Origin of the sequence: Thermoanaerobacter sp. A7A (genome assembly GCF_000445185.1) — a bacterium.
GTDB lineage: Bacteria > Bacillota > Thermoanaerobacteria > Thermoanaerobacterales > Thermoanaerobacteraceae > Thermoanaerobacter.
In genome coordinates, this window is sequence record NZ_AVAF01000122.1 from 1 (window position 1) to 115,343 (window position 115,343).

Annotated in this window: 113 protein-coding genes, 7 tRNA genes, 3 pseudogenes and 3 riboswitches (1 of these 126 running past the window's edge); of the genes and pseudogenes, 112 read left to right on the forward strand and 11 right to left on the reverse strand. The window is 36.3% G+C overall.

Features of this window, described 5'->3' with window-relative positions:
• The first annotated feature begins 134 nt into the window (after window positions 1-134).
• The 16 genes from secA to M663_RS0109025 all read left to right on the forward strand — a co-directional run bounded on the left by secA (window position 135) and on the right by M663_RS0109025 (window position 17,851).
• Window positions 135-2,828 (forward strand): preprotein translocase subunit SecA, encoded by a 2,694-nt coding sequence (gene secA / locus M663_RS0108950; protein WP_029688673.1) that lies wholly within the window; start codon window positions 135-137, stop codon window positions 2,826-2,828.
• Between the two features lie 16 nt (window positions 2,829-2,844).
• Window positions 2,845-3,952, forward strand: a protein-coding gene (gene prfB, locus M663_RS0108955; RefSeq protein ID WP_273702681.1) for a peptide chain release factor 2 whose coding sequence is annotated in 2 segments (ribosomal slippage) — window positions 2,845-2,913 and window positions 2,915-3,952 — 1,107 coding nt in all. Because the reading frame shifts where the segments join, the coding sequence is not laid out codon by codon here.
• A gap of 329 nt (window positions 3,953-4,281) precedes the next feature.
• A complete protein-coding gene (locus M663_RS0108960; RefSeq protein WP_029688675.1) occupies window positions 4,282-6,420 on the forward strand; it encodes a Tex family protein in 2,139 nt (712 codons plus the stop codon).
• A gap of 94 nt (window positions 6,421-6,514) precedes the next feature.
• Window positions 6,515-7,189 (forward strand): copper amine oxidase N-terminal domain-containing protein, encoded by a 675-nt coding sequence (locus tag M663_RS0108965; protein ID WP_029688676.1) that lies wholly within the window; start codon window positions 6,515-6,517, stop codon window positions 7,187-7,189.
• Between the two features lie 142 nt (window positions 7,190-7,331).
• On the forward strand, window positions 7,332-7,607 hold the full coding sequence (locus tag M663_RS0108970; protein ID WP_029688677.1) for a hypothetical protein: 276 nt from the start codon (window positions 7,332-7,334) through the stop codon (window positions 7,605-7,607).
• A 19-nt stretch (window positions 7,608-7,626) separates the two neighbouring features.
• A complete protein-coding gene (locus M663_RS0108975) occupies window positions 7,627-8,307 on the forward strand; it encodes a TVP38/TMEM64 family protein (RefSeq protein WP_029688678.1) in 681 nt (226 codons plus the stop codon).
• A gap of 125 nt (window positions 8,308-8,432) precedes the next feature.
• Window positions 8,433-9,584: an amidohydrolase gene (locus tag M663_RS0108980; RefSeq protein WP_012269577.1), complete on the forward strand. Its 1,152-nt coding sequence runs from the start codon at window positions 8,433-8,435 to the stop codon at window positions 9,582-9,584.
• Between the two features lie 332 nt (window positions 9,585-9,916).
• Window positions 9,917-11,143: an arginine deiminase gene (gene arcA / locus M663_RS0108985; protein WP_004400816.1), complete on the forward strand. Its 1,227-nt coding sequence runs from the start codon at window positions 9,917-9,919 to the stop codon at window positions 11,141-11,143.
• A 67-nt stretch (window positions 11,144-11,210) separates the two neighbouring features.
• The gene (gene argF / locus M663_RS0108990) at window positions 11,211-12,152 is read left to right on the forward strand and encodes an ornithine carbamoyltransferase (protein WP_029688679.1); all 942 of its coding nucleotides are present in this window, start codon (window positions 11,211-11,213) and stop codon (window positions 12,150-12,152) included.
• 23 nt (window positions 12,153-12,175) lie between these two features.
• Window positions 12,176-13,117 carry a carbamate kinase gene (arcC, locus tag M663_RS0108995; RefSeq protein ID WP_003866850.1) on the forward strand — a complete coding sequence of 314 codons (942 nt, stop codon included), beginning with the start codon at window positions 12,176-12,178 and terminating at the stop codon, window positions 13,115-13,117.
• Between the two features lie 83 nt (window positions 13,118-13,200).
• Window positions 13,201-13,319: riboswitch (FMN riboswitch) on the forward strand.
• Between the two features lie 91 nt (window positions 13,320-13,410).
• Entirely contained in the window at window positions 13,411-13,995 is a 585-nt protein-coding gene (locus M663_RS0109000; protein WP_003869315.1) for an ECF transporter S component, read from the forward strand.
• Between the two features lie 99 nt (window positions 13,996-14,094).
• Window positions 14,095-14,556 (forward strand): tRNA (adenosine(37)-N6)-threonylcarbamoyltransferase complex ATPase subunit type 1 TsaE, encoded by a 462-nt coding sequence (gene tsaE, locus M663_RS0109005; RefSeq protein WP_003866848.1) that lies wholly within the window; start codon window positions 14,095-14,097, stop codon window positions 14,554-14,556.
• On the forward strand, window positions 14,553-15,245 hold the full coding sequence (gene tsaB / locus M663_RS0109010; RefSeq protein ID WP_003866847.1) for a tRNA (adenosine(37)-N6)-threonylcarbamoyltransferase complex dimerization subunit type 1 TsaB: 693 nt from the start codon (window positions 14,553-14,555) through the stop codon (window positions 15,243-15,245). Before tsaE ends, tsaB begins: the two co-directional genes overlap by 4 nt.
• A gap of 3 nt (window positions 15,246-15,248) precedes the next feature.
• Window positions 15,249-15,695: a ribosomal protein S18-alanine N-acetyltransferase gene (rimI, locus tag M663_RS0109015; RefSeq protein ID WP_003866846.1), complete on the forward strand. Its 447-nt coding sequence runs from the start codon at window positions 15,249-15,251 to the stop codon at window positions 15,693-15,695.
• A 13-nt stretch (window positions 15,696-15,708) separates the two neighbouring features.
• The gene (tsaD, locus tag M663_RS0109020; protein WP_003866845.1) at window positions 15,709-16,731 is read left to right on the forward strand and encodes a tRNA (adenosine(37)-N6)-threonylcarbamoyltransferase complex transferase subunit TsaD; all 1,023 of its coding nucleotides are present in this window, start codon (window positions 15,709-15,711) and stop codon (window positions 16,729-16,731) included.
• A 169-nt stretch (window positions 16,732-16,900) separates the two neighbouring features.
• Window positions 16,901-17,851, forward strand: coding sequence for a D-2-hydroxyacid dehydrogenase (locus M663_RS0109025; protein ID WP_029688680.1), 951 nt, complete (start codon window positions 16,901-16,903; stop codon window positions 17,849-17,851).
• Window positions 17,852-17,860: 9 nt separating this feature from the next.
• Here M663_RS0109025 and abc-f read toward each other — a convergent pair whose 3' ends face one another.
• Window positions 17,861-19,753 carry an ABC-F type ribosomal protection protein gene (gene abc-f / locus M663_RS0109030; RefSeq protein WP_029688681.1) on the reverse strand — a complete coding sequence of 631 codons (1,893 nt, stop codon included), beginning with the start codon at window positions 19,751-19,753 and terminating at the stop codon, window positions 17,861-17,863.
• Window positions 19,754-19,877: 124 nt separating this feature from the next.
• Between abc-f and M663_RS0109035 the strand changes: the two genes are divergently transcribed.
• The 37 genes and pseudogenes from M663_RS0109035 to M663_RS0109215 all read left to right on the forward strand — a co-directional run bounded on the left by M663_RS0109035 (window position 19,878) and on the right by M663_RS0109215 (window position 53,983).
• A complete protein-coding gene (locus M663_RS0109035; RefSeq protein ID WP_029688682.1) occupies window positions 19,878-20,699 on the forward strand; it encodes a flagellar motor protein in 822 nt (273 codons plus the stop codon).
• Window positions 20,680-21,399 (forward strand): flagellar motor protein MotB, encoded by a 720-nt coding sequence (locus M663_RS0109040; protein ID WP_029688683.1) that lies wholly within the window; start codon window positions 20,680-20,682, stop codon window positions 21,397-21,399. Before M663_RS0109035 ends, M663_RS0109040 begins: the two co-directional genes overlap by 20 nt.
• 123 nt (window positions 21,400-21,522) lie before the next feature.
• Window positions 21,523-22,197, forward strand: a complete 675-nt coding sequence (locus tag M663_RS0109045; protein ID WP_029688684.1) for a redox-sensing transcriptional repressor Rex — start codon at window positions 21,523-21,525, stop codon at window positions 22,195-22,197.
• Window positions 22,198-22,281: 84 nt separating this feature from the next.
• Window positions 22,282-23,068: pseudogene (locus tag M663_RS14715) on the forward strand (short-chain-enoyl-CoA hydratase).
• 78 nt (window positions 23,069-23,146) lie between these two features.
• Window positions 23,147-24,289 carry an acyl-CoA dehydrogenase gene (locus tag M663_RS0109055; RefSeq protein ID WP_029688685.1) on the forward strand — a complete coding sequence of 381 codons (1,143 nt, stop codon included), beginning with the start codon at window positions 23,147-23,149 and terminating at the stop codon, window positions 24,287-24,289.
• A 12-nt stretch (window positions 24,290-24,301) separates the two neighbouring features.
• Window positions 24,302-25,084: an electron transfer flavoprotein subunit beta/FixA family protein gene (locus tag M663_RS0109060; protein WP_004400786.1), complete on the forward strand. Its 783-nt coding sequence runs from the start codon at window positions 24,302-24,304 to the stop codon at window positions 25,082-25,084.
• Window positions 25,085-25,099: 15 nt separating this feature from the next.
• The gene (locus tag M663_RS0109065) at window positions 25,100-26,107 is read left to right on the forward strand and encodes an electron transfer flavoprotein subunit alpha/FixB family protein (RefSeq protein ID WP_029688686.1); all 1,008 of its coding nucleotides are present in this window, start codon (window positions 25,100-25,102) and stop codon (window positions 26,105-26,107) included.
• Window positions 26,108-26,189: 82 nt separating this feature from the next.
• Window positions 26,190-27,035, forward strand: a complete 846-nt coding sequence (locus M663_RS0109075) for a 3-hydroxybutyryl-CoA dehydrogenase (RefSeq protein WP_029688687.1) — start codon at window positions 26,190-26,192, stop codon at window positions 27,033-27,035.
• A gap of 30 nt (window positions 27,036-27,065) precedes the next feature.
• Complete coding sequence (gene coaD, locus M663_RS0109080; RefSeq protein ID WP_029688688.1) at window positions 27,066-27,545, forward strand: pantetheine-phosphate adenylyltransferase; 480 nt, start codon at window positions 27,066-27,068, stop codon at window positions 27,543-27,545.
• Window positions 27,546-27,560: 15 nt separating this feature from the next.
• Window positions 27,561-28,739, forward strand: coding sequence for an acetyl-CoA C-acetyltransferase (locus M663_RS0109085; protein WP_029688689.1), 1,179 nt, complete (start codon window positions 27,561-27,563; stop codon window positions 28,737-28,739).
• A gap of 137 nt (window positions 28,740-28,876) precedes the next feature.
• Entirely contained in the window at window positions 28,877-30,283 is a 1,407-nt protein-coding gene (locus M663_RS0109090) for a sigma-54-dependent Fis family transcriptional regulator (protein ID WP_019907411.1), read from the forward strand.
• Between the two features lie 265 nt (window positions 30,284-30,548).
• Window positions 30,549-30,965: a MaoC family dehydratase gene (locus tag M663_RS0109095; RefSeq protein ID WP_029688690.1), complete on the forward strand. Its 417-nt coding sequence runs from the start codon at window positions 30,549-30,551 to the stop codon at window positions 30,963-30,965.
• A gap of 30 nt (window positions 30,966-30,995) precedes the next feature.
• Window positions 30,996-31,862: a branched-chain amino acid ABC transporter permease gene (locus M663_RS0109100; protein WP_004400767.1), complete on the forward strand. Its 867-nt coding sequence runs from the start codon at window positions 30,996-30,998 to the stop codon at window positions 31,860-31,862.
• Window positions 31,863-31,864: 2 nt separating this feature from the next.
• Window positions 31,865-32,860: a branched-chain amino acid ABC transporter permease gene (locus tag M663_RS0109105; RefSeq protein WP_004400765.1), complete on the forward strand. Its 996-nt coding sequence runs from the start codon at window positions 31,865-31,867 to the stop codon at window positions 32,858-32,860.
• 10 nt (window positions 32,861-32,870) lie between these two features.
• On the forward strand, window positions 32,871-33,641 hold the full coding sequence (locus M663_RS0109110; RefSeq protein WP_004400762.1) for an ABC transporter ATP-binding protein: 771 nt from the start codon (window positions 32,871-32,873) through the stop codon (window positions 33,639-33,641).
• Window positions 33,634-34,362: an ABC transporter ATP-binding protein gene (locus M663_RS0109115; RefSeq protein ID WP_029688691.1), complete on the forward strand. Its 729-nt coding sequence runs from the start codon at window positions 33,634-33,636 to the stop codon at window positions 34,360-34,362. The genes M663_RS0109110 and M663_RS0109115 overlap by 8 nt, the downstream gene beginning before the upstream one ends.
• A gap of 22 nt (window positions 34,363-34,384) precedes the next feature.
• Window positions 34,385-35,656 carry an ABC transporter substrate-binding protein gene (locus M663_RS0109120; RefSeq protein ID WP_004400758.1) on the forward strand — a complete coding sequence of 424 codons (1,272 nt, stop codon included), beginning with the start codon at window positions 34,385-34,387 and terminating at the stop codon, window positions 35,654-35,656.
• A 71-nt stretch (window positions 35,657-35,727) separates the two neighbouring features.
• Window positions 35,728-36,567, forward strand: a complete 840-nt coding sequence (locus M663_RS0109125; RefSeq protein WP_029688692.1) for an alpha/beta hydrolase — start codon at window positions 35,728-35,730, stop codon at window positions 36,565-36,567.
• On the forward strand, window positions 36,543-37,571 hold the full coding sequence (locus tag M663_RS0109130; RefSeq protein ID WP_029688693.1) for a 3-oxoacyl-ACP synthase: 1,029 nt from the start codon (window positions 36,543-36,545) through the stop codon (window positions 37,569-37,571). Before M663_RS0109125 ends, M663_RS0109130 begins: the two co-directional genes overlap by 25 nt.
• Before the next feature lie 38 nt (window positions 37,572-37,609).
• Complete coding sequence (locus M663_RS0109135) at window positions 37,610-38,905, forward strand: acetyl-CoA hydrolase/transferase C-terminal domain-containing protein (protein WP_019907412.1); 1,296 nt, start codon at window positions 37,610-37,612, stop codon at window positions 38,903-38,905.
• 49 nt (window positions 38,906-38,954) lie between these two features.
• The gene (locus M663_RS0109140; protein ID WP_029688694.1) at window positions 38,955-40,166 is read left to right on the forward strand and encodes an acetyltransferase; all 1,212 of its coding nucleotides are present in this window, start codon (window positions 38,955-38,957) and stop codon (window positions 40,164-40,166) included.
• 113 nt (window positions 40,167-40,279) lie between these two features.
• Window positions 40,280-41,176, forward strand: a complete 897-nt coding sequence (locus M663_RS0109145; protein ID WP_029688695.1) for an alpha/beta hydrolase — start codon at window positions 40,280-40,282, stop codon at window positions 41,174-41,176.
• Between the two features lie 16 nt (window positions 41,177-41,192).
• Window positions 41,193-42,173 carry a ketoacyl-ACP synthase III gene (locus M663_RS0109150; RefSeq protein WP_029688696.1) on the forward strand — a complete coding sequence of 327 codons (981 nt, stop codon included), beginning with the start codon at window positions 41,193-41,195 and terminating at the stop codon, window positions 42,171-42,173.
• Between the two features lie 37 nt (window positions 42,174-42,210).
• On the forward strand, window positions 42,211-43,023 hold the full coding sequence (locus M663_RS0109155; RefSeq protein ID WP_029688697.1) for a methyl-accepting chemotaxis protein: 813 nt from the start codon (window positions 42,211-42,213) through the stop codon (window positions 43,021-43,023).
• Window positions 43,024-43,031: 8 nt separating this feature from the next.
• Window positions 43,032-43,181, forward strand: a pseudogene (locus M663_RS15865) (butyrate kinase); the annotation flags it as partial.
• A 122-nt stretch (window positions 43,182-43,303) separates the two neighbouring features.
• Complete coding sequence (locus M663_RS0109160) at window positions 43,304-43,762, forward strand: hypothetical protein (protein WP_029688698.1); 459 nt, start codon at window positions 43,304-43,306, stop codon at window positions 43,760-43,762.
• 21 nt (window positions 43,763-43,783) lie between these two features.
• The gene (locus M663_RS0109165; RefSeq protein ID WP_003866835.1) at window positions 43,784-44,494 is read left to right on the forward strand and encodes a LytTR family DNA-binding domain-containing protein; all 711 of its coding nucleotides are present in this window, start codon (window positions 43,784-43,786) and stop codon (window positions 44,492-44,494) included.
• Between the two features lie 19 nt (window positions 44,495-44,513).
• The gene (locus tag M663_RS0109170) at window positions 44,514-45,377 is read left to right on the forward strand and encodes a GHKL domain-containing protein (protein WP_003866834.1); all 864 of its coding nucleotides are present in this window, start codon (window positions 44,514-44,516) and stop codon (window positions 45,375-45,377) included.
• A complete protein-coding gene (locus M663_RS0109175; protein WP_004400741.1) occupies window positions 45,370-45,954 on the forward strand; it encodes an accessory gene regulator B family protein in 585 nt (194 codons plus the stop codon). Before M663_RS0109170 ends, M663_RS0109175 begins: the two co-directional genes overlap by 8 nt.
• A gap of 254 nt (window positions 45,955-46,208) precedes the next feature.
• Window positions 46,209-46,340 (forward strand): cyclic lactone autoinducer peptide, encoded by a 132-nt coding sequence (locus tag M663_RS15480; RefSeq protein WP_003866832.1) that lies wholly within the window; start codon window positions 46,209-46,211, stop codon window positions 46,338-46,340.
• Between the two features lie 390 nt (window positions 46,341-46,730).
• Window positions 46,731-47,561, forward strand: coding sequence for an Asp23/Gls24 family envelope stress response protein (locus tag M663_RS0109185; protein ID WP_029688699.1), 831 nt, complete (start codon window positions 46,731-46,733; stop codon window positions 47,559-47,561).
• Between the two features lies 1 nt (window position 47,562).
• Window positions 47,563-48,408, forward strand: coding sequence for a sulfide/dihydroorotate dehydrogenase-like FAD/NAD-binding protein (locus M663_RS0109190; protein ID WP_029688700.1), 846 nt, complete (start codon window positions 47,563-47,565; stop codon window positions 48,406-48,408).
• Window positions 48,398-49,789 (forward strand): NADPH-dependent glutamate synthase, encoded by a 1,392-nt coding sequence (gltA, locus tag M663_RS0109195; protein WP_029688701.1) that lies wholly within the window; start codon window positions 48,398-48,400, stop codon window positions 49,787-49,789. The genes M663_RS0109190 and gltA overlap by 11 nt, the downstream gene beginning before the upstream one ends.
• A 315-nt stretch (window positions 49,790-50,104) precedes the next feature.
• The gene (locus M663_RS0109200; protein ID WP_029688702.1) at window positions 50,105-51,745 is read left to right on the forward strand and encodes a glutamate synthase-related protein; all 1,641 of its coding nucleotides are present in this window, start codon (window positions 50,105-50,107) and stop codon (window positions 51,743-51,745) included.
• 223 nt (window positions 51,746-51,968) lie between these two features.
• Entirely contained in the window at window positions 51,969-52,862 is an 894-nt protein-coding gene (locus tag M663_RS0109205) for a DNA glycosylase (RefSeq protein WP_029688703.1), read from the forward strand.
• A complete protein-coding gene (locus tag M663_RS0109210; protein WP_029688704.1) occupies window positions 52,863-53,558 on the forward strand; it encodes a DUF554 domain-containing protein in 696 nt (231 codons plus the stop codon). It abuts the gene before it with no gap.
• An 11-nt stretch (window positions 53,559-53,569) separates the two neighbouring features.
• Window positions 53,570-53,983 (forward strand): HutP family protein, encoded by a 414-nt coding sequence (locus M663_RS0109215; RefSeq protein WP_003866824.1) that lies wholly within the window; start codon window positions 53,570-53,572, stop codon window positions 53,981-53,983.
• A gap of 13 nt (window positions 53,984-53,996) precedes the next feature.
• Here the strand turns inward: M663_RS0109215 and M663_RS0109220 are convergent, their stop codons facing one another.
• Window positions 53,997-55,235: a S8 family peptidase gene (locus M663_RS0109220; RefSeq protein WP_029688705.1), complete on the reverse strand. Its 1,239-nt coding sequence runs from the start codon at window positions 55,233-55,235 to the stop codon at window positions 53,997-53,999.
• Between the two features lie 307 nt (window positions 55,236-55,542).
• On the opposite strand from M663_RS0109220, the gene M663_RS0109230 reads away from it, so the two are divergent.
• The 8 genes from M663_RS0109230 (at window position 55,543) to guaA (ending at window position 63,069) form a co-directional block, all read left to right on the forward strand.
• The gene (locus M663_RS0109230) at window positions 55,543-55,728 is read left to right on the forward strand and encodes a hypothetical protein (RefSeq protein WP_003869358.1); all 186 of its coding nucleotides are present in this window, start codon (window positions 55,543-55,545) and stop codon (window positions 55,726-55,728) included.
• A 71-nt stretch (window positions 55,729-55,799) separates the two neighbouring features.
• Entirely contained in the window at window positions 55,800-55,994 is a 195-nt protein-coding gene (locus tag M663_RS0109235; RefSeq protein WP_029688706.1) for a hypothetical protein, read from the forward strand.
• Window positions 55,995-56,264: 270 nt separating this feature from the next.
• Entirely contained in the window at window positions 56,265-57,239 is a 975-nt protein-coding gene (locus M663_RS0109245) for a hypothetical protein (RefSeq protein ID WP_029688707.1), read from the forward strand.
• 234 nt (window positions 57,240-57,473) lie between these two features.
• Window positions 57,474-57,758 (forward strand): co-chaperone GroES, encoded by a 285-nt coding sequence (groES, locus tag M663_RS0109250; RefSeq protein WP_003870514.1) that lies wholly within the window; start codon window positions 57,474-57,476, stop codon window positions 57,756-57,758.
• 14 nt (window positions 57,759-57,772) lie between these two features.
• A complete protein-coding gene (gene groL / locus M663_RS0109255; RefSeq protein WP_029688708.1) occupies window positions 57,773-59,398 on the forward strand; it encodes a chaperonin GroEL in 1,626 nt (541 codons plus the stop codon).
• 93 nt (window positions 59,399-59,491) lie between these two features.
• Window positions 59,492-59,568: transfer RNA gene (locus M663_RS0109260), tRNA-Arg, on the forward strand.
• A 256-nt stretch (window positions 59,569-59,824) separates the two neighbouring features.
• Window positions 59,825-59,926, forward strand: a riboswitch (purine riboswitch).
• 136 nt (window positions 59,927-60,062) lie between these two features.
• Complete coding sequence (gene guaB / locus M663_RS0109265) at window positions 60,063-61,517, forward strand: IMP dehydrogenase (RefSeq protein WP_003866815.1); 1,455 nt, start codon at window positions 60,063-60,065, stop codon at window positions 61,515-61,517.
• A gap of 13 nt (window positions 61,518-61,530) precedes the next feature.
• On the forward strand, window positions 61,531-63,069 hold the full coding sequence (gene guaA, locus M663_RS0109270) for a glutamine-hydrolyzing GMP synthase (RefSeq protein ID WP_029688709.1): 1,539 nt from the start codon (window positions 61,531-61,533) through the stop codon (window positions 63,067-63,069).
• A gap of 79 nt (window positions 63,070-63,148) precedes the next feature.
• Here guaA and M663_RS0109275 read toward each other — a convergent pair whose 3' ends face one another.
• From M663_RS0109275 to M663_RS15485, 3 genes are all read right to left on the reverse strand, one after another.
• Window positions 63,149-64,255 carry a site-specific integrase gene (locus M663_RS0109275; RefSeq protein ID WP_029688710.1) on the reverse strand — a complete coding sequence of 369 codons (1,107 nt, stop codon included), beginning with the start codon at window positions 64,253-64,255 and terminating at the stop codon, window positions 63,149-63,151.
• Window positions 64,256-64,308: 53 nt separating this feature from the next.
• Window positions 64,309-64,824 (reverse strand): hypothetical protein, encoded by a 516-nt coding sequence (locus M663_RS0109280; protein WP_029688711.1) that lies wholly within the window; start codon window positions 64,822-64,824, stop codon window positions 64,309-64,311.
• 67 nt (window positions 64,825-64,891) lie between these two features.
• Complete coding sequence (locus tag M663_RS15485) at window positions 64,892-65,464, reverse strand: helix-turn-helix domain-containing protein (protein ID WP_273702682.1); 573 nt, start codon at window positions 65,462-65,464, stop codon at window positions 64,892-64,894.
• Window positions 65,465-65,620: 156 nt separating this feature from the next.
• On the opposite strand from M663_RS15485, the gene M663_RS14720 reads away from it, so the two are divergent.
• The 7 genes from M663_RS14720 (at window position 65,621) to M663_RS0109325 (ending at window position 72,611) form a co-directional block, all read left to right on the forward strand.
• Window positions 65,621-65,839 carry a helix-turn-helix transcriptional regulator gene (locus tag M663_RS14720; RefSeq protein WP_042805288.1) on the forward strand — a complete coding sequence of 73 codons (219 nt, stop codon included), beginning with the start codon at window positions 65,621-65,623 and terminating at the stop codon, window positions 65,837-65,839.
• A gap of 45 nt (window positions 65,840-65,884) precedes the next feature.
• Complete coding sequence (locus tag M663_RS15490; RefSeq protein WP_273702683.1) at window positions 65,885-66,922, forward strand: DUF4373 domain-containing protein; 1,038 nt, start codon at window positions 65,885-65,887, stop codon at window positions 66,920-66,922.
• Between the two features lie 120 nt (window positions 66,923-67,042).
• On the forward strand, window positions 67,043-67,726 hold the full coding sequence (locus tag M663_RS0109300) for a sigma-70 family RNA polymerase sigma factor (RefSeq protein WP_029688714.1): 684 nt from the start codon (window positions 67,043-67,045) through the stop codon (window positions 67,724-67,726).
• Window positions 67,727-67,743: 17 nt separating this feature from the next.
• A complete protein-coding gene (locus M663_RS0109305; protein ID WP_029688715.1) occupies window positions 67,744-68,187 on the forward strand; it encodes a hypothetical protein in 444 nt (147 codons plus the stop codon).
• A gap of 5 nt (window positions 68,188-68,192) precedes the next feature.
• Entirely contained in the window at window positions 68,193-68,492 is a 300-nt protein-coding gene (locus tag M663_RS0109310) for a hypothetical protein (RefSeq protein ID WP_029688716.1), read from the forward strand.
• Window positions 68,493-68,655: 163 nt separating this feature from the next.
• The gene (locus M663_RS0109320; protein ID WP_029688717.1) at window positions 68,656-72,132 is read left to right on the forward strand and encodes a tape measure domain-containing protein; all 3,477 of its coding nucleotides are present in this window, start codon (window positions 68,656-68,658) and stop codon (window positions 72,130-72,132) included.
• Complete coding sequence (locus M663_RS0109325) at window positions 72,129-72,611, forward strand: hypothetical protein (RefSeq protein WP_029688718.1); 483 nt, start codon at window positions 72,129-72,131, stop codon at window positions 72,609-72,611. The genes M663_RS0109320 and M663_RS0109325 overlap by 4 nt, the downstream gene beginning before the upstream one ends.
• Window positions 72,612-72,890: 279 nt before the next feature.
• Here M663_RS0109325 and M663_RS0109330 read toward each other — a convergent pair whose 3' ends face one another.
• Together M663_RS0109330 and M663_RS0109335 are read right to left on the reverse strand one after the other, a co-directional pair.
• Entirely contained in the window at window positions 72,891-73,406 is a 516-nt protein-coding gene (locus M663_RS0109330; protein WP_029688719.1) for a hypothetical protein, read from the reverse strand.
• Window positions 73,403-73,855 (reverse strand): hypothetical protein, encoded by a 453-nt coding sequence (locus tag M663_RS0109335; RefSeq protein ID WP_273702684.1) that lies wholly within the window; start codon window positions 73,853-73,855, stop codon window positions 73,403-73,405. The genes M663_RS0109330 and M663_RS0109335 overlap by 4 nt, the downstream gene beginning before the upstream one ends.
• Before the next feature lie 590 nt (window positions 73,856-74,445).
• Here M663_RS0109335 and M663_RS0109340 point away from each other — a divergent pair.
• The gene (locus M663_RS0109340; protein WP_029688721.1) at window positions 74,446-74,715 is read left to right on the forward strand and encodes a hypothetical protein; all 270 of its coding nucleotides are present in this window, start codon (window positions 74,446-74,448) and stop codon (window positions 74,713-74,715) included.
• Between the two features lie 190 nt (window positions 74,716-74,905).
• Here M663_RS0109340 and M663_RS0109345 read toward each other — a convergent pair whose 3' ends face one another.
• The 3 genes from M663_RS0109345 to M663_RS0109355 are packed head-to-tail and all read right to left on the reverse strand — an operon-like array spanning window position 74,906 to window position 76,083.
• The gene (locus M663_RS0109345; RefSeq protein ID WP_029688722.1) at window positions 74,906-75,655 is read right to left on the reverse strand and encodes a Fic family protein; all 750 of its coding nucleotides are present in this window, start codon (window positions 75,653-75,655) and stop codon (window positions 74,906-74,908) included.
• Window positions 75,652-75,849: a hypothetical protein gene (locus M663_RS0109350; protein ID WP_029688723.1), complete on the reverse strand. Its 198-nt coding sequence runs from the start codon at window positions 75,847-75,849 to the stop codon at window positions 75,652-75,654. Before M663_RS0109350 ends, M663_RS0109345 begins: the two co-directional genes overlap by 4 nt.
• 18 nt (window positions 75,850-75,867) lie before the next feature.
• Complete coding sequence (locus M663_RS0109355; protein WP_029688724.1) at window positions 75,868-76,083, reverse strand: helix-turn-helix transcriptional regulator; 216 nt, start codon at window positions 76,081-76,083, stop codon at window positions 75,868-75,870.
• A gap of 154 nt (window positions 76,084-76,237) precedes the next feature.
• Between M663_RS0109355 and M663_RS0109360 the strand changes: the two genes are divergently transcribed.
• From M663_RS0109360 to gatB, 33 genes and pseudogenes are all read left to right on the forward strand, one after another.
• On the forward strand, window positions 76,238-76,513 hold the full coding sequence (locus M663_RS0109360) for a hypothetical protein (RefSeq protein ID WP_029688725.1): 276 nt from the start codon (window positions 76,238-76,240) through the stop codon (window positions 76,511-76,513).
• A 330-nt stretch (window positions 76,514-76,843) separates the two neighbouring features.
• Window positions 76,844-77,131 (forward strand): hypothetical protein, encoded by a 288-nt coding sequence (locus M663_RS0109365; RefSeq protein ID WP_029688726.1) that lies wholly within the window; start codon window positions 76,844-76,846, stop codon window positions 77,129-77,131.
• A 96-nt stretch (window positions 77,132-77,227) separates the two neighbouring features.
• Entirely contained in the window at window positions 77,228-78,178 is a 951-nt protein-coding gene (locus M663_RS0109370) for a DUF5131 family protein (RefSeq protein WP_273702685.1), read from the forward strand.
• 20 nt (window positions 78,179-78,198) lie between these two features.
• A complete protein-coding gene (locus M663_RS0109375) occupies window positions 78,199-78,474 on the forward strand; it encodes a hypothetical protein (RefSeq protein ID WP_029688728.1) in 276 nt (91 codons plus the stop codon).
• Between the two features lie 23 nt (window positions 78,475-78,497).
• Complete coding sequence (locus M663_RS0109380; RefSeq protein WP_029688729.1) at window positions 78,498-78,878, forward strand: hypothetical protein; 381 nt, start codon at window positions 78,498-78,500, stop codon at window positions 78,876-78,878.
• Window positions 78,879-79,025: 147 nt separating this feature from the next.
• Window positions 79,026-79,358 carry a hypothetical protein gene (locus M663_RS0109385; RefSeq protein ID WP_029688730.1) on the forward strand — a complete coding sequence of 111 codons (333 nt, stop codon included), beginning with the start codon at window positions 79,026-79,028 and terminating at the stop codon, window positions 79,356-79,358.
• A 238-nt stretch (window positions 79,359-79,596) separates the two neighbouring features.
• Window positions 79,597-79,698: riboswitch (purine riboswitch) on the forward strand.
• 187 nt (window positions 79,699-79,885) lie between these two features.
• Window positions 79,886-81,268: an NCS2 family permease gene (locus tag M663_RS0109390; RefSeq protein WP_029688731.1), complete on the forward strand. Its 1,383-nt coding sequence runs from the start codon at window positions 79,886-79,888 to the stop codon at window positions 81,266-81,268.
• 60 nt (window positions 81,269-81,328) lie between these two features.
• Window positions 81,329-81,790: a 5-(carboxyamino)imidazole ribonucleotide mutase gene (gene purE, locus M663_RS0109395; RefSeq protein WP_029688732.1), complete on the forward strand. Its 462-nt coding sequence runs from the start codon at window positions 81,329-81,331 to the stop codon at window positions 81,788-81,790.
• A gap of 19 nt (window positions 81,791-81,809) precedes the next feature.
• On the forward strand, window positions 81,810-82,517 hold the full coding sequence (gene purC / locus M663_RS0109400) for a phosphoribosylaminoimidazolesuccinocarboxamide synthase (protein WP_029688733.1): 708 nt from the start codon (window positions 81,810-81,812) through the stop codon (window positions 82,515-82,517).
• 1 nt (window position 82,518) lies between these two features.
• On the forward strand, window positions 82,519-82,767 hold the full coding sequence (gene purS, locus M663_RS0109405; RefSeq protein ID WP_029688734.1) for a phosphoribosylformylglycinamidine synthase subunit PurS: 249 nt from the start codon (window positions 82,519-82,521) through the stop codon (window positions 82,765-82,767).
• A gap of 2 nt (window positions 82,768-82,769) precedes the next feature.
• Complete coding sequence (purQ, locus tag M663_RS0109410; protein ID WP_019907422.1) at window positions 82,770-83,444, forward strand: phosphoribosylformylglycinamidine synthase subunit PurQ; 675 nt, start codon at window positions 82,770-82,772, stop codon at window positions 83,442-83,444.
• 2 nt (window positions 83,445-83,446) lie between these two features.
• Window positions 83,447-85,646, forward strand: a pseudogene (purL, locus tag M663_RS14725) (phosphoribosylformylglycinamidine synthase subunit PurL).
• The gene (purF, locus tag M663_RS0109420; protein ID WP_029688735.1) at window positions 85,625-87,022 is read left to right on the forward strand and encodes an amidophosphoribosyltransferase; all 1,398 of its coding nucleotides are present in this window, start codon (window positions 85,625-85,627) and stop codon (window positions 87,020-87,022) included. The pseudogene purL and the gene purF overlap by 22 nt, the downstream one beginning before the upstream one ends.
• Before the next feature lie 17 nt (window positions 87,023-87,039).
• Window positions 87,040-88,050, forward strand: a complete 1,011-nt coding sequence (gene purM, locus M663_RS0109425) for a phosphoribosylformylglycinamidine cyclo-ligase (RefSeq protein ID WP_029688736.1) — start codon at window positions 87,040-87,042, stop codon at window positions 88,048-88,050.
• Entirely contained in the window at window positions 88,047-88,661 is a 615-nt protein-coding gene (purN, locus tag M663_RS0109430; protein WP_003866805.1) for a phosphoribosylglycinamide formyltransferase, read from the forward strand. The genes purM and purN overlap by 4 nt, the downstream gene beginning before the upstream one ends.
• A 35-nt stretch (window positions 88,662-88,696) precedes the next feature.
• Window positions 88,697-90,223 (forward strand): bifunctional phosphoribosylaminoimidazolecarboxamide formyltransferase/IMP cyclohydrolase, encoded by a 1,527-nt coding sequence (gene purH, locus M663_RS0109435; protein WP_029688737.1) that lies wholly within the window; start codon window positions 88,697-88,699, stop codon window positions 90,221-90,223.
• A gap of 12 nt (window positions 90,224-90,235) precedes the next feature.
• Complete coding sequence (purD, locus tag M663_RS0109440; RefSeq protein ID WP_029688738.1) at window positions 90,236-91,495, forward strand: phosphoribosylamine--glycine ligase; 1,260 nt, start codon at window positions 90,236-90,238, stop codon at window positions 91,493-91,495.
• 124 nt (window positions 91,496-91,619) lie between these two features.
• Window positions 91,620-92,150, forward strand: a complete 531-nt coding sequence (locus tag M663_RS0109445) for a class I SAM-dependent methyltransferase (protein ID WP_273702686.1) — start codon at window positions 91,620-91,622, stop codon at window positions 92,148-92,150.
• A 68-nt stretch (window positions 92,151-92,218) separates the two neighbouring features.
• Complete coding sequence (murI, locus tag M663_RS0109450; RefSeq protein WP_029688740.1) at window positions 92,219-93,013, forward strand: glutamate racemase; 795 nt, start codon at window positions 92,219-92,221, stop codon at window positions 93,011-93,013.
• A 19-nt stretch (window positions 93,014-93,032) separates the two neighbouring features.
• Window positions 93,033-94,205, forward strand: a complete 1,173-nt coding sequence (locus M663_RS0109455) for a M20 family metallopeptidase (protein WP_029688741.1) — start codon at window positions 93,033-93,035, stop codon at window positions 94,203-94,205.
• A gap of 473 nt (window positions 94,206-94,678) precedes the next feature.
• Window positions 94,679-96,235, forward strand: coding sequence for a stage V sporulation protein B (spoVB, locus tag M663_RS0109460; RefSeq protein ID WP_029688742.1), 1,557 nt, complete (start codon window positions 94,679-94,681; stop codon window positions 96,233-96,235).
• 72 nt (window positions 96,236-96,307) lie between these two features.
• Window positions 96,308-97,708, forward strand: a complete 1,401-nt coding sequence (gene hydG / locus M663_RS0109465; RefSeq protein WP_029688743.1) for a [FeFe] hydrogenase H-cluster radical SAM maturase HydG — start codon at window positions 96,308-96,310, stop codon at window positions 97,706-97,708.
• Between the two features lie 441 nt (window positions 97,709-98,149).
• Window positions 98,150-100,228 carry a BglG family transcription antiterminator gene (locus M663_RS0109475; RefSeq protein WP_029688744.1) on the forward strand — a complete coding sequence of 693 codons (2,079 nt, stop codon included), beginning with the start codon at window positions 98,150-98,152 and terminating at the stop codon, window positions 100,226-100,228.
• Between the two features lie 13 nt (window positions 100,229-100,241).
• On the forward strand, window positions 100,242-100,514 hold the full coding sequence (locus M663_RS0109480) for a hypothetical protein (RefSeq protein WP_029688745.1): 273 nt from the start codon (window positions 100,242-100,244) through the stop codon (window positions 100,512-100,514).
• Window positions 100,505-100,831 carry a PTS sugar transporter subunit IIB gene (locus M663_RS0109485; protein ID WP_003870491.1) on the forward strand — a complete coding sequence of 109 codons (327 nt, stop codon included), beginning with the start codon at window positions 100,505-100,507 and terminating at the stop codon, window positions 100,829-100,831. The genes M663_RS0109480 and M663_RS0109485 overlap by 10 nt, the downstream gene beginning before the upstream one ends.
• Window positions 100,832-100,843: 12 nt before the next feature.
• Entirely contained in the window at window positions 100,844-102,160 is a 1,317-nt protein-coding gene (locus M663_RS0109490; RefSeq protein WP_029688746.1) for a PTS transporter subunit EIIC, read from the forward strand.
• A 21-nt stretch (window positions 102,161-102,181) separates the two neighbouring features.
• Entirely contained in the window at window positions 102,182-102,499 is a 318-nt protein-coding gene (locus M663_RS0109495) for a PTS lactose/cellobiose transporter subunit IIA (RefSeq protein ID WP_003870489.1), read from the forward strand.
• Window positions 102,500-102,729: 230 nt separating this feature from the next.
• Window positions 102,730-103,032, forward strand: coding sequence for a YerC/YecD family TrpR-related protein (locus tag M663_RS0109500; protein WP_029688747.1), 303 nt, complete (start codon window positions 102,730-102,732; stop codon window positions 103,030-103,032).
• A gap of 37 nt (window positions 103,033-103,069) precedes the next feature.
• Window positions 103,070-105,205, forward strand: coding sequence for a DNA helicase PcrA (gene pcrA / locus M663_RS0109505; protein ID WP_029688748.1), 2,136 nt, complete (start codon window positions 103,070-103,072; stop codon window positions 105,203-105,205).
• Between the two features lie 17 nt (window positions 105,206-105,222).
• Window positions 105,223-107,211: an NAD-dependent DNA ligase LigA gene (gene ligA / locus M663_RS0109510; protein ID WP_029688749.1), complete on the forward strand. Its 1,989-nt coding sequence runs from the start codon at window positions 105,223-105,225 to the stop codon at window positions 107,209-107,211.
• Between the two features lie 74 nt (window positions 107,212-107,285).
• Window positions 107,286-107,573, forward strand: a complete 288-nt coding sequence (gene gatC, locus M663_RS0109515) for an Asp-tRNA(Asn)/Glu-tRNA(Gln) amidotransferase subunit GatC (protein WP_003868770.1) — start codon at window positions 107,286-107,288, stop codon at window positions 107,571-107,573.
• A gap of 12 nt (window positions 107,574-107,585) precedes the next feature.
• On the forward strand, window positions 107,586-109,052 hold the full coding sequence (gene gatA / locus M663_RS0109520) for an Asp-tRNA(Asn)/Glu-tRNA(Gln) amidotransferase subunit GatA (protein ID WP_029688751.1): 1,467 nt from the start codon (window positions 107,586-107,588) through the stop codon (window positions 109,050-109,052).
• Entirely contained in the window at window positions 109,052-110,479 is a 1,428-nt protein-coding gene (gene gatB, locus M663_RS0109525) for an Asp-tRNA(Asn)/Glu-tRNA(Gln) amidotransferase subunit GatB (protein WP_029688752.1), read from the forward strand. The genes gatA and gatB overlap by 1 nt, the downstream gene beginning before the upstream one ends.
• A 116-nt stretch (window positions 110,480-110,595) precedes the next feature.
• Here the strand turns inward: gatB and M663_RS0109530 are convergent, their stop codons facing one another.
• On the reverse strand, window positions 110,596-110,775 hold the full coding sequence (locus M663_RS0109530; RefSeq protein ID WP_013149965.1) for a hypothetical protein: 180 nt from the start codon (window positions 110,773-110,775) through the stop codon (window positions 110,596-110,598).
• A 179-nt stretch (window positions 110,776-110,954) separates the two neighbouring features.
• Here M663_RS0109530 and M663_RS0109535 point away from each other — a divergent pair, with 179 nt between their 5' ends.
• The 10 genes from M663_RS0109535 to M663_RS0109580 form a co-directional block, all read left to right on the forward strand.
• Window positions 110,955-112,715: an N-acetylmuramoyl-L-alanine amidase family protein gene (locus tag M663_RS0109535; protein WP_029688753.1), complete on the forward strand. Its 1,761-nt coding sequence runs from the start codon at window positions 110,955-110,957 to the stop codon at window positions 112,713-112,715.
• 145 nt (window positions 112,716-112,860) lie between these two features.
• On the forward strand, window positions 112,861-113,646 hold the full coding sequence (gene rph / locus M663_RS0109540; RefSeq protein WP_029688754.1) for a ribonuclease PH: 786 nt from the start codon (window positions 112,861-112,863) through the stop codon (window positions 113,644-113,646).
• On the forward strand, window positions 113,606-114,202 hold the full coding sequence (locus M663_RS0109545; protein WP_003868189.1) for an XTP/dITP diphosphatase: 597 nt from the start codon (window positions 113,606-113,608) through the stop codon (window positions 114,200-114,202). Before rph ends, M663_RS0109545 begins: the two co-directional genes overlap by 41 nt.
• Window positions 114,203-114,703 carry a metallophosphoesterase gene (locus M663_RS0109550; RefSeq protein ID WP_003868188.1) on the forward strand — a complete coding sequence of 167 codons (501 nt, stop codon included), beginning with the start codon at window positions 114,203-114,205 and terminating at the stop codon, window positions 114,701-114,703.
• A gap of 163 nt (window positions 114,704-114,866) precedes the next feature.
• Window positions 114,867-114,940: transfer RNA gene (locus tag M663_RS0109555), tRNA-Gly, on the forward strand.
• Between the two features lie 3 nt (window positions 114,941-114,943).
• Window positions 114,944-115,020: transfer RNA gene (locus M663_RS0109560), tRNA-Arg, on the forward strand.
• Between the two features lie 11 nt (window positions 115,021-115,031).
• Window positions 115,032-115,108, forward strand: a tRNA-His gene (locus tag M663_RS0109565).
• Window positions 115,109-115,111: 3 nt separating this feature from the next.
• Window positions 115,112-115,186, forward strand: a tRNA-Gln gene (locus tag M663_RS0109570).
• 18 nt (window positions 115,187-115,204) lie between these two features.
• Window positions 115,205-115,280, forward strand: a tRNA-Lys gene (locus M663_RS0109575).
• A 33-nt stretch (window positions 115,281-115,313) separates the two neighbouring features.
• Window positions 115,314-115,343, forward strand: a tRNA-Leu gene (locus M663_RS0109580) (it continues 57 nt past the right edge of the window).

Genomic DNA, 115,343 nt, shown 5'->3' on the forward strand with positions numbered 1-115,343 from the left:
TGATTTTCATTAGGTGTTGCATTTAATATTGCAATTTATATAAAATATTCTTTAAAAAGACTGTTTTTTATTGTCATTGAGATTTCATAGTGATATAATATATAGTTGATTAATAACCTTAGAAGGTGATAAAAATGTTGGGCTTAGTTGAAAAAATATTTGGCAGCTACAGTGAAAGAGAAGTTAAGAGATTGGAACCAATTGCCGATAAGGTTTTGTCATATGAAGATCAAATGGCAAGACTTACGGATGCAGAGCTTAGGGCGAAAACAGATGAATTTAAAAATAGATTGAAAAATGGTGAAACTCTTGATGATATACTTCCCGAGGCTTTTGCGGTGGTAAGAGAGGCCGCTTGGAGAACTCTTAAAATGAAACATTTTAGAGTGCAGGTGATAGGCGGCATTGTCCTTCACCAAGGACGCATTGCTGAAATGAAAACTGGTGAAGGTAAAACCCTTGTCGCGACATTACCTGCATATCTTAATGCTTTAGAGGGCAAAGGAGTTCACATTGTAACTGTCAATGATTACTTGGCAAAAAGAGACCGCGATTGGATGGGCAAGATATACGAGTTTTTGGGGCTGAGCGTTGGAGTAATACTTCACGATATGGGCCCTGAAGAAAGAAAAAAAGCCTATGCTGCTGATATAACCTATGGAACCAACAACGAATTCGGTTTTGATTATTTAAGAGACAACATGGTTATATACAAAGAAGACATGGTGCAAAGAGAACTTAATTATGCTATAGTAGACGAGGTAGATAGCATACTGATAGACGAGGCAAGGACTCCTCTTATCATATCTGGCATAGGCGAAAAATCCACAGATATGTATAAATTAGCTGACAGATTTGTGAGGACTTTGAGAAAAGATGAAGATTATGTAGTTGATGAAAAAGCAAAGGCTGTAAGTTTGACTGAAAAAGGGATAGTTAAGGCAGAAAAATTTTTTGGAATTAAAAACCTTGCTGATATTGAAAATATGGAAATTTCTCACCACATTAACCAAGCCTTAAAGGCCCATGCTATAATGAAAAGAGATATAGACTATGTGGTAAAAGATGGTCAAGTCATCATAGTGGACGAATTTACAGGAAGGCTTATGTTTGGGAGAAGGTACAGTGAAGGCCTCCATCAGGCTATTGAGGCAAAGGAAGGGGTTAAGGTAGAAAGAGAAAGCAAAACTTTAGCCACCATAACATTCCAGAATTACTTTAGAATGTATAAAAAATTAGCTGGTATGACAGGTACAGCTCAAACAGAAGAGCAAGAATTTAGGGCTATTTATGGATTAGATGTTGTAGTAATACCGACTAATAAGCCGATGATAAGAATAGACCATCCTGATGTGATATACAAAACAGAAGAAGCCAAGTTTAAAGCTGTTGTTGAGGACATTGTAGAACATCATAAAAAAGGTCAGCCTGTTCTAGTTGGTACAATTTCTATTGAAAAATCTGAAAAATTAAGCGCCATGTTAAAGAAAAGAGGGATACCTCATCAAGTATTAAATGCAAAGTACCATGAAAAAGAAGCAGAGATAATAGCACAGGCAGGAAGAAAAGGAGCAGTTACAATTGCTACAAACATGGCAGGCCGTGGTACTGATATCCTTTTAGGAGGTAATCCTGAATTTATAGCTAAGAAAAAGATGCTTGAGGAGGGCTACTCAAAAGAAATTATTAACGAAGCTGCAGGATATGGCCCTGTTTCAGGCGAGGAAGTTAAAAAAGCCCGCGAGAGATATTTTGAGCTTCTTGAAGAGGCGAAAAAAGAGACTGAAAAAGAACACGATGAGGTTGTAAAGCTGGGTGGGCTTTACATTATAGGTACTGAAAGGCACGAAGCTAGGAGAATAGACAATCAGTTGAGAGGACGTGCAGGCCGTCAAGGTGACCCAGGAGAATCAAGATTTTATATATCTTTAGAAGACGACCTGATGAGACTTTTTGGCTCAGAAAGAGTAAAGAACATGATGGACAGTCTGGGAATTGATGATGACCAGCCCATAGAGCATAAGATTTTGACAAAACAAATAGAGCAGGCCCAGAAAAAGGTAGAGGGTATAAACTTTGACACTAGAAAACACGTTTTGCAGTATGACGATGTAATGAACAAACAAAGAGAGATAATATATGCCCAAAGGAGAAAGGTACTTGAAGGTGAAAACTTAAAAGAGTCTATTCTTGAGATGGTAAAAAGTATAATAGAGAGAAATGTTGAGATATATACTGCAGGAAGTAAGTATCCTGAGGAATGGGATATAAAAGGGCTTTTAGACCATCTTTACGACATGTTCCTTGAAAAAGACAGCGTGGTTATTGATGTTGATATAGATAGGCTTGACAAAGAGGTTTTGACTGACATAATATATGAAGAGGCAGTAAGACAGTATGAGAAAAAAGAGGCAGAAATTGGTCCAGAACAAATGAGGGAAATCGAAAGAATAGTTCTTTTAAGAGTTGTAGATACTAAGTGGATGGACCACATAGACGAAATGGACCAATTGCGTCAAGGCATAGGCTTAAGAGCTTATGGACAGGTAGACCCTCTTATTGAGTACAAAAAAATAGCTTTTGATATGTTTGAAGACTTGATACAAAGCATACAAGAGGATACTGTTAAATTCTTGTATCACATTCAAATTAATAAAGACAATATGATTCAAAGAGAACAGGTGGCGAAACCTATTTCCACTAATGTAGACGCAGAAGAGAAAAAACAGCCAGTTGTTAAAGGCAAAAAAGTTGGCAGAAATGACCCATGTCCTTGTGGCAGTGGTAAAAAATATAAAAAATGTTGTGGTGCCAATATAAAATACTAAAAAGGAGAGATGCGGTTTGTTGCAAGACTACAAAGCAGAAGTTTCAAACATGATTGAAGAAATAAAAGAAATGGGGGTTTCTCTTTGACATAGAAAGTGTCAAAAGAGAAATAGAAGAAATAGACAAAAAGATGTCTGATCCTGCTTTTTGGAGCGATATAAAAAAGTCACAGGAATTAGCTAAAAAACAAAAAGCCTTAAAAGAACTTTTAGAAGAGTACAATTCTCTTGTGTCAAAATGGGAAGACTTAAATACACTTATTGAATTGGGTTTAGAAGAAGGGGATGAGTCGATAACTGATGAAGTAGACAAGGAATACAAAGAGCTCAAGAAAAAGTTAGAGGATTTAAAGATAAAAACCCTATTAAATGGCCCCTATGATAAAAACAATGCCATACTTTCTATTCATGCAGGCTCAGGTGGTACAGAGGCTCAAGACTGGGCGGAGATGTTACTTCGCATGTATACAAGATGGGCTAATGACAAAGGTTTTGAAGTAGAAACCCTTGACTATTTGCAAGGAGAAGAAGCAGGAATAAAAAGTGTCACTCTTATGATAAAAGGGCCTTTTGCCTATGGATATCTTAAATCAGAGGCGGGTGTTCACCGCCTTGTGAGGATATCTCCTTTTGATGCGGCAGGTAGAAGGCATACTTCATTTGCACTTGTGGAAGTACTTCCTGAATTAGAAAATGATATTGAAGTGGAAATAAGGCCTGAGGATTTAAAAATTGACACTTATAGGGCTTCGGGTGCGGGAGGACAGTATGTAAATAAGACGGAGTCTGCTGTAAGGATTACTCACCTTCCAACAGGCATAGTGGTTTCATGTCAAAGTGAAAGGTCTCAGATTTCAAACAGAGAGACTGCCATGAAAATGCTTAAAGCTAAACTTTTGGACCTCATGATGAAAGAGAAGAAAGAAAAAATCGAAGACTTAAAAGGAGAGCACAGAGAGGCGGCATGGGGCAACCAAATAAGGTCGTATGTCTTCCAGCCTTATACCCTTGTTAAAGACCACAGGACAAATTACGAAGTGGGAAATGTTCAGGCAGTGATGGATGGAGAAATAGACGGTTTCATAAATGCTTATCTCAAACAGAAATCCCAGGGGATATCCTAAGCAGGTATCCCTTTCAGACTGTGGACAAAGTCTTTATGATATGTTGGCATTTTGCATAAGTGAGTGACTTAACAGAGCAGTAACTAAACTTAGCGAGACTGAGAGGCGAAAGCGGGGCCGAAGCCAAGGATGGCGGAGGCGGGCACCTGAGGCACGGATGCCGAATGTGCCCGGAACCCCGCTTGAGCCCGAGGTCGAGCGCCAGTTTAGTCTGCGATGTTACTGGAGAGAACGATGCAAAATGCCAACAAAAATAGAGCTTTGTCAACAAACCAAAGGGATATCTTAAAAAGGTATCCCTTTAAATTTATGTGAGAAAGGGGTAAGTTATGGATAGAGTAAAAGAAACATTAAAAAAAGAATTTAATCTTAAAGACTTTCAAGTGGAAAATACAATAAAGCTTATTGATGAAGGAAATACAATTCCTTTTATTGCAAGGTACAGGAAAGAAGCAACAGGAAGTTTGTCAGATGAGGTTTTAAGAAATTTTTATGACCGACTTACATATTTGAGAAACCTTGAAGAGAAGAAACAGGATACTATAAGGTTAATTGATGAACAGGGAAAACTGACAGAGGAGATAAAAGCAAAAATAGAAAATGCTACAACTTTACAAGAGGTGGAGGACATATACAGGCCTTTTAGGCCAAAAAGAAGGACAAGGGCGACCATTGCGAAAGAAAAAGGCTTGGAACCTCTTGCAAAGGTTATTTCTTCAAATGAGGTAACAGATGGGGATGTAGAGGAATACGCAAAGCCTTATCTTAATGAAAATGTTCCAACAGTTGAAGAAGCATACCAAGGGGCAATGGATATAATTGCAGAGGATATATCTGATGACGCTGATATAAGAAAATACATAAGAAGTTTTACGTGGAATAACGGAATTATAGTGACACAGGCGTTAAAACAAGAAAGGTCTCCCTATGAGATGTATTATGACTATAAAGAAGCTGTAAAGACAATACCGCCTCATAGAATACTGGCGATAAATAGGGCAGAAAGGGAAAAATACATATCTGTAAAAATTGAGATAGATAGTGAAAGGATAATAAATAGGCTTATAGAATCAAAAGTAAATAAAGCTTCAATATTTGCAGAGTATTATAAGAAGGCAATTGAAGATTCCTATAAAAGGCTTATTGCTCCTTCAATAGAGAGGGAAATAAGGAATACTCTTACGGAAAAAGCAGAAGAAAAGGCAATAATAGTTTTTAAAGAAAATCTAAAAAGTCTTTTACTCCAGCCGCCAATAAAAGGACACGTTGTTATGGGATTCGACCCAGCGTATAGGACAGGGTGCAAGATTGCCATTGTGGATGAAACGGGAAAACTTTTGGATACTGCAACAATCTACCCTACTCCTCCTCAAAATGATTTTGAAAATTCTAAAAAGGTTTTAAAAGAGTTAATAGAAAAATACAATGTCACTTTAATCGCTTTGGGAAATGGAACTGCTTCAAGAGAGAGTGAAATGTTTATAGCAGAGCTTATAAAAGAACTTTCAAGAGAAGTAAAATATGTGATAGTGAATGAAGCAGGGGCATCAGTCTATTCTGCTTCTCCAATAGGTACAGAGGAATTTCCTGATATAAACGTAAGTTTAAGAGGAGCTATTTCACTGGCAAGAAGGCTTCAAGACCCATTGGCAGAGCTTGTGAAAATTGATCCCAAGTCCATCGGGGTAGGACAGTATCAACACGATGTAGACCAGAAAAAACTGGGAGATGCTTTAAACGGTGTTGTAGAAGATTGTGTAAACAGCGTAGGAGTTGATTTAAACACTGCATCAGTATCCTTATTAAAATACGTTTCAGGAATAAATGCTGCTATCGCCAAGAATATTGTAGAATATAGAAATCAAATAGGGAAATTTACAAATAGGGAGCAGCTTAAAAATGTAAAAAGGTTAGGAGATACTACTTTTACACAATGTGCGGGTTTTTTGAGAATTTTGGACGGTGACAATATCTTTGACTCAACAGCAGTTCACCCAGAGCGTTACGAAACCTTAGAAAAACTTTTGAAAAAATTTGGATATGAGAAAGAAAAACTAGATAGAAAAAAGTTAAAAGATTTTGCTAATTCTCTAGAAGAATACGGATTAGAGAGGATTTCAGAGGAATACGATATAGGACTTCCTACTCTTTATGATATAGTTTCAGAGCTTAAAAAACCTGGAAGAGATCCCAGAGAGGATTTGCCTAAGCCAATTTTGAGGTCTGATGTAATGACTATAAATGAGCTAAAACCAGGCATGGAGCTTATGGGAACAGTTAGAAATGTCACTGATTTTGGCTGCTTTGTAGATATAGGGGTTCATACTGATGGGCTTGTCCACATTTCTGAGATGTCTCAAAACTACATAAAACATCCTCTTGATGTGGTTTCAGTGGGAGACATTGTAAAAGTGAGAGTTTTAAGTGTTGACATTGAGAGAAATAGAATTTCTCTTTCAATGAAATAAAAAAATTTTTAATTAGTACCCCCTAAAAATTTATTTCTTCCTCCGAAATTATATAGTGAAAATAAGGTAAATCAAACAAAGGAGGAAGAAGAGTATGAAGAAAATATTAGCTTTTGTGCTTATGGGGTTACTCGTTTTTTCTTCTGCTTTAACAGTCTATGCAAAGCCAGATAAGGCGAAACATGAGCTAAAAATTAAAACAGAAACTAAATTAGAGGCAAAAGGAGAAACTAAAAATAAGGTAGAAGTCCAAACGCAGACAAAATTAGAAGCTAGCGTGAAAGCTAAGGAATTTAAAGGTAAGGTATTTGTCAACAAAAAAGAGATTAAATTTGACGACGTACCTCCAGTGATAAAAGATGAAAGAACATTAATTCCTGTACGAGCTGTAATGAACGGCTTGGGAGCAAAAGTGGATTGGGATCGAGAGACTAAGACGGTTACTATTACAAAAGGCGATACAACAATTCAACTTGTTTTAGGTGAAACAAAAGTTTTAGTAAACGGTAAAGAATATACTTTAGACGTTCCGGCAATGGAAATAAGTAATAGAACATTTGTGCCAGTTAGATTTATATCTGAGATTTTAGGGGGAAAAGTAAATTACGATAAAGAAACAGGAGATATAGAAATTGAAGAAGAGAATCAAACGGAAATAGAAAATAATTCTGAGGAAAGTACAGTATCTCAGGATGTGTACGCAAATACAAATGAGACAGTCACAAACAGTGTATACGGCACCGATGAAGAAGTAGAGGGAAATGATTAAAAAATACATAGGCAATTGGATGTTGCAAAACCGGCAGTAAAATGCCGGTTTTTTGTATAGACAGTGCTTTTATTGACATGGCTTTGAATGAATCCTATAATAAAATTACAAACATAGGACCGTAAGAAAACGGGGGAGAAAAATGTCAAAAGCCAAATGGGTTGGAGGTAATAAAGGTAAAGTCGGATTTATCTTTAGTGTTTTTGGCCCGGGCTCTCAAAATGCTATTAAAAGGTCTATTAAAAAAATTATTATGTATGGCATAGGGACAGGGCTTATGTTAGGAGCAGGGAAAAAGTATGGAAAACGCTTGTTACCTTTTGTACGTGGAAAGGGAAGAAAATATTTGAATTATGCTGGTAGGGATGTTTCGCAACTTTACGATTATTTTGTAAAAAGAAAAAAGAGAAATGGATAAAAAATTGAGGTGTAAATGGATGAAAATGCACAAAACTTATGTAATAAATTTATTTTTAGTAGTCATTTTTGCCATTACCCTAGTGGTTGTTATGGCAACTTTTGGAAGGAATTTTGTTTTGTTAATTGACAACCCTTATGAATTTAGGCAGTGGATACACAGCTTTGGTAAGTTTAGTGTTATTGTATTTATAGGAGTTCAAATACTTCAAGTAGTTATATTTGCCATACCGGGAGAAGTAGTGCAAATTGCAGGGGGATACCTTTTTGGGACTTTTTTAGGCACTTTATATTCTGTCATAGGTATTACTATAGGTTCTCTTATTTGCTTTTTGATAGCGAGAGTTTTGGGTTATAATTTTGTGAGAAGTATTGTTTCAGAGGAAAATTTGAAAAAATTTGATTATATTATAAACAATCCTAAAGGAGAAACTATTCTTTTTTTGTTGTTTTTTATACCTGGAATGCCTAAAGATGCCCTTTCCTACATTGCAGGAATTACACCGGTTAAGTTTTACAATTTTTTCATCATTACTCTTTTTGCGAGACTTCCAGGCATATTTTTTTCTGCCTATATAGGGGCAAATTTGGGGAATAAAAATTACTTTATGGCAGGAATCGTTGCAATTATCGCAGTATTATTGTTTTTAATAGGGGTTTATAAAAAAGATGTCATAATGGAAAAATTAAAAAAACTTTAAAAAAGTAAGGTTTGACGTGGTTGAACAGAAAAGTTTAGTGAATATGTTTTGTAAAGATAATGATTTCATAAAATTGTTTCATTGTGCTATAATGTTAATATATAATGAATTCAGGGGGGAATTATATGTACTTATTAAAAGGTGGGAAAATCCTGACAATGGCCGGCAAAATTTATGAAAAAGGAGATGTACTCATTGACAATGGAAAAATTGTTGATGTTGGAGAAGATTTAATTGCTCCTTTAGATGCAGAAGTGATTGATGTACAAGGCTTAACTGTTATGCCTGGTTTGATTGATGCTCATTGCCATCTTGGAATGTGGGAAAATGCTATGGGATTTGAAGGAGCAGATGGAAATGAAGCGACAGACCCTATAACTCCGCAACTTAGGGCAATTGATGGAATAAATCCAATGGATAAATATTTTGAAGAGGCTTATCAAGCAGGGGTTACGACAGTTGCGACAGGTCCTGGCAGTGCTAATGTTATAGGAGGACAGTTTGCAATTATAAAAACTTATGGTAAAAGAATAGATGATATGATAGTAAAAGAACCAGCAGCGATAAAAGTCGCTTTTGGTGAAAATCCTAAATCCGTTTACCATGAGCAGCATAAAATGCCTTCAACTAGAATGGCGGTTGCGGCTCTTTTAAGGCAAGAGCTTATAAAAGCTCAGGAGTACATGGAAAAGATGGAGCATGCAGAGGAAGACAAAAAGCCTGAAAGGGACTTAGGTCTTGAAGCATTGGTAAAAGTATTAAAGAGAGAAATTCCACTGAAAGCTCATGCTCATAGAGCAGATGATATTTTTACAGCTTTAAGAATTGCAAAAGAATTTAATGTAGATATAACCATTGACCATTGTACTGATGGCCATTTAATTGTTGATGAATTGGTGAAAGAAAATGCTAAAGTTATTGTGGGACCTTCATTGTCTGAAAGGTCAAAGATTGAGCTTGTAAATCTAAGCTTTAAGACAGCAGGTATTCTTTCAAAAGCAGGACTTACAGTTGCGATAATGACAGACCACCCTGTAATACCTCTCAATTACTTGCCTCTATGTGCTGCTTTAGCTGTAAAGGATGGTATGGATGAAATGGAGGCTTTAAAAGCCATCACCATAAACCCTGCGAAAATTTTAGGAGTTGACGACAGGGTGGGAAGCATTGAAAAAGGGAAAGACGCTGATATTGTAGTCTTTGATGGAGATCCATTGGAAGTGAAGACAAGGACAAAATATGTATTTATTAATGGGAAATTAGTACATAAAGCATAAACTGTCATGGGGCTATTTATTTAGAGGAGTCTGAATAAATAGCCTCATAATTTTTTATAACTTTAAAAAATTTTTTATGCAGTCTGAAATTCTATGATTTATTTTTATTCATGCCATGTTTTATTTGGGGAATTTTTAAGGCTTTATCTTGGGATATTTGAATAATTATTTAAAACTTTACAAACAAAAGATTTTTTTAAATTATTTTTATACAAAACGTTTACATTAATTTACTGAGTTAAATTGCAAAAGTTATTTTATTGATTTATACTATAGGTGTATAAAGTTGATGGATAGGTAGTATAGTAAAAGGGACAGAGGGGGTTACAGAGTTGGAGAAAAACACAAATTGCTTGCGAGTCTATTCTGAGATTGGAAAATTAAAGTCTGTCCTCCTTCATAGGCCTGGTAAAGAATTAGAAAGGTTGACCCCTGAGTTTTTAAGTGAGCTTCTTTTTGATGATATTCCCTGGCTTAAAAGGATTCAGGAGGAACACGACAAATTTGCGCAAGCTTTAAAAGAAAACGGAGTGACAGTTTATTATTTAGAAGATTTATTGGAAGAGGTTTTACAGGATACTGGAATAAAAGAGTTTTTTATATATGATTTGGTTTCATATATGAATACTTCTTTAGAAGTTAAGAAAACAATTACAAATTTTTTAAAGGAAAGAACCCCCAAGGAAATAGTGGACTACGCTATTGCAGGACTTTTGAAAAAAGAAGTGCATGAGGTGGAGCCTCAATCTTTGGTGGATTATGTCTATAAGGATTCCCCATTTTTTATAAATCCTTTGCCAAACTGCTATTTTATGAGAGACCCTGCTGCGGTCATTGGCAATGGTGTGATGATAAGCAGTATGAAGACAACTGCTCGAAAGAGAGAAGCCATGTTGCTTAAGTATGTTTTTAAGCATTCTAAGACTTTAAAAGTACAGGAGAATCTATTGTGGTATGATTATCGTTCAGAGTATCCTATTGAGGGGGGAGACGTGTTAGTTCTCAGCAAAAAAGTAATAGCTATTGGAATAAGTGAAAGAACCTCCCCACAGGCAATTGAAGAAATTTCTCTTACTCTTTTAGAGAGAGGAGAAGAGTTACAAGAGATAATCGCTTTAGAAATTCCAAAAAAACGAACTTTTATGCATCTTGATACAGTTTTTACTATGGTGGATGTGGACAAATTTTTAATATATCCTGGTATAAAAGAAAAATTGAAGGTTTATAGGATTACAAGAGGAGAAAAGGGAACAATTAGAGTGAAGGTAGAAGAAGACTTTACAAAAGTTTTAGAGACTTCATTAGGCCTTGATAAAGTCAATTTAATTGAAAGTGGAGGAGGTGACGAGATAACAGGAGCAAGAGAACAGTGGAATGACAGCACGAATACCTTGGCCATTGCTCCAGGAGTTGTAATGGCATATAACAGAAATGAGATAACCAACACCACCTTAGTAAATCATGGAATAAAAGTTATTGAAATTGAAGGCTCTGAATTAGTGAGGGGACGCGGTGGCCCAAGGTGTATGTCGATGCCTTTAAAGAGAGAAGATATATAAACCTTTTGACTAATAGGGTAAGATAATATAAAATTAATAAAGTAAAATTACTAAAAGGAGGATGACTATGGCATTTAATTTAAAGGGCAGGAGTTTATTAACTTTAAAAGATTACATCCCTCAAGAAATAACATATATTTTAGACATTGCTAAACAAGTAAAAGCAGAGAGAAAAGCAGGGGTTGTACATCAAAGATTTTTAGGTAAGACTATTGCTCTCATTTTTGAAAAGAGGTCCACAAGAACGAGATGCGCTTTTGAAACTGCCTTTGGTGAAGAAGGAGGACATCCAGTATTTTTATCAACAGATGACATTCAGTTGGGAGCTAAAGAATCAATAGAGGATACTGCAAGAGTTTTAGGAAGAATGTTTGATGCAATAGAATTTAGAGGGTTTAAACAGGAGACCGTGGAAATTTTGGCAAAATATGCAGGTGTTCCTGTGTACAATGGCTTAACTGACGAATATCATCCAACTCAAGTTTTGGCTGACCTTATGACAATAGAAGAAGAATTTGGGAATTTAAAAGGAAGAAAGCTTGTATTTGTAGGGGATGGAAGGAATAACATGGCTAATACTTTAGCGGTAGGCTGCGCTAAGATGGGGATGCATTATGTGATTAATTCTCCAAAAGAATTGTGGCCTTCACAGGAGTTCATAGATGAAATCAGGCAAATGGCAGCTGAAAATGGAGGAACTTTTGAACTTACTAGTGTGCCAGGAGAGGGCCTTGAAGGTGCAGATGCTATTTACACCGATGTGTGGGCGTCAATGGGAGAAGAAGCAAAGGCTACAGAGAGGGAAGCTCTTTTGAGACCTTTTCAAGTGAATGAGGAAATGATGAAAAAGACAGGAAGAGAAGATACTATATTTTTGCATTGCCTGCCCGCAGTAAAAGGACAAGAAGTTACTTTTGATGTTATAGAAGGTAAACAATCTAGAGTGTGGGACCAAGCAGAAAATAGAAAACATACAATTAAAGCTGTGATGATTGCTACTCTGCTTTAAAATTGGTTACAGGGGAGGACATTATGAGGGAAAAAGTTGTTATTGCCTTAGGAGGGAACGCTCTGCAGGATGTGAATACGCCTCCTACTGCAGAGGCTCAAATGGAAGTAGTGAAGAGGACAGCGGGGTATTTAGTGGATATAATTGAAAAAGGGTATTCTGTTGTAATTACTCATGGCAATGGTCCTCAGGTGGGGAATATAGTCATACAAAATGAAGTCGCATCAAAAGTTGTCCCTGCAATGCCTTTTGATGTGTGTGGGGCAGAGAGCCAGGGTATGATAGGATATATGATTCAACAGGCATTGGGGGAAGTTTTGAAGGAGAGAAATATCAGAAAAGAAGTAGCAACTATTATAACACAGGTTGTAGTGGATAAAAATGACCCTGCTTTTGAAAAACCTACAAAGCCGATAGGACCTTTTTATACAAAAGAGGAAGCTGAAGTTTTAATAAAAGAAAAAGGTTATGAAATGGTGGAAGACAGTGGAAGAGGATACAGAAGAGTTGTTCCCTCCCCTGACCCCAAAGAAATTGTAGAACTTAATACAATAAAGTTACTTGAAAAAAATGGGGTAATAGTAATAACAGTTGGGGGAGGAGGAATCCCTGTTATTAAGGAAAATGGCAATTTAAAAGGAGTAGCTGCCGTAATAGACAAGGATTTGGCTTCTGAAAAATTGGCAGAAGATATTGATGCAGATGTGCTGTTAATTCTTACAGCTGTTGAAAAGGTAGCAATAAATTACAACAAGCCAAATCAAAAGTTTCTTGACAAAATGACAGTGGAAGAGGCAATAAAATACATGGAAGAAGGCCATTTTGCACCAGGCAGTATGTTTCCAAAAGTTAAAGCAGCAGTGAGGTTTGCAAAGTCAAAAGTAGGAAGGCGAGCTATAATTACTTCTTTAGGCAAAGCATTAGAAGCTTTAGAGGGAAAAGCAGGCACAGTTATAAGCTTATGAAAATAAATTAAAAATTTTTCACAAAAACTATTGACAAAGAGAGATAAAAGTGAGAGAATAAAGTTAAAATTGAAAAGATGAAGGTAAATCTTCGGGGCAGGGTGAAATTCCCGACCGGCGGTATAGCCCGCGAGCCGCGCCTGCGGTCGATTTGGTGAAATTCCAAAGCCGACAGTGAAAGTCTGGAGGGGAGAAGATTTTCTTTTTGTGCCTATTTTTGTGAAATAAATCACAAAAATCCTGAAGATTTATCTTCAGGATTTTTTTAGTAAATAAAATTGGAGGGATGAATTGTGGAAAAAACCAAAACACAAGCCATAGTAAAAGTGGGATTTCTTTCTGCTACAGCTTTTATACTGATGTACTTGGAATTTCAGGTACCTCTATTCCCTGGCTTTTTAAAGCTGGATTTTAGTGACGTACCTGCATTAGTTGCTTCTTTTGCTATGGGACCTTTATATGGTGTAATGGTCGAGCTTATTAAAAACATAATCCATGCTACTATAACTCAATCGGGTGGCATTGGAGAAATTGCAAATTTTTCTGTGGGTTCTATATTTGTATACACAGCAGGCATAATATATCAATTCAATAAGACGCGAAAAAATGCCCTTATATCTATGGCAATTGCTACAGTAGTGATGGCTTTTACTGCTTCACTTTTGAATTATTATGTTTTTCTGCCTTTGTACCAAAAAGTTATGGGATGGCCTATGGATGCTATCATTGGTATGAGTAAGGCTGCAAATAAAAACATAGTGGATGTGAGAACCCTTATAGCATATGGTATTTTTCCTTTCAATGTGCTAAAAGGAATTATGCTTTCGTTAATCACTTTATTGATATATAAAAAGCTTTCACCAGTTTTGAAACATTGATTTTTTTGAGAATCCTCAGCGCATGCTGGGGATTATTTTTCTTTTTAATTTGTTAAAAGATAGTATATAATAAAGTTATAACGAGTGGGGTGAGAATTGGTGAAGAAGACTTATATTTGCAAAAATAGAGATGAGACCATTGCTTTAGGAGAAAAATTAGGAAGGCTGTTAAGGAGTGGAGATATAATTCTTTTATATGGTGAGCTGGGGAGTGGCAAAACTGTTTTTACCAAGGGAATTGCAAAGGGGTTAGAAATAAATGAGCCAATTACCAGCCCGACTTTTACTTTAGTCAATGAACATAGAGGCAGGATTCCTCTCTATCATTTTGATTTATATAGGTTAGATGATTACACAGCCCTTTATGACATAGGTTATGAGGAATATTTTTATGACGAAGGAGTTTGTGCAATTGAATGGCCTGAAAGGTTAGGACCTTTACTTCCGAAAGAAAGGTTAGAAGTGATAATTCAAAAAGGAGAAAAAGAAGATGAAAGAGTTATTTTATTTAAAGATTTTGGGAGACGATATGAGGAGCTTTTAAAGGAGATGGGGCAATGAAAATTTTGGCAATAGATTCTTCTTCTAAAACTGCTACTGTTGCATTAGTAGATGAAAAGGGGATAATAGGAGAATACTCTATAAATTATCTAAGGCATTCAGTAATTTTAATGCCTATGATAGATGAACTACTTAAAAAGTGTGAAGTACCGATAAATCAAATAACTCATGTGGCTGTTTCAGAAGGACCGGGCTCTTTTACAGGGCTTAGAATTGGTGCTGCCACTGCAAAAGGTTTGGCTCATGCTCTTAACATACCTATTGTAGGAGTATCTTCTCTTTTAGCTCTTGCATATAATGTCAGTGAATTTGAAGGATTAATATGCCCTGTCATAGATGCTTTAAATGAAAATGTTTATGGAATGCTGATAAGAGGTGGTAATTTTGAAGTTTTAATAGATGCTGGGGTGTATTCTTTAGAGGAAATTACGGAGTTGGTAAGCAATTATTCTGACAAAGTGTTGTTCGTAGGAGAGGGTGTTTATTCCTATAAAGATAAATTACAAGAGATGATAAGGGGTAAAGCTTTATTTGCAAAGGACAAAGATAACATGGCAAGAGCAGCTTCCATAGGAGAGCTTGCTATTCAAAAGATAAAAAAAGGAGAAGTGATTAGTTACTTTGATTTCAAGCCGATGTATATAAGGAAATCGGCTGCTGAAATTCGTTTAAGTGGCGAGGGGAGTTAATTAATGGATGTTATTATAAGGCCTATGAGGAAAGAAGATGTGGAGGAGGTCTTGGAAATTGAAAAGCTAAGTTTTAGCACTCCTTGGTCTAAAGAAGCTTTTATAAGTGAAGTTACAAAGAACAGCTGTGCTAAGTATATAGTGGCGGAAGTTGACAACAAAATTGTGGGTTATGGAGGATTTTGGGTGGTTGTAGATGAAGGTCATATAACCAATATAGCAGTTCATCCGGAATACAGATCTAAAGGAATTGGAAGTAAAATTATGGAAGGTTTAATTGACCTTGCTAAGAAAAATGGAATAACTGCCATGACATTAGAGGTGAGAGAATCAAATATAACAGCGCAACATTTGTATGCAAAATATGGCTTTAGACAATTAGGTAGAAGAAAAGGCTATTATCAAGATAATAATGAGGATGCAATTATAATGTGGAAATACGACTTGTGATGGTGGTGGAATAATGGAGAAAGATATAATTATTTTAGGAATAGAATCTTCCTGCGATGAAACAGCTGCAGGAGTTGTAAAAAACGGCAAAGAAGTATTGTCGAACGTAATATATTCTCAAATAGAGATTCACAAAAAATATGGTGGGGTAGTGCCAGAAATAGCTTCAAGAAAGCATATTGAAGTAATATCTTTCGTAGTGGCAGAAGCATTAGAAAAAGCCCAGCTAAGTCTTGATGAAATAGATGTAATTGCGGCTACATATGGACCAGGATTAGTTGGTGCTCTTTTAGTCGGTTTGTCATATGGTAAAGCTTTAGCGTATGCAAAAAATAAGCCTTTTGTAGGAGTAAATCATATAGAAGCCCACATAGCTGCAAATTACTTAGGGGGTGATTTTGCTCCTCCTTTTATTTGTCTTGTGGCTTCCGGTGGACATAGCCACATTGTTTTTGTAAAAAATTATGGAGAGTACGAAGTAATGGGACAGACAATGGACGATGCAGCAGGAGAAGCCTTTGACAAAGTAGCAAGAGCTTTGGGCTTGGGATATCCTGGAGGGCCTGCTATTGAAAGGGCTGCAAAGCTGGGGAATATGGAAGCTATTGAGTTTCCCAAATCTTTTATGGAGGAAGGAAATTTTGATTTTAGTTTTAGTGGGCTTAAAACAGCAGTTTTAAACTATTTAAACAGGCAAAAGCAAAAAGGAGAAGAGGTGAATATTTATGATGTGGCGGCTAGTTTTCAAAGAAATGTGGTGGAGGTCTTGGTAAAAAAATTAATTGATGCAGCAAAGAGGAAAAATATTGGCAAAATTTCTATAGCAGGAGGGGTAGCTTCTAATAGTTTTTTGAGGGAAAAATTAGGAGAAGAAGCGAAGAAAATTGGAATAAGAGTCCATTATCCTGATAAAATTTATTGTACAGACAATGGGGCAATGATAGCTGCTGCCGCCTATTATGACTTTATAAAAGGGAAAACATCTGGCTTGGATTTAAATGCCATTCCTTACTTAAAGATTGGGGAAAGAATTTGACTGTTGAAAATGTGGAAATCTGTCGAAGTTTATGATGTACTGCCTTTTAAGGTCTGTGGATAACTTTGTGGATATTGTGCTTAAATATATTTCATTGTATTTACTGTAATAAAATAGAATGAAAATATATTAAAAATAAATCAAAATTTTAAAGCTTAGGGGGGTTATTATGAGAAATATTTTGCTTTTCACAAAATTAAATGACAATTACATAAAAGAAATTAAAGAGCAAATGGAGGGATATGACGTTCTTTACGTTCAAAATGAGGAAGAGGCTGAAAAGTATGTAAAAGATACAGAGATTATCATAAGCTTTGACTTTGAATTTTATTCCAATATTGTGGACAAGGCTTCAAACCTTAAATGGATTCATCTTTTGAGTGCGGGAGCAGATACTCTTCCTTTTGAAAAACTGAAAGAAATGAAGGTAATAGTTACTAATTCTAGAGATGTCCACAAATATCAAATTTCACAACAAGTCATAGGCTATATGCTTATGTTTGAGAGAGCCCTTAACGTTTTTGTAAGAAATCAAATGAAAAAAGTATGGGATAGATCTGTTAGGGTTTCAGAGCTTACAGGTAAGACTGCTTTGATAATAGGAGTAGGAAGCATAGGAGAGGAAATTGCAAGACTTTTAAAAGAATTTGGCATGAAGGTCTATGGTATAAGAAATTCGGGCAAACCTTCTTTGTATGTGGAAAAAATGTATACCTCTATTGAAGATTGTGATATATTGCCACTTGCCGATTATGTAATATCTATACTTCCTTTGACTAAAGATACTTATCATTTGATAGGAGAAAATGTGTTTAATAAAATGAAAAATGATAGCTATTTTATAAATGTGGGAAGAGGCAAAGTAGTAGATGAATCAGCTCTTATAAATGCCCTCAAGAATAAAGCTATAAAGGGAGCTGCGTTGGATGTGTTTGAAGAAGAGCCTTTAAGTGAGGACAGCCCTTTGTGGGATATGGAAAATGTGATAATCACTCCTCACATTGCAGGGGTCACGCCTTTATACATGAAAAGAGCGATGGAAATTTTAAGAGAAAATTTGATAGCTTATAAAGAAGGAAGACCTTTGAGAAATATTGTAAATTTAGATAAAGGATACTAAAGCGGGTTTTTACCCGCTTAAATTTTCCCATTCTTCATACATTTGTTCTAATTTGCTTTTAAGGGCGTTGTATTCTTTTTGTATTTCTACAATTTCTCCTGTTTTATAAATTTTAGCATCACACATTTTTTCTTCCAAATATTTTATTCTTTCTTCAGCTTGATAAATTGAATTTTCAAGGTTTTTCAGATACTCTTTTTGCTGCTTTAACTTAAGTTTAGCTAATCTTTCTTTATACCTTTCGTTTTTTATCTGTGTTTTTGTTTTTTTGATTGTTTCTTCTTTTTTTTCGTTAAGCTGGTTTTTCTTTTCTATATAATAGCTGTAATTACCTAAGTATACTTCTACACCTTGAGGTGTCAAAATCATCACTTTTGTAGCAATTTTGTCTATAAAATATCTGTCATGGGAGACAAATAATAAAGTTCCAGTATAATCTAACAAAGCTTCTTCTAATACTTCTTTTGCTTTTAAATCTAAATGGTTAGTTGGTTCATCCATAAGTAGAAAATTCGCTTTTGAAAGGATGAGCTTTAGCAATGAAAGCCTTGCCTTTTCACCACCACTTAGTGTAGAGATAGTTTTAAAGACATCTTCTTCTCTAAAAAGAAAAGAAGCTAATAATGTCCTCACTTCTGTTTGAGTAAGATATGGATTTTCATCCCATATTTCATCAATGGCTGTTTTTTCAGCATTTAAACTTTTAAATTCTTGTTCGTAATAACCTGTTATTACGTTTGTGCCAAATTTAATTTCCCCTTCAAAATTGTCAATTTCCCCCACTAATATTTTTAAAAGAGAGCTTTTTCCTATTCCGTTTGGCCCTAAAAGGGCAATTTTTTCCCCTTTTTTTATTTCAAAAGATACATTGGAGAAAATTTGTCTGTCAAAGCGTAAAGACAAATTTTTGACTGTCAATACATCATTTCCGCTTTCTAAATCGAAATCAAAACGCAAGTTGATAGATTTATTATTTATCACTGGCTTTTCTATTATTTCCATCTTTTCCAATAGTTTTTGCTTGCTTTCCGCCATTTTTACTGATTTTTCTGTTCTACGGTTTTTTTGAATCTGTATAATAGATTTTATTCTTTTTATTTCTTTTTGCTGTTCTTCATAAGCTTTTAACTTTGCTTCCATTTCCAATTTTTTTCTTTTTAAATATTCTGTGTAATTGCCTTCGTAAACACTTAAATGAGTATTTTCAATTTCAAATATTCGAGTGACAATTTTATCCAAGAAATACCTATCATGGGATATAATTAAAATTGTACCATTATAAAATTTTAAATATTGCTCTAGCCATTCTATTGAGTTTATGTCTAAGTGATTGGTAGGTTCGTCTAATAATAGGACATCTGGACTTAAAAGTAAAGTTTTTGCCAGCATAAGACGGGTTTTTTGACCGCCGCTTAAAGTTGATACAGGTGTATCAAATTGGGACACGTCAAATCCTAATCCATTTAAAACCCCTCTTATTTTACTTTCTACAGAATAACCATCTAATTCATTGTACTTGTCTGTTAAAAAGGAATATTCCAAAAAAAGTTTATCAAGTAGATGTGAATCTTTTGTTTGTGAGATTTTTTCCTCTAGAGATTTAATTTGCTTTTCTAATTGGAATATTTCATCAAAAACTGTTTTTACTTCTTCATATATACTTTTTTCAGATTCAATTACAGTATTTTGTTGTAGATATCCGATTTTATTTGCAGAAATTGAAATTGTTCCACTGTCAACTTCAGTAAAACCGGCTAAAAGGTTAAAAAGAGTGGATTTTCCAGCACCATTTTCGCCTATTACTCCTATTTTGTCTCCTTCGTTGACTATAAAAGAAATATTTTGTAGAATTATATCGATACCGTAACTTTTTGTCACGTTGCTTACTGTTATTATTGCCATAAATATAACCTCCTGTTCATATTAAATATATCAAAAAAATTTATTTTGTAAAAGTGTAGTAACTATAACTTTTTTTTAATATGTGTCGATAAAAATTAATGAGTGTATTTCTAAATGGAAGGTGATGGACTTGGATATAGCAACAATAGTGGGCATAGTTCTTGGAGTAGGCTCTTTGATTTATGCATTTACACTAGAGGGAGGTACTGTTACTTCTTTAATAGGTGTTTCAGCTGCTTTAATAGTTTTTGGGGGTACTATAGGTGCTACTATAACTTCTTATTCTATGGATGACATTAAAAAAGTGCCGGGGCTTTTAGCAAGGGCTTTTAAAAATGAAAAGGATAATTATCTTGAGATAATAAAGTATTTTACTTATTTGGCTCAAAAAGCAAGAAGCGAAGGACTTTTAAGCCTCGAATCAGAGATTGAGTCTGAAGAAATAAAAAAATTTGACCCTATTTTAAAGGAAAGTTTAGAATTAGTTGTTGATGGTTCTGATATGGAACTTATTAGAACGACAATGGAGAATAAAATATATATAGAGGATATGGAAGCAAAAAAGGAAGCAGGTATTTTTGAATCTGCGGGTGGTTATGCACCCACAATGGGTATCATAGGAACAGTTATGGGACTCGTTCACGTGTTAAGTAATTTAAGTGAACCAGACAAATTAGGTCCTTCTATAGCGGTAGCATTTATAGCTACACTTTATGGTGTCAGTTCTGCAAACTTGTTGTGGCTTCCTATTGCTCAAAAATTAAAAAATAGAGCTCATATTAAAAGGACGGAAAGAGAATTGATATTAGAAGGAAGTCTTTCACTGCAAGCTGGTGAAAATCCAAAGATTTTAGAGAGAAAGTTAATGACATTTATTACACAAGCGCAGCGAAAAAATATACCTCAGAAAGGTAGTGTTGAATTAAATGAAGAGGTTGGAAGATGAATCAAAGCCAAATAACGAAAGATGGCTGCTTACTTATTCTGATATGATTACTTTACTTTTAATATTTTTTATAGTGATGTATACTATAAGTACTATTAATGCTACCAAATTTGCTCAAATTGCCAGTTCTTTAAGCAAAACTTTTACTGGAACTGATTACGTGATAGGCCAGTATAGTGGGAGCAGCTTTGTTCAAGGTAATAGTGGAGACAAAAATAGTTTGGGAGAAATTGAAAAGCAATTGAACGGTTTTATAAAAGAAAACAATCTTCAAGGTATGGTAACAAGTTATATAGATGAAAGAGGACTTGTAATAAGTATGCAGGATTCTCTTCTTTTTGATTTAGGTTCTGCTGATGTACATCCGGAAGAGAAAGAGGTTTTAATAAAAATAGGTGATATGTTAAAAAGTCTTCCAAATCATATTAGAGTGGAAGGTTTTACTGATGACCTCCCAATACACAATAATAAATTTGATTCAAACTGGGAACTGTCTGTTATAAGAGCAACTAATGTAGTGAAAATATTAGTAAATGAAGTAGGTATAGAACCTGCCAGAATTTCTGCAGTAGGATATGGGGAATACAGGCCTGTTGTTCCAAATGACTCAGAAGAACATAGAAGACTTAATAGAAGAGTAGACATTGTCATTATGAATACAGAATATAATAAATGGGAGCCTAAAAGCCAGCAAAATTAAAAAATTTTAGTGCTATTACAGAAATTTTTTAGAATTCCTCATATTCTACTATGTTTTTATTACGTTGACAAAAAATTTACAATATTATATAATTCAATTACATAGTAGAATGAGGTGAGGACAGTGAGCAAAAAGACTATAGTATCAATGGCTGTAATAAGAAGGCTCCCAAGATATCATAGATATCTTGAAGAACTTCTTAAAAACGATGTAAAGCGTATTTCTTCTAGAGAATTAAGCGAAAGGATGGGAGTTACTGCTTCTCAAATTAGACAAGATTTAAATAATTTTGGCGGTTTTGGACAGCAGGGATATGGCTATAATGTAGAAGAGCTTTATAATAATTTGACTAAGATTTTAGGCCTTGATAAAACTTATAATACTATCATCATAGGAGCAGGAAATCTTGGTCAAGCGATTGCCAATTATACTAGCTTTGAAAAATCTGGCTTTAATTTAAAGGGGATTTTTGATATTAATCCTCGTTTATTTGGGCTTAAAATTAGAGATGTTGAAGTGATGGACATAGAAACAGTAGAAGATTTTATAGCCCGTAATAAAATCGACATAGGTATTTTATGTATTCCCAAGGATAATGCTCAATATACTGCTGACAGACTGGTGAGAGCGGGAATTAAGGCGATTTGGAATTTCTCGCCAATAGATTTAAAGGTACCTGATGATGTAATTTTAGAAAATGTTCATTTAAGTGATAGTTTATTTACTGTATCATATAGATTAAATGAAGAAGAGCTCTTTAAAAAGTTAAAAGGAGAAACTGCTAAAATAGATGGGTAGTGTAAATTTTCTATCCATCTATTTTAATTTTGGCATGAATTTTGCTTTTAAATTTTAATGATAAAACAAGAAGGAGGGTTTTTTATGGAATTTAAAAATATTAAGCTAGAACTAAATGAAGGCGTTTCCCTCATTGCTATTGACAGACCTAAATCTTTGAATGCGTTGAATTTAGAAACTCTTAAAGAAATAGACCAGGCTTTAGAAGAAGTTAAGGAAAATGAGGAGGTGAAAGTAGTAATAATAACAGGAGCAGGAGAAAAAGCTTTTGTAGCGGGAGCGGACATTTCTGAAATGAATGAAGGATATGAATCCACTTAAAGCAAAAGAATTTGCTGAGTTTGGCCAAAAAGTGTTTAGAAAGATTGAACTTATGAAAAAGCCTGTTATTGCTGCTGTTAATGGTTACGCTCTTGGAGGAGGTTGTGAACTGGCAATGGCTTGTGACATAAGGATTGCAAGTCACAATGCAAAATTTGGGCAGCCAGAGGTGGGACTTGGTATTATACCGGGATTTGGAGGCACACAAAGACTACCTCGAATTGTAGGAGTGTCAAAAGCGAAGGAGCTTATTTACACAGGGGACATGATAGATGCTGAAGAAGCTTTAAGAATAGGACTTGTTTCAAAAGTAGTAGAGCAAGAAAAACTATTGGAAGAAGCTTATAACATTGCGAAAAAGATAATGTCAAAGGGGATGATTGCTGTAAGGCTTGCAAAAGAAGCTATAAATATAGGGATTAATGCAGATATTGAAACAGGTATGAGTTATGAAGCAAAGGCTTTTGCTGTTTGTTTTGCTACAGAGGACCAAAAAGAAGGTATGGCAGCTTTTTTAGAAAAAAGAGCTCCTAAATTTGTGGATAAGTGATACGTGGTGATAAAGGGTGATAACCCTTTATCTGTAATCTTAAGTGTTAAAAAAATATCAAAAAAAGGAGGAATTTTAATGGATTTTTCATTGACGAAAGAACAACAGATGGTAAGGAAAATAGTAAGAGAATTTGCTGAAAAAGAGATTGCACCTAAAGCAAAGGAAATTGATTTAACGGGTGAATTTCCTTGGGATAATGTCAAAAAAATGGCGAAAGCTGATATGATGGGAATTCCATATCCAAAGGAATATGGAGGAGCAGGAGGAGATTATATAAGTTATATTATAGCAGTGGAAGAGATATCTCGCGCTTGTGCGGCGACAGGCGTAATATTGTCTGCTCATACATCATTGGCATGTTTTCCTATTTTCCAGTGGGGAACAAAAGAGCAAAAAGAGAAATACTTAATACCATTGGCAAAAGGAGAAAAGTTAGGGGCTTTTGCGCTTACAGAGCCTAATGCTGGAACTGATGCAGCAGCTCAGCAAACGACAGCAGTATTAGAAGGAGATCATTACATTTTAAACGGCTCTAAGATTTTTATAACCAACGGCGGAAAGGCAGATGTATATATAGTTTTTGCTATGACCGATAAATCTAAAGGTACTAAAGGAATAAGTGCTTTTATTATAGAAAAAGATTTTCCCGGTTTTTATATAGGAAAAGTAGAAGAAAAAATGGGCATAAGAGGCTCGAGGGCAGCAGAATTGGTATTTGAAGACTGTGTAGTGCCTAAAGAAAACCTACTTGGCAAAGAAGGAGAAGGGTTTAAGATAGCAATGGTGACTTTGGACGGCGGAAGAATAGGTATTGGCGCTCAAGCCTTAGGAATAGCTCAGGCTGCGTTAGACGAGGTCACAAAATATGTGAAAGAGAGGCAACAATTTGGAAGGCCTATAGGGAAATTTCAGGGCTTACAGTGGTATATTGCTGAAATGGCTACAAAAGTAAGTGCAGCTAGACATCTTGTTTACTACGCTGCATGGAGAAAACAAAACAATTTAAGTTATACGATGGAAGCTGCTATGGCAAAGCTTTTTGCTTCTGAGACAGCCATGGAAGTTACTCCAAAGGCAGTACAAATTTTTGGTGGATACGGCTATACAAAAGATTATCCAGTTGAGAGATTAATGAGAGACGCAAAGATAACAGAAATATATGAAGGTACTTCAGAAGTTCAAAAGATGGTCATAGCCTCGAATTTATTAAAGATGTAAGGAGGAATTGCCATGAATATACTTGTGTTTATAAAACAAGTGCCTGACACTAACGAAGTCAAGATAGATCCAGTTACAAAAACCCTTATAAGAGAAGGGGTTCCCAGCATAATAAATCCAGATGATAAAAATGCTTTAGAAGAAGCTATAAGAATTAAAGAAGAATATGGAGCAAAAGTTATTGTCATAACAATGGGACCTCCACAGGCTGAAACTGCGTTAAGAGAGGCACTGGCTATGGGTGCCGATGAGGCATATCTTTTGACTGATAGAGTATTTGCGGGTGCTGATACTTATGCAACTGCCAAAACTTTGTCAAAGATGGCTAAAAAATTTGACTATGACATAATATTCTGTGGTAGACAAGCTATAGATGGGGATACTGCGCAGGTAGGCCCCCAATTGGCTGAACAGCTTAATATTCCTCAAGTGACATATGTTAAAGAAGTAGAAATTGAAGGTGATACACTTATCGTAAAAAGAGCACTTGAAGACGGATATGAAGTCATAAAAGTCAAAATGCCTGTGCTTTTAACAGCGATTAAAGAGCTTAATACTCCAAGGTATCCTTCTATAAAGGGAATATTTGAAGCGTATAGAGAAAAAGAAGTTAAAATTGTGACTGCTGCAGATTTAGGAGTAGATCCTCAAGAAGTTGGACTTAAAGGGTCTCCTACAAAAGTTATTTCCACAACTACTCCAGAGACACAAAGGGCAGGAGAAATTTTTACAGGCAATGTAAAGGAATGTGTGCAAAACCTTGTCCAAAGATTAGTTGAAAAGCATGTTATATGAAGGAGGCTGGAAAAAATGAATGAATACAAAGATATATGGGTGTTCGCCGAGCAAAGAGAGCAAAGATTAATGAATGTATCTTTAGAGATATTAGGAGAAGCGAGAAAACTTGCTGATAAAAAAGGTGTAAAAGCTTGTGCAGTGTTAATTGGATATGGTGTGAAAGGGCTGGCAGATGAATTAATCAAATATGGTGCTGATGTAGTGTATGTAATAGATAATCCCCTTCTTAAAAACTATACGACAGAAGGCTATGCAAAAGTCATTGCAGACCTTGTAAATGAGTTAAAGCCAGAAGCGATTTTGTATGGAGCCACATATATAGGAAGAGACCTTGCACCAAGAATTGCTTCACGATTGCACACTGGCCTTACAGCAGACTGTACGGGACTTGATATAGATGAAAATGGATTGCTTTTACAAATACGTCCTGCTTTTGGAGGCAATCTCATTGCCACAATAATATGTCCAGAAAGAAGGCCTCAGATGGCGACTGTGAGGCCTGGAGTTATGAAAAAAGCTCCAAAAGACGGAAAGCGCAAAGGAGAAATCATAGAAATACAGGCAAATATTAAAGAGGGTGACATAAGGACCCAAATATTTGATATAATAAAAGAAGCGAAGAGTAAAGTAAATATAGAAGAGGCAGATATTATTGTTTCTGGAGGAAGGGGGGTAGGAGGAGCAGAAGGATTTAAGCTAATTCAGCAATTAGCTGATGCTTTAGGAGGAGTGGTAGGAGCTTCTCGTGCTGCAGTTGATGCAGGATGGATTTCCTCTGACCACCAAGTGGGGCAGACAGGTAAAACCGTAAGGCCAAAGCTTTATATAGCTTGTGGAATTAGTGGGGCGATACAGCATATTGCAGGCATGGGAAATGCAAAAACGATAGTTGCCATAAATAAAAATCCTGATGCACCTATTTTTAAAGTAGCTGATTATGGAATAGTTGGAGATTTATTTAAAGTAATACCGGCATTGATAGAGGAAATAAAGAGGATTAAAAATAACGAGATGGCATGAATTTTGCATATATAAAAAAGAGGGCGGCTGACCTTTTGGCAGCTGACCCTCTTATAAATAAATTTAGAAGGGGTGTTTTAAAATGCAAAAAATATTTGTAGTCGGTGCAGGTACAATGGGTTCGGGAATAGCCCAGGTATTTGCAGAAAATGGTTTCGATGTCATAATAAGAGATGTAGATATCAAGTTTGTAGAAAGAGGTTTAGGAGTAATTGAAAACAATCTCAAAAGAAGTGTTGAAAAAGGCAAAATTACAGAAGAAGAAAAAAATAAAGTTTTAGGAAGAATAAAAGGCACTGTTGACATTAATGAGGCGAAAGATGTTGACTTTGTTATTGAAGCAGCTATAGAAAACATGGAGATTAAAAAACAAATTTTTAAAGAGCTTGATAACGTATGCAAAGAAGGTACAATACTTGCAACAAACACTTCTTCTCTTTCAATAACAGAAATAGCAAGTAGCACAGCAAGGCCTGAAAAAGTTATCGGAATGCACTTTTTTAACCCTGTGCCTGTCATGAAATTAGTAGAAGTTATAAAAGGCATGAAGACTTCTGAAGAGACTTTTAATACAGTAAAAGAGCTGGCGCAAAAGCTTGGTAAGACTCCTGTTGAAGTCAATGAAGCTCCTGGTTTTGTGGTAAACAGGATTTTAATTCCCATGATAAATGAAGCTATAGGAGTTTTAGCTGATGGAGTAGCTTCTGCATCTGACATAGATGAAGCGATGAAATTAGGAGCAAACCATCCCATAGGACCTCTTGCTCTTTCTGACCTTATAGGCAATGACGTAGTTCTTGCAATAATGGATACACTTTATTCAGAATTTAATGATTCAAAATACAGACCCCATCCGCTTTTGAGAAAAATGGTTAGAGCAGGACTTTTGGGAAGAAAAACAGGGAAAGGATTTTTTGAATATAAATAACGAATATAATCTAAAAAGGAAAGAATTGACATGAAAACAGCAATTTATCCAGGAAGTTTTGATCCAGTTACATATGGCCATATAGATATTATAAAAAGAGGAGCACTTTTATTTGACAAATTAATTGTCGCTGTACTTTTAAATCCAATCAAAAAGCCTTTATTTTCAATAGAAGAAAGAATTGAACTTTTAAAAGTTACAACAAAAAATATTCCTAATGTCCAAATAGATTACTTTGATGGCTTATTAGTAGATTATGCAAAAAAAGTAAAAGCTGATGTTATAATAAGAGGTTTAAGGATGATTTCTGACTTTGAGTATGAATTTCAAATGGCTTTAATTAATAAAAAATTAGATCCTTCAATTGAGACAGTTTTTTTAATGACAAATGAGCAATACAGTTATTTTAGTTCTAGTGCAGTAAAAGAAATTGCTCAGTTCAGAGGGGGTTTTTCTAAATTTGTGCCTGAAATAGTAGCCCAGAAGTTAAAGGAAAAGTTAAACCCGTAAGGAGGATTGATTTGTATGAGAGAAGTTGTAATTGTAAGTGGTGCGAGAACTGCAATAGGAAAATTTGGAGGTAGTTTGGCCGGTATTCCTGTTGTAGACTTAGGAGCAATTGTTATAAAAGAGGCTTTGAAAAGGGCAAACATTGCTCCTGAACAAGTGGATGAAGTGCTTATGGGAAATGTAATACAAGCAGGACTAGGACAAAACCCAGCAAGGCAGTCGGCAGTGAAAGCAGGAATTCCAGTTGAAGTAACATCTGCAACAATTAATATGGTTTGTGGATCAGGACTTAGAACTGTAGCAATGGCAGCACAGGCTATTATGACAGGAGATGCAGAAATAGTTGTTGCTGGTGGAATGGAAAATATGTCAAGAGCGCCATATCTTTTAAATGAAGCTCGATTTGGCTATAGAATGAACGATGGTAAAATAGTGGATTCTATGGTATACGACGGTTTAACCGATGTGTTTAATCAATATCTTATGGGTATAACAGCTGAAAATGTTGCTGAAAGATATGGAATTACAAGGGAAGAGCAAGACGAATTTGCGCTAAGAAGCCAAAAGCTTGCAGAAGCTGCGATTACATCAGGAAGGTTTAACGATGAAATTGTACCTGTTTTAATTCCTCAGAAAAAAGGCGATCCCATAGAATTTAAAACGGATGAACATTATAGACCTGGTACAACATTAGAGGCTCTTTCTAAATTAAAACCTGCGTTTAAACCGAATGGAACAGTTACAGCAGGAAATGCATCTGGCATAAACGATGGAGCAGCTGCTGTGGTTGTTATGTCAAAAGACAAAGCAAAAGAGTTAGGAATTACTCCACTTGCTACAATTAAGTCTTATGCTTATGCAGGTGTTGATCCAAGTGTTATGGGATTAGGTCCTATTTATTCTACAAGGAAGGCTCTTGATAAAGCAGGCTTAAAAATTGAAGACATTGACCTTATAGAAGCTAATGAAGCCTTTGCAGCACAAGCGTTAGCAGTTGCAAAAGAACTTAAATTTAACATGAATAAAGTAAATGTCAACGGTGGTGCAATAGCTTTAGGCCATCCTATTGGTGCAAGCGGAGCTAGGATTTTAGTGACACTGCTTTATGAAATGAAGAAGAGAGGTTCCCATCTTGGGCTTGCGACACTTTGCATAGGCGGTGGTATGGGCATATCAATGATTATAGAAATGTAAAGTAAATAGAGAAAATAATGGCCCTCGGTTTATGCCGGGGGTTATTGACTTTTAATAACGATTACATATATAATAAATATCAAAGGATGTCCTAAAATGATACATCCCTTCTTTTTAATATTAAGGGGAGAGAAAAGATGGGCAAGAATGTTGGCAAGTCGTTTTTGTTTAGTGAAAAAATGGAATTTTTATTTGAAAGTGTTTTTGACAAACTGCCAATTGCTTTTGATATACTTGATGCAGAAGGTAATATAAGAATGATGAATAAAACGTTTTTAGATTTTTTAGGCTTGGAAAAAGAAAAAGTTATTAACAGATACGTATTGGACGTTGATCGAAACTCGCGATTTCCTCTTGTTTTGAAAACAGGACAGAACGAGATTGCCTATAGACATAAGTTTGCCAATGGAAAAGAAGCTATTGTGCATAGAATTGCGATAAAAGATGGCGACGAGGTTATTGGCGGTTTTGGAATGATTTTGTTTGAGGATTTAAATGAACTTAGAAAACTCATAGAAAAAAACAGGCTTTTAGAGACTGAACTTAATCACTATAAAAAAACATTAAGAAAAATTCGTGGTGCCAGGTATTCATGGGAGAATATTGTTGGAAAAAGTGATGCAATAATTGAGTGTAAGAAAAAAGCTATAAAAATGGCTAGTATGGATTCCAATATTCTTATATATGGAGAAAGTGGGGTAGGGAAAGAACTTTTTGCTCAGGCAATCCACAATTCAAGTAGCAGAAGAGATTATCCCTTTGTAACTGTAAATTGTGCTGCTATACCAGAGCAGTTAATGGAATCAGAGCTATTTGGTTATGAAGAAGGCGCTTTTACAGGAGCTCAAAAAGGCGGTAAAATAGGTAAGTTCGAGCTTGCAAATCATGGTACTATCTTTTTAGATGAAATAGGTGATATGCCGTATACAATGCAAGCAAAACTTTTAAGAGTGCTTCAAGAAGGAGAAATCGAAAGAGTAGGTGGCAAAGAACCTATTAGAGTTGATGTACGCGTAATATCAGCGACAAACAAAGACCTTACAAAACTTATTAAAGAAGGCAAATTTAGGAGTGATTTGTTTTACAGGATAAATGTATTAATGCTTAATGTTCCACCATTGCGTGAAAGAAAAGGAGATATTCCACTTTTGATAGATCATTTTTTGTACCTTTTGGCTCAGAATTCTGGAATATACAAAAAAATTTCTAAGGAAGTGTATGATATTTTGGAGAAATATGATTGGCCAGGTAACATAAGGGAACTTAGAAATGCAGTTGAGCGAATGGTTGTCAATTCGGAAGGTGATACAATTAGGAAAACAGACATTCCTCTTTATATTCTAAACAAAGAGATACCCATAAGGAAGAAAGGGTCGGGACTTCAGCAAATGCTTGAAGAATTTGAAGAGAAGATAATCCTTGAGACTTTAAAAGAGTGTAACTATAATAAATCACAAGCAGCAGAAATATTAAAAATACCAAGGTCAAGACTTTATCGGAAGCTAAAAAAGTTTAATATTCTCGAAGATAATGAAGTAAAATGATACTGTGTAGCGAAAAGCTACAAATTTTGAAAACGCAGGAGACATATCTCTTGCGTTTTTTTGTATTATTGTGAGACATTTATCAATAAAAAATTGTATTTTGTAATGTCTTTAAAAGCAACAAGAGAATTTTTAATTTAAAGGGTGGACATTTAAAAAATCCACATTTGACTGCTTATTTTCTAAAAATTTTTAAGCAAAATTAATAGTTGGCACTTTTTTTGCTTTTACTATTTAGAGAAAAACAACTGAAAGGAGTAGCATTATGGGGAAAACGATTAATGAATTAAAAATTGGTGACAAAGACTATTTTGAGAAAACAATTACAGAAACAGATGTATATTTATATGCTGGGATTACAGGTGATTTTAATCCTGCCCATATTAATCAGGTAGCATCTGAAAAAACGATGTTTAAGGGAAGGATAGCTCACGGAATGTTGACAGCGGGGTTAATTTCTGCTGTTTTGGGTACTAAGTTACCAGGACCGGGAACTATTTATCTTGGTCAAGAATTGAAGTTTACAAAACCTGTAAGGATTGGCGATACAATCAAAGCTGAGGTAGAAGTAGTAGAAATCATCCCTGAAAAAAATCGAGTTATATTAAAAACAATATGTACAAATCAAAATAACGAAGTTGTACTGGAGGGCATGGCGACAGTACTTGCACCAAAGGAGTAAGCAGAAATTATTGGAATGGGAGGTTAGTACATGTTATTGCAACAATTAATAAGCGGTTTTGCTACAGGTGGATTATATGCATTAGCAGCATTAGGTCTCGTATTGATATACAAAACTTCTGATGTAGTAAATTTCGCACAGGGCGAAATGGCGATGTTTTCTACTTTTATTGCATATACAACTATGACATCCTATGGTATGTCTTATTGGGAAGCTTTTATATTGGCACTTTTGTTTGCGTCAGTTTTAGGATTTATCGTAGAAAGATTTTTCATAAGACCTATACAAAATGCTCCAGTTTTAAGTCTTTTAATTGTGACATTAGGTCTTATGATGATTGTAAATGGTATAGCAGGATGGGCATTTGGTTTTGAGACTCATAGTTTTCCAGCAATTGTCGGGGGGGAATTAAAAATTTTTGGTGCAGTGATATCAAAGTCAAATCTTTTGACATTAGTTATTACAGTATTTATAATGGGAATTTTGTTTTATATGTTGAAATATACTCTTGCTGGAATTGCTATAAGGGCTACATCAGAAAATCCAACTATTGCAAGGTTAATGGGTATTGCTGTTAATCATGTTTATTCTATTACTTGGGTTGTAAGTTCTATACTTGGTGCAATTGCAGGTATGTTCATAGCCCCAACTACATTTCTTGATGTAAATATGATGTCTTCTGTGTTGCTAAAGGCATTTACTGCTGCAGTTTTAGGAGGATTTACAACTTTTGTGGGGCCTGTAGTAGGAGGGTTAATACTTGGAGTGTTAGAAAACATTGCAAGTGGCTATATTTCTGCGCAACTGAGTTCGACATTTGCGTTTGCTCTTATAGTTATAATGCTATGGATTAAGCCTACGGGACTTGTTGGCCAAAAAGTGGGAAAGAAGGTGTAAAAATGAATGCAAAAAAATACATCTCATGGATAGTTCTAATTTTAATTGCTACATTAATTCCACCTATATTAAATTTACCGGGTAGCCTTCAGTATCTTTTAGATTTGTCGCTTATATATGCAATTGTCGCAATAGGCCTTAATCTTCTAATGGGTTATGCAGGACAGATATCCTTGGGACATGGTGCTTTTTTGGCTGTTGGTGCTTATACTTCAGCATATTTAACACTTACACTTCATGTGCCATTTTTTATAGCACTTATATTATCAGGTTTAATAACAGGTATTGTGGGGATTCTTTTAGGACTTCCTGCACTGAAGTTGGAAGGGAATTATTTAGCGATAGCTACTCTTGGATTTGGTGTAGCTGTAACACAAATTTTTGCTATATGGACAAGTTTTACTGGTGGTTTTTCAGGTATAAAACCATTGAAACCTGAATTATTTGGTTTTAAGTTTAATTCGTATCTAAGTTATTACTATATTATCTTAATTTTAACTATTGTTCTTGTAATATTGACTTGGAATATTATAAGGACAAAAGTGGGCAGAAGCCTAATGGCTATGAGAGACAGTGAAATTGCTGCAAAGGCAATGGGAATAAATGTTTCGTATTATAAAACATTAGCTTTTGGATTAAGCGCATTTTATACAGGAATTGCAGGAAGCCTTTATGCTCACCTGCTTGGTTTTATGACTCCTTATGATTATGCATTCAGCATAGGGATGTCTCTTAATTTTCTTGCAATGATTGTTATAGGCGGGATAGGAACAATAAGTGGGTCCATAATTGGGGCAATAATTATGACGTGGCTTCCACAGATTACCTCCAATTTACCCATAAAAAGTTTATCGCAAATTATTACAGGTGCAATTATAATAGCCGTCGTAATCTTTTATCCAAACGGTATAGCATATGCGGGAGCTAGACTAAAAGATAAATTTGAGAAATTATTTGCGAAGCACCAAGAAAAAATCGTAGTTAAGATAGAGAAGTGAGGGATAATGCATGGAACATTTAATAGTTGACAATTTAACTATGGAATTTGGAGGTTTGAAAGCTGTTGATTCTCTCAGTTTTAGTGTTAAAAAGGGTGAAATCTATGGTCTTATAGGTCCTAATGGTGCTGGGAAAACAACTGTTTTTAATTGCGTATCAAGGTTTTACAATCCTACCTCCGGCAGAATTATTTTTGAGGGTAAGGAAATTACAAAGCTTAAACCTCATGAAATAATAAGAGCAGGGATATCTAGAACTTTTCAAAATGTAGAACTCTTTAAGCATATGACTGTATTAGAAAATTTGCTTGTTGGTCAAGTTGCATTTACAAGAGAGAACATATTATCCGCTGCTTTTATGCTCTCTTCTGTAAGAAAAGAAGAGAGAAGAATTAGGGAGGAAGCTATGGAAATACTTAAAATTCTCAATATAGAAGACAAAGCACATGAATATGCATCGGCACAACCTTATGGAATACAAAAGCTAGTAGAAATAGGAAGAGCACTTGTATCTCAACCACGACTAATCATGTTAGATGAACCTGCTGCAGGTATGAATCACAGTGAAACAGATGAATTAGCTGAATTAATATTAAAATTGCGAGATGAGCTTGGTATTACAATACTTTTAGTAGAACATGACATGTCTCTTGTCATGAATATATGTGAGAATATTTGTGTAATGAATTTTGGCAAAAAAATATGCGAAGGTATACCAGAAAAAGTAAAATCTGATCCTGCTGTCATCGAAGCATATCTGGGGGGTGAAGAGATTGCTTAGCCTTATTGATATAGAATCTTCCTACGGATACGTTAAAGTGCTAAAAGGCATAACAATTGAAATAAAAGAAGGAGATATTGTTGCAATTTTAGGTGCCAATGGTGCAGGAAAAACCACAATACTTAGAACTATATCAGGGCTTTTAAAACCTGACCGTGGGAAAATAGAGTTTATGGGAGAAAGAATAGATGGCAAACCTCCCGAATTAATTGTATCTAAGGGTATTGTACAATCTCCTGAAGGAAGAGAAATTTTCCCTGGTTTATCCGTTTTAGAAAATTTAAAAATAGGTGCTTATACCAGAAAGGACAAAAATAATATTTCAAAAGACCTTGATAGGATTTATCATTATTTTCCACGGCTTAGAGAAAGACAAAATCAAATTGCTGGTACTTTAAGTGGTGGAGAGCAACAAATGCTCGCAATAGCAAGGGCATTGATGGCAAAGCCAAAATTGTTAATGCTTGATGAACCTTCATTAGGACTTGCACCACGTGTAGTTAAGGAAATATTTGAAATTATTAAAGAAATTAATCAAGAAGGGGTAACAGTACTTTTAGTGGAGCAAAATGCCAGACAGGCATTAGCAATAGCTAATTATGCTTATATTTTGCAAACTGGATTAGTAGTAATGGAAGGAAAAGCAGAAGATTTAAAAAATAATGAGGAGGTGAAAGTAACTTATCTTGGAGGTAAAAGCCCAGGGTCGAATGTAAATTAAAAATAATAAGAGGAGGATAATTATGGGGAAAAAGTTTATTAAAAAATTGTTTGTAATAGCATTTGCTTTAATATTTACATTAGGGATTATTTTAACAGGTTGTGGAAACAAAAATAATGAACAGCCAAGTACCCCGGCTTCACAAAAAGAACAAACAAAAAAAGAACTGGCTCAAGGAGTGACAGATACAACAGTAAAAGTAGGTACAACACTGGCGTTGACAGGACCAGTAGCAGTAATTGGCACACCAATGCTCCATGGTATGCAAGCTTATTTTAATTACATTAACGACCAGGGAGGAGTAAATGGCAGGAAAATAGAACTGATATACAAAGATGATCAATTTAACCCTGCTGTAACAGTACAAAAAACTCAGGAATTAGTTGAACAAGATAAAGTATTTGCTCTTGTAGGTACGCTTGGGACTCCAGGATTGCTTGCATCAATGGATTATATCGTTCAAAAAGGAATTCCTGATGTATACCAGGGCTCAGGGTCAAGCAAGTTTGCAATTCCCTTCAAGAAAAATTATTTTCCTGTACAGCCTAATTATACTACAGAAGGACATGTGCTAGCACAATATGCGGTTGATAATTTAAATGCGAAAAACATTGTAATAATTTATCAAAACGATGAACAAGGTACAGAAGGCCTAAATGCTATAAAAGAACAACTTGAAAAGCTGGGGAAATCTGACCTTTTGAAAGCTGTTGTTCCTTTTAACACAACTGATGTAGATTTTAGCACACCGGTATTAAAGGCAAAAGAAGCTAATGGAGATGTTGTAATACTTCTTGGTACCGCGAAACCTCTTGCAGGTATTGCTGTCAAGGCAAAAGAAATTGGGTATAAGCCGCAATTTCTTGCCTCCTATGTGGTTTCTGACCTTACAATGTTTAAACTTGCAAAGGATGCATGGAATGGTGCAATAGTTGCAGGGTGGGCTTACCCAATATATGGTAAAACTGAGAATGAACCTAAAGTTAAATTATTCCTTGATACAATAAAAAAATATTTTCCTAATGAAACACCTTCAGGATATCATGTTGCAGGATGGATTGCTGCTCAAACTTTTGTTGAAGGATTAAAAAGAGCTGGCGATAATCTTACTTGGGATGGTTTTATAAAAGCCATGGAGACATTTAAAGATTGGAATGACGGCCTTGCTTATAAACTTACCTATACAGAGACAGACCATAGTCCGCAAAGGGCAATGTACTTTATGAAGGCTATATACAAAAACGAAAATGAATATACTTATGAGATAATTACCGATTACATTGAACCTAAGTGATACTTTTTAATATTTTAGAAAGGGCTTTTTAAAAAGCCCTTTCTAAAAACCTCATGATAGGAGGCTACCAAATGGCAAAAGTCAGAGTTAATAATATTGAATTATATTATGAAATACACGGAAATGGTCAACCTCTTGTACTAATAGAAGGCCTTGGTTGTTCGAAATGGATGTGGTTTAAACAGATATATGAGTTAAAAAAGTATTTTAAGGTTATTGTTTTTGACTTGAGGGGTGTTGGTGATTCTGATAAACCTGATATGGAATATTCTATTAAGTTGTTCGCTGATGATACAGCGGCTCTGGTAACAGAACTTGGGTTTAAAAAAGTTCACATACTTGGGGTTTCTATGGGTGGTTATATAGCACAAGAACTTGCTTTGGAATACCCTGCTCTTGTTGATAGGTTGATATTATGTTCTACTCATTATGGAGGACCAAATATCGTGCCAATACCACTGTCCACTCTTAGCATTATGTTAAATGGAACAGGTGCAGGTAATGCACTGGAAAATTTGCGAATTGCTATGTCTTTAAGTTTTAGCGATGAATATCTTTCTACTCATAAAGATGAATTTGAACAAATTGTGAAATGGAAATTTGAAAAGCCGCAACCATTTTACGCTTACAAAAGACAATTTTACGCTGGATTAGCATTTGATGAAGAATCAAGAGTTCATTTGATTAAATCTCCTACTTTAATAATGGCAGGTAAAGACGATAAAATCGTACCTTATGAAAATGCTCTTTTATTGCATTCAAAAATTGAGGACTCAGAAGTTGAATTTTTTGATAATGCAGGACACATGTTTTTTATAGAAAAAGCAGAGGAAGTGAATCAAAAAATTGTAGAGTTTTTAACAAAACCTATAGGAGGAGATGAAAAATGGAAAGAAAGAATATTAACGTAGGAATTGTTGGAACAGGACTTTACATTCCTGAGACATATATGACAGCTGAAGATATAGCAAAAGAAACAGGTATACCTGAAGAAATTATAAAAACCAAATTTGGGATTATAAGAAAGCCTATACCGGGTCCGGAAGACCATACTTGTCATATGGGAATACAAGCGGCGAAAGATTGTTTGAGAAGAACTGGTGTTGATCCAAAAGAAATAGACCTCATTATATATATAGGCGAAGAACACAAAGAATATCTACTTTGGACATCTGGTATCAAATTACAATACGAAATAGGAGCAGAAAATGCGTGGGCTTTTGATATGGCGTTAAGGTGCGGTACAGCAGTTGCAGCTTTGAAGATAGCGAAAGATATGATGGTTGCAGATGATAATATTAATACCGTTATGATTGCTGGTGGATACAGAAACGTTGACTTTATTGATTATAAGAATCCGCGCGTATCCTTCATGTATGACCTTGCTGCAGGAGGAGGAGCAATTCTCCTTAAGAAAAATTATAATAGGAACATTGTACTTGAGGCATCAATTATAACAGATGGTTCCTTTTCTGAAGATGTTGCTGTTGTCGGTGGAGGGACAAAATATCCTGTAAGCCATGAAATGATTGATAAAGGACTATATAAATTAGATGTTTTGAATATGGAACATATGAAAAAAGGCCTTGAAGAAAAATCGATGCCTAATTTTTTAGGTGTGATTAAAGAATCTCTAAGGAAAAGCGGATATACACCTTCCGATATTGGCTATCTTGCGATACTTCACATGAAAAGGTCTGCTCATGAATTTATTTTAAATGAACTAGGCTTATCTCCTGACAAATCGATTTACTTAGAAAACTATGGGCATATGGGTCAGATCGACCAGATACTTTCAACACAACTTGCACTAGAAGAAGGAAAAATAAAAGATGGTGATGTAGTAGTATGGGTAAGTGCAGGGATAGGTTATGTATGGGATGCAATTACAATAAAGTGGGGACCTATAGAATAAGTTTTATGGCATAAATTTTATGACAGGAGGTTTTAAACATGGATTATAAAGAACTATACAAAAAGAAGTTAGTTTCTGTTGAAGAAATTTTATCAAAGATTAACAGTGGAGATGAAATTGTTTCTGCTATGGCTGCTTCAGAGCCTCAAGGCATTTTAAGTAAACTCCATACTATAAAAGATAGAGTTGAAGATGTAACGGTTGTTGTATGTCTTCCAATGAAAGATTATGAATTTTTTATGAATCCATCAATGAAAGGGCATTTTCTTACTGAATCATGGTTTTATACTGCAGGATTAAGGGAAGCACATAAATATGGAACAGTATCTTTTATACCCAATCATCTTCATTTAGCTTCAACAAAAAGATTACACTATAGAAAACCCAGGTTTTTCCTAGGCACAGCAACTCCAATGGATAAACATGGATATTTATCATTATCTTTAGGTATTACTTATGAAAAAGATATTCTTGAGAACGCTGATTATGTTGTTTTAGAGGTAAATGAAAACCTCCCAAGGACATATGGTGATACACAAATCCACATAAGCCAGGTGGACTTCATTGTTGAAAATCATGCTCCTGTTCCTGAAATTCCTATTGTAGAACCAAACGAAAAAGACAAAATAATAGGGAATTATATAGCTGAGTTAGTAGAGGACGGCTCAACGATTCAATTGGGAATAGGTGGAATACCTAATGCTGTGGCAAAAGCACTTTTAAATAAAAAAGACCTTGGCATTCACACAGAGATGTTTACAGAAGGAATGGTAGATTTATTTGAAGCTGGGGTAATCACCAATAAGAAAAAGACCTTATGGAAAGGAAAATCTATAGCTACATTTGCACTTGGTACTAAGAAACTGTATGATTTTATAGATGATAATATGGGAATAGAATTTCAAAGAGGCGCAGTTGTCAATGACCCATATGTAATAGGCCAAAATTATAAAATGGTATCTATAAATACTGCACTGCAAGTAGATTTAACAGGTCAAGTTTGTTCAGAATCTCTGGGTATAAGGCAATTCAGTGGGACGGGGGGACAAGCAGACACGGCAGTAGGGGCACAAATTTCAAAAGGAGGAAAATCAATAATAGCACTGTACTCATCAGTAAAAAACGATGCTATATCTACAATAGTTCCTGTGCTGACAGAGGGTGCTGCAGTGACTCTTTCAAGAAATGATGTAGACTATATTGTTACAGAGTATGGCATTGCAGAAATGAGAGGACGGTCAATAAGAGATAGAGTCAGAAATTTAATAAACATTGCTCATCCTAAATTTAGAGATGAACTTAAAGAGAAGGCTAAAGAGCTTATGATATGGTAATATTTGAATGTTAAAGATAAAATGACGATGAAGAAAGGAGGAACAATTTATGAAGAAGCTAAGAGTATTTCCTTTATTGGTAATAATGTCGTTGTTATTATTTCAAGGACATTATAAAGCAACATCATATTTTGACCCAACACCAATAAAAACATTTACAGACTCCAAATACTGGACTAAAGTGGAACTTTTAAGGGATAGCAATCCTAACATAGGACAAGAAAAATTCATAACAGATAATCAACAGAAGGATTCAGAAATCATCAAAGAATTTAACAACAATCCTCAACCAAATTCGCAATATTTTTTGCTCCATTATGCACCGGGTTGGGATACAGGCACAAAGCCATATCCTGTAATTCTTGTTCACGGTGCTGGTTCTGATGCAAACTTTTTTGCAGATCCTAAAAGAGATGGTTCGATTACTGGTTTGATGCAATATCTTTCGCAAAGAGGTTATAAGGTCTTTGCTGTTACATTTGCGCATCCTCATGGGGACAATTACATTCAAAGAGAGATTCTTGCTGATGCGATTCAGAAGGTTAAGGCTGTAACAGGAGCAAGTAAAGTTGATATTATAGCACATAGTAAAGGCAATATGTCTGCGAGAATGTACGTATCAAATGTCAAAAAATCATGGGGAGTTGATTTTGGAAAAGATGTGAGAAGATATATCCAGCTGGGAGCTCCAAATGGTGGAATTGACTTTACTTTTAGGAATCCAAATATGGCATGGGGTATAATAACAACTAGAGGATTTGGACCTGTTCCTTATACTTATATGTTGATTTATGGATTATGGTATAATACCACCTATCACAGTATATATACAGAAGGTGGTGCCTATCCAGGACAACTTCAGATGTTAGCAAGATGGGATAGTGTATATCCTCTAAATACAACGCAGCAAGATTGGTATACAACTTATTATGGAGGATGGGGATTTGCTAGTTATTCCTATGGGATAGATTATGCAATTAAAGAAGGTGGGAATCTTATTAATACATTACAGAATTCCCCTGTAGATCCTTCTGTAGAAATGGCTGTGTTGGCTGGAGATTATAATTATATAAATGGTGTTCCGTGGGAGACCACAGGGCCCAGTGATGGATTAGTATTTGTAAAAAGTGCTACTGATACATCGGCAATGACAAAATCAGGAGCAAAACTTTTAGCGAAAGACGTATACCATTTAAATCACCTTGAGCTGGCATATGATAAATCAGCTATGGATTGGATAGATGCACAATTGTCAAAATGAGAAAAGGAATTGCTTTTAGCAAAAGTAAATTATATTTCAAGCAGTTTATTTCCTCGGAAACAAATTAAAATATTATATTTTGTAGATGTTAAAAATAAAGGGGGTTAAAATTTATGTGTAGAGTAATATATAAAAAAATTGCTTTACCAAATGGAGAGGAAATTGGTTACAGAGAAAGAGAAGGAGGAAAAGACGCAATAATTTTTGTTCATGGTAATCTAGTTTCATCAAAATATTGGGAAAAATTTATGCAAAGATTTCCTGAAAATTTTAAACTTTATGCAGTAGATTTAAGAGGAGCAGGAATCTCTTCATATAACAAGCCTATTGAAACAATGAGGGATTTTTCTGAAGATATATGGCTTTTTTCACAAGAAATGAATATCAAAAAGTTTATTCTTGTAGGGTGGTCGATGGGCGGAGTAATTTCTATGCAACTAGCGGCTGACCACCCTGATTCAGTAAAAAAATTGATTCTTGTAAGTTCACCATCTTGCAAAGGTATACCATTTACAAAAAAAGATGAAGAAGGTAAAGTGATACCGGGTGAATATTGGAAAACAAAAGAAGAAGTGTTTAATGATAAGGTACAAGTTTTACCGCTAGTGTATGCGTTGAGGTCGGAGAATAGGGAAATAATGAAAAATATTTGGGATTCTGCTGTGTTTAACTATAAAAAACCTGAAGAAAACTATTATAAAGAGCTCATAGAAGATATTTTTACAGTAAGAAATTATCCTGATTGTGCATGGGCAACTCAGATTTTTAATATATCTCACCTTCATAATGGTGTGGTCACGGGTACAGGGGAAGTAGACAATCTAAAGATGCCTGTATTGTTATTATGGGGAGAATATGATGTAATCGTAAAAAAAGAGTATAGTGATGAAACATCAAAAGAAATCGGGGAGAATGCCCATGTTGTAGTTATTGAAAATGCGGCTCATAGTGTGTTTATTGATAATGAAGAACAAACATTAAAGGTTATGCTAGACTTTATTGAGAAATAGGGGAGGAGATGAATATATGAGAAGAGCGCGAATCATAGGAGTAGGAAGTTATCACCCAAAAAATTTGATAACAAATGAAGAACTGTCAAAAAGAATAGGAGAACCGATAAGCATAAATTTTGAAAAAAAGGTTGGAATACTGCAAAGATATATAACTGGATCGGATGAAAGTACTGCAGACCTTGCATATGAAGCAGCTAAAAGAGCCCTTGAAATGGCAAATGTATCACCGAAGGATATTGATTTGATAATTTTAGCCACAGATACTCCCGAGTATATTACTCCTCCAACTTCTGCAATTGTACAAGGAAGGCTTGGAGCAATAAATGCTGGCTTTTTTGATATAAATGCTTCTTGCGCTGGATTTGCAGGCTCTCTTGCAGTTGCATCAAAAATGATTATGGCTGATGATTCATTAAATAAAGTCTTAGTTATTGGTGCATATAACATGAGCAAATTTATTGACTATAATACACCCGGACTTTCGGCCATATTTGCGGATGGTGGTGGAGCGGTTGTACTTACTTCAACAGAAGAAAATGCCGGGTTTTTAGCATCCAAATTCATAGGAGATGGTACCCAATATGATTTTCTAGGTATATATGATGGTGGTGCAAAAAATCCATTTAAAAAAGACAATCCTAAAGACCAGCTTTTGACATCTTTCAAGCCTCTTCCTCCAGATAGAAACCTTAAAATGTGGCCTCCTCTTGTAAAGGAAGTTGTGGAAAGAGCGGGTTATAAAGTTGAAGATATTGATCATATTTTCTTTACTCAGATAAATAAGTCGGTAATATTAGAGGTTATGGATACATTAGGGCTTGACCGGTCAAAAGCAACTACTATTATGGAAAAGTACGGCTATACTGGTTCAGCTTGTCTTCCTATGGCTTTAGATGATGCAGTAAAAAATAATAGGATAAAGAGAGGAGACCTAATTGTTTTTGTAGGTTCAGGAGTAGGATTTTCTATGGCTGCATCAGCTTTTATATATTAAGCAGTGCATATCTTGGTGAATAATATGGGGTGATGAAATGACCCTTATTGATGCGTTTAAAAAAATAGCACCTTTTATTAATATAATGACAACAGAGGATCTAGGTATATCAATATGTGATATTAATGAATGCGTATTATATTTACCTGGTAAAAAAATTAATCATAACATAAAGGTAGGAGATCCTTTAAAAGAGGGTACCGCTATATATGAAGCAATAAAAAGTGGAAAACGTATTGTTAGAAGAGTGGGAAGCGAAGTGTATGGTTTCCCATATATTGCTATAGCATTTCCGCTGAGAGAAAACGGTGTAATAACAGGAGGAGTAAGTATATTTCAATCGACAGCAAAACAGGATGAGATAGCAAATATAACTGAAAAAGTGTTTTCTTCATTGCAGCAGATTCACTCTATGATACAAGAGATATTTCTAATTTCAAAAAATGTATCTGAAATAAGCGATGAAGCCTCAAAGCTTGCAGAATATGCAAAAAATAATGCTCAATCTACTGACGAGCTTATAGACTTTATTAAACATATCTCTTCAGAAACAAATTTATTGGGCTTAAATGCGGCAATAGAAGCTGCGAGAGTTGGTGAGAGTGGCAAAGGGTTTACAATAGTTGCAAATGAAATAAGGAAATTATCTATGTCAACCAAAGACTCTGTAGAATCTATAAACAATGTACTTATAAAACTTAAAGAAATAAGTTACAAAATTGATAAAAATATGAAAGAAATAAAGAATACAAATGTGAATCTATATAAACTTATAGAAAATGCGAATAGTGAACTTGAAGAAATAAACAAAATGTTTGAGGAACTTTACAATAAAACGCGACTTTATTAAATAAGACATATAGTGGGGAATTTGTAACACTTATAAAAGATAGAGTAAATTTTATAGCATCTATTTATGTATATCCGGGAGAAGAGGAAATGCTAGCTTTAGCTCAAGGGGCTTTGAGAGTTTTAAACGGTGAAGAAAAGGCAAAAGAATATGTATAAAATGAAAACTGATAAGAGGCTTATGTTGGTCCTCTTGTCAGTTTTTTTAATTTTAATTGACATCATAATTAATAAAAATTACAATTATATTTGAGATTATGTAAAGTAGAAAGGCGAGAAAAATGGATAAGTTGACGATTTGGGAAGTATTTTTGTTTTCAGTGCCAGAGGCAGCAGTTATAATAAGTATTGCTTTTGGTTTAGGGGGAGTAAAGTTTAAGCCAAAAGAGATTTTGTATATAAGCTTACTTACTGGAATCATATTGTACTTTATAAGGCCATTGGTCAGTAGTTATATTATAAATGTTATACTTTATATCGGGGTATTAATGATTTTGTTTTTGGTATTTAAAGTTATGGACTTTTTTAAAGGCATGATGAGCGTTATTTTATCCGTCTCCATTTATTTAATAATAGAATATCTAAATGTTACGGCAATTCAATTTTTATTTGATATAGATCCTGTAATTTTATTGAAGGACTATGTCTTACGATTTGTGTGTTTTTTACCCCAATTATTAACAGCAATTTTGATTTCTTTTGCTATACGCAAATATAAACTTTATTTATTTACAGAGTAATGCATTGGGAGATGAATTTATATGTTAAGAATAGTTATTGCAGAAGACGATATAAATTTTAAAAAAGAACTCATAAAAATTCTTTTAACAATGGAAGGCGTAAGTGTTGAATATTCTACAGGAGACGGAAATGACGCATTAGAAGCATTAATTAAAATTAAACCGGACGTTGCTATTTTAGATATAGGATTACCAGGAATATCGGGCATTGAGGTGGCGAAAAAGATTAGAGAATACATGCCTTTTTTGGAAATAATTTTTATTACGTCCTTTGAGGAATACATAAAAGATGCTGTGAGACTTTATGCTTCTGATTATATTGAGAAGCCTCTTGATGAGAAGAGGCTGAGAGAAACTTTGGATAGGATAAAGAAAAAACTTTTGGAAGTAGAAAATGTCATCCCTTTTAAGACGGAAGATGGAGTAAAGCTTATCAATCCAAAGGAAATTTATTGTGTTCAAGCCAGTAAAAAAAGGAGCATAGTTTATACCCAAAAAGAAAAATTTATATGTGATTATTCTTTAAAAGAAATAGAGGAATTGTTAGATAGTAGCATGTTTTTTAGAACAAATCGATCTTTTCTAGTGAACCTCTTTAAAGTTGAGCTGTTGAAAGATAACAATAGGACTTCCTTTGAGATACGTCTTAAAGGTTCAAATTATAAGGCTTATCTCTCTAAAGAATTGTATGAAGAATTTAGGAGGAGAGTAAAAGCTATTTACAAATCATAGTTAGATTGGAAGAGGTTTTATGTTTAAGGATAGTTACAAAAATGCGATGATGATTTATGTAGTGCAAATGGTATTGATAGTAATACTAGTAAACAACAATTTTATGAAAAGTCTTGATGTATTTCAGCCAAAAAATCAAGAGTTGTTTAGGATTTTCATAGGAATTTTAATTTTTATATTGAATGGGTTTTCTATTTTTGTGTTAAGAGAGCTGTATGCTAAAAATAAAGAAGAACGTCAATTTTTGATAAATAGTATTAGATTTAAATACATAGAAGAGCAAAATCGCATCTATAGGCAAAATCACCATGATATTAAAAATCACTTGATAATTATTTCTGAATTAGTCAAGGAAAAAAGATATAGTGAACTGGAGAATTATTTGTCTTCATATATGGAAGAAATTGATAAAAATTTAGTGACGATAAACACAGGTGTAAATGAAATTGATATATTGCTTTATTCGAAAATAAGTAATGCTAAGAGTAAAGATATTGAAGTGGATTTTAAATGTGATACACAAATCCAGTGCAGCAAAAAACACGTGCTTAATTTAGTTTCGGTTTTAGGAAATTTAATAGACAATGCAATAGAGGCTTGTGATGAAATGGAAAAAGATAAATACATAATTATAGAGATGAAAGAAGACCCAATAGATTACATATTTCACATAAAGAATAGATATAATTTTCAAACAAATGTAAAACCATCCATCTTTTTTGAAGAAGGGTTTTCTACAAAAGAGGGTAGAGGCAGAGGAGAAGGATTGTATATTGTCAGAAATATAGTAGAAAAGTATAGCGGTGAAATAGAAGTACAAACCGATGGAGGTTATTTTGACGTTATTGTAGAAATTCCCAAATTTTCTTTGGAGGGTGATTAAAATTAATATCGAAAAGTTAGCTGAGAGGTTAACACAAAGACTGTTTAAAACGCAAAATTTAACGGATATTGAAATGGCAAAAATACAATATGGTATAAGCTTAATTTTAGGGGTAATAATTGAATTTACTTTAGTTTATGCTATTTCTTTAATATTGGGGTTTGGCTTTTACACTGTAGTAATAATGCTTTCTGCTTTTTTTTTGAGAATAAATACAGGAGGAGCTCATTGTTCAACCTATAATAGATGTGTAACTTTTACGGCAGTTTATTTCATACCTTTTGCTGCTTTAGCAAAATTTGTAGATATACATTTTCCTTTAGAATTTAAAGTTTTTACAAGCCTATTGTTATATTTTATAGTTTTAGCGATAGTGAAGGATAATAAATTTTACAGGGTTATAATTCTGAGTTTAGTTGGTATAAATATTTTTTTATTTTTCGCCAATTCAATAGTCTATATTAAAATATTGTTTTTAGTATCTATAGGTTTTACACTACAAGCTGTTATGAGGACTACATTAGGAGAAACTATAGTAAAAATTGCAGATACGTTGTTTAAAAAAGCAGGGATATAAAAAAATTTTTTTATTTTTTTCAGCCTTTTTATGTAAATCTAAGCAAAGAATATATTTTTATACAAAAAATTAATGGTTTTTAAAGGAATAAATTGTATTTATTACATAAAAAAATGAGATTTTGTGTAAATATTTGGATATATTTAGGCAAAAAATGCATTTTCGTTCCCTAAAATGACACTTTCGTTCCGAAATCCACACAAAGCTTTTTAAATGTTGTATAATTAAATAAAGATGAGTGGGAGGTGAAGTGAATGAAAAAAATTAACCCACTATCACTATTAGGAACGCTGCTTACATTTATAGGCACATTGGGACTTGTAACTTCTGCTTGCATCGGCTGGTTTTATAAGCCGCAAGTTCCTGATGTTTTGTTGAAAAAGTAATACATCTCAAAGATCTTTTCTACCCTTCCCTCGTGGGTTTCAACATTTTCCTGAGTTTTTACATAGATTTAAATTGATTTTGTGCCGAGTTTTCGGCACTTTTTATTTTAGTATTTTAAGAAATTATTGGTATAATTTTTGCTTAAATAATAGAATTGATGAAAGAGATTTAAGGGGATAGTCTTGACTTTAAAATAGTAAGAAAGTTATAATAAGCTTTGTAGGGGTATAGGATAGGGGGGTATATATTGCTAATTTTTTCGATAACATGTTGAAGCAATACTATTTTTTGTGATTGAAAAATTTATATAAAACCGTATAATTAATATTGTAAAACAATTCAAAAGATTATTGGTTGGTTTTCAGATTGCTATTTAGGAGGTTGCTCTGTTGAAGGTTTATTCTTTAGTTGGAGAAAGTGGGACGGGAAAAAGCCATCATGCTTCTTTTATTGCTGGCAAGTATGGCATCAGATATATCATTGATGATGGAATTTTAATAAAAGGTAATAACATTATTGCTGGGGTTTCTGCTAAAAAAGAGGCTACAAAAATTGGAGCGATAAAAAGAGCATTATTTACTGATCCTACGCATGTAGAGGAAGTAAAAAAAGCTATTGAAGAAGCGAAACCTGATAAAATCCTTATAATAGGCACTTCTGATAAAATGGTGGATGCTATAGCTGAAAAGTTAGGGCTTCCGCCAGTGAGTGTAAGGATATATATTGAAGATGTAGTCCCACCTAAACAGATTGAAATAGCCCGTGAAAAACGCTTGTTAGAAGGAAAACATGTTATCCCTGTTCCAACTTTCGAAGTTAAAAAGCAGTTCTCAGGCTATTTTTTGGACCCTCTCAGGATTTTTAGGAGGAATAACAAAGGGTATTTTGAAAAAACCATTGTAAGGCCTAATTATAGTTATTTAGGTAAATATACCATTTCTGAAAGTGTTATAAATTCAATAGTGGCTCATGAACTTATTTTATTTAATGAAGTTTACAAAGTTAATAAAGTTTTGACAGAAAAAAGGCCTGAAGGTATAATTTTAAAAGTAGACGTTACAATGAGGTATGGGTACAAAATTATCCCTGTATTAAAAGAAGCTATGAAAAATATAAAAAAACAATTGGAGTATATGACGGCCATAAATGTCCTGCAAATGGACATTTATGTAAAAAATCTGCATATAGAAAAAACAAATATTAGAGAAAAGGGTGTGTGATATGTACAAAATCGTGAGAAGAGAGGTATTAAATCCTGTAGTCAAACTCATGGATATTGAAGCGCCAAGAGTTGCGAAGAGTGCAAAACCTGGTCAGTTTGTCATTATTAGAATTTATGATAAAGGGGAAAGGATTCCTCTTACTATTGCAGATTATGACCCGGAAAAGGGAACAGTTACAATTGTATTTCAAGAAGTTGGGAAATCGACGAAGCTATTGGGTACTCTCAATGAAGGAGATTATATTTTGGATTTTGTAGGGCCTTTAGGGAATTCTATGGAAGTTCCCAAAGATGCTAAAAAAATATTAGGTGTTGGCGGTGGTGTAGGTATACCTGCCCTTTATCCTAAATTAAAAGTGCTACATCAAGAAGGTTATAAAGTTGAAGCGATTCTTGGCGGTAGAAGTGAAGAATATGTAATTTTCAAGAAAGAAATGGAGGCTGTCTGTGACAAAGTATATTATGCTACAGACGATGGTACTCTAGGAAAAAAGGGCTTTGTGACAGATGTATTGAAAGAAGTATTGGAAAATGACAAAGAAATAGATTATATTATTACAGTTGGTCCTGTCATAATGATGAAAAATGTTTGCAAGATGACCAAAGAATACAATATACCAACTATAGTCAGTATGAACCCATTGATGGTAGATGGAACAGGGATGTGCGGCGCTTGTAGAATTGAGGTTGGCGGTGAGACAAAATTTGTATGTATGGATGGTCCAATTTTTGATGGTCATCTTGTGAATTTTGACTTAGCCATGACAAGGCTTAATATGTTTAAACAACAAGAAAAACTATCATTAGAACTTTATGAACATGGAGGTGGTCACCATGGCCGTTAAAGATAGAGTTCCTATGAAAGAGCAAGATCCAAAAGAAAGGATAAAGAATTTTAATGAAGTAGCACTGGGTTATACAGAGGAGGAAGCAATTCTAGAGGCTTCCAGGTGTATTCAATGCCCGAAACCTACTTGTGTGGCCGGGTGCCCTGTCCATGTTAGAATACCAGAGTTTATAAAGGCTATTACAAAAAAAGAATTTGAGGAAGCTTATAAAATAATAAAAAGTACAAATAGTTTACCTGCTGTTTGCGGAAGAGTGTGTCCTCAAGAGGAGCAGTGCGAGAAGAATTGTGTGTTAAATAAGATTGGCAAGCCTATCGCTATTGGAAGGTTAGAGAGATTTGCAGCTGATTACGCCCTTGAAAATAATGTTGAAGAAGAAGTAAAACCGGAGAAAAAGAACAAAAAAGTAGCTATAATAGGTGGCGGTCCTGCAGGGCTTACCTGTGCAGGGGACCTTTTGAAAATGGGTTATGATGTCACGATTTTTGAAGCTTTGCATGCTCTGGGAGGAGTTTTAACTTATGGTATTCCTGAGTTTAGGTTGCCAAAGAGAATTGTGGAAGCAGAAATAGAAAGAGTAAAGAAATTAGGAGCAAAGTTTGAGACAAACGTGGTTGTAGGAAGGACAGTTACGATTGACCAATTAATGGAGGAAGAAGGCTTTGAAGCAGTATTTGTTGGCACAGGTGCTGGACTTCCTAAGTTAATGGATATTCCGGGCAAGAATTTGAACGGCGTTTATTCTGCTAATGAATTTTTGACAAGAATAAATCTCATGAAGGCGTATAAATTCCCTGAATATGATACACCTATTGCAGTAGGTAAAAGAGTAGCTGTAATAGGTGGAGGAAACGTTGCAATGGATGCTGCTCGTTCTGCATTAAGGCTTGAAGGAGTAGAAGAGGTAATAGTAGTATACAGGCGTTCAAAAGAGGAGATGCCAGCAAGGGCGGAGGAGATAGAGCATGCTATTGAAGAAGGGATAAAATTTGAGTTTTTAGCTAACCCAATAAGGATAAATGGAACAGAAGATGGATGGGTAAAAAGCATGGATGTAATAAGAATGGAATTAGGTGAGCCTGATAGCTCAGGAAGAAGGAGACCTATTGAAATACCGGGGTCTGAATTTACCATAGAAGTAGATACAGTGATTATGGCATTAGGCACAAGTCCTAATAATTTGATTCCTTCCACCACAAAGGATATTGATGTACAGAGGTGGGGTGGAATTATAGCCGATGAGACAGGTAAAACTTCAAAGCCTGGCGTTTTTGCTGGAGGAGATGCGGTAACTGGAGCTGCTACTGTAATACTTGCGATGGGAGCAGGTAAACAGGCGGCAAAAGCTATAGATGAATATTTGAGAAATAAAAAGTAATTAGTATAATGTATCAAAAATATGAATTATTATGCAGAAAATATCTTGTAACATTTACAAATGATATAAGAAATGGTATAACAATTAGAATATTATGTAAAATATACCCATAAACGGGTATATTTTTTAAAATGATTAAAAAAAATAGAAAACTTACAATAAAAAAACTTTCACAAAAGAAAAAAATGTGATAAAATGCATTTAAATGCATTATTATACGAACCTTTATTTAGAAATAACATTAAAACAACTTAATTTAGCGAAAAAATTAGATTTTAAAACTAATCACAAAATATTGAACAGGAGGTAATTGCAATGACCATATGGTCAAAATCAAATGATGTACTAGGAACAGTAAACAGAGGAAATCCAGCGGAATCCGGCTTGTGCACACTTTGCATGGCGGATTGCCAGGGAAAGTGCGAAACCTGGCTTTCTAGTCTTCTGGGCAGAAAAATGTTGTACCCTAGAGATTTTGGTATGGTAACAGCTGGAAGCAGCAACACAACGTCCATTGGCGTATCTTACAATTCATTGAGGATAATGGGATATAATTACGGTGCTTATGGGTTAGGTCAAAATATTTCCAATTCTTCTGATGACTGCATATTCCCAAATGTAAATATTGAAACTGAATTTGGTAGTGAAGAAAAAACAAAATCAAGAATTCCTATTATGACTGGTGCTCTCGGGTCGACTTTTATTGCAGCAAAGTACTGGGACCCATTAGCTATAGGTGCGGCTCTTGTAGGCTTTCCGATAGTAATAGGCGAAAATGTGGCAGGTATTGATAAGGAGGCAGTAATAGAAAATGGCAGAATTAAAAAGGCACCGGAACTAGACAGAAGAATAAATACTTATCTTCGTTATTTTGATGGATATGGTGCTATTATTGTCCAGGTGAATGTAGAAGACTTAAGGAACGGTGTGGCAGAATATGTTATTGAAAAGTACGCTGATAAGGTAATAATAGAGCTTAAATGGGGACAGGGTGCAAAAAGTATTGGTGGCGAAATTCAAGTTAAGGATATTGAATATGCTACTTTCTTAAAAAAGAGGGGTTACATTGTCGATCCTGATCCAGAAAAGCCTGAAATTGTTGAAGGATTTAAAAACGGTGCTGTAAAATCTTTTGCAAGGCACAGTAGACTCGGATATACTCATCTATCTTCCCCTGAAGAAGTGAGGGAAGAATTTATGAAAACCGTAGAGTATTTACGAAAAATCGGGTATAAAAAAATCACATTAAAAACCGGCTCTTATAGTATGGATAGTTTAGCTATGGCTATAAAATTTGCTACCGAAGCAAAACTTGATTTGCTCACAATCGATGGTTCAGGCGGCGGAACTGGCATGAGTCCGTGGAATATGATGCAGACATGGGGTGTACCGTCTATACTTCTGCATTCGAAAGCATATGAGTACGCATCAATCCTCGCAAATAAAGGGCAGAAAGTGGTTGATATGGCCTTTGCCGGTGGTTTTGCAAGAGAAGACCATATTTTTAAAGCCCTTGCGCTGGGAGCACCATTTACAAAGTTAGTTTGCATGGGAAGAGCATTAATGATACCAGCCTTTGTAGGTTCGAATATAGAAGGGGTACTGCATCCGGAAAGGAAAGGCAAGGTAAATGGAAATTGGGACAGCTTGCCGCCGACGGTTTCTCAGCTTGGCCTCAAAGCAGAGGAAATTTTCGCAGGTTACTATGAGGTGAAAAAGAAAGTGGGAGAAAATGAAATGAAAAATATACCTTATGGAGCTATAGCCGTATGGACTTTAGCGGATAAATTGGCTGCAGGTTTGCAACAGCTGATGGCGGGAGCAAGAAAGTTTTCTCTCAAAGCAATTTCAAGAGAAGATATTGCTTCGGCCAACAGGGAAACTGAAAGGGAAACTGGGATACCATTTATCACAGATATAAGGAATGATGTTGCGAGAGATATTTTAAATTCTTAAAATAATAGGTCTCTCTATAGGGGCAGACTCTATTCTTTTTATGGTGTTTTTTTCTTCAATACTCTTACAATTATTTTCTAAGTGGTAAATATCTCTACACTTATTTGAGAAAAAAAGCCGATTTTCGGCTTTTTTTTGTACAGAAAAAATTATATAATAATAATTAACAGGATAGAGAAATATGATAGTTAGTAAGTAAATAAACTCAATGTGGGTGAGGAAGATGAAATATAGTGTGGAAGAAAAGGGGACAAAGGTAATTGTAAGGGGGATTGAAGATTTTAACCTTAAAGAGACTTTTGAATGTGGACAGTGTTTTAGATGGAATGAAGAAGAGGATGGGAGCTATACAGGAATTGCTTACGATAGAGTCATAAACGTGAAATTGGAAGAAGACATGTTGATAATTGACAATACAGATTTAAATGACTTTTATGACATTTGGTTTGACTATTTTGATTTGGGAAGGGATTATAAGCAAATAAAAGAAAATCTTTCAAGAGATCCCATATTAAAAGAAGCAATTCAATATGGGCAAGGTATAAGGATTTTGCGCCAAGATACATGGGAAACTCTAGTCTCTTTTATAATCTCACAAAATAATAGAATACCCCAAATAAAAAAAGTTATAGAAAATCTTGCCAGTTCCTTTGGAGAGCCAATTGAGTACAAAGGAAAAATCTATTACACTTTTCCTAAAGCAGAAGAATTAGTTATGTTTGATGTTGAGACGATTGCCAAGACAAAATGCGGTTTTAGAGCGAAATATATATTGGACGCGGCTTCTAAAGTTTTTTCTGGAGAAATAGATCTTTTAAAATTGTTTGAATACAGCACTAATGACATAAAAGATATTCTTATGAATATAAACGGAGTGGGTCCTAAAGTTGCAGATTGTGTCATTTTGTATTCAATAGGGAGATATGACACTTTTCCTACAGATGTATGGATAAAAAGGATTGTTGAATATTTGTATTTGAAAAGAGAAGGAACTCCTTTAGAGATTCAGTTATTTGCGATAGATAAGTTTGGAGATTTGTCTGGTTTTGCTCAACAGTATTTATTCTATTATGGTAGGGAGATGGGGAAAAAAATTTTTAACGAAAGGAAGAAATAAATGTTAGGAACTGTTGTAAATTCAATTGCAATAATTGTGGGTGGTACTATTGGCACTTTTCTTAAAGTAGGAATTCCGGAAAGGTTTAAAAATATAGTCATGCAGGGTGTCGCCTTAAGTGTGATGATAATAGGGATTTCTAGTGGCCTTCAATTTAATAATTTAATGGTAGTGATCGTGAGCCTTGTAATAGGTGGTATTATAGGAGAAGCCTTAAATATTGAAGAATATTTAAATAAGTTTGGAGATACATTGCAAAAAAAATTAAGTAAAGATAACAGTTCTACAATTAGCAAAGGTTTTGTGACAGCAAGTTTGGTATACTGCATTGGTGCTATGGCAATTGTAGGTGCTTTAAAAGATGGACTTTCTGGAGACCACAGTATATTATTTGCTAAATCTGTTCTAGATGGAATTTCCTCAATAATTTTTGCTTCCACTTTTGGAATAGGTGTTGTTTTTTCAGCTGTTTCTGTGTTTTTATATCAAGGGTCTATTTCGCTGGGAGCGTCTTTTCTGCAAGGGCTTTTGACAAAAGCAGTTGTGGATGACATGACGGCTGTGGGCGGAGTATTGATATTTGCCATTTCTTTGAATATGTTAGAGATTAAAAATATAAAAGTAGGGAATTTATTACCGACTATTTTTATACCCATTTTTTATCAGATTTTACTAAACATTATAAAAGGATTTTAGGCGGTGCGGATATGAAACTACTAAAAAGCATCGATGTAGCCAGAATTGCTGTAAAAATGGCCATGTCTACAAGAGAAGAGGAAGAAATACTAAAAAACAAATATTGGAAACAAGGAGTAAAAGTTGCAGCTGTTGACTATGGTGGAGAATACGTAAATTCTATATCTAAAATTATTGAAAGAGCGGTAGTAGCGGCTAAAAGAGAAGGAATTATAGAAGACACACACGCTGCAGAAGGAGCTGTAGCAGGAGCTGCGCATGAGGCTGCTATACAAGTCATGAACAAAGCTATGGGACTTAATGTAGGTGGAAAAATAGGCATTGCCTATGCTGATGAGCATCTTTGTGTTTGTGTGTTTTTTGCTGTAGGGATGCTAAACTTAAATGAAGTGGCAATTGGACTAGGACATAGGTCATTAAAATAAGGGGTTAACCCCCTCATACTTTTTTTAATGCCTCTTCTATATTTATCATTCCACTGCCTTGTGTCCATAGACCTGCATCGTCAATTTTTATTGCTGTCGATTTTAAAATATTTTTTATTTGTACATTAGTCAAATTAGGATTTTTTTCAAGGAGTAGAGCTGCTGCTCCTGCTGCCATTGGAGTCGCCATAGAAGTCCCTGTTGCTGTTCTATATGCTTTATTTATCGTAATTTCATCTGCACCAAAAGGTATATTTTCTGAGGCAGTAGAGACTATTTTTACACCTGGTGCTACTATGTCTGGTTTGTATAGATAAGGCGAACCTCTTCCAGAAAATTGAGCTATTTCGTCATCACTTATGTCGGAGGTTCTTTTGTCATCTACTGCTCCTACAGTTATGACATTTTTACTGGTGCCAGGAGAAGTTATTGTGTTGTAATTAGGACCTGAGTTTCCAGCTGCAACAGTTACTACTAATCCATTTCTCCAAAGAGTATCTACTCCTCTTACCAAAGGATCTAAGAAAGTAGGAAGAGATGGAGTTTCACCTATTGATAGAGAAATTATCCGTATATTGTATTTATCTTTATTGTCTAAAATCCATTGCATTCCAGCAAGGATGTCAGAGGATAAACCTCTACCATAGGCATCTAATACTTTTACTGCTACTATATTAGCTTCTGGAGCTACGCCTTTGTACTTGCCATTAGAAGCATATCCATTTCCAGCAGCGTCCCCAGCTACATGAGTGCCATGGCCATTGTCATCGTAAGGTTGTTTTTTTCCATTTACTACATCGTGAAATGCCACTATGCGGTTTTTAGGCTTGGTAAAATCAGGGTGAGGATATATTCCAGTATCTAAAAAGGCAATTGTTACTCCTTTACCGGTGTAGCCTAAGTCGTTAACTTTTCGAGAGGCGATTTCTTGAGTGGCAATATTAAGCTGCAACTTAACGGCGGAGTCTTCTGCTATAAAATGAATTCCTTTTAATGTAGCAAAATTTTTTAATTTATCACAAGGTAAATTTACTGACCAGGCTTTTATAATTGGTAGTTCAAATTTTATGCTTCCTCCTATTTTTTCGATTTTTTCTTTTAAAATGTCATAAGGTAAATGGGAATACAAAATTACAGGAACACATTCACTTCTTAGATATAATGCTTTTTTTAAAAGCCTTTTATCAATTTTATTTGAGACATAAATTTCCTTTGCTATTTTAGAAAAAGCAAATAATGGAATTAGATTCATTAGCATACCTCCTTTCATGCTATTAACACAATATGTGAAATATAAAAATTTGTTAGTGGAAATTAAAAAAAGTGTCACCATACAAAGTTATGTCATATTATGTAGTAGGTCTTTAAAGACCCACATAGAAAAGGATGAAACTTGAAAGGAGGAAAATTATTTATGCCAGTAGATAAAAGCGGAGCAGGATTTGGGTGGTTTTGGATCATAATCATCATACTGTTGATTTTCTTGTTTATCCCAGGAATTATCGTTGAAGAACCAAAAGCTTGATTAGGTGTTAAAAATTGCTTAAAGGGGGATCAATATGGCAGGAACAAGTTCAGTTTTTGGCGAAAGCAATTTGTTGTTTTTCTTCTTGATACTTGTATTAGCGCTTGGTGGAGGCTGGCTTAATGTAACATGGTCTTTAGAGACATTGCTGTTCTTCTTCATACTCCTTGTAATAATAATGGATGGCGGATTAGGCTGGTTTTTCAATGAACTCAAGTAATTTGAAAGGGCTCTATCCTGCGATAGAGCCTTGTTTACTTAGAAAATTTGATGCGTGTGGAGTGATAATATATGTCTTTTACTGGAGATACTCTGTTGTTCTTCTTTGTAATTTTAACCTTGCTGTTGGATGTAAGATTTGAGCTTGAAAGTCTACTGTTCTTCTTTTTAATACTTGTAATTTTGCAGGAAGAAAAACCGCGAAAAAAAGCAAAGCGATTTTTGTGGTCATTAACAGGCATTAATTTTGGTAACACAAATTCTTGAAATTACGTATTATATATTAGCTAAAGATAAAAAATTTATTTCCCTATTATTTACCTATCTGAAGGGAGGTAGTATTTATGCCCGAAGAAAAAGGAATAGGATTTGTCGGAGGTTGGTTTTGGATTTTCATAATAATAATTTTAATACTTCTATTTGTTCCAGGAATAATTATTTGGGAAAAAAATTAGACAAAAAATAGGGGTGGTCTATAATAATAGACTAACCCCTTACATATATTTAGTAAGAGATTAAAAATAGGGGGAATTTGTTTTGCAAAAGGAGATTTTATTAAAAATACTTGCTGTAGAACTTTTGATAGTAGCATTTGTGAGATTTCAGGTAATGGGTATAGAAAAGGAAAGAGAAAAAGAAGAAGTTACAGAAGAAGATAAAGATGAATTATCTTCACCGCAGGAAAATAAAAAAACTTCAATAGATGTGTACGAAGTGATAACAAAGGGAAAAGATTTTGTAGGTAGCGTAAAGCCTTATCTAAACAAGAGAGACCAATATTATGTAGATATTTTCTCTAAAATTGCCGAAATAATTGAAATACAAAAAAAATTGATGAGCCTTTCAGAAGAAAAAATTGAAGTGGCAGAAAAAATAGAAGTAGATAAAATAGGAATTTTGAAAGCGATAAAACCCTACATAACGGAAGATAAAAAAATTGTGATAGATAAGTTTTTAAAATTTCATGAAGCGTTGAAGAATTTGCAAGAAAAAATGGAGAAATATTCAAAAGAAGAAGATAAAGACAATATTTTCGACAAAATAATTGATATTTATGAGGCCCTAAGGCCTATAATTCCTGAAGAAAAGTTAGAAGAAACTGATAAGCTGGCAAAGAAGATAAAATTGTTGGAAGTATTAAACAAAGCAGAGGGTATTATGAACAGCATGAAAGAGGAGAAAAAACAATTACAATCTTCTACTAGGAGTATGGAGGAAGAAGAACAAAAAGCAGAAGAAAATAAAGAGGAAATAGAAAGAATAGAAGATAAAGAGGAAATATCGAAAATAGAGGAAGGAGATAAAATTTTAGATACCAATAAAAAAGAAACAGAGGAACAATTAGAGAAAGAAGAAAACAATTCATTACCTCAAGGATTATCTGACCAGCAGGTAGCAATTATAGACAATCTCAAATCTATGTTGACAAAGGAACAGCAGCAGTATATGTATAATATGATTAATTATCTTAAACAACAAGGATTAGTTAAATCTGAAGGTAAAGGGGAATAAATATTTTCCCTGTATTTTTTATTTTTAAATACAAGATACAGAAACATAGTCTAAATCGATAAATAATGGCATAAAATCATAATATTTGGGTAAAATCATAGATAATCAGAATATATGGCCTAAAATAGGCTATAATAAAGTTTGATATGTTTTACCACTTAAATTAATATAAAGATTGGGATTAGCACTCACATAAGTTGAGTGCTAATAAATGAAGGAGGAGGGATAAAGTATATGAGATTAAAACCACTCGGAGACAGAGTTGTGGTCAAAGTAATCCAGGCAGAAGAAGTTACAAAAGGCGGAGTTATTTTACCAGGTACAGCAAAAGAAAAACCACAACAAGGTGAAGTAGTTGCAGTAGGAACAGGGGAATACATAGACGGTAAAAAAGTAGAATTAGAAGTAAAAGTCGGTGATAGAGTAATCTTCTCCAAGTATGCGGGAACAGAAGTTAAGTTAGATGGTGAAGAATATCTACTTTTAAGAGAAAGCGATATTCTAGCAATTATAGAATAAGGAGGTAGTTGAAAATGGCAAAACAAATCAAATATGGAGAGGAAGCAAGAAGAGCATTAGAAAGAGGAGTTAATGCAGTTGCGGATACTGTAAAAGTTACATTAGGACCAAGGGGTCGTAATGTAGTATTGGACAAAAAATATGGTTCCCCTACGGTTACAAATGACGGTGTTACTATTGCAAGAGAAATTGAATTAGAGGATCCCTTTGAAAATCAAGGTGCGCAACTTTTGAAGGAAGTAGCTACAAAAACTAATGATGTTGCCGGTGATGGTACAACGACTGCAACGCTTTTAGCTCAGGCAATGGTTCGTGAGGGACTCAAGAACCTTGCTGCGGGAGCTAACCCAATGCTTTTAAGAAGAGGTATTGCGAAGGCTGTAGATGCTGCAGTTGAGGGGTTAAAGAGGATATCTAAACCTATTGATAATAAAGAATCAATTGCCCATGTTGCTTCTATCTCTGCTGCTGATGAAGAAATAGGTAATCTCATTGCAGAAGCAATGGACAAAGTAGGTAAAGATGGAGTTATAACGGTTGAAGAATCAAAGACTTTAGGTACAACCCTTGAGGTTGTTGAAGGAATGCAATTTGACAGAGGATATATTTCTCCATACATGGTAACTGATGCTGAAAAAATGGAAGCAGTATTAGAAGAGCCTGTTATACTCATAACAGATAAGAAACTTTCAAATATCCAAGATTTGTTGCCACTCTTGGAGCAAGTAGTGCAACACGGTAAGAAACTTCTTATTATAGCTGATGATGTAGAAGGTGAAGCATTGGCAACATTAGTTGTCAACAAATTAAGAGGTACATTTACGTGTGTAGCGGTAAAAGCTCCTGGCTTTGGTGACAGAAGAAAAGAAATGCTACAAGATATAGCAATACTGACAGGTGGTCAAGTAATTTCAGAAGAATTAGGTTATGACTTAAAAGATGTAAGATTAGATATGCTTGGCCGCGCAAGACAAGTAAAAGTTACAAAAGAGAATACCACAATTGTAGGCGGAGCAGGCGATGCTGCAGAAATTAAGAAGAGAGTAAATCAAATTAAGGCTCAAATTGAGGAAACTACTTCTGATTATGATAGAGAAAAATTACAAGAAAGACTGGCAAAATTGGCGGGTGGTGTAGCTGTCATTCAAGCTGGTGCTGCAACTGAGACAGAGCTTAAAGAAAAGAAACACAGAATTGAAGACGCATTGGCGGCTACAAAAGCAGCAGTGGAGGAAGGTATAGTGCCTGGTGGCGGTATTGCACTTCTCAATGTAATAGAAGATGTGCAAAAAGTAGTTGATTCCTTAGATGGCGACTTCAAGACAGGTGCGAAGATAGTTTTAAGGGCATTAGAAGAACCCGTAAGACAAATTGCAGCAAATGCTGGTGTTGACGGTTCTGTAATAGTAGAAAAAATAAAAGCTGCTAAAGATCCAAACTTCGGATATGATGCTTACAAGGAAGAATTTACAGACATGTTCAAAGCAGGTATTGTAGACCCAACAAAGGTTACAAGGACAGCTTTGCAAAATGCTGCATCGATTGCTTCAATGATACTCACGACAGAAGCAGTAGTGGTAGATATCCCAGAGAAGAATACAGCAATGCCAAATCCCGGAGCAGGAATGGATATGATGTGATAAAAAGGGCTGAGCGAAAGCTTAGCCCTTTTAAGTTTTAGCCTTGACAGCTTTGAAATTGTCTGATAAAATACTTTTGTAGCAAGTTTTTGAGCGCCCGTAGCTCAGCAGGATAGAGCAGCAGTTTCCTAAACTGCGTGCCGGAGGTTCGAGTCCTCTCGGGCGCACCATTTTCACGATAAGACTTCCTAAAATGAAAATTAAATGATAACATGAAAAATTTGACCTCCCTTTTGGGAGGTCATTCAATTATTTTCTTTTGGAATATTTTATATGGTTCAGGGACAACCCCAAAACTAGCTGGAGGGATAAAGGATAACTCGTTGTAGTTCATTACAATTGAGAAGTTGAATTGTATTTTTTGTACTGTTGACATAGACATGTAAATTTGTTATATTGAATAATAAATTATTCATTTAACAAGTTAATAGTGTTAATAGAGGAACTCATATAATCCCGTGAATATGGCACGGGAGTTTCTACAAAGCAGCCGTAAACTGCTTTACTATGGGTGGAATTTGTTGTTGCCTTTTTGGCCTGAGGAAATTCTGCCCTCAGGCTTTTAATTTATAAAGGACTATAAGTTAATTGTGTAAATTGTATGACGTTCAAAAAGATTTTGCTAATAATATGTTATAATAAAACTAAAAAGGGAGATGTAAGTATGGAGGAAAAGTTTGTTAAAGAAGGTTTAACTTTTGACGATGTTCTTTTAATTCCTGCTAAATCCGATGTGCTTCCTAAGGATGTAGATTTAAAGACAAAGCTTACTAAAAAAATTACTTTAAACATTCCTTTAATGAGTGCTGGAATGGACACTGTTACAGAATCCAAACTTGCGATTGCTATAGCAAGGGAAGGCGGCATAGGTGTAATTCACAAAAACATGTCTATTGAAAGACAAGCTTTAGAAGTTGACAAAGTCAAAAGGTCAGAGCATGGTGTCATAACGGACCCTTTCTCTCTTACTCCTGACCATACTATTAAAGATGCAGCTGAACTTATGGCAAGGTATAAAATATCTGGAGTACCTATCACTGTTGATTCGAAACTTGTAGGAATAATCACTAATCGCGATATAAGATTTGAAGATGATTTGGATAAACCTATAAGAGAAGTTATGACAAAAGACAATTTGGTAACTGCTCCTCCTGGAACCACTTTAGAGGAAGCAAGACAGATACTAAAAAAACATAAAATAGAAAAATTGCCGTTAGTAGATGAAAACAACGTTTTAAAAGGGCTCATAACCATAAAAGATATAGAAAAGGCAGTTGAGTTTCCTAATGCGGCAAAGGACAGCAAGGGAAGACTTTTAGTGGCTGCTGCTGTCGGTGTTGGGAAAGACATGATGGATAGAGTCAAAGCATTAGTAGAAGCAGGTGTAGACGCTATCGTGATAGATACAGCTCACGGTCATTCTAAAGGAGTTTTGGAGGCTGTCTCTAAGATAAAAGAAAAATATCCAGACCTGCAGCTGATAGCAGGAAATGTAGCTACGGCTGAAGCCACAAGAGACTTAATAGAGAGAGGGGCAGATTGTGTAAAAGTTGGTATTGGCCCAGGGTCAATCTGTACTACGAGAGTGATCGCTGGAGTAGGAGTTCCTCAAATTACTGCTATTTACGATTGTGCTCAAGAAGCGGACAAGTATGGGATACCTATAATTGCAGATGGAGGGATTAAGTATTCGGGGGACATCGTAAAAGCCATTGCGGCGGGAGCTTCTGTAGTTATGCTGGGAAGCCTTTTTGCAGGAACAGAAGAAAGTCCCGGAGAAATAGAGATATATCAAGGAAGAAGCTATAAGGTCTATAGAGGCATGGGTTCTTTAGGAGCAATGAAAGAAGGAAGCTCAGATAGGTATTTCCAAGAAGATGTCACGAAGTTTGTACCAGAAGGGGTAGAAGGGAGAGTACCTTATAAAGGACCTTTAAAAGAGACAGTGTATCAATTAGTTGGTGGTTTAAGAGCAGGAATGGGATATTGTGGTGTTCGCAATATTGAAGAACTTAGGACAAAAACAAAATTTATAAAAATAACGCAGGCAGGATTAACTGAAAGTCATCCTCATGATATAATTATTACAAAGGAAGCTCCTAATTATAATTTGAGATAAGAGGAGGATTTTAATGGGGATTAAACGGGAAGTAGTGTTAGTTTTAGACTTTGGAGGCCAATACACACAATTAATTGCGAGAAGAATAAGAGAAGCAAATGTCTTTTGCGAGATTGTTCCTTACAATATTTCTCCAGAGGAGATACGAAAAAAAGAGCCAAAGGGAATTGTGCTTTCTGGAGGACCTGCCAGTGTATATGCAAAAAATGCTCCTAAATGCGATAAGGAAATTTTTGAGTTAGGCTATCCTGTATTAGGTATATGTTATGGTGCACAACTTATGACAGAGCTTTTAGGCGGAAAAGTTGCGCCAGCACCTGTGAAGGAATATGGCAAGACAGAAATTGTCTTAAATAATACTATTCCTTTGTTTAAAGGGATAGAAAGAGACACTGTTGTTTGGATGAGCCATACTGACCACATAGAACTTCCTCCTCCAGATTTTAAGGTAGTAGCCTCTACTGACAATTGTCCTATCGCAGCGATTGCGAATGTAGAAAAGAAATTGTATGCGGTTCAATTCCATCCTGAAGTTTCACACACTCATAGAGGAACAGAGATTATAAGAAATTTCCTTTTTGAAGTATGTGATTGCGCGGCAGATTGGACAATGGATTCTTTGATTGAGCAGACAGTAAAGGAAATAAAAGCGAAAGTAGGAAAACACAAAGCTGTATGTGCTCTGTCTGGTGGTGTAGATTCTTCAGTGGCTGCTGTTTTAGTAGACAGAGCCATTCACGACCAATTGGTGTGCATTTTTGTTGATACAGGGCTTTTAAGGAAAAACGAAGGAGATATGGTTATTGAAACTTTTAGAAAAAATTATGACATGAACATAATCCGGGTAGATGCAAAGGATAGATTTTTGTCACGACTTAAGGGAGTTACGGATCCAGAAGAAAAGAGAAAAATTATTGGTAATGTTTTTATAGAAGTTTTTAAAGAAGAAGCTTTAAAGATAGGAGATGTGAAATTTTTGGTGCAGGGTACTTTGTATCCTGATGTAATAGAAAGTGGCAATGGCGTGTCTTCTACTATTAAAAGTCACCACAATGTTGGAGGTTTGCCTGAAGATATAGGTTTTGAACTTATTGAACCTTTGAGGATGCTTTTTAAAGACGAAGTAAGGCAAGTAGGAAAAGAATTGGGAATCCCCGAGGAAATATTGTATAGGCAACCTTTCCCTGGACCAGGATTAGCAGTTCGAATCCTTGGTGAGGTTACAGAAGAGAAGTTGGAAATTTTGAGACAAGCTGACAGTATAGTTTTAAGAGAAATGAAAAAGTTTGGCTGGTACAATAAAGTATGGCAATCTTTCGCGATTTTGCCTGGTATAAAAAGTGTTGGAGTTATGGGAGATGAGAGAACTTACGCCTATGCCATAATTTTGAGGGTAGTAGATAGCTACGACGGAATGACAGCAGATTGGACAAAGCTTCCTTATGAAATTTTAGAAAGTATATCTACTAGTATTACTAATGAAGTTCCGGGAATAAATCGAGTACTTTACGACATTACTTCTAAACCGCCTGCTACTATAGAGTGGGAATAGACGTTAAAATGCCTCTGAACCCAGTAAAATAAAGGGTTTCAGAGGCTTAATTTTTGCTCGTGGTAGCAGTTTGGAAGCATTATTCTAAAATACCCGGATTTTTATCTGATTTTTGGCAAATATTAGGAGAAAATAACTCGTTCAGTTTACTGGAAACTTCCCCGTGCTTATTGGGGTATAAGTGGGCATATATTTCCAGAGTGGTCTCCACATTTTCATGGCCAAGACGCTCTGATATCAGCAGCGGGGAAAAACCAAGTTCAATCAATAACGATGCGTGGGAATGACGGATGTCATGAACACGTATCTTTTTTACCCCTGATTTCTTGCAACCGCGGTCCATTTCACTTTGAAGGTAGTGCTTTGTATATTCAAAAAGGCGGTCCGAAGGCTCATAGTCCACCAGGCGGCCAGCGTAATCCTTCAGGATATCCAGGAGGAAATCCGGTACAGTTATTACCCGGCGGCTCTTTGGAGTTTTTGGAGGAGAGATCACATCCTCTCCTCCGATCCTGGCGTAGCTCTTTGTTATGCTTATCGTTTTAGCTTCAAAATTTACATCATTCAGAGTAAGGGCCAGGAGCTCTCCGGAGCGCATACCGGTCCAGAATAAGGTGTTAAAAATAGCATACGATGCAGGCTTATCTGAAACAGCTTCAACAAAAAGCTGAAATTCATCTTTTGTCCAGAACTGCATAGCCTCGGCGTTCTTTTTACCGATAGATCCAGCGACAGCTGCAGGATTGGTACTCAGTCCATAATAGCGCTTGGCAAAATTGAAAATGGCCGAAAGCTGATTATTTATCGTCTTGAGGTATGTTGGAGAATACTCGGCGTCATCATCCAGGAGCTCATTCTGCCATTTGCGTACCGTAGCGGCTGTTATAGCATTTACAGGTAAATCTTTAAAAGTTGGAAGTATTTTAGACTCAATGAGGTACTTCTTACTTTCGTATGTCGTGGAGCGGAGCCGCGATTTACAATCTTCCATGTATAGCTCCACCATAGAACCGAAGCTCATGTCACAGCTGCCGCTTTGCTTTTTTAGAAAGTCTCGCTCGTACTGGACAGCTTCGGATCTCTTCTGAAAGCCTCTCTTTTTGTGCTGACGCACGACACCGGCCCAGTCTTTATAGCGGAACCAGACATACCACGTTTTTCTCTCTTCATCTTTGTAAACTGGCAACAAACCGCCTCCCTTCCTAAAAAGTCAGTAGCATATCATCAGGGCAAATCTTATCAAGCCGATTGAGAGGGGGCCCCTTCAAATACTGTCCTATTCCTTAAAACATAGTCTCTCATCCACCAATCGAATGCGACCAAGAAAACACCAATCACACCTCCCAGGACGAGGTTCACAATTGCAAAAGCAATTAACCAATTGCGCCGGCTGTCATACCAGGGCACGATCGCAGGATTGCCGGCGTATATGCTCTTTACAGAGCGCAGCCTCATAATCGCATTAATGATATTCCATACACCGGCAGCTGCAGTCCACACAAGTACCAGTTGGACCACACCAATTATTAACCAGAGGATGCCCGATACTGTTTCATACTTTTTGATACGATTGGCCACTTGGTCCGCAGCAGATGGAGCTGTAGCCTGTTTGAACTGTTTACGGGAAATTCCTGGAGGCTTTATCCGGAGCCGGGTACCGCAAGTAGGGCATTCGACAGTAAAACCGGAATCCGCTGTGGGTTCTTCTGTAACAAATTGATTGCCACATTTGCAGTTAACATTTATAGAAGCCATAACTTCTCCTCCCTTCATAAAATCCCAGCCGCTTAAGGCCGGGACTATTTTTAATTGGATTTATATATTAATCTCTCTTGTCATGCTCTGCCATGGAATTAATAAGCCGCTCCAATGCTTCGATTACTTTTGCTTGCTGCAGACGTGGAAGCAGTCTACTTATGATTTTTGCGATTTCCGGAGGAGTATAGGAGCTGCCGGCCTTGTTTATTTCCTGGTTTAGTTTATAGCTTATAATATCAACACTTTCCGAGCTTTCTCCATGTTTCACGGAATATATATAAGTCATTACTTCAAGCAGAAAGTTCTCGAAGTTTGGATCCGAGAGTAACAAGTCAAGGGTAGGCTGAAGCTCAGGCGGAACGGACTTCAAAAAAACGATTGCCTTATCAGATAATGGAAGTTCAAATGTATTTGCTATTGCCTGATTTTCTACTGAACGATAGTCCGATCTGCCCAGGAGATAGTCCGCTGTAACACCAAAAAAATCTGCGGCTTTGATAATAAACGAAGCATCAGGCTGGCGCTCACCCCTTTCATAATATCCAAGAGCGGAGCGGGAAACATTCAAGCTTTTTGCAGCCATTTCTTGTGATATTCCCATTTCTTCACGAAGTTTTAGGAGCATTTTATCTATCATTGATATCCTCCGTTCTGTGTGTAAACGTGACCTGATGTGTTCAGTATAATACAACGTGACACTTTTGTCAACAAAATTCCATTGACTAAAGACGAGCAGTGTGATAATATGTGCTTATAAATGTGGCAATATTTAAGTAAAGGAGGCCAAAATGCCATGATTGTGGCAAATACAAAATTATTAAAGACGGAGAGGGTAAAGCGCGGATTGAGTAAAACCGATCTGGCGAAAAAACTTGGAGTAAATCATTCTGTCATTGTTCGGGTAGAACAGGCAAAAGGTACAAGCCCGAGAACAGCTAAAGCAATATGCGATTTCTTTAACCTGCCATTTGAAGAGCTGTTCACTATTGTAGAGCAGTCAAGCGGGAGGTAGGGAAATGGATAGCATATTAATAGCTCCAGGATTGGAGGTGCGAGCATGGCCCGACCTCAAAAAGAAGGATTAGATTACTTCCCACTCGATGTGGATATGGATCAAGACGACAAAATAGCCCTTATTGAAGCAAGATACGGATTAATAGGCTTTGGAGTAGTGATCAGGCTGTTCATGAAAATTTATAAAAACAGTTATTTTTATGAATGGACAGAGAAAGAACAGTTACTATTTGCAAGGCGGGTTAATGTAGACATTAATGTAATTAATGAAATCATAAACGATTGCTTAAAATGGGGCATCTTTGATAAATCCATATATGAAAAGCACAAGGTATTGACTTCGCGCGGTATCCAAAGGCGATATTTGAAGGCAGCAGATAGAAGACAAAGAGTTCAGATAAGCTCGGCATACTTGCTTTTAGATGATGAGGAAGTTAATGCATTCAAAAACTTAGTTATTGTCAACAATAACCCCCATTCAAGCGGTAATAATGCTGACATTAATCCCCAAAGCAAAGAAAAGAACAGTAAAAAAGAAAGTAAAGAAGAGAAAACAGTAATTACTTCGACTGATGCTGATAGTGGCCCAGAACAAAAAGATATTCGATCAGGCGAGAGCCTAACGGTTGAAGAGGTAAAAATGGCCGGAATGGCAGCAGGAAAAGAAACCTGCGAACAGCCCTCCAAGACCCTGGTTGAAAGAAGGTTTGACGAGTTCTGGGCGGCTTATCCAAAGAAGGTAGGCAAGAAAGCGGCCTGGGCGGCCTGGAAAAAGGTAAAGCCGGATGCGGAACTGTTTGACAAAATCATGACGGCCATAAGTAAAGCTAAAGCAACGGAGCAATGGCAAAGGGAAAACGGCAGATTTATTCCGAACCCAACAACCTGGCTGAACCAGGGACGATGGGATGATGAATACGAGGAGGGACCGATAAATGGAGTCAATAGCAAGCATTTTGACGGGTATAACCAGCAACCAGCGGTCAGCCCGCCGGGAAACGAAGGTAAGAGGGATGCCCTTGCAGGTTTCAAGAGAGCCGAAGTTCTTGATTTATATTCACGATCAATAAAGGGGAAATAAGACTATGGTTGCTAACAAGCAAAAATAAAAACGAGAGCATTTAAAACAGCTCCCGCTCCGTTTTAGCCCAATATCCACAATCTTTTTTAATATTCTATCACGGAGAGGGGGTTATTACAAGTGACAAATGAGGAGTTGGCAACCATGGCCGCGCATGGAGATATTGAAAGCTTGAATAAATTATATTTGGCGGTAAGACCTCTACTCTACAAGCTAATAGAACACTACTTCCCCCTATGTAAAAAAAGTTTAGTGGAACCAGATGATTTGCTGCAGTGCGGCTATTTTGTTGTTTTAGAAGCGGTGAAATATTTTACACCTGAAAAAGGCCTAAAATTTACCTCATATTTGGGATATTGCGTGCAAAAGGTTTGTCTTGAGGAGTTAGGGTTCAGAAAAAAACACGTAGAAACTATTTCACTTGAGACACCATTGTCAGATGATGAATCGTTTACTTTGGGCGATACGATAGAGGATCCTACTGCAGATACATACAGCTATTGCGAGCTAAATGATATGCAAATAATAGTCCGACAAGAAATAGAAAGGCTTCCTCCCCGTGAGCAATGTGTGATATATGGCATTTTCTATTATGAAAAGACAATAGAGGCACTCGCCCAGGAGTTAGGATGGGAACGCGGATCAGTTATTTCAGCGAGAGATGCTGCTTTTAACCAATTACGACGCTCAAAGGCTATAAGAGAATTAAGAAAGGCCTATAACTGGAACAATAAACAGCCAAGCTACCTTGATCCGGAAAAATTAATCGTTCTATTGGGGGATAGCGGGCTTGAACCCATATAAGAAAAGGAGGGGGAATTATGGAGGTTAGTATCACAAAATTCATTGAGCTGGAAGATTGCTCAAAAATGACTATAAAGAAGCGTTATGAAACTGTCAGGCGAGCTTTGAATCGATTTAAATATAAAAAGTCAAGCCCCGAAGAGAGAAAAATCCTTGTGGAGGCAATGCAGAAATATAAGAGCTTGGCCATAAGAGAAGAAAAGGCCAGAATTTACAATGTGTTGTTATATTACTATTTTTCAAGCCGCCCTTTGACAGATAAACAATTGATGAAATTATTTAACATTGACCGAAGGACCGTATATAAGGACATAGACAGAGGCGTAAAGGACCTGACGGTTATTTTATATGGTATCGGTGGGATTGAGTTGCTTCCGGAAGAGGAAAGTCCGGATTTTATAAAAGCTAAACTCCAGGAGGCAATAACAAAAAAACTAACTGAAGAATTTGGGAGGAGGTGAGAGTGATGTTCCCTACTGCAGAGTTTAGAAATGAGGAAAGAGCCAAGTACATCGAAAAGCTAAAACAGCGCCAGGAGCTCAAACGGCAGCAAGAGGAGAGGGAAGCTGCAGCGAGGAAGGCTGCTGAAAAGACGCCATATGAAAAAAGCTTGGACAAGCTAAAAGAAGCCAAAGAGTTCATTAACAGCATTCAGATAGGCAGCCCAATGAACGAAGGATATATAGCCGCTGCACTAAAGCAAATATGCGACATTTTGGACTTTTGCTTGAATGAAATCAAGCCAGAAAACAGCTCGGAGGAATAGTCCGGGAAGCTATAAGCAGAAAGGAGGGATAACGTGAAAAGCGGAAAGTTAAAGGGAAAAGGCTATATAAGTGCATTAGTCAGCAACTTTCTTTGCTGCGTTAGAGGACCTCCCTCCTAAAGTTCATCCAATAAAAAAATACTGCAGAAAGGAGGAAAAGAGAATGGCTGAACCTTTTCGAATTGAGATACCAATAAGCATCAAGGATAACACAGATCCCGGAGTGTCCCAGGCTAAAAATAAGCTGAATGCCTTTGATAAAGCAAGTCAAAGGACCCAGGAACGGCTGGAACAGATGAATAAAACCCGATACCAGATCATCCTTGAGGCTTTAGATAGAGCTTCAAGTATAGTCGGTACTGTTTCATCTAAAGCTCGCAGCATAGCGGGTAAGACGTTTAGCTTCACGATGAAAGTAATCGACCTGGCCACGGCACCGTTAAGGGCCCTATGGAACTTCGCGACGTCCATACAAGGCGCCATACTCGGTGCGACCGGTGCATTTGCCGGCATTTATAAACCGATGGAAATCGCCGGCGATTTCGAGCAGACACAGATCGCATTTGAAACCATGCTAAAAAGCGCCGAGAAGGCAGAAAAATTCCTGAAGGAAGCGTCACAGTTCGCGAACAAAACACCGTTCGAATTTCCGGAACTGATCAACAGTAGTAAGCTGCTGATGGCCTTCGGTTTTGAAGCAGACAAAGTGCTCGATATGTTAAAGACCATAGGCGACACGGCCAGCGGCCTGGGAGCCGGTTCTGAAGGAATAGACCGTATAACGAGAGCACTCGGCCAGATGAGAGCGAAAGGACGAGCACAGGCAGAGGAACTCCTGCAGCTTCAGGAGCTTGGTGTACCAGCCAACCAAATACTGCAAGAAGAGCTCGGCCTAACCGGAGAACAGATCGCAAACATCGGTAAAGAGAGTATAGAGGCCTCGAAGGTAATAGACGCATTGCTGCGAGGCATGGAAAAGCGCTTCGGCGGCATGATGGACAATCAATCCAGGACGGCCAAAGGCATGATTTCAACCCTGAAAGACACGCTTCAAAACTCCCTGTTAAGACAATGGGGAGAAGGCCTATGGGCAGGAATTAAACCAGGACTTGAAAAACTCACCACCTGGATAGACGAGAACCAGGATATCATCGCTCAATGGGGAGAGGCCTGGAAGAAAGCCGGAGCAAATATTTCCAAGTGGGTAATGGCCAGAGTGGACGATTTAAGAAACAGCATACAACGCATGGTTAACTCCCAGGAATGGAAGGACGCGAAAAACTTCGGAGAAAAGCTGAAGATAGCCTGGGACAAGATCATAGCGCAGCCGTTCAACGAATGGTGGAATTCAACCGGCAAGGCCTGGCTTGCAGACAAAGCCAGCAAAATCGGTGAAGGAATAGGAACTGCGCTCTCCGCAGGATTGCTGGCCATACTCGGAATAGACGCAAAAGGTGCCGTAGAGGAAGGAACCAGCATAGGAGCTTCATTCGCTGAAGGTTTCCAAAAAGGATTTGATGGCGAGAAGGTAGGCGAGGCGATCTTAAACGCCATAAAAGGTGTATTCAAGGACGCAGGAACGCTGCTCCCAGGAGGAGAGAAACCAACCAGTACATCCTGGCTGTCTGCCGGCGCAATAGCATTGGCGCTTCAAAAGCTTGGAATTTTCAAGCTGTTAGGCAAAGGCGGCAAGGGTTTAATTAATCTCCTTGGGAAAGGGAGCAAGGATGGAGTACCGGCAGCAACAGGATCTCTTGTCCCTGACAGTTTCATAACTTCCACTATGGCCGTTACGGCCTCTGTAGTTTACATCAATGGCCCAACGATTGGAGGAGGCGGAAGCGGGGGCAAAATCATAAACAACATTCCAAGCTTACCTGGAGGAGGACCTGCGACAATACCAAAGCTTCCTGGAGGAGGATCGCCTCTTGCTTTACCGGGCGCCGCCGGAGCGGCAGGAAAGGCAATAAATACTGTGAAGCTTGCTAATGGCACATATGTAGCGTCAGGAGGTGCGTTAACAACAGGCCTGGCCAAGTTAGGAGTAGCACTCGGCAGCGGTGCAACAACTGCTAGCGGAGCTGCAGCGGTCGGAGGTGCCTCGATTGCTGGAATTATCGGCGGCATTCTTGGACTTGGATCAGCTGGTATTGATGTTTACCAGGGAATAAAAGCGAGCAAGGCCGGCAATAGCAAAGCTGCTAAAGATGAATATGTAACAGCAGGGACCAAGGCTGGCATGGTCGGCGCGGGAGCTGCTGCAGGCGCTGCCATTGGCGCTTTATTTGGAGGCATAGGTGCGGTACCAGGAGCGCTTATAGGAGCGGGAATCGGTGGAGCTGCCGCACTTTTCACCGGAGATAAAGCAGGAAAAGCCCTATCGGACGCGACAGACAAAGACGGAGCTCTGACAAAGTTCTGGGAAAACACCAAGCAATGGGCAAGTAACACATGGGACTCCATCAAAACCGGAGCTTCAAACGCCGGATCCTGGGTGGCCGAGAAGTGGAACGCAGCAGGAGACTGGATAAGCAACAAATGGAGTAGCTTCAGCGACTGGTTCGACACTTCGGTATGGACCCCGGTAAAAGACGCGGCACAAGCTGCAGGTGAATGGGTAAGCCAGAGATGGGATGAAGCCAGGACGTGGATCGGAGACAGATGGTCTGATTTTTCTTCCTGGTTTGACGAATCCATATGGACCCCAGTAAGCAATGCAGCGCAGGCAGCCGGCCAATGGGTAAGTGACCGCTGGAACGAGGCAAGGACATGGATAGGCGAACGCTGGTCCGACTTTTCAACATGGTTTGAAGAGAGCATATGGACCCCGGTCAAAACAGGAGCCCAGGCGGCAGGTCAGTGGGTAAGCGAAAGATGGAGCGAGGCCAAGGCCTGGGTAAGCGAGACATGGGGAACTGTAAGCACCTGGTTTGATGAAACGGTATGGCAGCCGGTAAAAAGCGCAGCACTGACAGCCGGAGCATGGCTGGGAGATCAGTTCACAGCGGCAAAGAACGCCATAAGCGAGGCCTGGTCCGGAGTATCCGACTGGTTCTCAAATAACGTATGGGAGCCCATCAAGAACGGAGCAACCAAAGCATGGGAATGGGTAGGCGAGAAGCTCGGCGGCATTGGCGAATGGATCGGAGACCTGGGCCAAAAAGGCTCAAAGGAAACCGGCCTGACAACCAGCAAGGGCAAAGGCAGTATCCTCGAACATGCATACGGCGGAATTATGACAAAACCGCACATGGGCATCGTGGCCGAGGACGGAGCCGAAAGCCTTATCCCGTTAAGCCCAAGCAAGAGACAAAGAGGCCTTGATTTATGGCAGCGGACCGGTGAACTTCTCGGAGTCAGGGCCTACGAAGACGGCGGAATAGTAGGCGAGGAACCGGAGGAAATCCCAGTGGCGTCCGCAACCGGAAAAGCCGGCCAGAACATCACCATCAAGGTGGAAGTCAAGGCAGAGCCTAAATTCACGATTGAAGGCTCCGGAGACGCCACCGATGAAAACAAGGTACTGGCTGTCCTGAAGGCCTACATCCGCGAAATGACCGACGACATAGGAGACGAGCTGGCAGAGAGACTGGCTCGCATATTCGCTAATATGCCGGTGAAAGGAGGAGCTGAAGCTTGAAAATCGATTTAGAGGGTACTGTTAATGAAATAGTGGAGGAAATAACCTATCAGGCTAAATCAAGGGCATTCCGTGCAGCCAACGAGCTCAGGAATTCAGCATTGACTGTCCTCCGGGGAGAGCGCTCTGGAAAGGTTTATAAAAAGCCTGGCACATACGGAAGCAGAATGACAAAGCAAACGAAGAATTTGCTTAAAGATTATGGCCATAAATTGCGAGGTGGACAATTATACAGAGCTTCAGCACCAGGGGAACCGCCTGCGAACCGTAGCGGGAACCTGCGCTTAAGCTGGAGACCGCAAACCGCATCCGAGCGAATAGGCAAGACCGTAACAATAAAACCGGCAATTACTACCAATGTAAAGTATGCTCCATATCTCGAAGAGGGAACCGATAGAATGGCTCCAAGACCATTTGAAGACCCTATTATCGAAAGAGCAATGCCTCGTATTCGCCGAATCTTCAAAGAGCCGTATTAGGTTTAACCTTAAAAGTAAAAGGGCGGAATAAAATCCGCTCTTTTGCTTTACTTGTTTGGACGGACATGTCCATATCGAAAATGCAGGCGAGAAAAGGCCAGATTTGACTTGTACGGAACGAATTTAAAGCGGGTAAGGTAAATACCCGTCTTGGCGTTAAAATTCAAAATAAAGGGAAAATACGCGCTTAAAATGCTTTTGATTATTCATGGTAGTTAAAGAGCAATAAAAAAGCCCTGTTTTTCAGGGCTGTGCTGTGAATATTTAAAAAGATAGTTTTTATACATCGATGAGCTCGATCTTGAAATAAACCGTACCTATGTACGTACCGTATGATGTAGAACTAGTAATTTGGGGCTTGAATTTCAGCGCGCCATATGCCTTCGGATTTGTGCTGCCATCAGCAAATGTTGCAACTACTTCACTCAAACCAGTTATATCCTCAAAAGAGCTACTGGTAGGCAATCCACGCAGAATTCTGCAAGATATTCTTTGTTCGTTTGCAGTCCCTTTATCTTTGTATAAATAAAAATTGCCACCGTTTTCGTATGTAGCTGCACCATCAATCGTAATCTTAACATTTTTACCGCTTCCTATGTCCATTTTATTAGCCGAGAATGTGAATCCCTCGCTATCATTGATAGATATAGAGGCAGGGATATTGATTGTATACTCGGGCGAATAGGTGTACGATATCGTTGTATTTGCAGATGTCTGGTTTGCAAAAGCATCCATTGGCGATATACTGCAAACCAGTATGGCTGCAAGCAGAAAAGAGAATATTCTTTTTATCATGGCTTAACCTCCAATTTAAAAATAGTTTTGGCACCGTTCAATTCTTTGATTTCTTTCATGCCATAGCATGAATAACTTAAGATGGCACCTTCGTACATTCCGGGTTTAAGCTCTTGAGAGAGCTCAATAGAGTTAAGGACTTGCCCGGGCGCAAGCAAACCGGACTCATAAAGCTGCGTTCCATCGGGGAGCATAATTGCAATTCTCATATAACAATTATTTTGTTTTGGGTTACCGAGCTCGATATTTTGAACCTTTTGACCTGCTTTCATAACTATATGATCATATCCCGGGATTGCTATCATACCGGAGGCACCGCTGTTATTCGATGATATGTCGACATCGGAGAGTGTCTGCACAGAGTCATCGGGTTTGGACTTGAGCGCATCATTGAAATTGTAACCGATTGCTGCAGCTACAAACAAAGCTAAAGTTATACCGATTGACATAGTTATCTTTTTTACGTTTCTGTTTTCAATGATTTATCACTCCTTTCAGCTGGCTTGTCTACAAAAATACTACAGAAGCTCCAGATTATTAAGGCAAACTGGGTGGGTATTTTCCTTTTTTCCATCTTCGGATCGTCGAATCATCTGCCGGGCATGAATCCGATCGGCCAGCCATAACATCTTTTATAAGACTGGCTTCATAATGCTTTTTAGGAGCCATAAAATCCGGAAGCTCAAGATGCAGTTTTACGCAGCTTGGACACTTTAGCCGGCGCAACCGGTACCAGCAGATCTGGCCGGAGCTATCAACGACATGGCGAGCTCTTGTATCATATCCGGAGAGCAGCTGGCCGCAGTCAGGGCAAAATGGAGCATCTTTATTCCGGATCTTATAAACCTTGCGAGTCTCGTCATATTCTACGGTGTAATTAATAGCAATGATCAGGATAACCACCTCCTCGTCCGCTGAACGTTAATAAATACGCCAACGTATTTGGAGCTGGTCCTGAATGTTACCCACCTGGTATGCCTTAACCATGGGAGCTGATTGCATTAACATGAATTCAAACTAAAGCAAGGGGAGAAAACCCATGGAATATGGAACGATACTCGCAACCAGAGGTGTAGCTGATAAAATGAAGGAAAACCCGGCATTTGCTCAAGAAGTCATGGCAGCCTTTAACCGGTACCGGAAAAATGACTGGGGAGACCTTTGCCAAGAGGATAAAGATCTGAATGATCTGGCAGCCAGGACAGGCGAGCGAATACTGGCCGCATATGAGACCAGCAAGGGAAAGATCTGGATTATTACCGAATGGGATAGATCTGCGACAACAATCCTCTTCCCAAGTGAATATTAGTGGCCATAGCTCTTCCATGTCATACAATAGAACAAAGGCATCAAAGCTACACCAGAAACACAAAGAGAGCCTCCAGGACTTTATCCCGGTAGAGGCTCTCTTTTTTATATAAACGCGGAATGGCTTAAGTATTACCACTGGGTATATTTTGAGCGGAATCTTAACGGACAAATACCGCTCTTATTTTATTTTAGGGCAGATGAGGAAAAGGAATATTCAATAACCTCATAATTTCCTTTTCAGACTCAAGAACGCGTTCGGCAATAAAGTCCATAAAAGGTTGATCATCTTCATGAGCCCGCTCCAGTAAGCTAATATACTCATGTCGCAAGACCGGTGGAATTATGGCCAGCATATAACCATCTTGAATAAGCGCTGTATTCATAAGCAACCGGGCAACTCTCCCGTTTCCATCTATGAAAGGATGAATAAATACAAACCGCTTATGCAGCTGGGCGGCAAATTGGACCGGATGGTATTTGTTACGCGCGGAGCATGCCCACTGAAATAAGTTTTTCATTTCCTCTTCTATCCGTTCTACTGGGCATACTTCATATTTTGAACCGGTTATAAAGACCGGGCGATCGCGGTATTTTCCCGCTTCCTCGGCATCAATACCTGTATAGAACATTCGGTGCATTGTAAGGGCGTCTTCTTCTGTTATTTGGTAACTATTAAGCAATGTAAACATGAAATCATAAGCCTTTGCATGTCCCAGGGCTTCGAAGATATCTCGAAGAGGCTTCCCTCCGACAGTCAACCCATCTTCCAGGAGGATTTTTGTTTCACTTAAAGTGAGAGTGTTTCCTTCAAGAGCATTGCTGGACCATGTAAGGCCTATGCGGTAGTAGTTTTTAATTTCATGAAGCAAATGACCTTCAAAGGGACGCTTTTCATCAATGGCCAGCTTGTAGCGGTCGATTTTTTCATATAAAGTCATTGATTAACACCGTCCTCCGAAATTACTTTCCGTGTGGTAATAATGCCGCTTGTTACTTCGCTGCCATTTTCAGCACCACACCAGGGACAATTTATGCTTTCTCGTTCTTTCCCGCCGGGATATCCTGCATTTGATATGGTTACAGAGAAGCGTTTACCACAGGCTATGCACTTGCATATATCATTATTGGACAATTTGACAACCTCCTTTTTTTAGTATGTGACCTTCTCGCCAGATGGCAGTATAAAAGAGCCCTCGTATTTACATCCGGCAGCTTCGGCAATTTTCTTTAATTCATCTACAGTGAAACTTTCCCGCTTCATTTTCTGGCTGAAGGCTTGCGGACTTTTTCCGGATATTCTTCCAAGCTCGGAGACACTTATTCCAAGCTTTACACATAGAATTTTCAGCTGTTCAGACACTGACATACAACCACTCCTTTCGATATTCTCATTATAAACGAATTTATTTAATAAATCAACGATAATATTTCTCTTTTATTGAGAAACGTTAAATTAGCCATTGACACCATAAACAATATCGTTTATATTATAAACAGAAATAATTAAAGGGAGTGATTACATGAGTACAAACGAATTAGTAAGCAAAGTTAGAGAACTTAAGGAGCTTCAGGCAATGGCAGAAGAGCTTCAGGCAGAGATAAATAGTATTCAGGATGCAATTAAAGCTGAGATGAGCGCCAGAGGAGTTGATGAAATGGTTGTTGATGTTTTCAAGATCCGTTGGAAGGTTGTAAAAAGTAGCCGCTTTGATACAGCAGCATTTAAGGCTACACACGCCGAGCTATATAAGCAATACATGAAGGAAACGGAAACCCGCCGCTTCACGGTGGCATAAGAAAAGCCCCTTACATCAGCACCCGACTAAAAGTTTGATGTAAAGAGCTTCGCACAGACCAACCGGAGCGGTCTTGTACTAAGATTATACCAGACCCGCTCCAATAGTTCAATTTATAACTAACATAAAGCCAGCACCGGAAGCCTACAGGCAAAAGAAAACTGGATCAGCAGAGACAACCCAACCACAAACGGCACCTTAACAGGTGCCAAGCCCGCAAGCCTGCTGCCTCCACGCGGCGCGGGTGGATAACCAACCAAGAGCAGGCATAAGAAGCATACCTTAAGGGGACGACCCAACCACATAAATTGATATAGGAGGTAAAAAGACATGGCCAAAATAGTAAGTTTGCAATCAGCTATTACAAAGCAGCCAAAGGTAAGGTACATAATCACGATTGACGAGGACGAAACACCGGTATATGTAGCACGAGAACTTAAGTCAGGAGTAATCACCATCATGATCACAGCCAGGACACCGGAGGAAGCCGAGTCAATGAGAAAAGAAGCTGCAGCTATCGCAAAGCAGCAACATATGGACATTACACCGGCGCCTATTGGAAACCTAACAAAATCAAGGACTTTCAAAAAGCACCAGATTAGCCTCATGCAAGTATGAGAAAAGCACAGTACAAGCCGGGCCTATTACCTTTAACCTATTACCTTTTACCTTTTACCTATCACCGACTAATACCAGGAAGGGAGGAATAAACAGATGATGAACAAATCAAAGATCGAGTGGTGTGGCTTCACCTGGAACCCGGTTACCGGTTGCCGGCACGGATGCTCATACTGCTACGCGGCGAAACAGGCAAAGCGCTTCTCCGGAGACGTGAGGATCAACAAAGGATCCAGCCAGCTCCGGAAGGATGAAAACGGACTTTATATCCTGGATAACCCATTCAAAAACCAGACAGGCAAGGTTATACCGGACCCGGTAGGATTTGAACCGATTATGCACAAATACCGCCTGGCCATGCCGGCGCAAAAGAAGAAACCAGCGAACATTTTCGTTTGCAGCTTGGGGGATCTGTTCGGACCTTGGATACCGGATATTTGGATAGAGGAAGTATTCAGGGCCTGTGAAGCAGCGCCATGGCATAATTACCTTTTTATGACGAGATACCCGCAAAGATATGAACAGATGAGCTCCATAGGACTACTTCCACGCTCCGGAAACTTTTGGTACGGGACGACCATCACCAGGAACACTGACCTTGATCGGATAGTATTTCTCCCCAGGAAGCAGCATAAACAATTCATCAATATAGAACCGCTCCTGGAGGAGATAGACATAAGAGACACAGACTTCATGGACTGGATCATTATCGGAGCCGAGACCGGCAACAGGCGGGACAAAGTAAAACCGAAGCGGGAATGGATAGAGACAATCGTCACTGCAGCCAGAGCTGCCGAAATTCCGGTCTTTATGAATAGCAGCAAAGAGCTGGAGAAAGTCTGGGGCAGGGATTTAATACAGGAGTTCCCTGCAGGACTGATACGGCCGGATGATAAACCAATCCCGCACTGCAAGAAGTGTGAGCACTGCAAAATAACCCCGGAAGGGAAGCGAGGGAGCCGTCACGATTGCATGAAGGCAGGCAAGCACATACCAGGAAGGTATGCAAGGACCAGCCCGCCTTGGTGCCCGCTCCGGAACGAATAATAAACGAGGAGGAATGAAGGATGAAAAAGAACATTTATCAATTAGCCGCATTTTTACAGGATGAGAACAACACTGGAAGCATATCAGCTGCAGATCTGCAGGAAGACATCGAACTGCTCAAAGAGGAAATCATATCGTCATTGGCAGACAGAATAGGCAAAGCTGCAGCAGAGGATATGGTAAGTAACCTTACAACTTCTGTGTATGACCAGGGCTATATCGATGGAATCAGAGCGGGCGCGCAGCTGATAAGACTAATTACTGGAGACGTCGATACCATCAAAATAACGGCTTAATAATTGAAGAGGAGGCCAACGAGATGAACAAAGCGTATATATCACAGGTTTTTCAAAGGCAGATGGAGCAAATGTGCAATATAAAGAACCTCATTTTTGACAATGATGCCATGGGAGAGCTCCCGCCATTAACCAGGTTATTATTTGCAGGCCTCTGGACCATGGTCGATGATAAGGGACGCATGGAGGACAATCCCAGGAAGATTAAGAAGGTTATAATGGGATATGACGACGTGAGCGCCGGCCAGGTTGATGAAATGCTGCAGAGCCTGCACGATAGATGCTTTATCATGCGATACAGCGTAAACGGCAGCAATTACATTCAGGTAAATAACTTTAATAAATACAGGAACCCGCAGCTTTATAGAAGTTGCAGCCAAATACCAGCGCCAGAGCTTCAATAGGTATTTTAATCAGGTTTATGATGTAGTATAATAGCAAAATACAGGGCACTTAATGAGCACCGGAAAGGCACAATAAAAGCACAGTAATAGCACAGTGCCAATACGGTGCAAAGTGCTTATTTTCAGGAAAAGGAGGTAACAAAGATCATGGATAGACAAGCCGTTTATATATACAAGCTTCCGGATGAGGAAAGCTTCACCGGCATAGCTCTTGATGTACACATGCACAAAGGGAACCTCCGCTATTTTGATACCAATAGAGGCCATGAGATCCCGGGAAAGATTATAGAGGAGACCGAGAAGGGATTTGCCTTCATATCTGAAGGATACATGCCGGGAGAATGGCAGTTCAAGGTATTAACTATTGAAGAGTTCAAGCGCAAATATTACAAGCTGGTCGAAGGAGGGCAGACGCTGGCGGCCAAGATAAATACCACAGAGGATCTTCACCAATGGTACCGGAGGGAGTTCATAATTTAAACTGTATTTAAGCATAAACCGTGGTAGCAAAATGGCAGCAAAAAATTTTTTAAACTATAAAAATGGCAATAATTTTGATAATATGAATAATAGAAATAGCAGAAAACAATAGGAATAACGACGAATAAAACTTTAACAATTGAATGGGAATAAAAATCCGAACATTAATTTAGTTTTTTATAAAAAAATTCGCAAATAAGGTTGACTAATATTAAAAAAGTTGATAAGATATAAGTGTGACAATTGAATAAAAAGCACTCATATAATCTCGAGAATATGGCTCGAGAGTCTCTACCGAACAACCGTAAATTGTTCGACTATGAGTGAAAGTGTACCTAGGGTTCCAGCCTATTTATAGGTGTTCGGACCGAGCGGTACAGGTATATTTTTATATACCACACCTTAGGGACAAAAGCCCGGAAGGATAGGTTTCACTCGTGTTTAATTTGCGAAATCTATTCTTTGCGGGCTTATTTGTTTTAAATTGTCGTAGAAGTTGCAAAATAATATAGAACAGGAGGATTATGATGGAAAAGGTGAGTAAAGTGAGGAACAAAAATTCTTTAGAAAATCTAGCAAATAGGATATGGAGGTTAGAAAACTATAATACCAATGTAAAAACAGAGATATTAGCTGGGATTACCACATTTATAACAATGGCTTATATTATGTTTGTGAATCCCATTATACTAAAAGAAGCAGGGATGGACGCAGGAGCGGTATTTGTAGCTACTTGTCTTTCAGCAGCTATTGGAACTTTCATGATGGCTTTTTATGCTAATTACCCATTTGCACAGGCTCCAGGTATGGGACTTAACGCTTTTTTTACCTATACTGTTGTTTTGACAATGGGTTATACCTGGCAACAGGCTTTGGCTGCAGTTTTCTTTTCAGGAATTATATTTATTTTGATTACTTTGTTTGGAATACGGGAAATGATTGTCGATGCTATACCTATGTCTTTAAAATATGCAGTAAGTGGAGGAATAGGTTTATTTATAGCTTTTATTGGACTTAAAAATGCTGGTATAATCGTGGCAAATCAAGCAACTTACATTGGATTTGGTGATTTGACTAATCCTGGGACACTTCTTGCCATTGCGGGTCTTTTTATAACAGCCATATTAATGTCGAGAAATATCAAAGGATCTATACTTCTTGGAATATTAATTACTACAGTATTGGGACTTTTTACTGGAATAGTGAAATTACCTTCTGATTTTAGTGCAATTAAAATGCCACCAAGTCTTGCACCAACATTTCTTAAACTTGATATAAAAGGGCTTTTGGGAATTGGTGAGAATATCGGCTTTATTTCTTTAGTTACAAGTGTGCTATATGTAGTGTTGTCGTTTGCTTTTGTAGATTTATTTGATACCATAGGGACCTTTATAGGAACAGGATCAAAAGCAGGAATGTTAGATGAAAATGGCAAAATGCCTAATATGAAAAAAGGACTAATGTCGGATGCTATTGCCACCACGATAGGGTCACTTTTAGGAACTTCTACTGTGACTACTTACGTTGAGAGTGCTGCAGGTATTGCAGAAGGTGGTAGAACGGGACTTACTGCTTTTGTGACAGGTATTTTGTTCTTGGTAGCATTGTTTTTCTCACCAATAGCTTTACTTGTTCCTACAGAGGCAACTGCTCCTGCTCTTATTATTGTTGGAGTTTTGATGATGGGTTCTATTAAGAAGATAAATTTTGAAGATTTTACAGAGGCTATGCCAGCTTTTCTTACTATAATTGCTATGCCTTTCACTTTTAGCATTGCCAATGGTATTGCTGCAGGTCTTATTGCATATCCTATTGTAAAAATTGCTTCAGGAAAAGCAAAAGAAATTCATCCAATGGTTTATTTTCTTGCAATTTTATTCATATTGAGATTTATAACTTTATCAGAGTGAAAATAAGACCCCAATTAGTACTTATCTAATTGGGGTCTTAAAAGAAAAGGGGGTATAAAAATGCCTAAGGTGGCTATAGTTGTTGGAAGTAAATCTGATTTGCCTGTAGTTGAAAGATGTACAAAAATTCTTGAAGAACTTGAAATTCCCTATGATGTTAAAGTGCTGTCTGCCCATAGAACTCCCTTTGAGACACAAGAGTTTGCTGTGAATGCAGATAAATATTATGATATAATCATTGTAGGTGCAGGAAAGGCTGCTCATCTGCCTGGTGTTATTGCTTCTTATACACTCTTGCCTGTGATTGGCCTTCCTATAAAATCTTCTACTTTAGATGGACTTGATTCCCTTTTGTCAATAGTCCAAATGCCTAAAGGTATTCCTGTTGCAACAGTGGCTATAGATGGAGCAGAGAATGCGGCCCTTTTAGCATGCCATATCCTCTCTTTGAAATATACTTATTTAAAGGAAGCCTTGGCTGACTATAGAGAAAAAATGGCTGAAGAAGTGTTAAATAATTAAGAGGTTGGAGGAGATAAATATGGAAAAAAGAGAATTGCTTTATGAAGGAAAAGCCAAAAAAGTTTATAAGACAGATGAAGAGAATTTTTATATCATCGAATACAAAGATGATGCAACTGCTTTTAATGGCTTAAAGAAAGGCACAATTGCCGAAAAAGGTATAGTAAATAACAAAGTTTCTGCAATTTTATTTGCATTATTAGATAAAAATAATGTACCCACTCATTATGTGAAAAGACTTAGTGATAGAGAAATGTTGGTTAAAAAAGTTGAGATTTTTCCTTTAGAAGTTATTGTGAGAAATTATGCAGCAGGAAGCATTTGTAAAAGATTAGGCCTTGAAGAAGGACTAAAGTTTAAAACGCCTGTGTTAGAATTCTCCTATAAAAATGACGAATTGAAAGACCCAATGATTAATGAATATCACATACAAGCTCTCGAATTAGCCACCAAAGAAGAGATTGAAATTATGACAGGAATGACGTTTAAAGTCAACGAAATTTTGTCAGAATATTTTTTATCTAAAGACATTATTTTGGTAGATTTTAAATTAGAATTTGGGAAAAGTAGTGAAGGAATATTATTAGCTGATGAAATTTCTCCTGATACTTGCAGATTTTGGGACAAAAACACTATGGAAAAACTTGATAAAGATAGATTTAGAAAAGATTTGGGCAAAGTAGAAGAAGCATATTTAGAAATTTTAAAAAGACTTGGAGGTATGTAAAGTGCTAATTGCAAAAGTCTATATAACTTTAAAAAAAGGAATACTTGACCCACAAGGAAAAGCAGTAAAGGGAGCTTTGTACTCATTAGGATACGAAGAAGTAAAAGAGGTACGGGTTGGGAAATATATAGAATTAACTTTTGAGGATGGCGATTTATCCCTCCTAAAGGACAAAGTAGATGAGATGTGTAAAAAGATACTGACAAATCCGATTATTGAAGATTACACCTTTGAGATTGTGGAGGGATAAAGATGAAATTTGCTGTTATAGTTTTTCCAGGGTCCAATTGCGATGTGGACTGCTATTATGCTGTTAAAGATGGGCTTGGTGAAGAAGTAGAATATGTGTGGCATCAAGAAAAAAATTTGAGTAAGTACGATGTTATAATGTTACCAGGAGGATTTTCTTATGGTGATTATTTGAGGGCAGGAGCTATTGCTAGGTTTTCGCCTGTCATGGAGGCTGTCAGGGAAGAAGCAGAAAAAGGAAAATTTATTATAGGCATATGCAACGGATTTCAGATACTTACAGAAGCAGGGCTTTTGCCGGGAGCTTTGAGAAAAAATGAAGGTCTGAAATTTATTTGCAATACTGTCAGCATAATAGTTGAAAATGACAAAACTCCTTTTACTACAAGGCTTAAAAAAGGGCAGGAGATTTTACTTCCAATTGCTCATGGAGAAGGCAATTATTATGTAGATGACAAAACTTTAAAAGAACTAAAAGAAAACAATCAAATTGTTTTTAGGTACAAAGAAAATATCAACGGCTCTGTTGAGAGAATAGCCGGAGTTATAAATAAAAAAGGAAATGTTTTAGGAATGATGCCTCATCCAGAGAGAGCTTATGCCCCCTTGCTGGGTAATACTGACGGGCTTTATATCTTAGGGTCAATAGTGGATAATTTTGTAAAAGGCGGGGTTTAAGGATGGATAAAATATGGAGAGAATTAGGACTTACTGATGAGGAGTATGAGAAGATTATTTCGATATTAGGAAGAGAGCCTAATATAACTGAATTAGGTATGTATAGTGTTATGTGGTCTGAACATTGTGCCTATAAAAATTCTAAACCTCTTTTAAAATATTTACCTACAAAAGGCGAAAGAGTAATACAAGGACCGGGAGAAAATGCAGGAGTATTGGATATTGGAGATAATTTGGCAGTTGTGATGAAGATAGAAAGCCATAACCACCCTTCTGCAATTGAACCCTATCAAGGAGCAGCTACAGGTGTTGGGGGAATAATAAGAGATATATTCACAATGGGGGCAAGGCCAATTGCTCTTTTAGATTCTTTGAGATTTGGAATTCCTGATGATAAAAGGACTAAATATCTCATCGAAAACGTGGTAGCCGGTATAGCGGATTATGGAAATTGCATAGGAATTCCTACAGTAGGTGGGGATACCTATTTTGAAGAAAGTTACAAAGGAAATCCTTTAGTAAATGCGATGTGTGTAGGAATAGTAGAAAAAGACAAGATAAAAAAAGGGATAGCAAAAGGTATAGGTAACCCTGTTATGATAGTAGGTGCTACTACGGGGAGAGACGGTATTGGAGGTGCAAGTTTTGCTTCTCAGGAATTAAGCGAGGAATCAGAAGAAAAAAGACCTTCTGTTCAAGTTGGCGACCCCTTTATGGAAAAACTGCTTTTGGAGGCTTGTTTAGAACTTTTTGAAACAGATGCCGTAGTTGCTATACAAGATATGGGTGCGGCAGGTCTTACCTCTTCTTCTTGCGAGATGGCTTCCCGCGGTGGAGTTGGAATGGAGCTTGACCTTGATAAAGTGCCTTTGAGAGAAGAGGGAATGACACCTTATGAAATAATGCTTTCTGAATCTCAAGAGAGGATGTTGGTTGTAGTAGAGAAGGGCAAGGAAGAAGATGTACAAAAGGTGTTTAAAAAATGGGGACTGAATGCCGCCACAATAGGGAAAATCACTGATGATGGAATGATAAGAGTGATTAAAGATGGAAAAGTAGTTGCGGAAGTTCCAGCCAAGTCTTTAACAGAAGATGCTCCTCAATATATTAGAGAAGAAAAAGTGCCTAAATGGCAAAAAGAGGTCAATAAGTTGGATATAAATGAAATAAAACCTCCAGAGGATATGAATAAAGCTCTAAAAGATGTAATTTCTTCTTTAAACGTTGCGTAAAGAATGGATATACAGTCAATATGATTATATGGTGAGGACAGACACAGTAATAACTCCAGGAATGGATGCAGCTGTTGTGAGGATAAAAGGTACAAAAAAAGCTGTTGCATTGACAACTGATTGTAATGGTAGATATTGTTATTTAGATCCCTATATAGGTTCTCAAATTGCTGTAGCGGAGGCAGCTCGAAATCTTTGTATGGTTGGCGCTAAACCTATAGGGGTTACAGATTGTTTAAATTTTGGCAATCCGGAAAAGAAAGAAATATATTGGCAATTAAAAAATTCTATATTTGGAATAGCTAAAACCTGTGAAACTCTTCAAATCCCTGTGGTAAGCGGAAATGTCAGTCTTTACAATGAAAATGAAGAGGGAGCTATTTATCCTACTCCTGTAATAGGAATGGCAGGCCTTATAGAGGATGTATCAAAAATTTGTACAATGGACTTTAAAAAAGAAAGAGATGTAATTATAATTTTAGGTGAGAATAAAGGAGAGATTGGGGGAAGTGAGTATCTTAAAGTTTGTTTTGGAATGGTAAAAGGGCAACCACCTCAAATAGACTTGGAAGAGGAAAAAAGATTGCAAGAATTAGTGTTAAAACTTATAGAGGAAGGTTTAATTAATTCTTCTCATGACATATCAGAGGGCGGTTTTGTGGTTGCTTTGGTTGAAAGTGCAATTTCAGGCAAAAAAGGTGCAAAAATTTCGCTACAAACTTCTCTTAGAGAGGATGTAGAGTTGTTCTCTGAATCTCAATCAAGAGCATTAATTACTGTAAGTCCTGAAAAAGTAGAGGAAGTATTAAAAATAGCTTATGAATACCAAGTTCCGGCTCAAAAAGTAGGAGTTGTAGAAGGTAAAGATATTGCAATTGAGGTAAATGGTAAAAGAATAATAGACCTTCCTTTAGAAGTCTTAGAGGAAAGCTGGAGAGGGAGAATAAAATGGGAAATGGAGAGAAATTAAAAGAGGAATGTGGTGTTTTCGGTGCCTTTAGTTTGTCCACTTCAGTTACTTCCTATATCTATTATGGCTTACAAGCCTTGCAGCACAGAGGGCAGGAAAGTTCAGGTATAGCTATTTATGATGGCGAAAAAATAAATTGTATTAAGGGGTTGGGACTTGTCAGTGAGGTCTTTAATAAGGAAAATTTAAAGACATTAGAGGGAAAAATGGGGATAGGCCATGTAAGGTATTCTACTACAGGCAGCAATGACATTATAAATGCTCAACCCCTCGTTGCTAATTTTAAAAATGAATATATGGCTCTTGCTCATAATGGCAATTTGATAAACGCAGAAGAGCTAAGAGGCCAATTGGAGGAGGACGGTAGAATATTTCAAACTACAACTGATAGCGAAATAATCCTTCATTTAATTGCAAAGAATTTCCAAAAGGGCTTAATAGAAGCGCTTTTAGAAACAATAAAGCAAATAAAAGGTTCATACGCTTTAGTGATTTTAACAGACAATAAATTAATAGGGATAAGAGACGTAAACAGTATAAGGCCTCTTTGTATAGGCAAAAAAGATGACACTTATTTCTTATCTTCTGAGTCTTGTGCCTTTGACGTAATAGGAGCAGAGTTGATACGAGATGTAGAAGCAGGAGAAATAGTTATAATTGATGGAAAAGGAATAGATTCTGTTAAGTTAGAAGTAGAAGAAAAAAAGATGCCTTGTGTTTTTGAATATATCTATTTTGCTAGACCTGACAGTGTCATAGATGAAAAAAGTGTTTATTTTACACGATTAGAGATGGGGAAAAGATTAGCTGAAGAAGCACCTGTAGATGCAGACTTGGTAGTACCAGTTCCAGATTCAGGCATTGCCGCTGCAAGAGGTTATTCTCTCAAAACAGGTATACCAATGGGTGAGGGACTTATAAAAAATAAATACATTGGAAGGACTTTTATTGCTCCCGACCAAAGGGATAGAGAGACAGGTGTGAGGATAAAGCTAAATGTCTTAAAAGAATTGGTTCAAGGCAAGAGGATAGTTTTAATAGATGATTCAATAGTTAGAGGCACAACTATGAAGAGATTAGTGAATCTATTAAAAAATGGGGGAGCAAAAGAGGTTCATGTGAGGATAAGTTCACCTCCTGTTAAATATTCCTGCTACTTTGGAATTGATACTCCGACAAAAAAAGAATTGATAGGAGCGAGGATGTCAGTTGAAGAGATGTGCAAATTAATAGGAGCTGACAGCCTACAGTTTTTAAGTATTGAAGGGCTTATAAAAAGTGTAGGACTTAAATCTATTTGCACAGGTTGCTTTGATGGCAACTATCCTATGTATGTTCCAAAAGAAGGAAGCAAGTATCTTTTTGAGAAAAAATAAAAAGTAGGTGTATGATTATGAATTATAAAGATGCTGGGGTAAATATAGATGAAGGCAATAAACTGGTGGAAATGATAAAACCTATTGCAAAAAAGACTTTGACAGACAATGTTTTGGAAGGCATTGGGGGATTTGCAGCTCTTTTTGAGATAAAAAATTACAAAAACCCTGTAATCGTGTCAAGCACTGATGGGGTTGGGACAAAACTTAAAATAGCCTTTATGATGGACAAACACGATACTGTAGGAATAGACCTTGTAGCTATGTGTGTAAATGACATTATTGTAACTGGTGCTAAGCCTTTGTTTTTTCTTGACTATTTTGCTACTGGAAAGTTAAAAAGTAAGACTGCAGTAGAAGTGATCAAAGGAATAGCAGAGGGTTGTAAAATAGCCGGGTGTGCTTTAATAGGTGGCGAAACAGCAGAACTTCCAGGTTTTTATAAAGAAGGAGAGTATGATTTAGCAGGCTTTTGTGTAGGAATTGTAGAAAAAGAAGAGCTGATTGATACAAAATCAATAAAAAAAGGAGATGCCATAATTGGGCTTGCCTCTTCTGGAATTCACAGCAATGGCTATTCTTTAGTGAGGAAAGTCTTTTTTGAGAAAAACAATTTTTCAGTAAAAGACTTTATACCAGAGCTTGGCATGAATTTAGGAGATGCACTCCTTACCCCTACAAAAATATATGTCAAGTCAATAGAGGCTTTAAAAGAGTTAAAAATTAAAGGAATGGCTCATATTACCGGAGGAGGTTTTATTGACAATATTCCAAGAATACTAAGAAAAAGTATAGCTGCAAAAATAAATAAAGGAAGTTGGAAAATTCCAACCATTTTTAACTTGATTCAAAGATTGGGAGATATTGAAGAAAGAGAAATGTATCGCACTTTTAATATGGGGATTGGCATGGTAGTTATAGTAGACCCTTCTGATGTAGATAAGGCTTTAGAAAAATTAAATGGCATAGGTGAAAAAGCTTATGTAATAGGGGAGATAGTAGAAAGCGAAGGCGGTGTAATTTTATGAACCTTGTGGTGATGGCATCAGGTAACGGGACTGATTTGCAGTCAATAATTGATGCCATTGAAGAAGGATATATAAATGCCAGGATAATTGCCGTCATTAGCGATAAAAAAGGAGCTTATGCTCTTGAAAGGGCAAAAAAACACGGAATTGCTACTTACTGCCTTCCCAAAAAAGAATTGAAAGAAAATTTCCAAAGAGAGTTATTAAAACTTCTTGAAAAATTGAATCCGGATGGAATAATTCTTGCAGGTTTTTTGACAATTCTCAGTGGAGAAATTGTAGAAAGATTTGAAAACAAGATAATAAATATACATCCCTCACTTATCCCTGCCTTTTGTGGCAAAGGATTTTATGGAATGAAGGTACATCAGGCGGTCTATGAATACGGAGTAAAATACACCGGCTGTACTGTTCACTTTGTGGACAGTGGTGCTGATACCGGACCTATTATTCTTCAAGAAGTTGTGAAAATTGATGAAGAGGATACGCCAGAGGCCATTGCAAAAAAAGTACTGGAAGTAGAACACAAAGTTTTACCTTATGCAGTTAAGCTTTTTACAGAGGGGAAGTTAAAAGTCGAAGGTAGAAAAGTGAAAATATTAAAGTTTTAAAAGGGATTATAAAACTGTAAAAAGGAGGCAATTCTATGGCCAAAAAAGCGTTAATAAGTGTTTCAAAAAAAGAAGGCATAGTTGAATTTGCCAAAAAGCTTAATGAATTAGGATATGAAATAATATCAACAGGTGGGACTTATAATCTTCTTAAAGAAAATAGAGTAAATGTAGTAAAGGTATCAGACATAACAGGTTTCCCTGAAATTATGGACGGGAGAGTAAAGACGCTTCACCCTAAAATTCATGGAGGGCTTCTTGCAATAAGAGACAATGAAGAGCACATTAAAGCTCTTAAAGAACATGGCATTGAACCAATAGATATAGTTGTCATAAATTTATATCCTTTTAAAGAAACAATCCTCAAAGAAAATGTGACTTTAGAAGAAGCGATAGAAAATATAGACATTGGCGGTCCTTCAATGATAAGGGCTGCAGCTAAAAACTACAAATATGTAACTATTCTTGTAGATCCAAAGGATTATGATACAGTCATTGAAGAAATAAAACAATATGGCAATACAAAAGAAGAGACGAGATTTTATCTGGCAGCAAAAGCTTTTGGCCATACAGCCCTTTACGATTCTTTGATATACAATTATTTGATACAAAAAAATAACATAGAGTTTCCCGAAGTTATGGCCTTTGCCTATGAAAAAGCTCAAGACATGAGATATGGTGAAAATCCTCATCAAAAGGCGGCTTTTTACAAAAATCCCATAAAAGCCTATGGCATTGCAGAATGTGAGCAGCTGCACGGTAAAGAGCTCTCTTTTAACAATATAAACGATGCAAATGCCGCAATAGAACTTTTAAGAGAGTTTAAAGAGCCTGCAGCAGTTGCCGTAAAGCACACAAATCCTTGTGGAGTAGCTATTGCAGATAATATATACAATGCTTACTTAAAAGCTTATGAGAGTGACCCTGTTTCTATTTTTGGGGGAATTGTAGCATTAAATAGAACTGTAGATGTTAAAACAGCTGAAGAACTTATAAAAATATTCTTAGAAATAGTAATTGCTCCAGACTTTGAAGAAGAGTCCTTAGAGATTTTAAAGAAAAAGAAAAACTTAAGGATATTGAGATTAAAAGAAGGATATGAAAAAGAATATGATTTAAAGAAAGTAGAAGGCGGACTTTTAGTACAAGAAAAGGATGAAATAGATTTAGATGAGAATAATTTGAAAGTAGTTACTAAAAAAGCACCTACTCAAAAAGAGATGGAAGATTTAAGGTTTGCCTGGAAGGTAGTAAAGCACGTAAAATCCAATGCGATTGTTTTAGCAAAAGATGGAGCTACAGTAGGTATTGGCGTGGGACAAGTCAACAGGATATGGCCGACAGAACAAGCAATCAAACAAGCAGGCGAAAAAGCAAAGGGAAGTGTCCTTGCATCAGATGCCTTTTTCCCATTTCCAGATGTTGTGGAAGCGGCTGTAAAAGGCGGTATAACTGCCATAATCCAACCAGGCGGCTCACAAAACGATGCTTTATCAATTGAAGCTGCAGACAAAGGCGGTATATCAATGATATTCACTGGCATAAGGCACTTTAAACATTGAGGAGGAATTTGTATGAAGGTTTTAGTCATAGGGGGCGGAGGAAGAGAACATGCAATTGTTCACAAACTTTCACAAAGTTCTAAAGTAGATAAAATCTACTGTGCTCCCGGAAATGCTGGCATAGGTCTTTTGGCAGAATGTGTTGATATAAAAATTGGAGATATTGAAAAACTTAAAGAATTTGCCATAAAAAATAACATTGATTTAACAGTTGTAGGGCCAGAGATGCCACTGGTACAAGGTATTGTGGATGAATTTGAGAAAGCAGGGCTTAAAATCTTTGGGCCTAATAAAAGTGCTGCGGCTATTGAGGGAAGCAAATATTTTACTAAACAGCTTCTTTCTAAATACAATATTCCTACTGGAAGGTTTAAAGCCTTTGACAAATATCAGGAGGCTTTGAAGTTTTTAAAAGAGACATGGTATCCTGCTGTGATGAAAGCAGATGGACTGGCACAAGGTAAAGGAGTGTTTATTGTAAAAGACTTTATAGAAGCAAAAGAAGCTCTAGACTTAATGATGAAAAAAAGGATATTTGGTGCATCAGGAGATATAGTAATAATAGAAGAGATGCTTTTTGGAAAAGAAGCGTCAGTATTCGCATTTACAGATGGAGAAAATATTTTACCTATGGTTTCTGCTATGGATTACAAAAAGGTCTATGAAGGAGACAAAGGTCCTAACACTGGAGGTATGGGAAGCATTGCACCAAATCCTTATCTTGAGGAAGAAACTTTAAAAGAAGTAATGGAAAGTATTTTAAAACCAATGGTAAAGGCACTTCAAAAAGAAGGCATTGTATATAAAGGAGTGTTGTACGCAGGTTTAATGCTTACAAAAGAAGGACCTAAGGTTTTAGAATTTAATGCAAGATTTGGAGACCCTGAAACACAAGTTGTACTGCCCCTTTTAAAAACAGACCTTATTGATATAATGGAAGCTACCATAGAAGGAAAACTTGATAAAATACAAATTGAATGGGAAAACAAAAAGGCTGTATGTGTTGTTGCGGTATCAAACGGTTACCCCGGGGAATATCAGATAGGTTTTGAGATAACGGGGTTAGAAAAAGTAAAAGAGGCCTTTGTATACCATGCAGGAACGGCATTAAAAGATGGTAAAATTGTCACATCAGGAGGAAGAGTGCTTGCTGTTACCACAATAGGGGATTCATATGAAGAAGCGAGAGAGAAAGTTTATAGAGAAATTGAAAAAATAAGCTTTGAAGGGATGTACTATAGAAAAGATATTGCTTTGGTAAGCCAGGTGTAAACCTGGCATTTTTAATTGGCTAAAATTATGGTATAATATCTTCTAACATCGGCCTTAATTTTTTAAAATGGGGAGAAATTATACCCAAAGACCATGTAAAAACGGGTGGTTTTTTAATTCTCAAGTGGAATATTATAGGAAAGTTTTAGCTATTTTGAAAGAACATATTGATTTAGGAAATTACATAAAATTTTTAGATGTCGGATGTGGTACAGGTGCATTGTGTTATGTATTAAGGGAAGCTGGCTTTGAGGTTTCTGGGGTGGAAGTTTCTGCAGGTATGTTAGCACAAGCGATGAAAAGGTTGAAAAACACGGATATTAAGGCATATAAGATAAATCCAGGTGAAGGGTTTCCTTTCGAAGATAATTTTTTTGATGTGGTTACAGCTTCTTATGTGGCTCATGGTATTAAAAAGAAGGAGCGGGAAATATTATATAAAGAAATGTCAAGGGTCGCAAAGCATTATGTAATTCTTCATGACTACAATCAAAACAGAGACTTTTTTACTTCATTTGTGGAATGGTTGGAAGGTGGAGATTATTTTAATTTTGTAAAAGAAGTTAAAAAAGAACTAAAAGAAAACTTTAAAGTAGAAAAAATGGTAGATGTCAGTTCAAAAGCTTCTTTATACATCTTACAACCTAATAAATAAATTATGATATAATAATTACCATGGTGTGAATAATTAATTGGCTTAAATTTTTATTAGGGTGTGGTGAAATGGACTCAAGACCAATAGGTGTTTTTGACTCTGGAGTAGGAGGGCTTACAGTACTAAAAAGACTTGTTGAGGCTTTACCAGGGGAAAACTATATTTACTTTGGTGATACAAAAAGAGTTCCCTATGGCGATAGAAGTGAAGGAGAGATAAAAAAATTTGCAAAACAGATTTTAAATTTTATGAGAGAGCAAAAAGTCAAAGCCGTAGTAATAGCTTGCAATACTACTTGTGCAGTTATAGATAAAAGCGAATATGATATGGTTCTTTTTGATGTTTTAAAAGCAGGGGCAGAGAGCGCTGTCCTGTATACTATAAACAAAAAGATAGGTGTTATTGCAACTACAAGAACTGTTGAAAGCAAAAGCTATGAAAAAAATATAAAAATTATTGATAAAAATATTAAAGTCTACCAAGAGGCATGTCCTGAATTTGTCCCCCTTATTGAAAAAGGGCTATACAATTCGCCAATAGCCTACGAAACTGCTAACAAGTGTTTAAAAGAATTAAAAGAAAAAGAGATAGATACTCTTGTTTTAGGTTGTACTCATTATCCTTTAATGGTAGAAGTTATAGAAAAAATAATAGGAGAAAATGTAAAAATAGTAGACCCTGCAATTAAACTAGCTTATGATGTGAAAGATTATTTATTAAAGAAAGATTTATTAAATCCTCAAATTATTGGTAAGACAAAATTTTTTGTAAGTGGAGATAAAGATAATTTTATCAAAACGGCAGAAATGCTATTAGGCGAGAAAATTGAGAATGTTTTGCATGTAGACATAGAAAAATATTAAAAAATAGGTGGGATTTAGGATGGATATTCTCAAAGAAGCTGAAAAAATAGAAAAAGAAGTAATAGAATTAAGGCGAAAAATACACATGTACCCTGAATTAGGTTTTGAAGAAACAAAAACTTCCGAAGTTGTTTATGATTATTTAAAAAATTTAGGGATTGAAGTAAAGAGAATTGCTAAAACTGGCGTTGTGGGTACCCTTAAAGGCAATGGAAGCAAGACGATAGCTATAAGAGCAGATATGGACGCTCTCCCAATTCAAGAAGAAAATGATGTAGAATATGCATCGCAGATTCCAGGAAGAATGCATGCTTGTGGGCATGATGTGCATACAGCTATACTTCTTGGTACTGCTGAACTTTTGGCAAATATGAGAGATAAGTTAAAGGGAAATGTTAAGTTTATATTTCAACCAGCGGAAGAAACAACAGGGGGAGCTCTTCCGATGATTGAAGAAGGAGTTTTAGAAAATCCTAAAGTTGATGCTATAATAGGACTACATGTAGACCCAGAACTTCAAGTGGGGCAAATAGGGATAACCTATGGAAAGGCTTATGCTTCTTCTGACATGATTGATATAATTGTAAAAGGCAAAAGTAGTCATGGGGCTGAGCCTCACAAATCGGTGGATGCCATAGTGATTGCTGCTAATATTGTAAATATACTCCAAACAGTCGTTAGTAGAAAAGCTAACCCATTAAGTCCTATAGTGCTAACTATTGGCACTATTGAAGGAGGATACGCACGAAATATAATAGCGGACAAAGTGAGGATGTCTGGAATTATAAGAATGATGGAAGAAGAAAAAAGAGATGAGATTGTTGAGATGGTAGAGAAGATTTGCGATAACACAGCAAAAGTTATGGGAGGAGAAGTAGAATTTAGAAGAACAAGAGGTTATCCTTGCCTTGTAAATCACAAAGGTATGACAGACCTCATAAAAGAAACCGCTTTTCCTTTGCTAGGGGAAGGCAATGTAATAGAAGTGGCACCAACAATGGGAGTAGAAGATTTCGCTTATTTCTTGCAAAAAGTCCCTGGCAGTTTTTATAAATTAGGGTGTGGCAATAAAGAAAAAGGAATAGATAAACCTATACATAACAACCAATTTAATATTGATGAGGAGTGTATTAAAATTGGCCTTGCTGTACACGTCTCTACAGTTTTAAAATATTTAAACTCAAATGGTTAAAAAATTATTTGAAAGGTTAAAAAATATTTGGGAAAAATTAGTTTTGTCGCTTTGGAGCATCGGAGCGACGATGCAAAATATCTCCTTTGAATATTTTTTAACTTTGTCAACAAACTGGATTTATTTATAAATATTCTTCTAAAACTTACGAAAAAGGTTTACTGCAGTTTTATTTATTTGCAGTGATTAATAATTTTACAAAACTGCAGGGAAAATTTCATATAAAAAAATATTTAAATCAAATCTTGACATTTTTCATCAAATGATGCATAATATTTGGCGGAAGAGAGGTAATGTGAATTTATCACCTCTGCCAATAGGGAGAGGAAGCCTTAGGAATGTGTAAATCTTAACCCCCCTCAATTTTATGTACTTAAAAATTTCTCCCCCTAATCCCCCTTTACTACCGGCATACTGCCGGTTTTTTTCATATATAAAAAGCACTGCGAATAAACTATTGTGAGGTGTTCTTTATGCACAATAGGTCTTTTATTCGCGGTGCTTTTATATTAACTATTGCCAATATTATAGACAGAGGCATTGGATTTATCTTTAGAATAATTTTATCAAATATGTTAGGCCCGGAAGGTACGGGTATTTATCAATTAGTTCTTCCTATATATTTTGTTTCAATAACTTTTTTAACCTCTGGTACGATGGCTGTCACTTCTCGCTTTATTTCAGAAGAAAGAGCAAAAGGAAACAAAAAAAATATGTTTAAAATTTTAAAAATTACTTTTTTGATAGTATTAATGTTTGCTTTTACTATTGCTTTGTTGCTATTTTTTAATGCTAGGTACGTAGCTGAAAAGTTACTTCACGAACCAAGAGCACTTTTATCAATTCTCATTTTTGCACCGGTACTTATCATTGTTACTTCTTCATCAGTGTTTAAGGGATTTTTTCAAGGAGTTATAAATATGATACCTGCTTCAGTTTCAGAAATTGTTGAACAAATAGTACGTGTATCAACAACTTTATATTTAATACAACTTTTCACAGGAGCGAAACTTGAATATTTAGTAGCGATAGCTATATTTGGCATATCTGTAGGTGAAATTGTCAGTTTTCTTATGTACATACTTTTTTACAAAAGAGAAGTAAAAATTATAAACAAAGAAATGCCTTATGATGGAAAGGAATGGGATACTTTTTCTATAACAAAAACGTTAGTTGTTACTTCCATACCTATAACTTTTTCAAAATTAATTGTAAATGTGTTGGATTTAGCGGAATCTTTAATAATTCCTTCAAGACTTGTTGTCTCAGGTCTCACTCACAGTGAAGCGATGTCTGAATTTGGCAAAATGTTGGGTATGGCAGTACCTCTTGCTTACATGCCAGCAGTTATAACTTCAAGTCTTTCCACTACTGTACTTCCTGCAGTTTCTGAAGCAGCTGCTCTAAAAAAGTGGAATACAGTAAGACTCAGGATTAACCAAGCAATTGGCTATACTACTTTAATAGCTTTTCCTGCTATAATTTTATTTTTAGCTCTTCCTGAGCAAATTTCTCAGCTTTTGTATCCTTCTTCCCCAGGAGTAGGGGCTTTTGTGAGAGCGATTTCCATGGGAAGTATATTCGCATTTTTAGAAGCGGTGGTGGCTAGCATTCTCCATGGATTAGGAAAGCAAAATGTAGTTTTAAAAAATTCTATTATATGGTTGGGAGTCTGTATTATAGGTATGTATTACTTAACCGCCATGCCACAACTTAGACTTTTTGGATATATATATAGCTTTATATTTGCCGATGCTTTTATTTTAATGCTAAATATGTTTGAACTCATAAAAATGACAGGATTAAGAATAGACTATTTAAATTGGTTTATAAAACCGATAACAGCATCAACAATTATGGGAATAATTGTTATAATTATACACAGTAAATTGTTTGCAATTAATGTTAATATGTGGATAAATATTTTTTTATCAATTTTTATAGGAATTCCTGCCTATTTACTGCTTTGCTCTGCGTTGAAACTACCTTATATTGAGGATTTAAGAAAAATAATTTTGTTGAAAAATTAACAATAATAGTATATAATAAAAATAAAACTAAGCCCAAGGGGATTTTCCTGAGGGTAAGGGAGGAGATAAAGTATGTTAAAAGAAAAAGCGGATTTTATTAATGATGAGAAGATATTACAGGATTTGAAAAATGCTAAAAAAGCGACAAGTAAAGATGCATTGGAAATTATAGAGAAGGCTAAAAAGCTAAAAGGCATTACTCCTGAAGAAGCAGCGGTACTTTTAAATGTAGAAGATGGGGATTTACTCAATGAGATGTTTAAAGTAGCAAGGTATATAAAAGAAGAAATATATGGGAATAGGATTGTAATATTTGCTCCCCTTTATGTAAGTAACTACTGTGTAAACAACTGTAGATATTGTGGTTACAGACATTCTAATGAACAGGAAAGAAAAAAGCTTACAATGGAAGAAGTGAGGAGAGAAGTTGAGATTTTAGAAGAGATGGGACATAAAAGATTAGCAGTTGAAGCTGGGGAGGACCCTGTAAATTGCCCTATAGATTATATTCTCGATGTAATAAAGACGATCTACGATACAAAACTTAAAAATGGAAGTATTAGAAGAGTAAATGTCAATATAGCGGCGACTACTGTGGAAAATTACAAAAAACTTAAAGAAATAGGAATAGGGACATATATTTTATTCCAAGAAACTTACCATAGGCCCACTTATCAATACATGCATCCACAGGGACCAAAACATGATTACGACTATCATTTGACTGCTATGGACAGGGCTATGGAGGCAGGCATTGACGATGTAGGATTAGGAGTTTTGTATGGGCTTTATGATTACAAGTACGAAACTGTTGCTATGCTTTATCATGCGAACCATTTAGAGGAAAGATTTGGAGTTGGGCCACATACTATTTCAGTACCGCGACTTAGACCAGCTCTTAACACTTCCATAGATAAATTTCCATATATTGTATCAGATAAAGACTTTAAAAAATTAGTAGCAGTTATAAGAATGGCAGTGCCCTATACTGGAATGATTTTGTCTACAAGAGAAAAGCCTAAATTTAGAGAAGAAGTAATAAGCATTGGCATTTCTCAGATTAGTGCAGGTTCTTGTACAGGAGTAGGTGGATATCATGAAGAGATATCCAAAAAAGGTGGTTCAAAGCCACAATTTGAGGTAGAAGACAAAAGAAGTCCTAATGAAATCTTAAGAACTTTGTGTGAACAAGGGTATCTTCCAAGTTATTGTACTGCTTGCTACAGAATGGGGCGTACAGGAGACAGGTTTATGAGTTTTGCAAAATCAGGGCAAATACACAACTTCTGCCTACCAAATGCGATACTAACCTTCAAAGAGTTTTTGATTGATTACGGAGATGAAAAAACTAAGGAAATTGGAGAAAAAGCAATAGCGGTAAATTTAGAGAAAATTCCATCAATAACTGTAAGGGAAGAGACAAAGAGAAGGCTTACAAGAATAGAAAATGGAGAAAGAGACCTTTACTTTTAATATGCAAAATGCCAATAAAATAAAACTTATCAACAAACTTTCGTAAAGGAGATATTTTGCAATCGGTGTGACTTGTTACAAAGCGCTAACAAAACTTAGCGGGATCGAGAGTGGAGGCAGGGCTGAAGCCAAGGAGGGCGAAGGTGGGCACCTTAAGGCATGGATGCCACCTGACGTAGGTACCCTGCCGGAACCTGAAGGTCGAGCTTTAGTTTTGTCGCTTTGGAACATCGGAGCAACGATGCAAAATATCTCCTTTGAATATTTTTCAACTTTGTCAACAAAATTATTTTGTATATTTTTACAATTAAAAATATGACACAATGCTAATGCCAGATGATTTACATCTTTTCCTTGTTAATTTAGCGATTAGGTGTATAATATAGACGTAAAAAGAGATACTATTATTAAATTAATGTCACGGAAAAGTGATGATGTAAAATGAATAAGCTAAGTGGGCGCCAACTGCAAATTTTAAGAAAAATACTGTCCTCTTCAAATACAAGAATGGAAGACATTATGAAAGAATTTGATATAAGCAAAAGGACAGGATACAGAGAAATTGCTTCTATAAATGAATTTGTTAAAAATTACAACTCAAAAATTGTAAATAAGACTGATGGGTTGGTTATAGAAGGCAATGTTGCTGATATTGAGAAGCTAAAGCTGGATATAGTAGGATATCGTTCAGAGTTTGAAACAGAAGAGAGAAGAAAAATGATATTGTCAGAGCTTTTGCAGCTAAATGAGCCTGTTAAATTAGAGTATTTCAGCAAAAAATTTGGCGTCACCACTTCTACAATAAGTTATGACCTTAAAGAATTAGAAAAGTGGATTGAAAAACAAGGATTAACTTTAATAACAAAGCCAGGTTATGGCGTTTATATATCGGGAAGCGAAAACTCTTTTAGAAAAGCTATAGCTAACTTTTTGTATGAGAATTTTGATACTGCAGATTTGATTGATTTCTTAAAAACAGGATATCTCGCAAAAAACAATATTGAAAAAAACATAGATTTGAGGCTTTTAAACTTAATTGACTACGATACTGTCTTGAAAATAGAAAAGGCAATTTTAAAATTAAAATCGCAAATTGACTATGAAATTGTAGAGAGTTCTTATTTAGGCCTTGTCGTTCACCTTGCCTTAGCTATAAAAAGGCTTCAAAATGGTGAAACTATTGAAATGGGTGAAGACAATTTACAGGAACTTAAAAAAACTAATGAATACAAATTTGCTAAAAAGTTAGCTAAATATTTACAAGAAGAATTGGATATACCTATACCTGAAGATGAGATTGGCTATGTGACAATACACCTTATAGGTGCAAAGTACAGGTCAACTACTCAAAATTACAATGACAAAGACATAGAGATTATTGCCCGGGACATGATAAAAGAAGCAGAAAAAATTTTTGATGTCAGTTTTTCAGAAGATGAGTTTTTGGAAGATGGCTTAAAGAGTCATTTAGTTCCGGCGGTGTACAGATTGGAGATGGGACTTGATATAAGAAACCCTTTGTTGGAGGATATAAAAACAAAATATCCTTTGCTTTTTGAAAAAAGTAATAGAGTTTGCGATGTTTTGCGAAAAAAATTAAACATGGATATTCCAGAAGATGAAGTTGGATATATTGCTATGCATTTTGGTGCAGCTTTAGAGAGGAAAAAAGAGGCCGCCAAAAAGTACAACATAATGGTGGTATGTGCTAGTGGTATTGGAACCTCCAGAATGCTGATGTCAAAACTTCAGATGTTTCCACAAATAAACATAGTGGATGTTACCTCCAGCATAAAACTAAAAGATTTAAAAGGAAGAGATGATATAGACTTAATTGTTTCTACAATACCTCTTGACATAAAAGATAAAAAAGTCGTTGTAGTAAATCCTTTGCTTTTGAAGGAAGATGTAGAAAAGCTAAAGAAGGCCTTAAATACAGACTTTATTATGGAGTACGGAATAAAAAAAGAGGAGGAAGAAAATTACGAAAAAGAGGCCTTTCATATAGCTAATTATGGAAAGAGAATTTTAGAATTATGCGATTCTATAACCTATATGACTGTAACAGGTGAAAAGTCTACTCAAATAATAGAATATATTCTTAAGAATTTGATAGATGAAAATTTAATTAATGAAAATCAAAAGGAGCAAATAAAAGAAAGACTTTTAAAAAGAGAAAGCTTAGGTAAAATAGTATTACCAAACAAAGGATTTGTCATATATCATTGCACAATTGAAAATATAGATTTTCCATTAGTAGTTGTAGGAAAAGTTATAGAGGAAGTAAAAATGAAAAATCTTGTAGGAGATTATGAAAAGATAAGGACAGTTTTTTTAATGGTAGCACCAGAAGGTGATAGAGAAGGAATTGAAGTTTTGGGAGATTTAAGCGTGTCTTTAATTGAAAGAGAAGATTTGGTGAATACTCTTAACGAAGCACAGTCCCAAAAGGAGGTCAAAGAAAAAATAAAAGAAGTGTTATTGAAAAAATTTTATGAAGAAATAAAAAGGATAATTTAGGAGAGGATCAAAAATGTTTAGCATATCGAGAGTTCAAAGGAAAATATTTTATTTGCTCTTGGGGGTAGTATGGTTTTCTACAGGATTTTATGCCATGTTTCATGATAGCTTCCTTAATGGCTTAAAAATAATGGCTTTTGGGAGTGCCTTTATATTAATAGTGTTTGCAATTCAGACTTATGTCATAAAAATGATACAACTTTATGATAGCAACCTACAAAAACAACATAAAAAAATGAAAAAAAATGAAATAATCTTTGAAAGGAGGTGCAAAGGATGGCAATAAGAGGAGTAATACTCTGCAGCTGGGGAGCAACTTCCAGTGCACTTGCTAAAAAAGTAACAGATGAAGCTAAAAAGCAAGGATTGGATGTTGTGGTAGATGCTGGCGGTACAGGAGAGTTCAAAAAGAAGGCAGAGGAATATGATGTAGCGTTATTAGAACCGCAAGTAAGACATCTCAAAAAAGAAATTGAATCAATCGCTTCTAAATACAATATCCCTGTTGATATAGTCGACATGCAGGCCTTTGCTATGATGGATGGCAAAAAAATATTAAATCAAATAATTGAGCTTGCTAAGAAAAGTGGAAAAGAAGTTTAAGGAGGGAATAAAATGAACGATAGGCTTTCAAACAATTGGTTTATGAAGTGGATGGAAGAATCTTTAATGCCAGTTCTTGCCCGTATAGCGCAAAATGTGTATTTGCAGTCAATTAGAGACGCATTTTCAAGCTTTGCTTTGCCTGTGATTTTGACTGGTGCGCTTTTCTTAATTATAGCAAATCCACCAGAGGGAATTAATTGGGCACCTATACATGCATGGGCAAGAGCAGTAAAACCTATTGCAGCTCAAATCATGATACCTTTCCAACTTACTTTTGGGATAATGGCTATGATGGTAGCCTTTGGTACAGCTTATAGCCTTGCTACACGATGGGACCTCGACGAGACGATGACGGGGATTATTTCAATGTTGGCGTTTTTTATAACAAGCTTTCCTGCAACAGATGTGACAAAAGTTACTTTTGGAGATGTACTAAATTATCTCGGCGGTCAAGGTTTGTTTGTAGCAATAATAATAGGCATAATTAGTGCAATAGTTGTGAGATTCTTTAACAAAAGTGGTTTGGTAATAAAAATGCCTGAAGGTGTACCACCTTATGTGGTAAGAAGCTTCTTAGCATTAGTTCCTATGTTTGTAATGATAGTGTCAGCGTGGATTGTAGAATGGATTGTATGGGCAAACTTCCATATAACATTGCCACAATTGGTGCTTGACTTATTTAAGCCCCTTGTTGCTGCATCAAATAGTTATCCTGCAGCTTTAGCTGAAATAATACTCATGATGCTTTTGTGGTCATTAGGAATTCACGGTATGAATGTTGTTTCTTCAATTGCTTATCCTTTCTGGATGACTCAATTGGCTGCAAATGCAGCGGCTGCAGCAAAAGGACTGCCTTTACCAGGTATTGTAACTGAACCTTTCTTCCATGTGTTTACTCACTTAGGTGGTTCAGGTACTACATGGGCTTTGACAATAATGTTTTTATTATCTGCTTCTGCACAACTTAGGACCATTGGAAGAGCTGAACTTATACCTGCAATATTCAATATAAACGAACCATTGATTTTTGGTGCTCCTATTGTGTTAAATCCAATACTCATTATTCCGTTTATATTAGCTCCAGCAGCTGTTGTAACAATAAATTACTTTGCTTTTGCTGTAAACTTAGTACCAAGACCTTTAATACAATTGCCTTTTACAGTTCCAGTTTTTATAAGCGGATTTTTATCTTCCGGTGGCCATTGGCAAGGAGCTTTGTTGCAGCTGGTAAATTTAATTGTAACAGCAATTATATACTATCCCTTCTTTAAAATGTATGAAGCTCAACTTTTAAAGAACGAAAAAAAAGCAGCAGACCAAGAATAATTCGTGATGGGAGTGAAACTAATGGACTTAGAACAAATAATATACAACTTAGTATTGCATGGAGGAAATGCAAGAGCGGAAGCTTATGAAGCATTGGATGCAGCCGAAAGAGGAGACTTTGAAGAAGCTGAGAAGCATCTTGAAAAAGCAGATGAAGAATTTTATGAAGGGCACAAATACCAAAATATGCTGACACAAGGAGAGCAAAGCGAAGCTCCTAATTTCCTAGTAATTCACGCTCAAGACCAGCTTATGACAGCTCTTGCTGAAAAAAACTTAATAAAAAGAATGATTGAACTCTATAAAAGAGTCAATCAATTAGAAAAAAGACAAAAATAGGAGACTCAATACTACCCGGAGAAAAACCGGGTAGTATTTTTAATTATATCGCCTTTTTTCTTTTTTGTCATTATGACCCGAAACTTTAAAAGGCATTTGTCTACAAAAACAACTACAAATCTATTTTGAATACGTTATAAAAAATCGCTTTAAAGTATTGAATTATTTTTTGATATTTATTACAATATATTTGTAAACAATTTAATTATTTTGTTGAGTGAGGGGTAATTATGTATGAATCTAAAATTAAAGATGAGCTTGTTGACCAGTTGTTTGAGGCTATTCTAAAACTTAGAAATATAGAGGAATGTTACAGGTTTTTTGAAGATATTGCTACAATAAATGAAATAAAGGCATTAGCGCAGAGATTGGAAGTTGCAAAAATGCTTCGCCAAAAGAAGACTTACATAGAAATTGCAGAAAAGACAGGAGCAAGTACTGCTACCATAAGCAGAGTAAATAGGGCATTGAATTATGGAGCAAATGGATATAAAATTATATTAGATAGATTAGAAACAGAATCCCGGGATTAAAACCGGGCTTTTTTAAGACTAAATTGGAGTGAAAAAAATGAACAACATATTAGGTAACCTCAATGACAAACAAAGAGAAGCAGTTATGACTACAGAAGGACCTCTTTTGATATTAGCGGGAGCTGGAAGCGGCAAGACTCGCGTCCTAACTCATAGAATTGCTTATCTTATAAAAGAGAAAAAAGTATCCCCTTCTAACATACTGGCTATCACTTTTACAAATAAAGCGGCAGAAGAAATGAAAACAAGAGTAGAAGATTTATTAGGTTATATAGGTGACCTATGGGTATCTACTTTCCATTCTGCCTGTGTGAGAATTTTAAGGCGAGATATTGACAAAATAGGCTATGACAGAAATTTCGTCATATTTGATACTACTGACCAAAAGGCTTTAATACAGGAATCCCTTAAAGAGCTAAATTTAAGTGAAAAACAGTATCCTGTGAAAACTGTCTTAAATGCTATTTCTTCTGCAAAGGATAAAATGGTAACTCCTGAAGAGTATATTTATGTTTTTGGAAATGAGTATAGAAGTAAGAAAATAAGTGAAATATACAAATTATATCAAAAAAAGTTAAAGAAAAACAATGCCCTTGATTTTGATGACATAATTATAAAAACTATTGAACTTTTTAAGGAAAGCCCCGAAGTTTTAGACTTTTACCAGAGAAAATTTAAATACATAATGGTAGATGAATATCAAGACACAAATATGCCTCAATACCATTTTGTGAATATGTTAGCCCAGAAATACAGAAACTTATGTGTGGTTGGCGATGATGACCAAAGTATATATGGTTGGAGAGGGGCAGATGTAAAAAACATATTAAACTTTGAGAAGGATTATCCTGAGGCTAAAGTTATAAAATTAGAGCAAAACTATCGTTCTACCAAAACAATATTGGAAGCTGCCAATTATGTCATAGATAATAATATAAGAAGGAAGAAAAAGACTTTATGGACAAATAATGAAGAAGGAGAAAGGATAATTCTCTGTGAATTAGAGAATGAGAGGGAAGAGGCGGAATTTGTTATACAGGAAATAATCAACTTAAAAGAAAGAGAAAATAGAAGTTTTAGGGATTTTGCTATTTTATACAGGACAAATGCCCAGTCCCGTGCTTTTGAGGAAGCCTTAATGAGGGTGCGAATTCCTTACAAAGTGGTCGGAGCTTTAAGGTTTTACGACAGAAAAGAAATAAAAGACATAATTGCCTATTTGCGTATACTTGTAAATCCTTATGATGACATATCTTTTAAAAGGATAATAAACGTTCCTAAAAGAGGTATTGGAGCTGCAACCATTGAAGCATTAGAGGCTACAGCTTTGGAGAAAGACACCAGTCTTTTTTTTGCAATAGATGATGCAAAAGTAAGCCAAAGGGCTAAAAATAGCCTTTTAGAATTTAAGAAGTTTATTTTAGAATTAATTGATAAAAAAGATACAATGGCTGTCAGTGAAGTAATAAATTACATTTTAGAAGAGACTGGATATATAGAGGAGTTAGAAAAAGAAGAATCAGAACAAGCAGAGGGAAGAATAGAAAACCTAAATGAGTTTTTAAATGCGGCTTATGAATTTGAAGAGTCTTCAGAGGACAAATCTTTAGAAGCATTTTTGTCCGGCATAACATTGGTTTCTGATATTGACTTGGCTGGAGAGATTGGAGAAAGCGTTATTCTCATGACTTTACATTCTGCAAAAGGGTTAGAGTTTCCTATAGTCTTTATGGTGGGCATGGAGGAAGGAATATTTCCTTCTTTTAAGTCATTTACAGATGAATATGAATTAGAAGAGGAAAGACGGCTTTGTTATGTTGGTATTACGAGGTCTAAAGAAAAACTTTATTTGACCTATGCGAGGAGGAGAAATTTATACGGCAAATCTCAGTACAGCTCCTATTCCCGTTTTATAAGCGAAATACCTGAGAGGTTTTTAGTAAGATACCATGAGTTATCAAAGCCAAGGGAAGAGTATAGGCCTGTATCTAGCTATGTAGAAAGGAAAACTTATGAAAAGGCTCAATATAATTTAGGAGATAAAGTAGAGCATAAAATATGGGGAACAGGTACTGTAGTAAAAGTAGAAGGAGAAGAGATTACAGTTGCCTTTCCAAATGTGGGCATAAAAAAGTTAGACTTAAAATTTGCTCCTATTAAAGCTATTTATTAAGTTGTGGAGGTTGGATTATGGATCCAAAAGAAAGGGTAAAGGACTTAAGAGAGAAAATAAACTATCACAATTACAGATATTATGTTTTGGACCAACCAGAAATTTCAGACTATGAGTACGACATGCTGATGAGAGAACTTATAGAATTAGAAGAAAAATATCCAGAGCTTAAAACTCCAGACTCTCCATCCCAAAGAGTAGGTGGGGAGCCTTTAAAAGAATTTGAGCCTTTTATCCATGTAGTTCCAATGTTAAGTTTGGCTAATGCTTTTTCTGAGGGAGAACTTAGAGACTTTGACAGAAGAGTAAGAGAGGCAGTGGGAGATGTAGAGTACGTAGTAGAATTAAAAATTGACGGCTTATCTGTGGAACTAATTTATGAAAACGGCATATTTACTGTAGGTTCTACAAGAGGAGACGGGATCGTAGGAGAAAATGTCACACAAAATTTAAAGACTATAAAGTCAATTCCTTTAAGGCTTAAGGATGATGTGAGCCTTGTTGTAAGAGGAGAGGTCTTCATGCCCCGCACTTCTTTTGAAAAATTAAATGAGGAGAGAGAAAAATTAGGGGAAAGCCTTTTTGCAAATCCCAGAAATGCTGCAGCAGGTTCTTTAAGGCAATTAGATCCTAAAGTGACGGCGAAAAGAGATTTAGACATTTTTATTTTTAACCTTCAGAAGATTGAGGGTAGAAAATTTAAAACTCACATAGAGACATTGGAATTTTTGAAAGAACAAGGATTTAAAGTAATACCAATTCATAAAAAATGTAGCAATATAGATGAAGTAATGAAAGAAATAGAAGAAATAAGAAACTTGCGGGGTAAGCTGCCTTACGACATTGATGGAGCAGTTGTAAAAGTAAATGACCTTGAAAAGAGAGAAATTTTAGGACAGACTGCAAAAGACCCCAGGTGGGCTGTTGCTTTTAAATATCCTGCAGAGAGGAAAAAGACAAAAGTCTTGGATATAATAGTTCAAGTAGGAAGAACTGGAGCTCTTACACCTACAGCTATATTAGAGCCTGTAACTATTTCAGGTTCAGTTGTAAGCCGAGCTACCCTTCACAATGAAGATTACATAAAAGAGAAAGACATAAGGATAGGAGATACGGTAATAGTTCAAAAAGCGGGAGAAATCATTCCTGAAGTAGTAGAAGTGGTAAAAGAAGAGAGGACTGGACAAGAAAGAGAGTTTGTAATGCCAGATAGATGCCCTGAATGCGGTGCTTTAGCTGTGAGGCTTCCGGGGGAGGCTATAAGGCGTTGCACAGGCCTGAATTGTCCTGCACAGCTTCTAAGAGGCATTATCCACTTTGCTTCAAAAGATGCAATGGATATAGAAGGATTGGGGCCAGCTATAATAAATCAGCTTTTGTCAAAAGATCTAATTCACAATATAGCAGATTTGTATTATCTTAAATACGAAGATTTAATACAATTAGAAAGAATGGGGGACAAATCTGTTAAAAATTTATTAAATGCTATTGAAGAAAGCAAAGCAAGAGATTTAGATAGATTGCTCTTTGGCTTGGGTATAAACTTAATAGGCAGTAAAGCTGCCCAAGTGATTGCTGAGCATTTTAAGACAATGGACAATATCGCGAAGGCAAAATTTGAAGATTTTATACAGTTGCCTGACATAGGGCCTAAGATGGCAAGAAGTATAGTTTCCTTTTTTGCAGAAAAACAAAATGTAGAGACAATTGAAAAACTTAAAAAGGCTGGAGTAAACATGAAAAAGCTTTCAAAAGAAAAAGTAAGCAACATATTTGAAGAGAAAATTTTTGTTTTGACAGGAGCGTTGGGAAATTACACGAGAGAAGAAGCTACCAGAATGATTGAGGAAAGAGGTGGGAAAGTTACAAATTCAGTAAGTAAAAAAACAGACTATGTATTAGTAGGTAAAGATCCTGGCTCTAAACTTAAAAAAGCCCAAGAATTAGGAATAAAGATAATTGATGAAAAACAATTTGAAGAAATGCTAAAAGGTGAAAATATTTAAAAACTCTATCCTTCAAAAAATATGTTTTTGTGGTAAACTATAAGATGTGAATAATAAAGGAAAGGTGTGGTAGTATGGCTATTAGTAGGAGCGAAGTTGAGCATGTGGCTAAACTGGCCCGTCTCAAATTTTCGCAAGAGGAAATAGAAGAGTTTACAGTGCAACTGAGCAAAATTATCGACTATGTAAACAAATTAAACGAATTGGACACTGAAAATGTAGAGCCTACAGCTCATATAGTGCCAATCCATAATGTATTTAGAGAAGACGAGGTAAAGCCTTCAATGGACAGAGACAAAATATTGATGAATGCACCTTATAAAGAGAACGGATGCTTTAAAGTGCCTAAGATTATAGAATGAGGAGGTACATAAATGGAATTATATAGTTTGACAATTCACGAACTTAGAGAACTTCTCAAAAAGAGAGAAGTCAGCGCTTTGGAAGTGACAAAATCCTATCTTGAAAGAATAAAAGAAGTAGAACCTAAAATAGATGCTCTTATCACAATTACAGAGGATTTTGCATTGCAAAGGGCAAAAGAGGCAGATGAAAAAATCAAAAATGGAGAGGACACGGACCTTACAGGTATTCCTGTGATAATAAAGGACAACATTTCTACTGAGGGAATAAAAACCACTTGTTCTTCTAAGATGCTAGAAAACTATATTCCTCCCTATAATGCCACAGTAGTGGAAAAATTACTAGAAGAAGGAGTGATAATTTTAGGAAAATCCAATTTAGACGAATTTGCAATGGGGTCTTCTACAGAAAATTCCGCTTTTAAGACTACAAAAAATCCTTGGGACTTATCCCGTGTTCCAGGAGGGTCTTCTGGTGGTTCTGCAGCAGCTATAGCGGCAGACGAGGCGGCTTTTGCTTTGGGTTCAGATACAGGTGGTTCTATAAGACAACCAGCTTCTTTATGCGGTGTAGTAGGGATGAAACCTACTTATGGATTGGTGTCAAGATATGGCCTTGTAGCTTTTGCTTCTTCACTTGACCAGATTGGGCCCTTTACAAAAGATGTTACAGACTGTGCTATTGTATTAAATACAATTATAGGGCATGACTCAAAAGACTCTACTTCTTTAAAAATAGACAAGCCTGATTACACTTCTTATCTCAAAGAAGATATTAAAGGTTTGAGGATAGGAGTGGCTAAAGAATTTTTTGGCGAGGGAATAGAAGAAGGGGTAAAAGAAACTGTACAAGAATCCATAAAAGTTTTACAGGATTTAGGAGCAGAAATCATAGATATATCTATTCCTTATGTAGAATATGCTCTTCCAGCTTATTATATAATCGCTTCGGCAGAGGCTAGTTCCAATCTTGCAAGGTATGATGGCATAAGATACGGCCATATTGCAGAAAAATATGAAGATTTGATTGACATGTACATGGTTACGAGAAGCGAAGGATTTGGCAAAGAAGTAAAGAGAAGGATAATGCTAGGGACTTATGCTTTAAGCTCTGGTTATTATGATGCCTATTACAAAAAAGCATTAAAGGTCAGAACTCTCATTAAAAATGACTTTGAAAAAGCTTTTGAAAAATGCGATGTAATAATAGGTCCAACAAGTCCTACTGTAGCTTTTAAAATTGGAGAAAGGGCAAACGACCCGTTAGCCATGTACTTAGCGGATATATACACTGTATCGGTAAACATAGCGGGGCTTCCTGGCATATCCATACCTTGTGGTCTTTCAGATGGCTTACCTGTTGGACTTCAGATAATTGGCAGACATTTTGACGAAGGGAAAATATTAAATGTCGCTTATGCCTTTGAACAAGCTAACAAATTTAATGCTAAACCACAGGCCATAGGAGGTGCAAGATAATGAAGTACGAAGCAGTGATTGGCTTAGAGGTCCATGCCGAACTTTTGACAGAAAGCAAAATTTTTTGTAGCTGTACTACCAAATTTGGCGGAGAACCTAATACCCATGTATGTCCGGTATGTCTTGGACTTCCCGGAACTTTACCAGTTTTAAATAAAAAAGTTGTAGAATATGCTGTAAGAGCGGGACTTGCTTTAAACTGCACAATTGCAAACTTCAGCAAGATGGACAGAAAAAACTACTTTTATCCTGACTTGCCCAAAGCTTATCAGATTTCTCAATATGACCTTCCCTTGTGCAGCAACGGATATGTAGAAATTGAAGTAGATGGTAAGGTGAAGAAAATAGGAATAAAGAGGATACACATTGAAGAAGATGCTGGAAAGTTGCTACATGAAAATACAGATGGTTCTTTAGTAGATTACAACCGTGCAGGGGTGCCTCTCATTGAAATAGTTTCTGAACCAGATATGACTACACCTGAAGAAGCTTATCAATACTTAACAAAATTAAAGAACATTTTAGAGTACACCGAAGTTTCTGACTGCAAAATGCAGGAAGGTTCTTTAAGGGTTGATACAAATGTGTCTGTGAGGCCTGTGGGAAGTACTGAATTAGGGACAAAAATAGAGCTTAAAAATTTAAACTCCTTTAGAGCCGTTCAAAAGGCGTTGGAATATGAAATAAAAAGGCAGATAAAAGTCTTAGAAGAAGGCGGAACAATAGTACAAGAGACAAGAAGATGGAATGAATCAAAAGGAATTACTGAGCCTATGAGGACAAAAGAGGAAGCTCATGACTACAGGTATTTCCCTGAACCAGATTTAGTTCCAATAATTGTAACAGATGAATGGAAAGAAGAGATTAGAAAGTCTTTGCCTGAAATGCCACACCACAAGAGAGAAAGATTTATTGCTGAGTACGGTTTGCCTGAATATGATGCTAAAATTATAACTTCTTCAAAGAAAATGGCCGACTTTTTTGAAAAGTGCGTTCTCGAATATGATTCTCCAAAGACTGTAAGCAATTGGCTTATGGGAGAATTTTCTCGCCTCATGAATGAGACAGGAAAAGAAATAGACGAAGTACCAGTAACACCGCAAATGTTAGTAAAGTTGCTTAAATTAATTGATAACGGTGTAATAAGCGGATCCATTGCTAAAACTGTTTTTGAAGAGATGTTTGGTACAGGGAAAGAGCCAGAGGTAATAGTAGAAGAAAAAGGATTGAAACAGATAGCTAATGAGAATGAATTAAGAGAAATTATCAAAAAAGTCATAGTAGAAAATCCTAAATCAGTAGAGGATTACAAAAACGGCAAAGAGAAAGCAATGGGCTTTTTAGTAGGGCAAGTTATGAAGGCGACAAAAGGAAAAGCAAATCCTCAGCTTACTAATCAAATCTTAAAAGAAGAATTGTCAAAATAAATAGCCTACGCTAAGTGTAGGCTAAGATTAATAATAAGCTCCACTTTTTATACATTTAAAAGTGGGGCTTGATTTATATTACTCACTTTGTGAACAAATTTTTCAGCATTTTGCTGTTATTTTTTTGCTTTTATATAATATGCACAATTGATATTTGAATTTTCATCGCTGACTTTGTTTTTATCGATATAATCATCAATTAATCCATTGATTTTGTTCATCTGTGAAAGATTAGATAAAATACACTTTCCTTCTTTTTGGTAAATACAATCGGCTGTGCAATTTATATTAGTCACAAGTGCCACCTCCCTTTTTTATTTTTCCTAAAACTCAAAAAACTAATCCATTTAACCGATACAGTATATGTAATTACTAATAAAGTTAAAAAATTGTAATGAGTTTGTAATCATTTTGTAATATTAATGTATTATGATATATTTAAAGTCGAATTTTTTCAAAAAAAGGGGGGTTTTTAGTGAAAAAAATAGTATTATTTGTTGCAATAGTTGTAGCAATTTTAGCCTCCTACAGTATGGCCTTCGCTTATAAAAATACTATCTTAGTAGATGGAAAACCTTTTTATTACAATATTCCAGATGTCACAATTAAAATAGATGGTCAAAATTTCGATACAGGTAAGACCCCACCTTTAATTTTAAAAGCCAGCACATTAATTCCTGTGAGGGTGATCTCAGAAAAAGGATTTGGAGCTAAAGTAGAGTGGGATGATAAAACCAAGACGGTTACTATAACAAAAGATAAAACAGTTAAATTAACTATTGGAAGTGATATTGCTTTAGTAGATGGAAAAGAAGTTAAATTGATAGCTCCTGCAAGAATAATAGAAATTAGTAAAGAGGGATATACATATATTCCTTTTAGATTTTTATTTGAGACTTTTGGTTATAAAGTAGAATGGGACCAAAAAAATTATCAAATAAATACTACCTCTCCTCCTAAAATTGTAAATATAACAAATTTTGATACAAGCTATAATAATGGCATATTTTCTATAAATATCACAGGAGATAATCCTATAAAATATAACCAAGGACTTATAGAAAATAGTGGGGATATTAGAATTTATATTGATATAGAAGATGCCATATGGGCTAAGGGAAGAACAGATATAGAAATTAACAAAAAAAGTCTTGTAAAGGCAGTAATTGCACAAAACCAAACACAGCCTACACCTAAGGTGCGAGCAGTTATATATTTAAAAGAGGTGGTGCCTTACGAAATTATCCAATCGCAGGATAAAACACGTTTAACTATTTCTTTTGATGTTGGGACAAGCTATGTAACAGGGATAAGTTTTACAAAAGAAGGTGATTATGATAAAGTTATAATTAATGCTGATGCAGAACATTTTAATACTCAAAGAGTAGGGGATAATAAAATAGTTGTAGACATATCAGATGCTGTTCTTAAAATGCCAGATGGCAATAAAGCTGGTCAAATACCAGTAGAAGGAAATGTTATAACGGCTATAAGGTATTCACAGTATAACAACGACACAGTGAGGGTGGTGGCAGATACTACTAGCAAAACGGATTATTCTGTAAAAATAGTCGATAAAAATATTATAATGTTGGTTATAAAGTCTAAGGCGGATACAGTGCCTCTTATTTACATAGATCCTGGTCATGGGGGAAGTGACCCTGGTGCGATAGGAGTAGGTGGCTTAAGAGAATCTGACGTAGTTTTAGGGATCGCTCTTAAACTAAATAGCCTTCTCACAAAAGGTGGATTTAGAACAATGATGTCTAGAGATTCTGATGTATTTGTAGACCTTATTACTAGGTCACAAGAAGCGAACAATGCGGGAGCTGACATATTTATAAGTATACATACTAATGCTTTTGGAACTCCAACTCCTAAAGGCACAGAAATATGGTATTATCCAAATGGATACAAAGGAGATACGAGAGACAACAAGACCTTTGCTCAAATTATCTATAACAACTTAATGAAAGAGATAAATACGGTAGATAGGGGACTTAAAGAAGGTCCTAGTTTGTCAGTGCTAAACAAGACAAAAATGCCAGCAATACTTATTGAGACAGCTTTTATAACGAATCCTGATGATGCAGCCTTGCTTCAAGATGATGCCTTCCAATGGAAAGTAGCTCAAGGAATATATAACGGTATTGTAGAGTATTTTAAAAAATTAAAAGAGGGATCTATTTCTACCACTGTTTCTAATTCTGTATATAATACAAATAACAATCCATAATTTATCTGGTTTTTTAAACCAGATTTTTTTGTTTTTATGTTCTTGTAAAATATTAATAAAGGTTTTAAAATAATATTGTAGAATAAAAACAATGAGAGGATAAATTAACATTAAACTATTTTTATGAAATGAAAGGGTTGAAGAAATGAATAGAATTGATGGAAGGGAATTTAATGAGCTGAGACCTATAAAAATTACAAGAAATTTTAATAAATTTGCAGAAGGTTCTGTGCTAATTGAAATAGGGGAGACAAAAGTCATTTGTACAGCTTCTATTGAGGATAAAGTACCTCCATTCCAAAAAGGTACAGGTAAGGGTTGGATAACTAGTGAGTATGGTATGTTGCCAAGAGCAACTGAAACGAGAAATCCAAGAGAAGTAACTAAAGGAAGACCTAGTGGAAGGACTATGGAAATACAGCGGCTTATAGGCCGTTCTTTAAGGTCTGTAGTAGATTTGGAGGTGTTAGGAGAAAAAACTATTTGGATAGATTGCGATGTTATCCAAGCGGATGGAGGTACAAGAACAGCTTCTATTACAGGTTCATTTATAGCATTGGCAGATGCACTTAACAAATTGGTAGAAAAAGGTGACATCCCTAAGATTCCTTTGAAAGGTTTTGTTGCGGCTGTAAGTGTAGGAATTGTGGAGGGAAATGAGCTTTTAGATTTATCCTTTCAAGAAGATTCGAATGCATTAGTAGATATGAATGTAGTTATGACAGACAAAGGAGAAATTGTAGAAATACAGGGAACAGGTGAAGGTGGACCATTTACAAAGCAGAATTTGACAGACCTTTTAAGCCTTGCAGAATATGGGATTGAACAGATTATCAAAATTCAAAAAGAAGTTCTTTCAGATATTGTAGATAAAATAGGAGTTGATTCAGTTGAAAATAATAATAGCAACCCACAATCCTCACAAAACTGAAGAAATAAAAAATTTTTTTAAAGGCTATCCTGTTGAAATTTATTCTATGGCAGACTTGGGTATAAAAGAAGACATAGAAGAGACAGGAAATACGATTGAAGAAAATGCTCTTATCAAGGCTCGCTTTTTAAAAGAAAAGGTTGATGGAATTGTTATAGCTGACGATACAGGATTGTTTGTGGAGCATTTAAATGGACAACCTGGAGTATATTCAGCAAGATTTGCTGGTGAAAATGCTACCTATGAAGATAACAACAAAAAATTATTAAAACTATTAGAGGGCGTTCCTTACGAAAAAAGAAAAGCCTATTTTAAGACAGTGATAGCAGTGGTAGAAAGAGAAAAAGAAACTTTATTAGAAGGTAAATTAGAAGGGTATATTTTAGATCGTCATCGAGGAAAAAATGGTTTTGGATACGATCCGATTTTTTACGTTGATGATTTAGGGAAAACTTTGGCAGAACTTACTATGGAAGAAAAGAATAAGATAAGTCACAGAGCTAATGCTCTTGTGAAATTGAAAAATTACATTTTACAACGTTTGGGGGAAAAATAAATGGTTTTAGCTGTAATTAGTGATACACATGGTATATTTACACTAGTTAGAAAAAAATTGCGGGAGCTTAAGGGAATAGATTATCTTATTCATTTAGGAGATAATGCTTCAGACGCCGCTCAACTATCTCAAGAGTTTGGTATTCCGTTGGAGTATGTTAAAGGAAATTGTGATTTTCCTACAAAAGACGAATTGGAGAAAGTAATTGAAATAGAAGGCAAAAAAATCCTGTTGACTCATGGACACCGATATTACGTGAAGTATGAGTATCAAACGATTTTAGATAGAGGAAAAGAATTGGGAGTAAATGCGGTATTTTTTGGGCATACACATATTCCTATGATTTCAAAACATGAAGATATTTTACTTTTAAATCCCGGCAGTCCTTCTTTGCCACGAGAAGGTGCGAAAAGAACAATAGCATTAGTGACAATTGATATTAGCGGGATATTCCCAAGATTGGTGAATTTAGAAGAAGCTTCAGTGATAAAAGAAGCTTAGAAGGTGTAAAAGGAAGAGTTACTCGTTTTATGTCTTTTATACAATTTAATCTACGAAAATTTTTTACTGGAGGTGTTGACAAAGATAGGGGCATCTGATATAATCTAAAACTGTCAGACGAATTGAGAAACAAGCGAGGAAAATTAAATTAAGTTGATTATATGCGGGTGTAGCTCAATGGTAGAGCCCCAGCCTTCCAAGCTGGTTACGTGGGTTCGATTCCCATCACCCGCTCCATATGCGCCTGTAGCTCAGTTGGATAGAGCAACGGCCTTCTAAGCCGTGTGTCGGGAGTTCGAATCTCTCCAGGCGCACCATTTATTGTGTGGTGGATATAGTTCAGTTGGTTAGAGCGCCAGATTGTGGCTCTGGAGGTCGTGGGTTCGAGTCCCACTATCCACCCCATGTTGGGATGTAGCCAAGCGGTAAGGCACCAGACTTTGACTCTGGCATTCGTAGGTTCGAATCCTACCATCCCAGCCAATTATCAGATAATTATATGACCCATTAGCTCAGGAGGTAGAGCACCTGCCTTTTAAGCAGGGTGTCCCGCGTTCGAGTCGCGGATGGGTCACCAGTTTTAAAGGAAAAAATGAGGTTTTGAATTTGGGCGGGAGTGGCGGAATTGGCAGACGCGCTA

Coding starts and splice junctions, on each gene's coding strand:
- secA (WP_029688673.1), top strand. CDS start 135: ATGTTGGGCTTAGTTGAAAAAATATTTGGCAGCTACAGTGAAAGAGAA.
- M663_RS0108960 (WP_029688675.1), top strand. CDS start 4,282: ATGGATAGAGTAAAAGAAACATTAAAAAAAGAATTTAATCTTAAAGAC.
- M663_RS0108965 (WP_029688676.1), top strand. CDS start 6,515: ATGAAGAAAATATTAGCTTTTGTGCTTATGGGGTTACTCGTTTTTTCT.
- M663_RS0108970 (WP_029688677.1), top strand. CDS start 7,332: ATGTCAAAAGCCAAATGGGTTGGAGGTAATAAAGGTAAAGTCGGATTT.
- M663_RS0108975 (WP_029688678.1), top strand. CDS start 7,627: ATGAAAATGCACAAAACTTATGTAATAAATTTATTTTTAGTAGTCATT.
- M663_RS0108980 (WP_012269577.1), top strand. CDS start 8,433: ATGTACTTATTAAAAGGTGGGAAAATCCTGACAATGGCCGGCAAAATT.
- argF (WP_029688679.1), top strand. CDS start 11,211: ATGGCATTTAATTTAAAGGGCAGGAGTTTATTAACTTTAAAAGATTAC.
- arcC (WP_003866850.1), top strand. CDS start 12,176: ATGAGGGAAAAAGTTGTTATTGCCTTAGGAGGGAACGCTCTGCAGGAT.
- tsaB (WP_003866847.1), top strand. CDS start 14,553: ATGAAAATTTTGGCAATAGATTCTTCTTCTAAAACTGCTACTGTTGCA.
- rimI (WP_003866846.1), top strand. CDS start 15,249: ATGGATGTTATTATAAGGCCTATGAGGAAAGAAGATGTGGAGGAGGTC.
- tsaD (WP_003866845.1), top strand. CDS start 15,709: ATGGAGAAAGATATAATTATTTTAGGAATAGAATCTTCCTGCGATGAA.
- M663_RS0109025 (WP_029688680.1), top strand. CDS start 16,901: ATGAGAAATATTTTGCTTTTCACAAAATTAAATGACAATTACATAAAA.
- abc-f (WP_029688681.1), bottom strand. CDS start 19,753: ATGGCAATAATAACAGTAAGCAACGTGACAAAAAGTTACGGTATCGAT.
- M663_RS0109035 (WP_029688682.1), top strand. CDS start 19,878: ATGGACTTGGATATAGCAACAATAGTGGGCATAGTTCTTGGAGTAGGC.
- M663_RS0109040 (WP_029688683.1), top strand. CDS start 20,680: ATGAAGAGGTTGGAAGATGAATCAAAGCCAAATAACGAAAGATGGCTG.
- M663_RS0109055 (WP_029688685.1), top strand. CDS start 23,147: ATGGATTTTTCATTGACGAAAGAACAACAGATGGTAAGGAAAATAGTA.
- M663_RS0109060 (WP_004400786.1), top strand. CDS start 24,302: ATGAATATACTTGTGTTTATAAAACAAGTGCCTGACACTAACGAAGTC.
- M663_RS0109065 (WP_029688686.1), top strand. CDS start 25,100: ATGAATGAATACAAAGATATATGGGTGTTCGCCGAGCAAAGAGAGCAA.
- M663_RS0109075 (WP_029688687.1), top strand. CDS start 26,190: ATGCAAAAAATATTTGTAGTCGGTGCAGGTACAATGGGTTCGGGAATA.
- coaD (WP_029688688.1), top strand. CDS start 27,066: ATGAAAACAGCAATTTATCCAGGAAGTTTTGATCCAGTTACATATGGC.
- M663_RS0109085 (WP_029688689.1), top strand. CDS start 27,561: ATGAGAGAAGTTGTAATTGTAAGTGGTGCGAGAACTGCAATAGGAAAA.
- M663_RS0109090 (WP_019907411.1), top strand. CDS start 28,877: ATGGGCAAGAATGTTGGCAAGTCGTTTTTGTTTAGTGAAAAAATGGAA.
- M663_RS0109095 (WP_029688690.1), top strand. CDS start 30,549: ATGGGGAAAACGATTAATGAATTAAAAATTGGTGACAAAGACTATTTT.
- M663_RS0109100 (WP_004400767.1), top strand. CDS start 30,996: ATGTTATTGCAACAATTAATAAGCGGTTTTGCTACAGGTGGATTATAT.
- M663_RS0109105 (WP_004400765.1), top strand. CDS start 31,865: ATGAATGCAAAAAAATACATCTCATGGATAGTTCTAATTTTAATTGCT.
- M663_RS0109110 (WP_004400762.1), top strand. CDS start 32,871: ATGGAACATTTAATAGTTGACAATTTAACTATGGAATTTGGAGGTTTG.
- M663_RS0109120 (WP_004400758.1), top strand. CDS start 34,385: ATGGGGAAAAAGTTTATTAAAAAATTGTTTGTAATAGCATTTGCTTTA.
- M663_RS0109125 (WP_029688692.1), top strand. CDS start 35,728: ATGGCAAAAGTCAGAGTTAATAATATTGAATTATATTATGAAATACAC.
- M663_RS0109130 (WP_029688693.1), top strand. CDS start 36,543: ATGGAAAGAAAGAATATTAACGTAGGAATTGTTGGAACAGGACTTTAC.
- M663_RS0109135 (WP_019907412.1), top strand. CDS start 37,610: ATGGATTATAAAGAACTATACAAAAAGAAGTTAGTTTCTGTTGAAGAA.
- M663_RS0109140 (WP_029688694.1), top strand. CDS start 38,955: ATGAAGAAGCTAAGAGTATTTCCTTTATTGGTAATAATGTCGTTGTTA.
- M663_RS0109145 (WP_029688695.1), top strand. CDS start 40,280: ATGTGTAGAGTAATATATAAAAAAATTGCTTTACCAAATGGAGAGGAA.
- M663_RS0109150 (WP_029688696.1), top strand. CDS start 41,193: ATGAGAAGAGCGCGAATCATAGGAGTAGGAAGTTATCACCCAAAAAAT.
- M663_RS0109155 (WP_029688697.1), top strand. CDS start 42,211: ATGACCCTTATTGATGCGTTTAAAAAAATAGCACCTTTTATTAATATA.
- M663_RS0109160 (WP_029688698.1), top strand. CDS start 43,304: ATGGATAAGTTGACGATTTGGGAAGTATTTTTGTTTTCAGTGCCAGAG.
- M663_RS0109165 (WP_003866835.1), top strand. CDS start 43,784: ATGTTAAGAATAGTTATTGCAGAAGACGATATAAATTTTAAAAAAGAA.
- M663_RS0109170 (WP_003866834.1), top strand. CDS start 44,514: ATGTTTAAGGATAGTTACAAAAATGCGATGATGATTTATGTAGTGCAA.
- M663_RS15480 (WP_003866832.1), top strand. CDS start 46,209: ATGAAAAAAATTAACCCACTATCACTATTAGGAACGCTGCTTACATTT.
- M663_RS0109190 (WP_029688700.1), top strand. CDS start 47,563: ATGTACAAAATCGTGAGAAGAGAGGTATTAAATCCTGTAGTCAAACTC.
- gltA (WP_029688701.1), top strand. CDS start 48,398: ATGGCCGTTAAAGATAGAGTTCCTATGAAAGAGCAAGATCCAAAAGAA.
- M663_RS0109200 (WP_029688702.1), top strand. CDS start 50,105: ATGACCATATGGTCAAAATCAAATGATGTACTAGGAACAGTAAACAGA.
- M663_RS0109205 (WP_029688703.1), top strand. CDS start 51,969: ATGAAATATAGTGTGGAAGAAAAGGGGACAAAGGTAATTGTAAGGGGG.
- M663_RS0109210 (WP_029688704.1), top strand. CDS start 52,863: ATGTTAGGAACTGTTGTAAATTCAATTGCAATAATTGTGGGTGGTACT.
- M663_RS0109215 (WP_003866824.1), top strand. CDS start 53,570: ATGAAACTACTAAAAAGCATCGATGTAGCCAGAATTGCTGTAAAAATG.
- M663_RS0109220 (WP_029688705.1), bottom strand. CDS start 55,235: ATGAATCTAATTCCATTATTTGCTTTTTCTAAAATAGCAAAGGAAATT.
- M663_RS0109230 (WP_003869358.1), top strand. CDS start 55,543: ATGGCAGGAACAAGTTCAGTTTTTGGCGAAAGCAATTTGTTGTTTTTC.
- M663_RS0109235 (WP_029688706.1), top strand. CDS start 55,800: ATGTCTTTTACTGGAGATACTCTGTTGTTCTTCTTTGTAATTTTAACC.
- groES (WP_003870514.1), top strand. CDS start 57,474: ATGAGATTAAAACCACTCGGAGACAGAGTTGTGGTCAAAGTAATCCAG.
- groL (WP_029688708.1), top strand. CDS start 57,773: ATGGCAAAACAAATCAAATATGGAGAGGAAGCAAGAAGAGCATTAGAA.
- guaB (WP_003866815.1), top strand. CDS start 60,063: ATGGAGGAAAAGTTTGTTAAAGAAGGTTTAACTTTTGACGATGTTCTT.
- guaA (WP_029688709.1), top strand. CDS start 61,531: ATGGGGATTAAACGGGAAGTAGTGTTAGTTTTAGACTTTGGAGGCCAA.
- M663_RS0109280 (WP_029688711.1), bottom strand. CDS start 64,824: ATGGCTTCTATAAATGTTAACTGCAAATGTGGCAATCAATTTGTTACA.
- M663_RS15485 (WP_273702682.1), bottom strand. CDS start 65,464: ATGATAGATAAAATGCTCCTAAAACTTCGTGAAGAAATGGGAATATCA.
- M663_RS14720 (WP_042805288.1), top strand. CDS start 65,621: ATGATTGTGGCAAATACAAAATTATTAAAGACGGAGAGGGTAAAGCGC.
- M663_RS15490 (WP_273702683.1), top strand. CDS start 65,885: ATGGCCCGACCTCAAAAAGAAGGATTAGATTACTTCCCACTCGATGTG.
- M663_RS0109305 (WP_029688715.1), top strand. CDS start 67,744: ATGGAGGTTAGTATCACAAAATTCATTGAGCTGGAAGATTGCTCAAAA.
- M663_RS0109310 (WP_029688716.1), top strand. CDS start 68,193: ATGTTCCCTACTGCAGAGTTTAGAAATGAGGAAAGAGCCAAGTACATC.
- M663_RS0109320 (WP_029688717.1), top strand. CDS start 68,656: ATGGCTGAACCTTTTCGAATTGAGATACCAATAAGCATCAAGGATAAC.
- M663_RS0109330 (WP_029688719.1), bottom strand. CDS start 73,406: ATGATAAAAAGAATATTCTCTTTTCTGCTTGCAGCCATACTGGTTTGC.
- M663_RS0109335 (WP_273702684.1), bottom strand. CDS start 73,855: ATGTCAATCGGTATAACTTTAGCTTTGTTTGTAGCTGCAGCAATCGGT.
- M663_RS0109340 (WP_029688721.1), top strand. CDS start 74,446: ATGGAATATGGAACGATACTCGCAACCAGAGGTGTAGCTGATAAAATG.
- M663_RS0109345 (WP_029688722.1), bottom strand. CDS start 75,655: ATGACTTTATATGAAAAAATCGACCGCTACAAGCTGGCCATTGATGAA.
- M663_RS0109355 (WP_029688724.1), bottom strand. CDS start 76,083: ATGTCAGTGTCTGAACAGCTGAAAATTCTATGTGTAAAGCTTGGAATA.
- M663_RS0109360 (WP_029688725.1), top strand. CDS start 76,238: ATGAGTACAAACGAATTAGTAAGCAAAGTTAGAGAACTTAAGGAGCTT.
- M663_RS0109365 (WP_029688726.1), top strand. CDS start 76,844: ATGGCCAAAATAGTAAGTTTGCAATCAGCTATTACAAAGCAGCCAAAG.
- M663_RS0109370 (WP_273702685.1), top strand. CDS start 77,228: ATGATGAACAAATCAAAGATCGAGTGGTGTGGCTTCACCTGGAACCCG.
- M663_RS0109375 (WP_029688728.1), top strand. CDS start 78,199: ATGAAAAAGAACATTTATCAATTAGCCGCATTTTTACAGGATGAGAAC.
- M663_RS0109380 (WP_029688729.1), top strand. CDS start 78,498: ATGAACAAAGCGTATATATCACAGGTTTTTCAAAGGCAGATGGAGCAA.
- M663_RS0109385 (WP_029688730.1), top strand. CDS start 79,026: ATGGATAGACAAGCCGTTTATATATACAAGCTTCCGGATGAGGAAAGC.
- M663_RS0109390 (WP_029688731.1), top strand. CDS start 79,886: ATGGAAAAGGTGAGTAAAGTGAGGAACAAAAATTCTTTAGAAAATCTA.
- purE (WP_029688732.1), top strand. CDS start 81,329: ATGCCTAAGGTGGCTATAGTTGTTGGAAGTAAATCTGATTTGCCTGTA.
- purC (WP_029688733.1), top strand. CDS start 81,810: ATGGAAAAAAGAGAATTGCTTTATGAAGGAAAAGCCAAAAAAGTTTAT.
- purQ (WP_019907422.1), top strand. CDS start 82,770: ATGAAATTTGCTGTTATAGTTTTTCCAGGGTCCAATTGCGATGTGGAC.
- purF (WP_029688735.1), top strand. CDS start 85,625: ATGGGAAATGGAGAGAAATTAAAAGAGGAATGTGGTGTTTTCGGTGCC.
- purM (WP_029688736.1), top strand. CDS start 87,040: ATGAATTATAAAGATGCTGGGGTAAATATAGATGAAGGCAATAAACTG.
- purN (WP_003866805.1), top strand. CDS start 88,047: ATGAACCTTGTGGTGATGGCATCAGGTAACGGGACTGATTTGCAGTCA.
- purH (WP_029688737.1), top strand. CDS start 88,697: ATGGCCAAAAAAGCGTTAATAAGTGTTTCAAAAAAAGAAGGCATAGTT.
- purD (WP_029688738.1), top strand. CDS start 90,236: ATGAAGGTTTTAGTCATAGGGGGCGGAGGAAGAGAACATGCAATTGTT.
- murI (WP_029688740.1), top strand. CDS start 92,219: ATGGACTCAAGACCAATAGGTGTTTTTGACTCTGGAGTAGGAGGGCTT.
- M663_RS0109455 (WP_029688741.1), top strand. CDS start 93,033: ATGGATATTCTCAAAGAAGCTGAAAAAATAGAAAAAGAAGTAATAGAA.
- spoVB (WP_029688742.1), top strand. CDS start 94,679: ATGCACAATAGGTCTTTTATTCGCGGTGCTTTTATATTAACTATTGCC.
- hydG (WP_029688743.1), top strand. CDS start 96,308: ATGTTAAAAGAAAAAGCGGATTTTATTAATGATGAGAAGATATTACAG.
- M663_RS0109475 (WP_029688744.1), top strand. CDS start 98,150: ATGAATAAGCTAAGTGGGCGCCAACTGCAAATTTTAAGAAAAATACTG.
- M663_RS0109480 (WP_029688745.1), top strand. CDS start 100,242: ATGTTTAGCATATCGAGAGTTCAAAGGAAAATATTTTATTTGCTCTTG.
- M663_RS0109485 (WP_003870491.1), top strand. CDS start 100,505: ATGGCAATAAGAGGAGTAATACTCTGCAGCTGGGGAGCAACTTCCAGT.
- M663_RS0109490 (WP_029688746.1), top strand. CDS start 100,844: ATGAACGATAGGCTTTCAAACAATTGGTTTATGAAGTGGATGGAAGAA.
- M663_RS0109495 (WP_003870489.1), top strand. CDS start 102,182: ATGGACTTAGAACAAATAATATACAACTTAGTATTGCATGGAGGAAAT.
- M663_RS0109500 (WP_029688747.1), top strand. CDS start 102,730: ATGTATGAATCTAAAATTAAAGATGAGCTTGTTGACCAGTTGTTTGAG.
- pcrA (WP_029688748.1), top strand. CDS start 103,070: ATGAACAACATATTAGGTAACCTCAATGACAAACAAAGAGAAGCAGTT.
- ligA (WP_029688749.1), top strand. CDS start 105,223: ATGGATCCAAAAGAAAGGGTAAAGGACTTAAGAGAGAAAATAAACTAT.
- gatC (WP_003868770.1), top strand. CDS start 107,286: ATGGCTATTAGTAGGAGCGAAGTTGAGCATGTGGCTAAACTGGCCCGT.
- gatA (WP_029688751.1), top strand. CDS start 107,586: ATGGAATTATATAGTTTGACAATTCACGAACTTAGAGAACTTCTCAAA.
- gatB (WP_029688752.1), top strand. CDS start 109,052: ATGAAGTACGAAGCAGTGATTGGCTTAGAGGTCCATGCCGAACTTTTG.
- rph (WP_029688754.1), top strand. CDS start 112,861: ATGAATAGAATTGATGGAAGGGAATTTAATGAGCTGAGACCTATAAAA.
- M663_RS0109550 (WP_003868188.1), top strand. CDS start 114,203: ATGGTTTTAGCTGTAATTAGTGATACACATGGTATATTTACACTAGTT.